Raw genomic sequence first — 115,343 nt, forward strand, 5'->3', positions numbered from 1 at the left:
CCGTGCTGGCGTGGTTGGGCAGCGAGAAAGGCATCGTGGCAACACCGCACGCTCAGCGCAGCGTGGCGCGCCTGCTGGTGCGGTTTGTCGACGGTGCGCCGTTGAACCTCATCCAGTTGCTCGACACGGTAGAGCAGTCGCTGGGTACGCCGGTGCAGACGGCGGTCAAACGCGAAGACGAACAGGCTTTCGCACTCGCCAATGGCAGCAACCTGATGTTCTGCGAAGACGCAGCCCGCCGCATCCAGCGTGCGCTCGATGCCGATAAGAGCATCGCCGATTTCCACGTTCGCCTCGAACACCAGGAAAGTCTGCATCCGCACGATGCGGTGGCTTACGCCAGCAAAGGTGTCGAGGGCGGATACGGCGCAGAGCGTCCGAAATCGCGTTAAGCCGGTAAGGCGGCTACCATGGTGAATTCGCATCGTGGATCAGGAATTCGCGTGAAGATTCGTTTTGGCCTTTTGATGTTCGGCGCCGTCGCGCTGGCCGGTTGCAGCTGGATGCCCCATTTCGGGAAGAGCAAGCCGCCCGTGCAGGAAACGCTGATGAAGTCGCTGACGGGCGAAGTGGATTTCAGCGCGGTGTCGTCATTGCCACCCGATGCGGTGCTTGAAGTGACCCTCTCCGACGTCAGTCGTCAGGATGCTCCGGCACGTGTCATCGCCAACGACACCATCTCTCCGGTCGGCGCTTCCCCGGCGAGCTTCGTGCTGACATACGAACCGAAGGATCTTGGCGACGGCGTGGACTTCGCCGTATCGGCACGCATCCATCAAGGCGGCAAGTTGCTGGCCATCAGCGACACGCGCGTGAGCGTTTTGGGACGCTCGGGTAACGCTGGTCCGGTACAAGTGGTCTTGACGCCTGTTCAATGAACAGGCGTCGTCGTTCATTCGGTTGGGCGCTTATCGGTCGAATGTCAGCCGCTGACCACGCACCGCATCGTTTACCGTCGAACCGTCCCACACGCGCTGTCCGTTGACGAACGTCATCGCAATCGAGCTGCTGAACGTATAGCCCTCGAACGGCGACCAGCCGCATTTGGATAGCACTTCCTCGCGAACGACCGTATGCGGTTTGCGTGGATCGACCAGCGTGAGGTCGGCGGCGTAGCCTTCGCGCAGATAGCCGCGTTCGTGAACATTGAACAGCTGCGCAGGTGCGTGGCACACCGCTTCGACCACGCGTTCCAGCGTCAGCTTGCCTTCGGTTACGCGCTGAATCGCCGCTTGCAACGCGTACTGCACCAGCGGCAGGCCCGACGGCGCCTTGTCATAAAGCTGGGCTTTTTCTTCCAGCAAGTGCGGAGCATGGTCGGTCGCCAGCACGTCGATGCGACTTTCAGCGACAGCCTTGATGATCGCTTCGCGATCCGCCGCCGTTTTCACGGCCGGATTGCACTTGATCAGGAAACCCAGGCGTTCGTAGTCCTCATCGCTGAAATGCAGGAAATGCACGCAGGTTTCGGCGGTGATTTTCTTGCCCTTGATCGGGCCGGGCTGGAACAACGCCAGTTCGTCCGCGGTGGAGATATGCAGAACATGCAAGCGAGTGCCGTGCTTCTGCGCCAGTGAAATCGCCAGTCGCGTGGATTTGATGCAGGCTTCGCGTGAGCGGATCAACGGGTGTTCGCGTGCGGGGATGTTGTCGCCGTACTTCTCATGCGCCTTGGCGAGATTGGCGTCGATCATCGGCGTGTCTTCGCAATGCGTGATGATCGGCGTCGGTGCATCGCGGAAAATGGCGTCCAGCGTTTCCGGGTTGTCCACCAGCATGTTGCCGGTGGATGCGCCCATGAACACCTTGATGCCCGGCGCGGCCTTCGGGTCCAGCGCGCGAATGGCTTCCAGGTTGTCGTTGCTGGCGCCCATATAGAAGGCGTAGTTCACCACCGACACTTCCGCGGCACGGCTGTACTTGGCTTCCAGCGATTCGCGATCCAGTGCTGGCGGCTTGGTGTTGGGCATTTCCATGAAGCTGGTGATGCCGCCCGCCGCGCAAGCGCGGGATTCGTGAGCAATATCAGCCTTGTGCGTCAGTCCTGGTTCGCGGAAATGGACCTGGTCGTCGATCATGCCTGGCAGCAGCCACAGGCCGGTGGCATCGATCACCTGTTCGCCAGGACGCGCGTCCAGACTGTCGCCGATCTTCTCGATGCGGCCATTCTTCACACGCAGATCGGCGTGAAATCGGCGGCCTTCATTGACCAGTTCGGCGTTTTTTATCAGCCAGTCAGTGGACATGCGAATCTCCAGGGTTACGGCAAGAGGGGAGGTGGAAATGTTCGGGAACCGGATCGTTGCCGCCGGTGCACAGCGGCTGACAGCGTAATATGCGCCATCCTGCCAACACGCTTCCACGCCACGGACCGAAGCGTGTCACGGCAATCCGTGCATAATCGGAGCAACTGGGGTAAAAGCGACAACGCTGTCCGAGCAGGGGGCTCATGAATCGCTTATAGACGCGAAGAAAGAATAGGATCAGTCGACTCACGGCGTTCACGTTGCCGAAACTACCTGCGGCACTTAATGCGTGAGTATTCCAGAAGGATGGTTGCCGGTGTAAGCCTATTGAGCTATAACACCCGGCCGCCACGGCCAAAATGGTGAAGGTAAATGGCGAAAACCACGCGTAATCCGTCCGCTGCCAAGAAGGCACCAAAAGGAAAGGCTGCGGGTAAGGGCAATGAAGCCAAGGTCAGCAAGGCCAAGGTCGCTCCAGCCAAGTCCGCGAAGAAAACCGCGCCTGCGAAAAAGGCTGCGGTGAAGAAAGCGCCGGCCAAAGCGGTCGCGAAGAAGGCCCCGCCAGCTAAGAAGGTCGTCGCCAAGAAACCCGCTCCAGCTCCCAAGCCGCAAACGAAGAAGGCCGAACCGGCCAAGAAAGTCGCCGCGCCGCCGCACGCCAAGCATGCTGCACCCGCAAAGCCGGCACCGGTAAAGAAAGTGGAAGAAAAAGTGGCCGCAAAGCCGGCGGCGAAGCCCGCACCGGCACCGGCCAAGCCAGCGCCCGCAAAGAAAGCCGCGGCACCAGCCTCATCGCACCAACCCAAGCACGCCGAACCTGCTCAGGCGACCCCCCGCCCCATTGGGGGCAAGGTAGCCAGCGCCGTCGGAACGACGGGAAAGGTGGCTTCGGCCACGGCGCATTCCTCGACCAAGCAACAGAAGACCCCGCAGTCCTCAATGAATAGTTCCGCTACCACTCTCGACAATGGTGTAACCCGCGAAGACGGCCGCTACGCGCTGCCCACGACGACCAACATCGACCTTCCCAAGGGTTACCGTCCTTCCAATGACGAGGAGTACATGAATCCTCGTCACCTGGCCTATTTCCGCAACAAGCTCCGTGAATGGCGCGAGCAGCTGGTGGAAGAATCCCGCCAGACGATGGAAAACCTGCGCGACGAGGTGCGTGATGTTGGCGACGAAGCCGAACGCGCCACCCGCGAGACCGAAAACTCGCTCGAGCTTCGCACCCGCGACCGCTACCGCAAGCTGATCTCCAAGATCGACAAGGCGCTGCGTCGTATTGAAGAGGGCCGTTATGGCTTCTGCGAAGAGACCGATGAGGAAATCGGTCTGGAGCGTCTCGATGCGCGTCCGATTGCTACGCTGTCGCTGGATGCGCAGGAGCGTCGCGAACATTTGCAGAAGCAGATGGGTGATTGATCGCGTCGGGGCGCGTTAGCGTTCTGAAATGTACAAAAGCCCCGTCGATGGACGGGGCTTTTTGTTTGTATGGGCTCAGTTTGTGAGTTAGTTGGGGTTTGCCGATCATCTTTTCCGGGTTCGCGCGAACATTTTGATATCGCGAGATTGCCGCTTGCGCAGCGGGCGTTTCGACTGCCTGCCGGCAGCCGGGTCACTTTTCTTTGTTGGCCCAAAGAAAAGTAACCCAAAGAAATGGCCTTAAAGGCTCACTGCAATGGCTGGATAGAAACCTGGAGGGCTTGTGCCCGCATGAGGCGTTACGTTTCAAATATGCCGCATCGCTACACCGCAACACGCTGTGCTCTGAGGGCTTAGAGCATGATTTGCATGTTTCCAGTGAACATCTGGCATCGCCAGTTTGCCGCCTACGCAGCGGGCGTTTCGTCTGCCTGCCGGCAGCCGAGTCACTTTTCTTTGTTGGCCCAAAGAAAAGTAACCCAAAGAAATGGCCTGAAAGGCTCGCGGCATTAGCTGGATAGAAACCCGAAAAGTTCGTAGCTACACGAAACGTTAGGTTCCAAATACGCCGTTCGGCTACACCGCAACGCGCTGTGGGCCTAAGGGCTCAAAGCGCACGGTTGTTGCGATCTAGGCACGCGTCACACGCTTTAAGCCCTCACCGTTTGAGAGTCGCGGTATAGCGGGTTCGTGTAGGCAAGCACGCGAGATATTTGGCTGGTGGCGAACTTCTATGCTTGTTGACCTCAACAACAAGAGCCTTAGAGGCCATTTCTTTGGGTTACTTTTCTTTGGGCCAGCAAAGAAAAGTGACTCGGGCCTCGGCAGAGGCACGAAACGCTCGCTGCGTAAGCGGCACACTCGCGACAGCACAACACAAACGACCCAAGCGCAAACTCAAAAACGATAACTACAACTGCGCAGCCGCATAAGCCTTCAACTTCACCAACATCGCCGCCAACCCATTCGACCGCGTCGGCGACAAATGCTTCGCCAACCCAATCGTCTGAATAAACGTAGGTTCCGTCGCGACAATCTCCGCAGCAGAACGATCCGAATACACACGCAGCACCAGCGCGATCAACCCCGACACGATGGCCGAATCGCTGGTCGCTTCGAAATGCATGCGCGATGCATCGCCACTCGGCACCAGCCACACCATCGACTGGCAGCCGTGCACGCGGTATTCCTCGGTTTTGTATGCCTCGGGGAAAGGCGGAAGCTGCTTGCCGAGGTCGATCAGATATTGGTAGCGCTCGGTCCAGTCGCCGAAGAAGGCAAATTCGTCGGCGATATCCTGTTGGGCCTGTTCGGCGCTGGCGTTGGCAATCATATTCATGCGCCTATTATCGCGCGGATCGCCTGACTGCGCCGAAATCGCCGTCGGTCAATGCTTTACGACGCTCCAGCGCGTGCCCTGGGCGCCGTCTTCGATCACCACGCCCATGGCGCTCAATTCGTCGCGGATGGCGTCGGCACGGGCGAAATCGCGTGCGGCGCGTGCGCTGCGGCGTTCTTCCAACAGTGCTTCCACGCGGCTGGCGTCGACCGTATTGCCGCCTGCCTGCTTGAACCATGCTTCGGGATCGTCCTGCAAAAGACCCAGCACCAGACCGCCGCCGAGTAATGCCACTTTGTTGGCGGGCGAGGGCGTTTGCCGCGCGGTATCGGCAAGCATCGAGAGTTCGGCGAGCGCCTGCGGTGTATTCAGGTCATCGCATAGTGCAGCTTCGAGGCGCTCCGGCACAGGCAACGGCTGTGTCGTATCGATGGCGACGTCGTTGAGTTCGCGCAGTACGCGATACCAGCCATCGAGCGTGCTGATCGCCTGCGCGACCGCGGCGTCGGACCAATCCAACGGCTGGCGGTAATGGCCACGCAGCAGCAAAAGGCGCAGCGCTTCCGGCGGATGTTTTTTCACCAGCTCATGCACGTGAAGTACGTTGCCCAGCGACTTGGACATCTTGCGGCCGTCGAACGTAAGCATGCCGTTGTGCATCCAGAAGCGCGCGAAGACCTTGCCGCCATGGGCACAGGTCGATTGTGCGATTTCGTTTTCGTGATGCGGGAAGAGCAGATCCGTGCCGCCGGCATGGATGTCGATGGTCTCGCCCAGATGCGCGGCGCTCATGGCTGAGCATTCGATATGCCAACCAGGTCGCCCGCGGCCCCAGGGGCTATCCCAACCGGGAAGTTCCGGCGTGGAAGGTTTCCACAGCACGAAATCCATAGGGTTCTTTTTGTAGGGCGCCACTTCCACGCGTGCGCCGGCGATCATGTCGTCGGTATCGCGGCCTGACAGCGCGCCATAGGCCGAGTACGAGTCCACATCGAACAAGACATGGCCGTCGGCAGCATAGGCGTGGCCGTTGGCGATCAGCGCCTGGATCATCGTGATGATCTGCGTGATATGCGCCGTGGCTTTGGGTTCGATATCGGGTGCAGCAATCCCCAGCGCGCCCATGTCGCCCCGATATACGTCGGTGAAGCGCTCGGTGATCTGGCTGATCGGCACGCCTTGTTCGAGCGCGGCGGCATTGATCTTGTCGTCTACGTCCGTGATGTTGCGGGCGTAAACCACACCCGGGTAATGGCGGCGCAACAGCTTCACCAGTACGTCGAAGACCACCGGCCCGCGCGCATTGCCGATATGCACGTAGCTATACACCGTCGGTCCGCACAGATACACGGTCACCCGGTTCGGATCGAGCGGCGAAAACGGCTCGGTACGGCGGCTGAGACTGTTGTAGAGCGAGATCGGCATGGTCTGTCCCGAGGTCGGTGAAGCGGGTTAGTCGATCATCTTAACAAGGTCCACGAGCCCTGCTGGGGACTCAAATAGCCAATCCCTTTGTAAAGCTGTGTATTGGCCCCTGAATGCGACATTTAGTTGCGGTACTTCTAAGCGTGGATTCAGCGTGAATTTGCTGCAATTTGAAGCATGCGCAAATTGCGCCCATTTCGCCCCACAGGGGGAGGTTTCAGTGAATAAGAAGATGCTGTTGGTTCCACTGCTTGCTCTGGCCGTCGTCTCGGCCGGCGCGGCAGCGCAGGACAGTGGTTATCCGCCGCCGCCCCCGCCGCCGGATGCTGGCGGTCCGCCGCCCGGTCCCGGCCCAGGCCCCCAGGGTGCGCCTGACAATGCGCACACTGCCTGGGCGGATGTGTTGCGCGTGGATCCGGTTTATGGCGTGGTACGCAGCGCGCAGCCGCAGTGCTACAACCAGCAAGTCGTGCAGCAGAATCCAGGTAATACCACTGCAGGCACCGTGCTTGGCGCGGTCGTCGGCGGCGTGCTTGGCAGCACCATTGGGCATGGTCGCGGCAACACGGCGGCTACCGTGGGTGGCGCGGTGATTGGCGGTGCGGTCGGTAACTCAGTCGCCAGCAATGGCAGCACCACGGTGAGCAATCAGACGGTCTGCCAGCAGGGCCAAGTGGTCGATCAGCGCCAGATCATCGGTTATGACGTCGAATACCGTTATCACGGTGACGTCTACATGTCCCGCTTGAGCTACGACCCGGGCGAGCGCCTGCGCGTGCGTGTGAGTGTTTCGCCGGCTGACTGATTCATTCAGTCCGGTCATATCGAAGGCGATCGTGCCCCGGCACGGTCGCCTTTAATTTTTTGTTGCGTGGCAGCGAAAATCCGGTCATCATGGATATTCAACCACCCGGAACACTCATGTCCGCAGCCGTCTATACCGCTACCGTGTTTACCAGCGCCCGCATGGCTGCTGGGATGACATCGCGTGCGCGTCGACCGCTGGACCGACATTTGGCCGGGTAGGCTGTCGCCACGTTGCATGTGTATTACGACGACAAAACCCGGCCCTTGCGCCGGGTTTTTTGCTTTTTCGGAATGGAGTTAACGATGTCGCTTCGTCATTTCATCACCACCCAGGATTACAGCCGCGCCGAAATCGATGCGCTGCTTGAGGAAGCTGCGGCGTTCAAGCGTTCGCCGCGCGGTCAACAGCTCGCCGGCAAATCGGTGGCCTTGTTGTTCTTCAATCCGTCGATGCGCACACGCACCAGTTTTGAACTCGGTGCGTTTCATCTTGGTGGTCACGCCATCGTGCTGTCACCGGGCAAAGATGCATGGCCGATCGAATTTCGTCCTGGCGTGGTGATGGACGGCGAAGCGGAAGAGCACATCGCCGAAGTGGCGCGCGTGCTGAGCCGCTATGTCGACCTAATCGCCGTGCGCGCTTTTCCGAAATTCCAGGATTGGTCGGTCGATCGCGAAGACAGCGTTATCAAGGCCTTTGCGCAATATGCGACGGTGCCGGTGATCAACATGGAAACGATCACGCATCCCTGCCAGGAACTCGCTCACGCACTGGCACTGAAAGAACGTTTCGGCGATCTGAAAGGCCGCAAATACGTGCTGACGTGGACGTACCACACCAAGCCGCTCAACACCGCCGTCGCCAATTCGGCATTGTTGATTGCCACGAAGATGGGCATGGACGTTACGTTGCTTTGCCCCACACCCGACTATGTGCTCGACGAACGCTACATGGCTTTCGGCGAGCAGAACGCGAAAGAGAATGGCGGATCGCTCAAAGTCAGCCACAACATCGAAGAGGCCTATCGCGGCGCCGATGTGGTCTACGCCAAGAGCTGGGGTGCCTTGCCGTTCTTCGGCCATTGGGAAAACGAAAAGCCGATTCGCGACGCGAACAAGCACTTCATCGTCGATGAGGCCAAGATGGCGCTGACCAACAACGGCGTCTTCAGTCACTGCCTGCCGTTGCGCCGAAACATCAAGGCAACCGATGCGGTGATGGATTCGCCAGCATGCATCGCCATCGACGAAGCCGAAAACCGCTTGCACGTGCAGAAAGCGGTGATGGCATCGCTGATCGCGCAACGCTGATTTTTCGGGACGGCGCATGTATCTGCCCAAGTCTTTCCACGAAACGCGCATCGACGTGCTGCATGCGCTGATCCGCGACTATCCGTTTGCCACGGTCGTCATGAACGGCGCGGATGGATTGACGGCGAACCACCTGCCGTTCGAGCTGGTGAGCGATACGTTGCTGCACGGTCACGTCGCGCGCGGCAATGAATTGGCGAAAGCCGATGGTGCGGAAGTGCTGGTGATCTTCCAGGCGGCCGATGGCTACATCAGTCCCAACTGGTACCCAAGCAAGCACGAGACCGGCCGCGAAGTGCCTACATGGAATTATGCCGTCGTGCACCTGCATGGGCGGCTGCATGTGACAAACGACAAGGCATGGCTGCGTGATTTTCTCGAGCGGTTGACCAATCGTCACGAGGCGACACAACCCAAGCCGTGGCATGTGTCCGATGCGCCGGAAGATCACATCGAATCCATGCTCGGTGCGATTTGTGGCCTGGAGATTTCCATCGATCGCATCGTCGGAAAATTCAAGCTCAATCAGAACCATCCTGCCGCCAATCGCGCGGGTGTTGTCAAAGGTCTGGGCGAGCGTGCCGATGAACGCGATGCCGAGCTGGCGGAATTGATGAAACAGGCTGAGGAACGTCGCGATGGCAAGTAAGCAGCATCAATATCCGGTCGCCGTTGTCTGGACCGGCAATCACGGCACGGGCACCAAGACCTATCAAGGCTACGGTCGCGAGCACGAGATACGCGTTGCCGGTAAGCCGGTGATAGCGGGTTCATCCGATGCCGCGTTTCGCGGCGATGGCTCGAAGCACAATCCGGAAGACATGTTCGTCGCAGCGCTTTCCAGCTGCCACATGCTTTGGTATTTGCATCTTGCGGCCGTCGCTGGCGTGGTGGTGACGGCTTATCACGATGAAGCCGTAGGCACGCTCGAAGAGAGCAGCAACGACGGCCGATTCACTGAAGTCGTGCTTCGCCCCACGGTAACCATCACCGCCGATAGCGACCCCAAGCGTGCCGTCAGCGTGCATGACGACGCGCATCATGCCTGCTTTCTCGCCAACTCCGTCAATTTCCCCGTGCGTTGTGAACCGCACATTGTCATCGAATCTGTGTAAACACACTCTTTTGGATTCCGCATCATGAGCAAAGACATCGTCCTCGCATTCTCCGGTGGCCTCGACACCAGCTTCTGCATCCCCTATCTGCAAAAACAGGGTTGGGCTGTGCATACCGTGTTCGCCGACACGGGCGGTGTCGACGCGGAGGAACGCGCCTTTATCGAAGCGCGTGCAAAGGAATTGAAGGCAGCCAGCCATGTCACCGTCGATGGCGGCCCGGCAATCTGGAGCGGCTTTGTGAAGCCCTTCGTGTGGGCGGGCGAGGGCTATCAGGGGCAATATCCGTTGCTTGTGTCCGATCGCTATCTCATCGTCGACGCTGCACTGAGGCGTTGCGCCGAATTGGGCACCAAGGCCATCGCGCATGGCTGCACGGGCATGGGTAACGATCAGGTGCGTTTCGATCTCGCCGTGAAGGCGCAAGGCGATTACGAAATCGTTGCGCCGATCCGCGAGATCCAGAAAGAACACACCGAGGTGCGCGCCTACGAGCAGAAGTACCTGGAGGATCTCGGCTTTGGCGTTCGCGCCAAGCAGAAGGCCTACACCATCAATGAAAATCTGCTGGGCCTGACCATGTCTGGCGGCGAGATCGATCGCTGGCAGGCGCCAGGAGAAGGTGCTATTGGCTGGTGCAAGCCGCGTTCGGAATGGCCGTCCAAACCGCTGCGTCTGAAGATCAGCTTCGTCGATGGCGAAGCGGTCGCACTCGATGGCGAAAAAATGCCGGGTCACAAGATGCTCGCCAAGCTCAATAGCTTGCTGGCGCAGTACGGCGTGGGTCGCGGCATTTATACCGGCGATACCACGATCGGTCTGAAAGGCCGCATCATTTTTGAAGCGCCCGGTCTAACGGCGTTGTTGGTGGCGCATCGAGCACTGGAAGAAGCCGTGCTCACGAAGCAGCAAAACCGCTTCAAGCCGGAGATCGCGCGCAAGTGGGTGGAGCTGGTTTACGAAGGCTTCTTCCACGATCCGCTGAAGACCGATCTGGAAGCGTTCCTCGCGTCGAGCCAGGCGACCGTCAATGGCGACGTTACGCTGGAAACTTCGGGCGGCATCATCAACGCTGTTGCCATCGAATCCAAGCACATCCTCAACGCGAAGGGCGCGACGTACGCCCAGGCCGCCGATTGGGGCGTTGCCGAAGCGGAAGGCTTCATCAAGTTGTTCGGCATGAGCAGCACGTTGTGGGCCGAGGTCAACCGGGGATGAGTGCCTTGCTGGATGCAACGCTGAAACATTTGAACGCGCTGGTCAGCTATGACACGCGCAATCCACCGCGTGAAATTGGCACCGGCGGTATCTTCGACTACCTGCGCGAACAGCTGCCTGATTTCAACGTGACGGTCACGGATCAAGGTGCAGGCGCCGTCACGTTGTACGCCGTGCGCGGCAAGCCGAAGTACCTGTTCAACGTGCATCTGGATACGGTGCCTGATTCGCCGCACTGGACGAGCGATCCGCATACTCTTCGAGTTACCGAAGACAAGGCCATTGGTCTTGGCGCGTGCGACATCAAAGGTGCTGCCGCCGCATTACTCGCGACGGCACAAAGCAGCAAGGGCGATATGGCGTTGCTGCTTACCACAGATGAAGAAGCGAACGATCCACGTTGCATCGCAGCTTTTCTGCACGACAAACCGTCTTATGAGGCGATCATCGTCGCCGAGCCGACGCGCTGCGAGGCGGTGTTGGCGCATCGTGGCATTCATTCGGTACAGATGAGCTTTGCCGGGCAGGCCGGTCACGCCTCGGGCGAACAGCGGCCCAGCGACAGCGCCTTGCATCAAACCGTTCGCTGGGGTGCCGCAGCGCTGGATTACGTCGAGCGTCAATCGCATGAACGTTTCGGTGGTTTGACCGGGCTGCGCTTCAACATCGGCCGTGTCGAGGGTGGCATCAAGGCCAACATCATCGCGCCGACATCGGAAGTGCGTTTCGGCTTCCGCCCATTGCCGAGCATGGATCCGGATCACCTGCTGGAAACGTTCCGCACACTGGTCGAGCCGCAACCGACCAAGTTCACCGAACTATTCCGCGGTGTATCGCTTCCCGCCGGGGACATCGCCACTGCCGAAACACGGCGACTTGCTGCACGCGACATTGCCGATGAGCTTGGCATTCCCGTCGGCAACGCCGTGAATTTCTGGACTGAAGCCGCGCTGTTCTCGGCAGGCGGTTACATTTCATTCGTCTACGGTCCTGGCGATATCGCACAGGCGCATACCGCCGACGAATGGGTGTCGCTTGATCAACTGAAAAATTACGCCGAAACCATTTACGGGATTGTTAACCGTGGAAGCGCATAAGAACACCCGTCAGACCATTGTGCGCCTGCTCTCTGCGATGGGCAGCGCCAAGGAAATCCAACAGTACCTCAAGCGATTCTCACAGCTGGATGCCAAGCGCTTCGCCGTGGTGAAAGTCGGCGGCGCGGTACTTCGCGATGAATTGTCCGATCTCACCTCGTCGCTGACCTTCCTGCAGCAAGTGGGTTTGACACCGATCGTGTTGCACGGCGCGGGCCCGCAGCTGGATGAAGAGCTGCAAGCAGCAGGCATCACGAAGCAGACCGTCAACGGCTTGCGCGTGACATCGCCCAAGGCGCTCGGAATCGTGCGCCGTGTGTTTCAGCAGCAGAATCTTCGCCTCGTCGAAGCGTTGCAGGCGATGGATACGCGTGCCACGTCGGTGCCTTCCGGTGTCTTCATGTCCAGTTTCCTGGATAAAGACGTCTACGGCATGGTGGGCAAGGTCGACAGCATTAATCTTGCACCGATTGAGGCAAGCCTTCGCGCGGGTTCGATTCCTGTCATTGCCAGCCTCGGCGAAACGGACGAAGGTCAGTTTCTCAACATCAACGCCGACTTCGCCGCGAACGATCTGGTACGCGTGCTGCAGCCGTACAAGATCGTCTTCCTCACCGGCACCGGCGGTTTGCTGGACGATCAAGGCCAGGTTATCGATTCGATCAACCTGAGTACGGAATACGAACATCTGATGGCGCAGCCGTGGATCAACGGCGGCATGCGCGTCAAGATCGAGCAGATTGCCGACCTCCTGCAGAGCCTGCCGCTCACGTCTTCGGTGTCGATCACGCGGCCGGCTGAGCTTGCGAAGGAACTGTTCACGCACAAGGGTTCGGGCACGCTCGTGCGTCGCGGCGAGAAAGTCTTCCGTTTCGAGAGTTGGGAAGGCGTTGACCTTGAACGCATGCGCTCGCTGATCGAATCGAGTTTCGGCCGCAAAGTGGTCGATGATTACTTTGAGCGCACCACGCCGTATCGCGTCTACGTCAGCGAGAACTATCGTGTCGCGATGATCCTTACGCAGGAAAGTGGGTTGGTCTATCTCGATAAGTTTGCCGTGCTGGACGATGCGCAAGGCGAAGGTCTTGGCCGTGCCGTCTGGTTGGTGATGCGCGAAGAAAACCCGAGCCTGTTCTGGCGTTCGCGCCACGGCAATCAGATCAATCATTTCTATTACGCCGAATCCGATGGTTGCTACAAACAGGAGCGCTGGAAAGTGTTCTGGTACGGCCTGAGCGATTTCGACACGATTGCACGTTGCGTGGACCACTGCGCCGTGCGTCAACCGACGCTGGTGGATTGAGCAGTCATGGCGACAACAAAAAAACGCATCGGCATTGTAGGCGCGCGTGGTCACACGGGTGCCGAGCTGATTCGATTGGTGGCCGCGCATCCGGCGTTGGAATTGGCGTATGTATCGTCGCGCGAGCTCGACGGTCAGCGCGTGGATGCGCACGTGTCCGACTACAAGGGCGATCTGCATTACAGCTCGCCCGCGCACGAAGATTTGCCCGGACTCGATGCGGATGTGGTCGTGCTGGCGTTGCCGAACGGCAAGGCATCTGTCTGTGTGGAGGCATTCGATGCTGCCGGAAAATATCCCGTCATCGTCGATTTATCCGCCGACTATCGCTTTGACAACGACTGGTACTACAGCCTGCCGGAGCTGACCCGCAACAAGTGGCGCGGAGAAAAGCGCATCAGCAATCCAGGTTGTTATGCGACGGCCATCCAGCTTTCCGTCGCTCCGCTCAAGGATGTGCTGGCGGCTCCGCCTGTGTGCTTTGGCGTATCGGGTTACTCGGGGGCAGGAACGACACCGTCCGACAAGAACAACCCCGAGAAGCTCCGCGACAACCTGATGCCGTACTCGCTGACCGGGCATATGCATGAGAAAGAAGCGAGCCGCCATCTTGGTGTCCCAGTCGAATTCATGCCGCACGTGGCACCGCATTTCCGTGGACTGACCGTGACCACGAATCTTTACTTGTCGCGTGCTCTCAAGCGTGAAGATGTGCTGGCAAGATTCCAGTATGCCTATGAAGGCGAGAAGCTGGTACGCGTCGTGGACGAGGCACCATGGGTCAGTCAGATCGCCAACAAGCATCACGCTGAAGTCGGCGGTTTTGCGATGTCCGCCGACGGCAAACGCGTTGTTATCGTGGCGACATTGGACAACCTGCTCAAAGGCGCCGCGACGCAAGCCATGCAGAACATCAATCGCGCCATCGGTGTGGATGAATACACCGCCATACCCGTGTAAACGGTCGATTCGTCGACCGTCGTCAAATCGTTTCAGGAGAGAACCCGCGCATGAGCGATCTTCTTTGGCAAAAAGCCGGTGTCGAAACCAACGCCAGGATCATGAAATTCCTCGCCGGCGACGACGTGTTGCTGGACCGCGAATTTTTTCTGCACGACATCACGGCGAGCAAAGCGCACGTCGAAGGTCTCGCCAATATTGGCGTAGTCAGCGCGCAGGAAGCGCTGGATCTCAAACGGGAATTGGATGCATTGGCTGAGGATTTTCGTGCCGGGCGATTCATTCTTGATGAGCGCTACGAAGACGGTCATTCGGCCATCGAGGCTCGCCTGACGGAGCGCCTCGGCGACGCCGGACGTCGCGTGCACACAGGGCGCAGCCGTAATGATCAGATTCTGGTTGCCACGCGGTTGTGGCTGAAGGACGCGCTTGCGGCGCTCGAAGTGCATTGCCGCGCCATCGCCGAGGTTTGCTTGCAACGGGCCGCACAACCGGCCATCCCACTACCGGGCTACACCCATCTGCAGCGCGCCGTCGTTTCGTCGACGGCCATGTGGTTTGCTGGATTCGCCGAAGGCTTCGTCGACAATGCTTGGCGCGCACGTCAGACATCCGCATGGATCGATGCGAACCCTTTGGGAACCGCAGCAGGCTACGGCGTGAACCTGCCGCTTGACCGTGCGCATACGACCAAAGCACTGGGTTTCGCACGCATGCAGATCTCACCCATCTACGCGCAGCTATCGCGCGGGAAATTCGAGATGGCCGCGATGGAAGCGTTGAGCAGTGCGCTGCTTGATACCCGGCGTTTGGCGTGGGATCTGTCGTTGTTCACGACCGCCGAGTTCAACTTCGTTTCGCTGCCTTCCGAGTACACGACGGGCAGCTCCATCATGCCAAACAAACGCAATCCGGATGTCGTGGAGTTGCTGCGTGCGTCGTACGCCACGGTGGCGGCGTCGCGCTGCGAAATCGAACAGCTTCTTTCGTTGCCGACGGGTTATCAGCGCGATCTGCAATTCTCGAAGGGTTCGCTATTCCACGGTGTTACGCATGGTCTTGCTGCACTGGAGTTGCTCCCGGATTTGCTCGCACGCATGCAGTGGAATGAATCGGTGATGCGCGCCGCCATCGAGCCTGCGATGTATGCCACTGATGTCGCCATCGAGCAGGCGGCGGCAGGTGTACCGTTCCGCGATGCCTATCGTGCTGCCGCCGAAGCTGCGACAGCGGCCGGGCAGGGGCGTACTCCTGAGGCAAGCCTTGCGGCACGTACGTCACCGGGTGCAGGCAACGATCTTCACCTTGAAGCGCTGAAAGAACGGCTCGCTCATCTCTCACACTGACAAAACGCCCATGACCGCCACCAGCATTGCCAACGCCGAACATTATTCGTGGGGCCAGGCGTGCGATGGCTGGCACTTGCTGGCAACCGACGATCTGAGCGTGATCGAGGAACGCATGCCTCCGGGCAGCTTCGAGCAGCGCCATTTCCACACGCGCTCACGTCAGTTCTTTTATGTGCTCGATGGTGAAGCGACGCTGGAGCTTGATGGCGTCACCCATCGTCTGCAACGCGGTGACGGTTTGCATGTACCACCTGAGGTCGCCCATCAGGTGCGCAACGATGGTTCCGCAGATGTGCGGTTTATAGTTATCTCCGCGCCAAAAGCCCATGGCGATCGTGTGGCGGCTCCCTTGGCGTCACGGGCGTCATGACCGCTACGTGCCCGTTGCCCGAACGCGCGCTGCCTGCATGGAGGCGGGCTGTGCTGAAGGTCGGCAGTAATCTGCTTGCGGCCGATGGCGGTGGGCTGACGACGCAGTACGCGCGAGCGCTGGCGGCTTTCATCGCGGCGAGTCAGGCGTCCGGACGCGAGGTCGTGCTGGTTTCATCGGGGGCCGTCGCTGCAGGCCGCGCCATGATGCGCGAACGCATCGCACCGGATGGTGGTCTCGCTGCACGACAGGCGCTGGCTGCGCTGGGTCAGGCGCCGATGATCGCGCTGTGGCAGAGCCTGTCCGAGCGTCCCGTAGCGCAAGTGTTGTTGACGCACGACGATTTGCGTAATCGACGTCGCTATCTCAACGCGCGCGCCACACTGCGCGAACTGCTTGCGCTAGGTGTTTTGCCGGTCGTCAACGAAAACGACACTGTAGCGGTGGATGAACTCAAACTCGGTGACAATGACAACCTCGCGGCCATCGTCGCCGCGCTCGTGGATGCGGATTTGCTGCTGATTGCGTCCGACGTCGACGCACTCTATAACGCCGATCCGCGACGCAATCCCGACGCAGAACCCATCGGCCACATTCCGCAGCTCACACCCGCGGTGATGGCGATGGCGACAGGCAGCAGCACGAGCGTTGGTACCGGTGGCATGCGCACGAAACTCGAAGCCGCTACCAAGGCAGCCAGCGCGGGTATACGCACCGTATTGTTTGGTGGGCGCGATGCCTCCACCGTGGAAGCCCTTCAGCAAGGGCGGTTGCGGGGCACGTTGATCGACGTCGCGGGCAATCGCATGCAAGCGCGCAAATATTGGCTGCGGCATGCGCCAGCCGGGAGTGGCCGCATACGTGTGGATGCGGGCGCGGCGAAGGCTATTGCAGGCGGGCGAGCGTCATTGCTTCCAGGCGGCATTCTGGGTGCTGTGGGTGATTTTCATCGCGGCGATCTGGTTGAAATCGTCGATGCCGACGATCGCCCGATTGCACGCGGGCTGAGCCAGTACGCAGCCGCTGAAGTTTTACGTCTGGCGGGTCGTCATAGCCGCGATATCGAGACGTTGCTGGGTTACAGCTATGGTGCAGAGATCGTGCATCGCGATGACCTGGCTACCGTGGTGGATCCGGAAATTACCGAGGGAGAGGTAAAGGCATGAGCGATATTCGCACGCTGGCGTTGGCCTGCCGTGATGCCGCGCAGGTGATGTTCACGCTCGACACCGAGACAAAGCGCAAGTTGCTGCAGGATATGGCTGCTGCGCTGGATGCCGAAAGCGAATCGATTCTTGCCGCTAACGCGCTTGACTTGCAGCAAGCGTCATCCAAAGGCGTGCAAGGCGCGATGCTGGACCGCTTGCGTCTGGATGAAGCGCGGGTGGCCGCTATCGCCAATGCGGTGCGTGAGATTGCCACCTTGCCCGACCCGGTTGGTCTGGTCACGCGTTGTGAGACGCGTCCCAACGGTCTTTCCGTAGAGCGCGTGCGCATTCCTCTCGGTGTGATCGCGATGATCTATGAGGCTCGCCCGAACGTCACGGCAGACGCCGCCGCGTTATGTCTGATGGCAGGAAACGCTGTGATTTTGCGCGGCGGTTCGGAAGCGCTGCATTCCAACGTTGCGATTGCCAATGTGTTGCGCGAGGTACTGGAAAGGAATCATGTTCCTCAAGCGGCGTTGACGTTGGTCGAAGACCTGCGGCGCGAGACGATGGTCGAGCTGTTGCAACTGAGTGATATCGTCGACCTGGCGATTCCTCGCGGTGGCGAAGGCCTGATCCGTTTTGTCGCCGAGCATGCGCGCGTGCCGGTGATCAAGCATTACAAGGGTGTCTGTCATTTGTTTGTCGATGCGACAGCGGATGAGGCGTTGGCGCTTGACCTGCTCGTCGATGGAAAGACGTCGCGCCCCGGCGTGTGCAACGCGCTGGAGACGCTCCTGGTGCATCGCGATGTCGCTGCATCGTTTTTGCCGAAAGCTGCGCAGGCACTTTTGCATCACGGCGTGGAGCTTCGCGGTTGCGAACGGTCGCGCGCCATCGTGGCCGGGATGCGCGCGGCCAGCGACGACGATTACGCGGCAGAGTTTCTCGATCTCATTCTCGCCATCCGTATCGTCGACGATCTCGGTGCGGCGATCGGGCATATCCAGCGCTTCGGTTCCGATCACACGGAAGTCATCGTCACGCGCGATGACAGATCTGTCGCGCACTTTGTCCGGGCCATTCGTTCCGCCGTCGTGATGGTGAATGCGTCTTCACGTTTCTCTGACGGTGGCGAGCTTGGGTTAGGTGCTGAAATCGGCATTTCGACCACGCGCCTGCACGCTTACGGGCCGATGGGCGCCGAAGCACTGACGGTCGAACGATTCGTGGTACGCGGCGACGGACAGGTGCGTCACCCGACAAGCAAGCTGTCCTAACGCATGACGTAACGCTCAAGCCCCGTAGCTTCTTGCCGATATCCGAGTGAGCTCATGGCAATGAAGGGAGGGGCTGTGAATATCGACAAATTCAAGCAAGAGCATGTCTATGTAATGAACTCGGTGGGCACCCTGCGCGAACTCGTGCAGGCAGGTGTGACTGATCATGCGGAAGAAATCGTCGCGCAGCTACTGGCGATGACCGGCGCGATCAAGCTGCATCTTGCGGCCGAGGATCGCGTACTTTATCCGGCGCTGGCCAACGCGCCCGATCCGTTGGTCGCGCAGACCAGCCGTATGTTCCAACAGGAGATGGGCGGTCTGGCCGAAACCTTGACGGGGTTCGTGTCGCGCTGGAATCTCGCTGCGAAAATCTCGCAGAATCCGCAAGGATTCCGCGACGAAGCCAACGCAGTGTTCAAGGCGTTGCACATGCGCGTGCAGCGTGAGAATCGCGAGCTTTATCCGATGGCCGAAGCGATTTGATGATGAGGAACGGGCGCGCAAAGCGTGCCTGTTTCGTTATCGCTTGTCGTGCCAGCGCCGGACCGCCTCGGCAAATGCGAGGCAGTCGGCGAAGCGGTTGTACAACGGTGCTGGCGAGATGCGGATCACGTCCGGTTCGCGCCAATCGCCGATGATGCCGTTGTCGGTGAGGTAGTCAAACAGCGAACGCCCTTGCGTGCGGCCACCGAGCACGCGAATGGAAAGCTGCGCACCGCGGCGCTCGGGGTCCGCCGGCGTCACGATGTCGAGCACATCGGACAATTGCGTGCGCACCAGCCATTCCAGATAGCCGGTCAGTTGCAACGATTTTTCGCGCAGGCGTCGCATACCGGCGCGATGGAAAATCTCCAGCGAGACGCGCATCGGCACCAGCGCAAGAATCGGCGGGTTGGAAAGCTGCCAGCCATCTGCGCCGGGTGTGGGTACGAACTCCGGCCCCATCTGGAAGCGCGTGGTCTTGTCGTGCCCCCACCAACCGGCAAAGCGCGGCAACGCCGCTTTCGCGTGGCGCGCGTGCACGAACGCGCCACCGACTGCACCGGGACCGGAATTGAGATATTTGTAGCTGCACCAGATGGCGAAATCTGCGCCGCTGTCATGCAATTGCAGTGGCAGGTTGCCCACCGCGTGAGCGAGATCGAAGCCCACTGTGCAGCCATGCTTGTGCGCGAGATCTGTAATGGCCTTCAGATCGAACGCCTGACCGGTGCGGTATTGCACGCCGGGCAACATCACCAACGCAATGCGCGATCCGTGTTCGTTGAGCGTGCGTTCGATGTGCGCCATCGAAATCGTGCCGTTGGGTTCATCGCCTTCGATTTCGATCAGCGACAACGTAGGGCTGAAACCGTGGTAACGAATCTGCGATTCGAGCGCGTAGCGATCGGTCGGAAACGCACCGGCTTCCATCAGAATCGCGTGGCGGTCCGGCGTGGGACGATAGAAACTCACCATCATCAGGTGCAGATTCACGCCCAGCGTGTTCATCGCCACGACTTCTTCAGGTTGCGCGCCGACGACTTCTGCCAGGTGGTCGCGCACAAACTCGTGGTAATCCATCCACGGCAGGCGGCCTTTGAAATGGCCCTCTACGCCCAGTTCGCCCCAGTAATTCAATTCCGCCTCAATCGCTTCCTTCACCGCGCGTGGTTGCAGGCCGAGCGAGTTGCCGCAGAAGTAATGCGTTTCGCCGTGTTCGTGCGGCGGAATCAGAAACTCGTCGCGAAAGGCGCGCAGCGGATCAGCAGCGTCGCGGGCTCGGGCCCAGGCGGCGGTGGCTTCGAAGGGTGCGGACATCGGGGGCATTCCAGCTGGGTTGTCCCAAACCTACGGGACGAGATGGAAACGCCCCGGTATGACCGGGGCGTCCGTATCGTTTAACTGTTCAAGCTGACCGCAAGCGCATTGCAGCCTTTATCGAACGACGCCATCCACGCCGAGCCAGCCTGGCTCGATGTCGGGCGTGCACAGCGCAGCTGGATCGCATGACCGTTGCGGAACCAGTAACGCTCCAGGTACGTGTAGCCCACGCCGCTTTCGCTGGCGGTGTAGATGAAGCTGTTCTGATCGCCCGTCGCGCTTGCAACCGGCGCGTAGTCTTTCATGTCCCTGGCTTTGGACACGGAATTGCTGACGTAACCGTTGAAGCTCTGCAGATCGGTGACCTGCTTGATCGTGACGCTTACGCGCGCGAGCGTATCGTTCTTGCTTGGCGATGGATCGGGCACCTGGAACACGCGAACTTCCGGATCGCCATCCACCTGCATGATGCCGACCCAGCTCGACGGTGTGCTGAAGTGCACGCTGCCAGAGGCCATGGAGACATCGTCCGCCTGCGCCACCGCGATACTCGCGACGACCAGCGCGGCAGCCACGATCATGTAACGCCTGAATTTCATGCGTGCTCCTGTTCCGGTTCGGAAGTGAAGCGTTGCAGCGGCAGTCCGAGCCACTCCAGCGCCGTGCCATGGAAAAGGCGGGCGCGGTTCCGATCGTCCAGTTTCAGCGACTCGATGCCGCTGCCCGGTTCCTGCTCCCCCAGCGGGAAAGGATAGTCGGTACCGAGCATCACGCGCTCGACCCCGGTCACATCCAGCAGATAACGCAGGGCCTGCGGATCGTGCACACAGGAATCGAAGTACAAGCGCTTGAGGTATTCGCGCGGATTGCGCGGGTTGTCGGTCGCGACCAGATCAGGACGCATGCGAAAACCATGCTCGATGCGGCCGATGGTCCAGGGGAAGCTGCCGCCGCCGTGCGCCAGCATTACGCGCAGCTTGGGCAGGCGTTCCAGCACGCCGCCAAAAGCCAGGCAGCACGCGGCACGCGATTGCTCGGCGGGCATGCCGACCAGCCACGGCATCCAATACTTGGGCATCGTGGATGCACCCATCATGTCCCACGGATGCACCATGATCGCCGCGCCCATGTCGGCCGCGGCCTCGAAGAACGGAAACAGCTCCGGCGCATCCAGGTTCCACTCGTTGCAATGCGAGCCGATCTGCACGCCGCACAAACCCAGTTCATCGATGCAGCGTTCCAGCTCGCGAATCGCCAGTTCCGGCGACTGCAGCGGCACGGTGCCGATGCCGGCGTAGTGCCTGGAATAATCGCGGCACACGGCGCCCATGTGATCGTTGAGATGGCGATGCAGTTCCAGTGCTTGATAACCCGGCGCCCAATAGGAGAACAGCACGGGCACCGTGGAAATGACCTGCACATTCACGCCGAAGCGAGCGTAATCGTTGATGCGGTGCTGCGGATCGAAGGACGACTCCCACACCTCGCGGAAAAACTTGCCGTCCTTGTAGATGCGATGACGACCATCCGTATGCGTCATCACCGGAAACGCATCGTTGCCGTACTTGGCCGCCAGGTTGGGCCAGTCGGGCGGAAGAATATGGGCGTGGGTGTCGATTTTCAGCATCCGCCTATTTTAGCGTCAGCTGCACCCTCAACATTAAGATTTGTTCACCAAGGGCTGCTGGGCGGCCGCCGACTCCTGTGGGCCGCGCCCCACCACGTGGGCCAGCGTGTTGACGTTGTCGACCAGACGGTCGCTGATGCGGCCAAGCTGCTCGGCCCGGGCTTTGTCTTCGGCCATGGCCAACAGCGTATACAGGCTGCGCTGCAGCTGGCGCAGATCCGGGGCGGGTGGGGGTACCTTGTTATCTCGCAGTGCAACAGCCAGCGTATGCAGGTTCGACGCGGCGTGTTCGATGAAATTGGTGACTTCGGCCTGCTCGGGCAAATTGTCGCAATCGTGCAGCAAGGCCTCCAGCGTCATCGCCGTACGCGCCAGGCGATTGCTGTTGAGGAAAAGGGTATTGGCCAATTCCAGCAACGCGAGCGGAGTAGCGGGCTCGCCGCGCATGCGTTCAAGGGAGGCCTGGGCATTGGTGCGTGCCGTGCGCACTGCCGTGCGCGCTTCGCGATGCGCCTCGCGCCGGTCCGGTCGTGCGAGGGCACGCAGGTAATCGGCGTAGGCGGAAAGCAGCTCCGACAGCGCTGCGCGTGCGCGGCCACGCTCCCATGTCGGCCATGCCACATAGGCGAGCAAGGCCATGCCGCTGCCGAGTGCTGTGTTGATGACGCGATCCATCACGGCATCGCCAGAGTTCACGCCTTCAAACGACAACAGAATCACCACGGTGCCGGTCAGTGCCGCCACGGCGACGCCGTAGTGCGCTGTAGCGAGATAACGGAACGCCATGCAAAGCACAGCCATCAAGGCGAGGTGCGTCCAGAAATCGTGTCGCGTGAAGTGCAGCAATGCGGTCGTCAGCAACAGACCGAGAATGGTGCCGACCACACGCAGCAAACCGAAATTGAAGGTGGCTGCGAAGTCGGGACGCAGCACGATGGCCGCTGTCATCGGCAACCAGTAACCGTGCGGCAGATTCCAGATGCGCGATACAAGCAATGCGACGGTGAGACACACCGCGCAACGCATCGCATGGCGAAACGCCACGGAGTGCGTTGTCAGGTTTGCGCGCATCGTGGCAAGCGCCGAGCTGCCACGCAGTACTCTGGGCAAGCCCGTTTCTGCCGTTTCCGCGCGCTCTTCGCCGGTCGTGCCCGCCCAATTGGCGTTACGCACCGCGGCGGCCAACTGACCGGATAGTGCATGGATGTGCGCAGCCACGCTGTCGTGGCGCGTTTTGCCATCGAGCAACGCGCGTTCGCTGGCCTGCAGTGTTTGCAAGGCGCGCGAAGCCTGTTCGGGCGAATCGCCGCTTTCCAGCGCATCGGCAATCGCATCGAGCACGCGCGCGGCATCGCTGCGAAACATGGCGTGGATGCCCTCGGCGCCGCGCATGTCTGTCATTGCTACCAGTTCCAGGCGAATGCGTTCGGCAAGTTCCAGCAACACGGCGAACGCTTCCATCGCACGGCCGCGCGCGTGGTGACGACCGAGCAACGTTTGCTGCAGTGTCGTCATGGCGTCGGTAAGGGCAGGCGCATCGGCGTCGTTGTGCACCTCTTGCTTGGCGAACGAAGCGAGGCCGCGATACACCGTGGCAAGCGCGTGCCGTTCCGGACCGTAGCGTTGCAAGGGCCATGCGGCGATGGAAAACAATGCGAGCAACAAGCCGCCGGAGAAGATCAATCCTGCACCGATCAATGCGTGGTCGATCGTCGTTGGCGTCGCTGCTGTGATAACCAGCAGGATCATGCTGGTCATACCCACGCGTGCGATGTCGGTGCCGAATACCACCAGCAAGCCACCGAAGAATCCGCACGCGGCCATCGCAATCAAGATCAAAGGCAAGTTGCCGCCGATCAAAAAACCGCAAAGCGATGCTGCACCGGCGGCGAGCGATGCCAGGAAAAGCTGCGTCAAGCGCTGGCGATAGGGGCCGGGCTGATCGGAAAACATGGTGTCCAGCGCGCCGGCGCCGATCGCGAGCCCCGCTTCCTCGTGGCCGGTCATATAGCCAATCGCCAACGGCAGCACGACCGCTGCGGTATTGCGCACTACCACCCACAACGGCACATCCGGCCGCTTGGCCGTCGTCAGGCTTTGCAGCACGCTCGTGCGTAGCGAATAGGCTTGCGTGGACATGGCGGGGGACTATGTCGGCGATGCACTGATTCTGCATCACGGACATAGCGGTTGTCGTTACCTCCACGAACGAAAACGGCGTCGCGGGATGGCGACGCCGTTCGTATGAAACAGGGAACGTGGTTTTCTCAGGAAGCGCGGCCGGCAAACTCGCCCGTCAACGTATTCACCCACACCTTCTCGTCATTGGTGATGTATTCGGGTACCTGGATTTCCAGGCCCGTCTCGAGCTTGGCGGGCTTGGTGCGCTTGGTTGCACTGGCGCCTTTGAGTTCCGGTGCGGTGTCGACCACCGTCAGCGTCACGCTGGTCGGGATTTGCAGGCCTACCGGCGCATCGTCGATCAGCTGCACGTAATAGCCTTCCACGCCTTCGACAATGTAACCGGCGTTGTCGCCAACCAGCGCGGCGTCCAGCATGTATTGGGTGTAATCCTCCGCATCCATGAACACGAACGCTTCACCGTCCATGTACGAGAAGTTGGACGGACGGCGCACGAGATCCATTTCTTTCAGATCGTCGTCTGCGCGCAGGCTCAGATCGAACTTGCGGCCGCCGGGAATCGAATACAGCGTGAAGCGGAAGGTGACGTTGCCGCCACGTGCGGTCGGTGAGCTGCGTTCGATATCGCGCACCTGGTAAACGGTGCCTTCGTGTTCGACTACGTTACCTTTCTTGACGTCGGAAGCTTTCATGGATGTTGGTCGGATGAGTGTGTGATGGTTTGGATTCGTCATTCCGGCGTAGGCCGGAATCCAGTGACTAAGAGGTAGAAAGAGCGAATAGTTAGTGCGCTTCGCGCGAGTATTTAACTGGATTCCGGCCTGCGCCGGAATGACGTCGACGTTACTTAGCGCCTCGAGGACGCCGATGCTTTTCGTAGCTTATTTCGGCTGCAGACGCACCGCGCCATCGAGGCGAATCGTTTCGCCATTGATGTACCGGTTGCCAAGGATGAAAGCGACCGTCGACGCAAACTCATCCGGCTTGCCCAAGCGCGAAGGGAACGGGATCGATGCGGAGAGCGATTCCTGCACTTGCGGTGGCATGCCATCGACCATCGGCGTCCAGAAAATGCCCGGTGCGATGGTCGCAACACGAATGCCGAAGCGCGACAACTCACGCGCCATCGGCAACGTCATGCCAACCACGCCACCCTTGGATGCCGAATAAGCGGCCTGACCGATCTGGCCTTCGTACGCCGCAACGCTGGCGGTGTTGATGATCACGCCGCGCTCGCCATCGTCACCGGCTTCGTTGTTCTGCATCAGTGCGGCACCCGCTTTGGCAACGTTGAAGCTGCCGACGAGATTCACCATCACCGTCGAGGCGAACGTACCCAGCGGCATCGGGCCTTCCTTGCCCAACACACGGCCGGCACCGAGGATGCCAGCGCAGTTCATGATCACGTTCAGGCCACCCATGGCATCCCGCGCTGCGGCCACGTTGGCGGTGACGCCGTCTTCGGAGGTGACGTCCGTGCGGAAGAAACGGGCGTTGCCGCCCAATGCCTTGGCGGCTTCCTGGCCCTTTTCTTCATTGACATCGAACAGGGCGACATGGCCACCGTTGGTGACCAGAAGTTGTGCGACCGCATGGCCGAGACCGGAGGCGCCGCCAGTGATGATTGCCTTGACCTGATTGAGCTGCATTGGGATGTCCGGGGAGCTAAAAACCGCCATGGTAACGCACCGGCCCGGGGCTCGCGCCAGCCCCGCCAAGATCCTGAACGGCCTGCCATTTTTCGACGGAACATTCACGTTGCATTCGGGAGGCTGACGCAATCTTGATAGGCGTATCGCGGTCATGACTTCGCGACGGCGCCAAGATTGGATCAATGGATGGCGGCGCCGATCACAAGGAGAGAGTGTCCATGCGATTCCCGTGCAGTTGAATTAACGAGGAGTACGACATGAAGAAGCAATTAGGGAAGCAGATCGGCATGCTCGCCGCTTGCGGTGTGATGTTGGTCGCATCGCAGATGGCGTTCGCCCAATACGGCCCACCGGGCCCACCCCCGCCGAGTCGCCAGGGTCCGCCTCCGGGGCGTGGTTGGAGCCATCAGGGCTGGTATCACCGGGGCGGCTATGTTCCGCGGCAGTATCGTGGCGGCCACTACGTAGTAAACGATTGGCGCACGTATCGCCTGCCGCCGCCGCGCCCGGGCTATCACTACATCCGCAGCGATAATGGCGACTTCCTGCTGGCGGCCATCGCCACCGGCGCGATCATCAGCATCGTCGCAAACAGCCGCTGAGCAAGCTGTTCGCATCAGTCAAATGGGCCGTTGCGCAAGCAATGGCCCATTTGCGTTTCAGTGCGGCGATGCCTGCAGGATGTCCTGCAGCTCGCGCGAATCGGCAAGCGACGAAAATGTGCGAATCGGTACGGGTGGATTTGTCGGAGTTTGCAACTCCTTCTGCCATACACCGACATCCCACCATTGCCCTAGCTTGTAGCCGGATTTGGGCCACACGCCTGCAGGTGTGAAACCCATCGCTTCGTGCAGCGACACGCTGACTTCACCCGGCATGGTGATGACACCCACCGCCTGATTGATGCCTTGCAAACGCATCACGTCCAGCAACACACCGTAAAGATGACCCGCAATGCCGCGACGTCGCGCATTGGCATGCACATAGATGGATGTCTCGGCAATCCAGTCGTACGCAGCACGTTCGCGAAATCGTGTGGCGTACGCGTAGGCGAGCACCTCGCCATGTTCTTCCCAAACCAGCCAGGGATAGTGCTGCAGCCGGTTGACGATACGCTGGCGCATCGCCTCGACACCGGGAAGTTCGGTTTCGAAAGTGATGGCGCTGCCGGTGACTGCGGGCGCGTAAATCGCGTGGATGGTATCGGCGTCGTCGGCGCGGGCGGTGCGGATCATGTCATGTATTTCCAGTTGCGTTGTTTGCCTTCGGCCAGCCACTCTATCGTTGTTGCAACACGCTTTGCTCGCGTCGCATCGGTTTTGGCGTCGTTGATCCACTCGACATATTCGCGCTGGCAACTTGGGCTGAAAGCGTCGTACGTCTTGCGTGCCGATGCATTTTTCTTCAGTTGTACCGCTAAATCATCCGGGGTTTTCGGCGGCGGCTTGGGCGCGGTCTTCGGACGTTCTTTCTTGATGCCGGCGTCGTTCAAGGCCATCGCCTTGCGTATATACCCGGTCAGCTCCTTCTTGCCTGGCAGATCCTTCACCGATGTGATTTTGCCGAAACTACCGGCGCCTTCTTCAGGTTCTTTCCCTGCAATGTTCTTGTAGTTCCAGAAGCCGAAGCTGCAGTGGTGCTTGAATGCGGCCATCGAGCACATCATGGCGCCCTTGTAGCCGAAATGCGGAAAGCCCCATTTGATGTTTTCTTCTACGTCAGGGCAGGCGGCATGCACGATGGCGCGGAGGTGTTCGAGGATCGGGTGTGCGAATTCGGCAGATCGTTCGATGTAAGCGTCGACACGCGGATCGCGGCTGGACATGGCGTCGATCTCCGTCTTTTCCCAAGTGCGGATAATGCCAAATCAAACCGCCCTAACGCACGCTTCTTAGGAATGCCTACAGCTCGCGAATGAAGAACCGATCGCAGCTGAAGTGGCCGGTGCCACCCATGGGCGCCTTGATGGGCTGGAACCCGTGTTTGCGGTACAGAGTTTGCGCAGCGTCCATGCCGGTAAGGGTTTCCAGATAGCAGCGCTTGAACTGGAGCTCGCGTGCCGCATCAAGGCAACGTTGCATCATGCTTGCGCCGGCGCCAATCCCGCGCGCTTCGGGCAGGAAGTACATCTTGCGCAGCTCGCAGACGTCGGCGTCGCCGCCATCCAATGGTGCAATACCGCCGCCGCCGATCACTTTGCCATCGCGTTCCACCACGAAGTACACGCAGCGCGCACGCGAGTACGACGCATGCATGTCGTCAACCTCGGCATCATGGATGGCGAAACCCGGACCATCCGCTCCGAATTCCGGCATCACCGTACGGATGATGGAAGCCACCGCAGCGTTGTCGCGCGGCTCGATTGGGCGAATAAGGTAATCAGTCATGGGCGAAACTCGACGGGGAAAACGCAGCGTAATGGCCTGCGCCGAGTTGGCAATGTGCCGGTGGTCAGGCGGCCGTACGTGCGCGGGTCACGCGGCTGGCGGTGGGCTTGCCCAACTGCGCGGCCAGCCATGCGCCGGTGGCGACCAGCAGATCCAGATTGATGCCGGTTTCCAGGCCAAGGCCTTCAAGCATGTAGACCACATCTTCGCTTGCGACGTTGCCGGTGGCGCCTTTGGCGTATGGGCAACCGCCTGTGCCGGAGACAGCGCTATCGACCACGCGCACACCTTCTTCCAGACACGCGAGAATATTGGCAAGTGCCTGGCCGTAGGTGTCGTGGAAATGCACGGCGAGCGCATGCATCGGTACTTCCTGCGCGACCGCCAGCAACATGGCGCGCGCTTTGGCGGGGGTGCCCACACCGATCGTGTCGCCGAGCGAGATTTCGTAGCAGCCCATGTCGTAGAGACGCTTCGCCACGCTCACGACATCCGCGACCGGCACTTCGCCTTGATACGGGCAACCCAGCACGGTCGACACATAGCCACGCACTTTTACGCCGTCGGCCTTGGCGTGTTCCAGAATCGGCTGGAAACGCGTCAGCGAATCGGCAATCGATGCATTGATGTTCGTGCGGTTGAAGGCTTCCGATGCAGCTGTAAATACGGACACGTCCGTTGCGCCAACCGCGCGTGCGGCGCGATAGCCTTGTTCGTTCGGCACAAGCACCGGATAGCTCACGCCCGGCACCTTGCGAATGCGGCGGAACACTTCCTCGGCATCGGCCAGCTGCGGTACCCAGCGCGCACTCACGAAGCTGGTCGCTTCGATCGTTTTCAACCCGGTAGCGGATAAGCGATCGACCAACGCAATCTTCACTTCCGGCGGAAGCAACGTCTTCTCGTTCTGCAGCCCATCGCGGGCGCCGACTTCGACAATACGAACGAAGGAGTTGTTTCGAGTATCCATGAGCATCCGTCTACGACTGTGGCGCCTGGCAGGTGGGCTGCATAGGTACTGGGTTGATTCTGAGCCGCGCATCGGTGAGTACCGCGCACACGGCTTCGCGTTGCGCGAAAGCACCTGCGTTGGTCGTCACTCGATAAAACTGCGCTTGCATGAAGGCCGTGTCTCGGGTTGAAAGGCGGGTAAGGAAGTCTTGTATGTCTCGGGTAATTAATTCGTAAAACGCACCAGCACGGCGTCCGCTTCCACAAATTCACCTTGTGCCGCACTCACACTTTCAATGGTGCCCGCGCGCGGCGCCTTCAAGGCGAGCTCCATTTTCATGGCTTCCATGACGAGCAATTCCTGGCCTTCTTCGACCTTATCGCCCGCCTTGGCCTTTACTAAAACGATGCGGCCGGGCATCGGCGCAATGATCTGGTTGCCGCCGCTGCCTTCTTTGGATTCCCACGCAAAGGCAGCTGTGCGCACGAAAGCGTAGCGCTGGCCGTTGGCGTCGTGCAGTGACACGCGTTGTGCGTCGGCGTAGACAGGCAGCCGAATGCCTTCGTCGTTGAATCTTGCGCTCAACGCGCCGTCGTTCAGGCGCGCGCCGTGCACGTTGCAATGAGCGTCACCATGTTGCAGCTGGTAGCTACCGTCGTGACCGTGCGCTTCGATGTCATAGCGCTGGTCGCGTAACGAAAGCGCAACAATGCGCTTGCCCGCGTGACCGATACGCCACGCATCGGCACTGGCCCAGGGTGAATGCGGATCGCTGCCGTGTACGGCCTCGCGCGCAACCATCACTTCGTCGTTGAGCAAAACGGCGGTCGCCGCGGCGAACAAAGCCTGATCCGAGGGCGGTGTATCGCCGGTGAGGAATTCATCCAGATGACGATCGAGGTAACCGGTGTCGATGCGCCCTTCGATGACGACGGGATGACGGACGAGCCGCTCGAGAAACGCAATGTTCGATTTCGGTCCGACGATATCGCATTGAGCCAACGCTTCGCGCATACGTTGCAAAGCTTGCGTGCGATCGGTGTCGTACACGATCAGCTTGGCGATCATCGGATCATAAAAAATCGTTACCGTATCGCCTTCGATCACGCCGCCATCCAGGCGCACGTGGCGTGAGGGTGCAGGCAACGTCAGCGTGCGCAGCTTGCCGGAGCCGGGCAGGAAGTTCTGATCGGGGTCTTCTGCGTACAGGCGTACTTCGATCGCATGACCGTGTGCGTGAATCTGATCTTGCCGCAGCGGCAGCGCTTCACCGGCGGCCACGCGTAACTGCCACTCGACCAGATCCAAACCTAGCGTTTCTTCCGTTACCGGGTGCTCGACCTGCAGGCGGGTGTTCATCTCCATGAAGAAGAACGTGCCGTCCTGCGCCACGATGAATTCGACCGTGCCAGCGCCGACGTAATCGACGGCTTTCGCCGCCGCGACGGCAGCCTCGCCCATCGCCTTGCGGCGTTCGGCGTTGAGGAAAGGCGAGGGCGTTTCTTCCAGCACCTTTTGGTACCGGCGCTGCGCGGAGCATTCGCGCTCGTTCAGATGAATGACGTTGCCCTGCGTGTCGCCAAATACCTGAAATTCGATGTGGCGCGGATGGTCGACGTAGCGTTCGAGAATGACGCGCGTATCGCCGAACGAACTGGCCGCCTCGCGCTGTGCGGAAGCGAGCGCATCGGCGAATTCCTTCTCCGCGCGCACGATGCGCATGCCTTTGCCGCCGCCACCCGCGGCCGCCTTGATCATCAACGGAAAACCGGTCTTCCGCGCTTGCTCGGCGAGAAAGTCCGTATCCTGATTGTCGCCGTGATAACCGGGCACCAACGGCACCTGATGTTTTTCCATCAGCGCCTTGGCGGCGGCTTTGGAGCCCATCGCGTCGATGCTTTCCGGGCGCGGGCCGATAAAGGCGATGCCCGCGTCGGTGCACGCACGCGCGAAACCCGTGTTCTCGGAAAGAAAACCGTAACCGGGGTGAATGGCTTGGGCACCGGATTTTTTGGCGACGTCCAGAATAACGTCGCCGCGCAGATACGAATCCGCCGGGCGCGGGCCGCCGATGGGCCATGCCTCATCCGCCAGGCGCACGTGCTGCGCGTCTTTGTCCGCCTCCGAGTACACGGCAATGGTGTGAATGCCGAGTCGGCGACAGGTGCGGATTACGCGGCAGGCGATCTCGCCGCGGTTGGCAATCAGGACGCGCTCGAACATGCTCAATCCTTACGGGCGTACGGGGGCTGCAAAGCCGATAAAACTAGCAGAAGTGTAGGGTTTAGCCGATGCGCGGCGCAGCATGGTAGCGCGCTGCGGCGTATTCGCCTTCCCATTCATCCAGTGAAACGTCGGGCCTGCCGGCCCCGCGTTCGGCTCATTCGTCAGCTGCCGGTCGACCAGCTCGGTGCGCGTTTGTCGAGGAAGGCACTCAGTCCTTCCTGGCCTTCCTTTGAAACACGAAGGCGCGCGATCAGTGCTGCATTTTCCTGGTCGACGCGTTCGGCTTCGCGTTCCGTAAAACCATGCATGCCGAACGCAAGCGTCTTGGCTTCATGCTGCGCAGTGGGTCCGGCTTTGCCGAGTTGCTTGAGCAGTTGGTAGACCGAATCGTCCAGATGCTCGGCATCCACAGTCTGATGAAGCAGGCCGATCTGCGTCGCCATCGTGCTATCGAAGATTTCCCCGGTAAGGAACAGACGGCGTGCCTGACGCAAACCGATGGCAGCAATCACATAGGGCGAGATCACCGCAGGTACCAGACCGAGCTTGACCTCGGTGAGCCCAAACTTGGCCGTCGTCACGCCGATGGCGATATCGCAGCACGCAATCAGGCCGACGCCGCCGCCATAGGCCGGTCCGTTGATGCGCGCGATGGTTGGCTTGGGCAGGAATTGCAGCGTGCGCATCAGGGCCGCCAGGCGCAGGGAATCCTCGCGGTTTTCCGCTTCACTGGCTTTGGCCATGCCCTGCATCCAGTTCAGATCGGCACCAGCGGAAAAACTTGCGCCCACGCCGGTCAAAACCACTACGCGTACCGATGGATCGCTGCTTGCGGCGTGCAGGGCCGCGGTCAGTTCGGCAATCAACCGGTCGTCAAAAGCGTTGTGCACCTTGGGCCGGTTGAGGCGGAGTTCGCGAATGCCGGCATGGTCGGCAATCTGTACGGCGTGGCTCATGGGAAAAGTCCGTCCTGGGGAGCAAACCCGGCCATCTTAACCATTGCCCATGAAAGATGACGCTGCGATGCACTAGATGCGAAAAGAGGTTACAATGCGAACCATTCTTGTTTAGAAGTATAACAACCGTGCGCCTGTCCGACCTGCCGAAAGGTGCTTCTGCAGTGGTTGAACGAGTCGAAGATGCCCATCCCAACGATCCCATTGCGCAGCGTCTGCGCGATCTGGGCTTTGTCACGGGTGAAAACGTGCGACTGGTGGCGCGCGGGCCGATCGGCAAGGATCCGCTTCTGATTCAGATCGGTTCCACCCGTTTTGCCCTGCGCCGCAGCGAAGCGGAGCGTGTCAGTGTCACGGTGCAGGAGAAGGTCGCATGAGCGCCGGTACGCTGCGCATTGCTCTCGTTGGCAACCCGAACTGCGGCAAGACCGCACTGTTCAATCAGCTGACGGGCGCGCGCCAGAAAGTCGCCAATTACGCGGGCGTGACGGTAGAGCGCAAGGAAGGGCGATTTACCGCACCCTCCGGACGCGTGCTGCAGATTCTGGATTTGCCCGGTACTTACAGCTTCGATGCCGTCAGTCCCGATGAGCAGATCACGCGCAACGTGCTCGAAGGCAATTATCCGGGTGAAGAAGCGCCGGAATTGATCGTTTGCGTTGCGGACGCGACCAATCTTCGCTTGCATCTGCGCTTCGTGCTTGAAGTGAAGCGTCTTGGCCGTCCGGTCGTGCTCGCATTGAACATGATGGATACAGCGCGTCGTCGCGGCATCCACATCGATGTCGAACAGTTGCAGCAACGTCTCGGCTTGCCGGTCGTGGAAACCATTGCGGTCAAGCGTGGTGGCGCACGTGCGCTGATCGAACGCGTGGACAGCGAAGTGCCGGTCGCCGCGCCTGCGCAACCGGATGACGCGGAGAGCCGTGCGGGCCTGCATGTGCAAGTGCGTGAGATTCTCGCCGCAACCGTGAACATGCCGCGCCAGACGGCAGCACTCGATGATGCGTTAGATCGCTGGGCGTTGCACCCTGTCTTTGGCCTGGCGATTCTCGCCGTCGTGATGTTCATGGTGTTCCAGGCCGTGTATTCGTTCGGCAAACCCATGAGCGATGCCATCGGCGATGGTTTCGACTGGCTTGGTGCGCATCTGGCGATCTGGCTGCCGGCCGGTCCCATACAGGGCCTGCTGAAAGACGGCATCTGCACGGGTCTGGGCACGGTGCTCGGTTTTCTGCCCGAAATCCTCGTGCTGTTCTTCTTTATCCTTACGCTCGAAGAAACCGGCTATTTGCCGCGCGCGGCATTCCTGCTCGATCGCATGATGCTGTCGGTGGGATTGACCGGTCGCTCTTTCATTCCATTGCTGTCGAGCTTCGCATGCGCCATTCCCGGCATTATGGGTACGCGCAGCATTCAGGACCCGCGCGATCGCCTCACCACGATTCTTGTCGCACCATTGATGACTTGCTCGGCACGTTTGCCGGTGTACGCGCTGTTGATCGGAGCGTTCATCCCGATGCATCGCGTGATGGGCATCTTCAACCTTCAAGGTCTGGTGCTGTTCGCGCTATATGTCGCCGGCATCCTGGGCGCCATGGCAGTGGGTTGGGTGATCAAGCGTATGCGCCGCGATCAAAGCGAACACGCGTTGCTGATGGAGTTGCCCTCGTATCGTTTACCGCAGCCGCGCGACGTCGTCATCGGCTTGTATGAGCGCGGCGCGATTTTTCTCAAGCGCCTGACAGGCGTGATTCTCGCGTTGACCGTGATTATGTGGGCGATCTCGACCTTTCCGTCGGCGCCTGCTGGCGCGACGGGTCCGGCCATCGATTACAGCATTGCCGGTTACCTCGGCCGCGGGCTGCAGTACATTTTTGCGCCGCTAGGATTCAACTGGCAGATCAGCCTGTCGCTGATTCCTGCGTTCGCCGCGCGCGAAACGGCAGTAGCCGCGCTGGCCACGGTGTATGCGGTGGGAGGCAATGCGGAAGCGGGCGGTCTGGCGCATGCACTCACCGCGAATTTTTCACTGCCGAGCGCACTGTCGCTGCTGGTGTGGTTTGCGTTTGCACCGCAATGCATGTCGACGCTGGCCGTCATTCGCCGCGAGACCAATTCATGGCGTAACGTAGCCATCTCGTTTAGCTACATGTTCGTGGTGGCGTACGCAGCGTCGCTGATCACCTATCAGGTGGCGAGGTTCTTCCTGTGAGCACGGGTCTGCTGATTCAGTACGTGGTGATCGGTCTGGTCGTACTGGCCAGCGCGCTTTATGCGTTTCGCAAACTGGCGCCGCTCCTGACCAACCGCTGGCTCGCCGCTGCGTCGATTCAGTTCAATCAGCCCAATCACGCCGCGTGGTTGCGTGCGCTGGGCCGCCGGATGCAACCCAAGCAGGCGACGGGCAGCTGCAGCGACGGATGCAGCACCTGTGGCGCTTGCGGTCCTAAGCCGCCGGCTGCTGCGAAGAGCGACACGATTCCGCTCGAATTCCGTCCGTACAAACGCTAAGCGCAAAAGAAAAGCGCATGGGCATTGCACCCATGCGCTTCGTTTCCAACATCGGCTTTAATTACGCTTTACCACGGCGTGCCGCCGGCATAGTCGCTGCTCATGGTGCTTTCAAGCTGCGACAGAATGCTTGAGTTGGTGGTGGTCATGCCCAGTTCGCGATTCTCCGTAAGCGACGCGCTGGAGAAGTTCTCCGAACCGACAAACGCCAACGCGTTGGATGTGCCGTAATCGGCCACGATCGCCTTGGCATGGATGTACAACGCGGTGTCGTTGTCCGGGTAGGTGCTGATGTTCACGCCGGCCTTTTGCAGTGCGTTGAACTCGCTTTCGTACTCGTTATCGTCGTTGGTCATCACGACCGTCACGCTGACGCCAGCCTTGGCCGCATTTTCCAATGCGTCGACGATGGCGGTGTCGCTCATCTCTTCGTTTTCCACCAGCAGGCTGGTCTTCGCATTGTTGATGATGCTGAGCAATGAACTCTGCGAATTGGTCGGGCTCCACACCAGATCCACACCGTTGGATGGTGTGACGGATTCGTGCGCGTAGTCCTTGGCGAATGTCGCTTCGATCGCAGCGATGTCGGTCGCATTGTTCTGGATAATCGCGAAATCGCGCGTGGTGCTGTAGTAACGGCTGGTGAGGTTGGCCGTCATGACGGCTGCCTGTGCGTTGGCGGTCGCGCTGTCGATCACGATCGACTTCTCGTGCGTCGCTTCATACTTGGTGTAAGCCCACACGACAGCCACGCCGCAATTCTTGAGCTGATCATAGGCGGCCGTGTTGTTGCTCTTCTCGTCGTTCACGTCGAGGATCACGCGAACCTTCACGCCGCTGGATTCGGCCGAGCACAGCAGGCCTTGCGCGGTGGTGTCCTGCAACTCGTACATGGTCATGTCGATGGTCGACTTGGCCGCCGAGATCAGGTTGTAGATAGGCTGAAAGCCTTGATCCGGAAAAATCACCAGCGTTTGCGTGGTGGTTTGCGCAGCGGCGGGCATGGTTGCGCCGAACGCGCATGCACATACCAACGCAGCAGAAAGCATCGTCTTTGCAAAAGAACGTTCACTCTTCATGTTCAATCCTTATGTAGTCGGAAGGTATTCACGCATCTCCCTGCGTCATCGACTGCCGCTCTCCCTGGGCGGCTTCAGCCTGACCGGTCCCCCCGGTCATCCCCTCGGTGCAGCACGTGTGCACGTCGGCCGAAGCGGCGATAACAGCGGTTATGCATGACACGAATCTTTCTACTGGATGGCAACGCGAATCGCGTTTAAGCAACGTGTGCCTTCGTCACGTTGGGGTGAACGTGTATGTTTTGTTGATGCACGAAGCGCGGAGTCGACGCTTGCATGTGGTTGACGTAAGCGAAGCAAACCATCGCGATCGAGATGGCTTGCATTTCGCTTTATATGGCGTCGAATTTGAGCATCTGCTTGTGTGCTTTGAATGGAACTGTGATCGCCATCGTGAATGCGCTTTCGTTGCGCTGATCAAAGAAACAAGAAGTCGATGTGAAGTCGATCACTACATTCGGAACACGCCGTAGCGTTGCTGCTCTATCGGTGCGTTGAGCGATGCCGAAATGGCAAGCCCCAAAACACGCCGCGTGTCGGCGGGATCGATGATGCCATCGTCCCAAAGGCGTGCGCTGGCGTAATAGGGATGCCCCTGCCGCTCGTACTGTTCGCGAATCGGCGTCTTGAAGGCTTCTTCTTCTTCAGTGCTCCAGGTTTTTCCCGAAGCTTCAATGCCATCGCGCTTGACGGTAGCGAGCACACTGGCGGCTTGTTCGCCGCCCATCACGCTGATGCGCGCATTCGGCCACATCCAGAGGAAGCGTCCGCCATAAGCACGGCCGCACATCGCATAGTTGCCCGCGCCGAAACTGCCGCCGATGACCACCGTGAATTTCGGTACGTGCGAACACGCCACGGCCGTGACCATTTTCGCGCCGTCTTTGGCGATGCCGGCGTTTTCATATTTCTTGCCGACCATGAAGCCGGTGATATTCTGCAAAAACACCAGCGGCACATTGCGCTGGTTGCACAGCTCGATAAAGTGCGCGCCCTTGAGCGCCGATTCGGAAAACAGAATGCCATTGTTGGCGATGATGCCGACGGGATAACCGTGGATATGCGCGAAGCCGCATACCAGCGTCTTGCCGTAGCGCGCCTTGAATTCATGGAATTCGGAGCCGTCGACGATGCGCGCAATCACCTCGCGGATGTCGAACGGGCGGCGCGTGTCCTGCGGAATCACACCGTAAAGCTCTTCCGCCGCATAACGCGGCTCGACCGGTGTGCGCAGAGCCAGCGGCATAGGCTTGTTGCGATTGAGGCTGGCGACGATGTCGCGAGCGATCGACAACGCATGCGCATCGCTTTCGGCAAAGTGATCGGCCACGCCGGATATCGACGTATGCACATCGGCCCCTCCGAGCGCTTCGGCATCCACCACTTCGCCCGTAGCCGCTTTGACCAGCGGCGGACCGCCCAGGAAGATCGTCCCTTGTTCGCGCACGATGATGGTTTCATCGCTCATCGCCGGAACGTAGGCGCCACCGGCTGTGCAGGAACCCATCACCACGGCGATTTGCGGAATGCCAAGGGCCGACATGCGCGCCTGGTTGTAGAAGATGCGCCCGAAGTGCTCCTTGTCGGGAAAAACTTCGTCCTGCATGGGCAGGAACGCGCCGCCTGAGTCGACGAGATAAATGCAGGGCAGGCGATTTTCCAGTGCCACTTCCTGCGCGCGGAGATGCTTCTTGACGGTGATGGGGAAGTACGTGCCGCCTTTGACCGTGGCGTCGTTGGCGACCACGACCACCTCGACACCTTGCACGCGACCGATGCCGGTGATGATGCCCGCGGCGGGTGCTGCATCGTCGTACATGCCGTGTGCCGCGAGCGGCGATAGCTCAAGGAAAGGCGAACCCGGGTCAAGCAGCGCGCGGATGCGTTCGCGCGGTAACAGCTTGCCGCGGGCGGTGTGCTTTTCACGCGCTTTGGCACCGCCGCCTTCGGCAGCACGCGTCATCTCACGATGCAGATCGTCAACAAGCGAACGCAGTTGCGCGCTGCTGGCCTGAAACTCGGCGGAGCGGGGGTCGATTTGCGAGGTGATAACGCTCATGGATGGCTGCTGCACGCTTCTGGACAAGGCGTCGATGATAACGGTGAGCGCATACCCTCTGCATAACGGGACGCACGAGATGACCCACTTGCATAAAAGGGCCGGCCACAAAAAAACCGGCCGCCAGAGGCGGCCGGTTTTCTGTAACCCTGCAACGAAGGATTAGTTACCCTTCGAGGACGACGCCGGAGCTGCGCTCTTCATGGCATTGGCCGCAGCGGTCGAAGCAGCAGCCGGAGCAGCAGCAGCCGTGGAGGCCGGAGCAGCAGCCGGAGCAGCGGTCGAAGCCGGAGCAGCAGCGGTGGTTGCGGAGGCAGCAGCCTTCTGAGCCTGATCAGCAGCCTGCGAAGCAGCTTGCTGAGCCTGGTCAGCCGACTTCTGTGCGTCCTGCGCGGCATCCTGCGCGCCATTGCTGCAAGCCGCCAGCAGCGCGACAAGCGCGGAGGCGAGAAGGGTACGCGTGAACTTCATGTTGGAATCTCCTTAGCCGTGGAATTGCCAATTGGCCGCATATTAATAGCGCTTTCACATGAACGGCGCTACCAGTTTCATCAAACAACTTTCATTCGGCATTAACACCGGACCGGCGTTTCGACGCCGGCCGGTGGTCGGCACTTAGTCCAGACGTTCAATAGCGATAGCGGTTGCTTCGCCGCCACCGATGCACAAAGACGCCACGCCGCGACGCAAACCGCGTGTTTTCAAGGCGTTGAGCAAGGTCACGACCAGGCGGGAGCCGCTGGCGCCAATGGGATGGCCAAGCGCGCAGGCCCCACCGTTGACGTTGAGCTTGTCGTGCGGAATGCCCAGCTCGCGCATCGGTGCCATGGCCACCACGGCGAAGGCTTCATTGACCTCGAACAGGTCGACATCGCTTACTTTCCAGCCAGCCTTTTCCAGCACTTTGCTGATGGCCGAGACGGGCGCAGTCGTAAACCACTCCGGTTCCTGCGAGTGCGTGGCGTGCGCGACGATCTTTGCAAGCGGCTTTACGCCACGTGCCTTGGCGTCGTCGGCCGACAAGAGAACAACCGCCGCCGCACCGTCGGAAATGCTCGACGAGCTGGCTGCGGTGATGGTGCCGTTTTCTTTGCGGAACGCAGGTTTGAGCGAAGGAATCTTTGCGATGTCGGAACGGCCAGGCTGCTCGTCGGTATCGACCACCACGTCGCCTTTGCGGCCGGACACCGTGACCGGCACGATTTCATCCGCGAAAGCACCGGAGGCCTGTGCGGCCAGAGCGCGCTTCACCGATTCGGTGGCGAACGCATCCTGCTCTTCACGGGTGAAGTGATATTTGTCGGCGCACAGTTCGCCGAACACACCCATCGCCTTGCCGTCGTAAGGATTGGTCAAACCGTCCCACGCCATATGATCGACCAGCTGGCCGTCGCCGTAACGAATGCCGACGCGTGCATTGACCATGTGCGGTGCGTTGGTCATCGATTCCATGCCGCCTGCCACCACAATCGCGGCCGACCCGGCTTTGATCAGATCGTGACCGAACATGATGGCCTTCATGCCTGAACCACAGACTTTGTTGACCGTAGTGCAGCCGGTCGCCGGCGGCAAACCGGCGTGCAAGGCCGCCTGCCTTGCGGGAGCCTGACCAAGATTGGCCGGCAGTACGCAGCCCATGATCACTTCGTTCACATCGCTTGCCGCGAGACCGGCTTGTTCGAGCGCTGCGCGAATGGCCGTCGCACCAAGCTTGGGGCTGGGCACGCCCGTGAACTGGCCGAGGAATGAGCCAATAGCGGTGCGTTTGGCACCGACGATAACAACGCTGACGTCCGACATAAGGGATCTCCGGGGGAGCTTTAGGCGCATGCGCCAAATGAAATAACTTGCGGATTATCGCAGTGAATGGCGCATGGCAGCAAACGTAAAAAATTGTGAGAAATCACTATGCTCCGGCGCGCTTTGGTTGTGACAAACTGAGCCCATAAGCTATTGGCGGACATTGCATTTCAGGGGGCAGTGAATCCGCTTGGGTCGGGGTCCAATCTGATTAGCGAAAAGGGGGGATGTTTTATGGCAAACGGACTGCATGCATGGCGTCGCCGTGACTTGGCGGTATTGATTCCTTTGGCGCTCAGTTTGAGTGCGTGTGGCGGTGGCGGCAGTAACAGCAATGTCCAGTCGCCGTCGCCGTCGTCGAGCGGCGTTACCGTGACGCCTCAGCAGTCAACCGCGCAGATTGACGAGACGAATGCCGTTGCAGCGCATAAGGCAGGGTTTACCGGTACCGGCGTCATCATTGGCATCGTCGACAGCGGCATCATGCCCAACAATCCAGCCATTGCCGGACGTGTGCTGCAAGAATTCATTGACGTCGATCCGTCGAGCAACAACACCAGCATTCCCGACGTGGTCGGTCACGGTACGTGGGTATCGCAAATTGCGGCCGGTGTGCCTTACCAGAAGTTTGCTGGCGGTATCGCACCCGGAGCAGACCTGGTTTCTGCACGCATCATCGACGACAACGCACCGGACGATAATGGTTCGACTGCGCCAACTCAGGTGACGCCTTCCGATGCCACGCCTTTAGGCCAGGTCAATCAGCAATTGATCAGCGCTGGCGTACAGATCATGAACAATTCATGGGGCGGCATCTCATGGAGCAGTACTGATACGGCCACTACCGCGGCCTTCGACGCGGCCTATGCGCCGTTTGTCGAGCAGCACAATGGCTTGGTGGTGTTTGCAGCAGGCAACGACTCGCAAGCCAATCCGAGCACGATCGCTGCGCTGCCATCCATCACGACGGATACTGCACTTCAGCAGGGCTGGCTTGTAGCCGTCGCGCTCAACAGCAACAGTCCCACTCAGCTAGATAGCTATTCGAACATGTGCGGCATTGCCATGAAGTATTGCCTTGCTGCGCCGGGCGACGTTGTCGTGCTCGATAAGGACACCCTTGCCAGTACCACCAATCCTACTTACTACCTGGTGGAAGGCACATCATTTGCTGCCCCGCAGATATCGGGTGCGGCAGCGCTCGTATGGCAGGCGTATCCGTATTTCCCCAATTATTTAGTAGCCGAAACATTGCTCGGTACGGCGACGCCGCTGGGCGGCTCGCAACCGAATCCGACATTCGGCTACGGTGCACTCAATGTGGGTGCAGCGGTCAACGGCCCGGAGCAATTCAACTGGCAGAATGTGGAAGTAGGATTTACCGGCACATCGAGCTGGAACAATCCCATCTCCGGTCCATATGGTTTGACGTTCGACGGTACTGGCACGCTCAACCTCACGCAGCCGTCGACCTACGCAGGATTGACTACCGTAAACGGCGGCACTCTCAATGCAGTGACATTGGGTACGGGCGGTGCAGTGATTAACGGTAGCGGCGTTCTCGCTGTGCAGGGCAATTCCACGACGTCTGCTTCGATTGGTGGAAGTGTCAACAACAACGGCGGGACGATGGTCGTTGGCAATACCAATCTGGCCCTCAATGGCAATTACAAGCAGGAGGGTGGCGCGTTCAACGTGTCGCTTGGCTCCGTGTTGCAAATAACGGGCAGCGCCACACTGACAGCTGGTTCAGGGGGTAGCAACCCCAAGGTTTATGTCTACAGCACCGATGCGGGTTACACCTATACAAAGGGCTCGACGACGATTACGCCCATCCTGACGGCTTCCCAAGGGTTAACCGGAACGTTTTCAGGCGGATGGTCTGGCGCCGCTCCGCTGGCTCTCCAGGCATCGCTGTCTTACGACCCCAACGATGTCTACTTGAATGTCACGAGCGTCAATCTGATGCAGCTTCAAGGCATGTCGTATTCGGCGCAGACATTCGCCGCCGCGGCACGCGTGCAGAACGCTTTCAATGCGATCAATGACACGGCGACTTCTTCGGCACAGGCGCTACCCAGCAGCTTCGTGAACAGTGCCGGCGCGATTCAGCACATCTCCAGCACTACGGAAATGCAGCAATCGCTGGATAGTTTGTCCGGCCAAATGTACGCCGCCAGCGCAGCGATGACATTCGAAGCGATCGATGCTGACACGCGTGCCTTGTCCGATCGCTTCGATGCGTTGTTAGACGCGCCGCAGCAGTTCAACATGAACAAGTTTCAAGCCTGGTCCCAGAACATCGGCTATCAGGGCAACATGTCGCGTGCCGGCTTCGACAGCATGGGCGTTGACCTCAACGGCATGATGGTCGGTGGTGATCGCGGCTTCGGCAACGGTGGGGTGATGGGCTACGCGCTCAGCCAGAGCCAAGGTCTGGGTAGCGTCGCGCAAGAAGCGGATCAAGGCTTCAGCCATTCGATGGAAGGCATGCTCTACGGCGGCTTCATCCAGAACAACTGGTACGTCATGGGCCGCGTCGGTGCAGGTACCGATTGGCAGGATACGCGCCGTGAACTGCAACTGGGCGGTCAATTCGCCGGTGTGTCCAGTTTCAGCAATGGCCGTTACGACGTGGCATACAGCGAAAGCGGCTATCGATTCAATGCAGGCAACTGGAAATTCACGCCGTACGTCAACGCCGAGTATGCGTACATCGAACGCGATGGCTTCAACGAGCTTGGCGGCGATGGTTTCGGACTCTCGTCCAACCAGCAAAACATCGAGCGCTGGCAGGCGGGCGTCGGTATGCGCAGTTCGCGTCAGTGGAACATGTCCAACGGCAGCACTTTGACGCTGCAGACTCGCTTGCTTTGGGAAGATGCACTATCCATGCGCGGCGTGTTGCCGAATGCCAGCTTCGAAGCGTTGCAGCAATGGTCACCGGTGGAAGGCATTGGCGTTTCGCGCTACGGCGGCATCGCCGGACTTTCGCTCGACTGGCGCTTCTCCAAGCGCTCCAACCTCTCGCTTGGCGTGGACGAATACGACGCACAACACGAACATTCGACGATGAGTACGTTGAACTACAGCCTGCATTTCTAATCATCGATGCAGGAACGAAAAAGCCCGCCATTGGCGGGCTTTTTCGTTCGCGAAGAAACCGGATATCAGGCCTTGCCATGGAACAATTCGCGGCCGATCAGCATGCGGCGAATTTCATTCGTACCCGCACCGATTTCATACAGCTTGGCATCACGCAGCAAACGCCCAGCGGGAAATTCGTTGATATACCCGTTGCCGCCCAATGTCTGGATCGCTTCGAGCGCCACCTTCACCGCGCTTTCCGACGCATTGAGCAGACAGGCCGCTGGATCGATACGCGATTTCACACCCGCGTCGAAACCGCGCGCCACCATGTAGGCAAAACCGCGTGAACTTTGCAGCGCGGTATACATATCGGCAATCTTCGCCTGCATCACGCCGAACGTACCGATCGGTGCGTTGAACTGCTTTCGCTCGCGCACGTAGGGAAGTGCCAGATCCAGCGCTGCCTGCATCAGGCCGATCGGGCCGCCGGAAAGCACAAGGCGTTCCGTATCCAGGCCACTCATCAGAACGCGCACGCCTTCGTTCACTTCACCCACGATGTTTTCCGCGGGAATTTCGCAATCCTCGAAAACCAGTTCGCAGGTGTTGGAGCCGCGCATGCCCAGCTTGTCGAGCTTCTGCGCAGTGCTGAAGCCCTTCATGCCCTTTTCGACGATGAATGCCGTCATGCAGCGGCTGCCTGCAACACGCGGTGCCGTGCGCATGTAGACCAGCAGTACATCCGCATCGGGACCATTGGTGATCCACATCTTCGAGCCGTTGGCGACCCAGACGTCGCCGCGCTGTTCGGCCTTGCATGTCATCGAGCCCACGACGTCGGAGCCAGCGCCCGGCTCGCTCATGGCGAGCGCGCCGACATGTTCGCCCGTGCACAGCTTGGGAATGTATTTGCGGCGTTGCGCTTCGTTGCCGTTGTGGAAAATATTCTGCACGCACAGATTGGAGTGCGCGCCATAGGAAAGACCCACCGAGCCGGACGCGCGCGAGATCTCTTCCATCGCCACCATGTGCGCGAGGAAGCCCATGCCGCTACCGCCGTATTCTTCCGGGATGGTGATGCCCAGCAGGCCCATGTCGCCCATCTTGCGCCACAGGTCGTGCGGAAATTGATTCTCGCGATCGATGTGATCGGCCCGCGGCGCGATCTCCTTTTCCGCGAATCCGTGCACGCTCTCGCGCAGCAGATCGATCTCTTCACCGAGTGGAAACGGGCGCATTGCAAACTCCTGGGGACGGGATTTAAGCCCCTCGATTGTAGCGCAGGCCCGCTTTCAGACCCTGACGCGTCGCGGCATGGGCGCTGCGGCGGGGTTAACCCGCCGCCTTAACCCATTCTGGGAAGGGGTGGGCATGCATTACTGCACTTTGGCCACATCGCCCTTCATGATCACGCCGGACATCAGAAAGCCCACATGGCATTCGTAATTCTGGCTGTCACGGTATTCATTGCCGTAGTTGCTGACGATGTTCACGACGGCATTGGCGCCGGCTCTTTTCGCTTCATCCTGCAAGCTGATCAATGCCGATTGCAGCGCCCAATCGCATGTCGGTTGGTCTTTCTTGCCGAAGGCATTCGTCTTGCGATTGATCTCGACATCGCGCAAGACAACCGTGACCTGACCGTTCGGCTGATTGCCCGCGAGGTAGAACTTCACCGTGCCGTCGAGCTTGCCGCTTTGCGTGGCCGCGGCGATGGCATTGGCAAACGGATAGTGCTCGATCTTATCGCCGGCCAGCGTAAGACCGGGTGCGATGACAGACAACAGCAACATCAGGCTCAAGGTTTTCGCTTTCATGCAGATCGATCTCCTCAGATGTGTTTGGTCATACGCACTCAACACAAGCCACCATTCACCGCCAGCACCTGGCGTGTGATGTAGCCCGCTTCCGGGCTCAGCAGAAATTGCACGGCGGCAGCGACCTCGTCGGCGGTGCCTGCGCGCTGCATCGGAATCACTTTCAGGATTTCTTCCAGCGGCACGTCGTCGCTGATCATGTCGGTATCGATCAGTCCGGGCGCGACGCAATTGACGGTGATCTTGCGCTTGGCTAATTCGACCGCGAGTGCTTTCGCGGCACCCATCACGCCGGCCTTGGATGCACTGTAATTCACCTGGCCGCGATTGCCGATCAAGCCGGAAACAGACGTGATGCATACGATGCGTCCCGCGCTTCGTCGGCGAATCATCGGCATGACCAGCGGATGCAGCACGTTGTAGAAACCATCGAGATTGGTGCGCAGCACCTGATCCCAATCCTCGTCGCTCAACGCAGGAAACGCACCGTCGCGTGTAAGACCTGCATTGCAGACCACACCGTAATAGGCGCCATGGGCTTCAACGTCGGCTTCCAATGCGGCGACGCATGCGGTGCGATTGGAGATATCGAATTGCAGGATGCGCGCGTGCCGTCCCAGCTGTTCAATCGACGCACGCACCTGTTCGGCCTCATCGCGACGACTGCGGCAATGCAGAACCAGATCGTAGCCTGCCTGCGCAAGCCGCAAGGCGATCGCCCGGCCAATGCCGCGGCTGGAACCCGTGACGAGAACCGTCTCAGACATGCGTTGCCTCTCCAGCAATCTGTTCGAAAAATGCGTCGGCATTGCGTGGCCGGTAAACCGTCAGGCGCGCTTCGGCGTGAATACCGGGTGCATCGATGTGGCAGGTGAAAACGCCCATGCCATGTTCGTCATGGAAGGAGCGTTCGGCCTCTACCAGCAACCGGGTACCCAACGGAAACGCTTCCACATTGCATACATACTGGCGCGTACCAAGCAGAAAGCCCAGCTGCACCGGTTCGTGCACTTCGCGTGCGTGACAGCCTGCCCATGCGGCGATGCTCTGCGCCATCAACTCGACGCCCACCCACGCGGGCAGGCTGCCATCGGCATCGACAAACAAACCATCCGATTGCACGGTCTTTACGCAAACAATGCGCTCGCCTTCAACGTGCTCGATGCTGTCGAGGAGAATCATTTCGCCAGCATGGGGCACCAGGTCGGCGAGGGGCCATGTGCTCATGCCGGATCTCCGAAGATCAGACACGCATTGTTGCCGCCAAACGCGAACGAGTTGCTCATCAGGAACCGGCGACCCTCGGCAGGCAAATGGCTGCCGACGTGCGTGAAATTCAGCCGCGGGAGTGCGGGGTCGGCATCGCCGTCCCACACATGCGGTGGCAGGCGGCGTTCGGCATGGTTGTCCATCAAGCTCAACCAGCAGAAGGCGGCTTCGAGCGCGCCGGCTGCGGCGAGCGTATGGCCGGTCAGCGATTTCGTGGAAGAGCAGGGCACGCTTTGCGCAAACGTCGAAGCGACGGCGAGGCTTTCCATGCTGTCGTTATGCTCGGTGGCGGTGCCGTGCAGGTTGATGTAATCGATCTGCGCTGCGTCGAGTTCCGCATTGCGCAACGCAGCCAGCATCGCCTTTTGCGCACCCGTTCCTTCCGGGTCCGGTGACGACATGTGGTAGGCATCCGAACTGGCGCCGCCACCCAGCAGTTGCACCGCGGATTTCTCGTGCGTCATCAAAAAGACCACGGCGGCTTCACCGATATTGATGCCGCGTCGATTCACGGAGAAAGGATCGCAACGCTGCAAATCGACCGCTTCCAGCGCATGAAAACCGTTGATGGCCAAACGGCACAGCGTGTCCACGCCACCGCATACGACCGCATCGCAAAGGCCAAGACGCAGCAGGCGCTGCGCACTCAGCAATGCACGCGCGCCCGATGTGCATGCCGTGGAAATGCTGTAGCACGGACCGGCGAGTTCCAGCCATTCGGCCAGAAATTCAGCGGGTGCACCGAGTTCCTGATGGGCGTAGCGATAATCGGCAGGCCACTGGCCATTGCGTCGATAGGCACCGATGCCGTGCGTCGCTTCCTCGATACCGGTCGTGCTTGTGCCGAGTACGACGCCGATACGGCCGTGGCCATAACGCGAGATAGCTGCGCGTATATCCGATTCGATTTCCTTCGCGGCTGCTAGCAGCAGCTGGTTGTTTCGGTTGTTGCGGCGGTTGGCGAGTTTCGCGGGGATTGATGGCAACGGTGCCTGCACGCTTCCCATTGGAGGAGCGTGGCCGGGAATCCATCCAGCCTCAGGTCGAATGCATGAGTCATCACCCGCGAACAACGCTTCGGATACCGCGGACTTTCCCGCGCCGAGATTGCAGACCACACCGAGGGCGTTGAGGTAGGTATTCATGTGAAGAGCATTGCTGCGAAAGTTCGCGCGAAAGAGCGTTGAGCTTGCGCGATAGGGAAGTTCTCCTCACCGTCATTCCGGCGCAGGCCGGAATCCAGTGTCCCCAGTGTCGAACCAGACGATCGCCAGTGCGCGCGCCTACCGCCTAGGCGAGCAACGTGGCGATACAACACCAATGAGGCAATACAGTCACTGGATTCCGGCCTGCGCCGGAATGACGATGAGGTGAGCGTGCGGCTACGCGGATAGAGAAGTGTCATGGCTGCGGCTTCCTCACCGCTGCATTCACCAGCGTCTCTGCACGCTGCCCAGGCGGAGGCGGTGCGCGCAAACCCCAGCGCTCCATCAAACCGAAATCTTTGGAACGGCTCCACCACAGGTAAGGGAACGACACGTTCTCAGGGCCAAACTGAAAGCCCTGCCGACGCAACATCTCCAGATATTCCTCCGCCGTCTTCTGCACGTCCATCGGATGCCGGAAGAACCAGCGAATCACCCATGTGTCGATATAAGCCTTGGTGGATTCGGCAAAAAGCAGCAAACCGCCAGGCTTGAGCACGCGCCAGAATTCAGCCAGCGCACGCTCCTGTTCCACCAGATGATGAAATGTCTGGTGACAGAACACGATATCCACGCTCGCATCCGGCAGCGGAATCTGCGCGCAATCGGCGGTGAACAGTTCGGCGTTGATGCCTTCACGCGCCGCCTCAGCGCGCGAAAGGTCGATGCTGTGAGGATCGGCATCCAGCCCCAACAGACGCACCGGCTGAAACGCATCCCGCAAAAAGCGGAACGATTTGCCCTGACCACAGCCAACATCCAGCAAGCTCCCGCCTTGCGGCAGCGGTTCGCCAATCAAACGCTTCAGGTCGTTGATTGCCACGCGCAGCACATGATGCTGCCACGTATGACTGCGCAGGAAATGAAACCCGATACGGGTTTCCTCGACATAGGTTGGGCTTGCGTAATTCATGTCGCGACCGAAGAAGATTTGTGCGAAACATCGCGCAGTCGGCGTTCGACTGCATCCGTAAATACCGTTGGCGATACCAGCTGCATCTCACCGGTGTCGAGCTTCACCGCAACCTGCGAGGTGCTTGCACGTGTCAAGCGTTGGCCGGTGGCGGCATCCTGAATCAGGTAGTGGATCAACAGACGGTTCTGCCATTCGATGAGATCGGCGCGGGCCGTCAGGCGTTGCCCGAAGCGCGCAGCCTGCACGTAGCGCAATTGCAGATCGATCACCGGCCAGGCATAGCCGGACTCTTTCATCTGCGTATAGTTATGGCCGATGTCGTCGAGCAGCGCGCAGCGGGCGACTTCCAGATACTTCACGTAATGGCCGTGCCATACCACGTCCATCGAATCGACGTCGTAGAACGGCACCAGAATATCGACCGTGGTATGCAGTACACCGCTACGACGCATCGTTGGCTCCCGGTTCGGCTGATTGCCAATACGCATAGAAATTGAACCACTGGCGAGGTGCCATCAGGCACTGCTGCGCCAGATGATCGGCATAACGCTGTATCCATGCCTGGATCGTGGCATCCCGCTTGCCGCGCTCCCACTGCGCTTTATCAAGAAACGGATCGAGAATGATGCGGTAACGGCCATCCACTTTCAGGCAGCACAGCAGATTCACCGGGCAGCGAAGCAGTCCTGCCATCAGCCATGGTCCCTGAGGGAAGGCGGCGGCATGCCCAAGAAAATCCACCACAACGCGACGACCATCATGCAGCGGTACGCGGTCTCCCGCGATCGCCAGCCATTCGCCGCGTTCGATCCGCTGCGACAAATCCATCATCATCGCGGTATCCAGTTCGCTCACCTGGATCAAACGCATGCTTTTATCGCCCGCTTCGCCTAGCAGGCGATTGAACTGCGCGACATGCCGGTTATGTACCAGCACATTGAGCGGCACCTGTTCGCCCAGCTCTGCCATCGCGCGGCATACATCCGGATTACCCAGATGCGTGACCACCAGAATCTCCCCACGCCCGCCGAGGTGACTACGTATCAACCGACTACGCACACCCGACGGATCCACCAGCTGCACCTGTTCGAAACGCAGATAACCGCGCCATACGTCCAGGCGATCGAGCAGATTGTCGGCAAACGCGATGAATTGGCGATACACGCTGCCGAGCGACGGATTCAGCGACGAGCGCCCGCTCCATTCGGCCAGATACGACTGGTATTGCCGGATATTCCGGCGCGCCGTACGCGCCGATACAAAGAAGTACAGCACGATCAGGTAAAGCACTGGCGTGAGAATGCGACGCCCCAGCACGCGCACGCCGAATGCCGTCAGCCGCATCAGAAAGAGACTGCCGCGCTCCTTGTGCGTAGACCAATGACGTTCGTGCACAACCTGCTCGTTCATGTATCGGCGCTCCATGCCAAACGACCTGAGGAATAAGCCTTATCGCCGTCGCGATAAGCGAAATGCAATTTGTGACGCGCGGCATCGTGACGAAGCGTGAGATCGGCGCGGTCGCCGGGACGCATCAGCTGCTGGAACTTCAGCGCTTCCATGGCGTTGCAACGTAACGGTGTGCCAAGCCGCGTGGAAGCGAGCGACAACGCCCAGGCAACCTGTACGGCGCCCGGTAAAACCGGCGCTTGCGGAAAGTGGCCCGGAAAATAGACGAGATCGAGCGGCACGCGCAGCGACAATGTCCACACGCCGTCGTCCTCGTGCTCTTCCGTTAGCTCGACATCCCGCGGAAGAGGGGACTGCAACAACGCGTCCATCTGCGCTGCGGTAACCAGCCTTGGCATATCGTCGAACAATCGGAATGTCAGCGGTTCGCCCTGATATCCCGCAGTCTGCAGATGTTCCTGCAAAGTATTCACCACACCTTGGCGTCCATGACGGCAAAGCGCATCGACACCGCCGCGGTTGAATGCGACCAGTGCGCCGGGCGTGGACGCGCTGGCATAACCGCACTGCGCATCGTCCACCCAGGCGTGGGTGCGCAAATGTCTGGCGATGTGCGCCAAATCCACCATCACGCCATGGCCCTCAAGCGCTTGCGCAACAGCCATTCGCCGGCAAACAGCGTGCCCATGATGAAATACACCAGCAGGCCGTTGTAAAGCGTCCACCATGACAGCGGTGCCCACAGCGTCAGCGCCGCCGACACCACACCATTGAAGACGAAAAAGGCCACCCACACCCACGTGACTTTGCGTGTGTAGGGAATGGCCGCATCCGGAAGATCGGGCTCGCGCACGCGTGCGATGCGCTCGATCAACGGCGGTCCGTAAACAAGGCTGAGGCCGAAGGCACACAGTAAAAGTGCGCTGATCAATGTGGGATACCAGCGTTCCAGCGCATCGTTGCCGCTGAAGGCAAGCAACGCGCAATACGTCAGCGCTGCGCCCAGCATAAGTTTTCCGCCAGGTTGCTTCAGCAGCGCTGGCGCGCGAATCAGCCAGATCGCACCCAGCACCAACGCGAACATCGGCGGCGGCACGCGATCCATGCCGAAATACACCACGAAGGGGTAGAGCACCCCCACCAGCGGCAACAGGATGGACGTCAGCTTTTGCATGCGTCCTGCTGTGCCTGCACGAAGGCGGCGAGACTGGCGACGGTGGTGAAGTGCTGGCGCGCATCCTTCGAATCGGACGCGATGCGAATGTCGTAGCGTTTCTGCAACGCCAGCGCCAGTTCCAATGCATCCACCGAATCGAGGCCGAGGCCTTCGCCGAACAGTGGCTGATCCGGTGGAATGTCGTCGACAGCGACGTCCTCCAGATTGAGGGTGTCGATAATCAGTTGAGCGATTTCCTGCTGCAAGGCATTCACGATGACGAAAGCTCCTTGAGGAAAAGACGGTGAAGGTGTTCGTTGAGTCGGCGCGATGCAATCGGCAACGATGCATCGGACGTAAAGGATTCCGGCGCAATGTCCTGGCCCACGCGCAGTGTCACCTGTACGCGCCTTTCCGGAATGCGATACCACGGCTCGGCTTTCGTCAGCGTGGTGGGCTTGACCGTGATGAAGACGGGTGTGATGGTGCGCGCGCCGCGCAAGGCGATGGCGGCGGCTCCGCGATGAAATACGGGTGGTTTGTTGGGTTTGGTGCGCGTGCCTTCCGGAAAAACAATCAATGTTTCGCCGGCACGCAACGCGTCGGCCGCGCGTTCCAGCATATCGGGGCTGCCGTTGTTGCTGATGTAGTGCGCACGAATGACCGGGCCGCGTGTGAACGGATTGCGCCACATGCTTTCCTTCACCACGCAATTGGTGTTGCGGATGTGCGCGATGAGAAACACCACGTCGATCAGCGACGGATGATTGGCGATGATCATCTGACCGGGTTGGCCTAGGCGTTCGGCGCCGACGAAGTCGTACTTCAACACGCCGCTGCGATACATAAACTGCACGTGCAGCCAGAACGCCTTGCTGATGGCATGACGCGCGCGCCGCCGGCGCGTTGCGGTATCGCCGGGCAGCAAACCCAGCAGTGGCAGCACGATCACACGCAAGATGAGGCCGCCCAATCCGAACAGCACAAAGCTCGCACCGGTGGCGAAGAGCCGCCAGACGTAGTTGCCGGCGCTTGAGCGCCTTACCGGACTCGCTGCCAGGTCCATCGACGCGTCTTCCATGTATGAATCAATGTGTTGCTTTGGCCATGCAGGGCGCGCACAAGATCCAGCGCGTGCGGCCATTCGCTTGCCGCAGAACCTTCCCCGGCGGGCTCCAGGCGCAGTTCCCAGTGTTGCCCAGTCTGCGTGTTGTCGCCCTCCTGGATTTTCCCCACTTTAATAGCCAGAGCATACGAAAACGGCACATCGTCGATCCAGCTGTCGTAGGCGGCCGGAGGACGTTCTTCGGCGATCACGACCAGCGCGGCGGCCGCGCCGTCTTCGAGCAGCGTGGCTACTTCCACCATGGCATGCTCGAACGTATCAGCCTCGCCTGCGATGGCGACAGATTCCCCGTGTTGCCCGCGCAGAATCGACCATTGGCCAGCGATGGCGTTGTGCACCGAAAGGCCGAACTGTGTGGGGGAGAGCGGCTGTTCATCGGCCACTTCGCTGAGCAGCGCGAACGTGCGTGGCGTTTCGCCATGGCGTGAAGCGAACACGAACGGCAACTGTTCGTTCTCGCCGCAAAGCGGCCATGCGACGTGCATGGTCATGCGCGCGAGGCGGCTGAGACGGCGGCGCTGCATGGCCGGAAGAAAATCGCAGGCCGGTTGCTCGTTGTTGTCGGGCAGATGAGTAGGTTGATGTGCCCACGCTTCCCACACTTCGTGAGTGTCGAGGGTGGGAGCCCAAGCTTGGTACTGGTCAATGCGAAAGCGCATCAACTTACCTCTCGCCTCAACGTCGCCCCACCGTCATTCCGGCGCAGGCCGGAATCCAGTGTCGCGGCGCTCCGCCAAGTACGCAACGCGCTTTTATGTCGTGTGCTTCGCACGTCATTTTCGACTGGATTCCGGCCTGCGCCGGAATGACGGTAAGGCATGTGGAGGGCGACCGGGCACATCAACGCAGCGCCTTGAAAATCAGCGATGTATTTATACCCCCAAACGCGAAGTTGTTATTCATCACATACTCCGCCTCCATCGCGCGACCCGAGCCGATGATGTAATCCAGCTCAGCACAAGCCGGATCCGGCTCGCTGAGATTGATCGTCGGCGCAAACCAGCCATTGCGCATCATCTCCACCGCCCACCACGATTCCAGCGCGCCGCACGCGCCCAGCGTGTGGCCGACATAACTTTTCATCGAGCTGATAGGAACGCGTGCACCAAGCACATTGGCAGTAGCATGGCTTTCCGCAATATCGCCGCGATCGGTAGCCGTGCCATGTGCACTGACGTAACCGATCGCTTCCGCCGAAAGCTGCGCATCCTGCAACGCTATCTGCATCGCAGTCGCCATTGTTTCGCTGGTCGGCTGCGTGATGTGATTGCCATCGGAGTTGCAGCCGAAGCCGATCACCTCGGCGTAGATGCGCGCACCGCGAGCTAGCGCATGTTCGTATTCTTCCAACACCAGAGTCGCAGCGCCTTCACCGACGACCAGGCCATCGCGTGTGCGATCGAACGGACGCGGCGTCAGACTTGCCTCATCGTTGCGGGTGCTGGTGGCAAACAACGTATCGAACACGGCGACACCGGGTCCGGAAAGTTCCTCTGCGCCGCCGCACAACATCAGCTTCTGCTTGCCCGCCTGGATCGTTTCGTAGCCGTAACCGATCGCCTGACTCCCCGACGTGCACGCACTGGACGTCGGCAGAATGCGGCCTTTCAACCCGAAGAATACGCCGACATTCACCGCCGTCGTATGCGCCATCATCTGCACGTAGCTCGTTGCCGTCACGCCTTGCATCGAGCCGGTTTCCAGCATGCGGCCCATCACGCGTACAGGCTCGATGCTGCCGCCGGACGATCCATAGGCCACACCCATGCGTCCGTCACTGATATTCGGGTCGCCATGCAGCCCCGCATCGCGCAATGCGCGTTCGCTCGCCGCAACAGCCAGCTGCGCAACGCGGCCCATCGAGCGCAGATGTTTGCGCGGCCAATCGGGCAATTTGAAATCGTCGACAGGACAACCGAGCCGGCTATTCAGCGAATCGAAGAAATCCCACTCCGGCATCTTGCGCACGGCATTGCGGCCTTCGCGCAAGCGCGATTCGATCTGCGACCAATCATGTCCCAGCGGCGTAATGCCACCCATGCCGGTGATAACGACACGCTTCATCGGCAATAGCTCCATGCCACGTACATCATGTTCATGAGAATGTTTTCCGTTGCGTCACGCTGGCCGGAACCAGCAGCGCAGTAAAGCCAATACCCAAAAGCAAAGTAAGACCGAAGCCGCGCAGCGCCGGCATGGAGCTCAAGGCCAGCAGCCCGAACGACAGCAACGCGGTGATGGCCGAAAGCAGCACGCTTGCATACATCGCGCCCGGGCGGTGCGCGACATGCGGCTCGCCTTCGCGCAGAAAAACGGCGTAGTTGGCGCCTACGCCCAGCACCAGCATCAATGCCATCCAATGGAAAAGCGTGAGCGGTTGATGCAGATAGCCGAGCACGGCTAGCGTCAGCGCGATGCCGAATACGGGCGGCGCCAGCACGCGCGGTACATCGCTTAATCCATAGCGCCACGCGAATACGGGCACGATCAGCACGATCGCAGCCAACAACCACACGCTGGCGTAGCGGCGGTAGCGGCCGAACAGGTCGGAAATGCTCGCAGGCTTGTCGACGAGCGTGACACCGGGAAGGTTCGCGGCGGCACTCTGCAGCGCCGTGCTGGGAACATCGCCTTGTGGAAGAACGAGTGATGCAGCGCCACCGTGTCCGTCTTCACCCATCCATAGATATCGGAATGGTGTGGCAAGCGGTGTCTTCAGCCATGCATGCAATTCAAGCGTTGTGCCGGGCCAAGCCTGCAACCACGATGTGATATCGGCATCGCGAAAACCTGCACCGCTCAACCATTGACGCATGCGATCCGGCTGCGAAAACAGAGGCTCCAGCAGCGCCTGATTCGCGCGCTGACGTTGTTGCGAAGGCACCATGCCGGCCAATCCGAGCCAGCCCTGCATATGCCCGCTGTCCACCAGCGGTTGCAGGCGTTGTTCCAGTGCCTCTTCGCGTTGCAACACCTGTTCTTCATCGGCACCTTGCACGAGGTAAAACTGCGTGCCGTTGCCGAGGCCGGTGATGTCGCGTATCTGCGCTTCCTGCGATGCCAGCGACGCAGGCGGTGCGACGAGCAAGTGCACATCATCGTCGTGACGCAGCTGCCACCAGCCGGGAATGGCGAGCAACAGCAGAAGGATGGCGATCACCGCGCCGCGGTAACCATGCGCAAAGCGGGAGACTGTGCTTTGCAGTGCGAGCGCGATGCGAACCGAAGGCGAGGACAGTGGCTTGGCGGGTCGTTGCACCAATGCGGGTAGTAACCAGAACACGCTCACGCATGCGACGGTCATACCGGTCATTGCAAAACACGCCATTTGTCGCAGCGCCGAGAACGGCACCAGGCCCAGCAACGCGTAACCAAGTAGCGACGTACCCAGCGCGAGCAGCAGGGCAGGGCGGACCTGACGCAAACCCTTGCGTGGTTCCCATGCGTCGCCTGCATTGGCGCGCGCACTCAGATATTGGATGGAATAATCCACCGCTTCACCCAGCAACGCAGCACCGAACACCAACGTCAGCAAATAAATTTGCCCGAAGACCAGCACGCTCATCGTGGTGGCAGCGACAATGCCGATGGCCGTGGAAAGAAATGCGAGCAGAAGTGGCCCTGGTGACCGGAATACGGCCAGCAACAGCAAAGCGATGCCGATCGTCGAGACGAGGCCGACCATGTGCACATCATGTTCCGCACCGGCACGTGCCGCGGCGGCATAAAACAACGCACCCGTGCGCAATACATTCGTGCCGGGCTGGTCGTGTTCAACATCGCGTTCCACCTGGTTCAGCGCGCTGAGTGCGCGTTTCTGGATCGCATCGTCATACGACGAACCGTTGAGCGTTGCAGTCACCAGCACATACGTCGCGTTGTCGCGATGCACTGTCAGCAGATTGTCTTCCGGCACCAGCGGCGAGCGGCTCCACGGTTGTTGATCCAGCCAATGTTGCAGCCAGCCGAATGGATCGTCTTGCAGGCGCGTGCCGACGCCCGTGCTGAAAGGTTCGTTGACACGTTGCGCAAGTGCCTGCGCCGGGTTGTAACCAGGCTGTGCGAGCGCGGTGCGATCCGCATCGGCCAACAACGTGAAACGATGTGCGAGATATGGCGCGATCATTTGCTGCAGATCGAAAGGCGGCAGTTCCGCCGTGACCGAGGCAAACACATTGTTCTTCGATAACGCACGGCCAAGTTCACGCGCCGCCGCTTTGGCGCGATCGTCGTCGGCGTTAGCCACCAGCAAAATCACGCGGTCGCCGTTGGCGTGCGCAAGACGCTGTGCAGCTACTTCGGCCATTGGGTTGCGCTCTGTTGCGGGCAACATGGCCAGCAGGTCGGTCTGGATGGGCGAACGGTCGCGGCCGAACAGCAGCCACGCGCCAAGCAGGGCGATCAGCAGCGTTGCCGCAACAAACCCACCCGCGCGCAGCCACAGACCTCGTTGATTCATGGCAGACCGAGCGCTTGCTTTTCCAGCGCGCTAAGCGGCCCCGCATCGCGTGCATCCGTCATGCGAATGTCGGTCTGCGTGCCGTCCTGCATCGAGATATGAATGCCTTGCAGAAACGTGCCGCCATCCAGCTCAATGCCCTTGAGCACCTGCGCCACACGCGCCTGCTTGGGCGTGAAGTGCAGGGTCCACTGTGCGGCGGTGCCATCGGCAGTGACATCGAACTGACGCATCACCGCATCGAGCTGGCCCGCAAGCATCGATTGCAACATCTGCGAAATCTGGCTGACGCCACGTTCATTGCGTACCGGTTGCGCATGGCCGGCCGCATCGATGCTCATCGTCTTGCTGCCTGTTAGCGCAAGAGTCTGCTGATAGGGCTGCTGTACTTGCCACAACATGCCATGGCCAGCGACGAACAGAAGTTGTCCGCTGCTGCTCTGTGGCTGCGTCAATGCGGGATTTTTTCGCTCTTGCGTAAAGCCTGCGCGCACTGCTGTGTGCTGGCTCAGTTGTGCGAGCACGCCATGCAGCAGATCCGTCGACGAACTTTGCGCATGCGCATTCAAACCAACGCAAAGAAGTAACAACACAGCAAAGTGCCGAAGACTTCTGCAAAGCCAAAACGCACCCCCTCCCCTGCGAGCAGGGGAGGGTTGGGGAGGGGTAACGCAAACTTGCGAAAAAGCGTGAAAAGCGCGTCCCCCACCCAACCTCCCCCTGCAAGCAGGGGGAGGGGAAACAGCCATTACGGTGACACGACTTACGCAGCCCATGCAGATCTCCTGCGCTTGCGCCACAACAGCATCGGCGCGCGCGGGAGCATGCCTAGCAAAAGGCGTGTATGCATCGCGGAAATACGCAGGTTGTCGTGCAGCATGCGGAAATGGGAAAGACCGTTTTCCGGGTAGATTACCCGCGTCGGCATGTTGCGAACTTGAACGCCACGCCACATCAGCCGTACCGCCACTTCCGTATCGAAATCCATACGTGCAGGCAACGGCGCACGATCGATCTCGGCGCACGTTTCTTCGATGGGATACAGGCGATACCCACACATCGAATCACGCAGCGTGAACGAGAGCGTTTCCATCCATACGCACACATGCGTCACGTAACGGCCGTAGAGGCGCGCACGCGGCACGCTTTCATCGAAAATCGGCTGTCCGCAAATCAGTGCACGCGGGTGATCGCGGCCTGCTGCAAGAAAGCGCGGTACATCATCCGCGTTGTGCTGACCGTCTGCATCGATTTGCAGCGCATGCGAGTAACCGGCATCGCGCGCTGCGATAAGCCCCGCCGTCAACGCACGACCCTTGCCGCCATTGCGGGGCAGACGTATGAGTTGCACCGCCGGTTCGCTTTGCGCAAGGGCCTGCAGCACCGCGCGCGTCGCGTCGTCGCTGCCGTCATCGACGATAACTACTGGCAGCCCATGCGCACGCAAGGCGTGCACGGTTTCGGTGATAGTGTCTTTGTGGTTGTAGATCGGAATGAGTGCGCAGGGATGAAAACTTTCCCCGATGGATGCTTGCGCCAAAGGCATGGAGGGCCGTCCGCTGCGCTTAGTGTGTCAGCAGCGAGCGAACAGTGGCGACCACATCGCCAACCGTCCGCACGTTCTTGAAGTCCTCGGGCTTGATACGCATGCCGGTCATGTCCTGCACTTGAATGGCAAGATCCACCGCGTCGATGCTGTCCAGTTCAAGATCGGTGAACAGGTGCGTATCCGGTTTGACCCGTGACGGGTCGATCTCGAAGGTCTCGCGCAACACATCCTTCAACCTGCTCAGGATGTCCTCGTCGCTGATACCCGTTTCCATGATTGCGCTCATACACGCCAGCCTACTCTTGCGATCCTGCGATCTCTACGCGCCCCGCCGACCACAGATTGCCGAACTTGGACAGGATGTCCAAGCACACGACAGCCGGATGACGCAGGCCGCGAAGACGCTCGATTTGTTCCCTAACCCGTTGACCGGGCCCCCTGAGCTTTGCCAACGCTGGCAACGCCTTACAACATTTTTTCTTGCGAATGAGTCTAGCAGAACTGTTACAGATTTCGGGTTTCCGGAGCGTGGTGTGGCGTAAAAAAACGCTGGCCCTGAGGGCGGCGTTTTCAACACTCTCTGGTGTAGTTTTTGAGGGGAGTGCCACAACAAACGGAAGTGTGTCGCTACACCCTCACCGTCATTCCGGCGCAGGCCGGAATCCAGTGGCGGCAGTGCATGATCTTCGCGAGGCACAGGTCAAGCTTCTCGACACTGGATTCCGGCCTGCGCCGGAATGACGGTCAAAAACGCCCATGGCACGCCAAATAAAAAAGCCGCCGGTCACCCGGCGGCTTTTTCATCAAACAACCCACGCGAATTACTGCCCGCGCATACGGCCAGCGAAGCGCGTACCACCATTGCCCATGTGCGGCAGCTTGATCTTGCCGATGGACTCGATGCGCTCTTCCGCCAGACGATCCGCAGCCTTATAGGTTGCCACGTTCTCCGACTTGCTGATCTCGAAGATACGACCGAGGTTGTAGTAGATCGTCCGCATCATGCGCATGGCGCGTTCGCGGTTGTAGCCGTCGATTTCCAGCGACACGTTCATCACGCCACCCGCGTTCACGGCATAGTCCGGCGCATACAGCACGCCGCGGCGGGTCAGTTCGTCGCCGATGGCGTCATTGGCGAGCTGGTTGTTCGCCGCGCCGCAGATGATCTTCGCCTTGATGCGGTCGATGGTCTGCTCGTTGACGGTGCCGCCCAGTGCGCAGGGCGAGTACACGTCGGCGTCGACGTCGTAGATTTCGTCCAGGCCCACGGCTTCGCAGCCCAGCTCATCCACGCAACGCTGCACGGCGTCTTTGTTGATGTCGGTGACGAACACCTTCGCGCCCTGTTCGCGCAGCAGCTTGATGAACTCGCTGCCCACGTGGCCGGCGCCTTGCACGGCGTAGCTGTACTTGCCCACGTCTTCGTTGCCGTGGCGGAAGTTCAGCGCGGCCATCAGGCCCTGCAGCGTGCCGTACGCGGTGAACGGCGACGGATCGCCCGAACCGCCGTGCACCTGATGCACGCCGGTCACGTATTCGGTTTCGCGGAACACATATTCCATGTCGTTCACGTCGATACCCACGTCTTCCGCCGTGATGTAACGGCCGTTGAGCGAGTTGACGAAACGGCCGAACGCGCGGAACAGCGCTTCGGACTTGTCTTTCGACGGATCGCCGATGATCACCGCCTTGCCACCGCCCAGGTTCAGGCCGGCGACTGCGTTCTTGTAGGTCATACCGCGCGAGAGGCGCAGCACGTCGTTCACGGCATCCTGCTCGGTCTTGTACGGCCACATGCGCAGGCCGCCGAGTGCCGGACCCAGCACCGTGTTATGAATCGCAATGATGGCCTTCAGGCCGGCGTCTTTGTTATGGCAGTAGACGACTTCTTCGTGGCCTGTTTTGGCGATGGTTTCGAAAATCATTGGAACTTGAACTCCACGTATGACGGTGCCCGGGGAGGCAACCACTTGTTGGAAGCGTTTGGGCCCCGCCAAGGACCTGACGCCTGAAACTCAAAGCCCCAGCAAGAGGCTGGGGCGGCGAGTTAGCCGACTAAGTTTAGTACGACTGGGGAAAGGGTGCTGATGCGCCGCAGCAAATCGCGGTGCGGCGCGGCCATGAAGAGCGCCATTGGCATCCGTCACCCATCAAAAAAAGCCCCGCAGAAGCGGGGCTTTTTCGAGCCTTCCATCAAACGATGCCGATCAACCGGCAACCCAGACACCGGCGTTGAAGTGCCAGCCGCCACCACCCTGTACCCAATGCGGGTGCACGTAGTGGTAACCCGGGCGTCCGCGTTCCCAGTGGCCGCCCACACCCACCCAGCGACCGCCACGCCATGCGTAATAACCGCGCGCCCAAACCCAGCCCTCACGCGGCGGCGGCACGGTTTCAATGAAAACCGGCGGCGGAGCAGGCGCGGCCACTTCAACGTATTCCGGCTGGGGCGCGGGCTGAGCAACATAAACCGGACGCGGGCGCGGTTGTTCAACCACGCAGCCAGCCATCACCGCCGTTACGGCGGCGATAACAGCAACAGATGCAATACGAAATGACATGGAGTTTTCCCCGTTGTTATTTATGAAAAATCGAAGTGTCTGTCGATCGTCTTAGCGGACTACTCGTCGATGTGCAGTCCTTTGATAAAGCAACTGCGCTCCACGCTAAACATGGAGCGCAGCGGTTCCCGGGTTAGCGGCCCCAGTAACCTTTGTGGAAGTGCCAGCCATCGCCAGCCTGCACCCAAACGCCTTCATGCCAGTGCCAACCGCGGCGCTCGTGTTCCCAGTGTCCCGGCACCCATACGTGGCGGCGCACACCCGGATCCCACGCCCAGTAACCCTGCATCCAAACCCAACCCGGACGCGCTGCCGGAACAACTTCAACGCGCGGCGGCGGCGGTGCAACCGGAACACCGACATTCACGCCAATCGCAATCTGCGCGGAAGCGGAGGGGGTGTAGCTAACGCTGGCCAGCGCAAGGCCAATGCCTGCAACAAGGGCCAATTTGCGGGTCATGCTGATCATGGATGTCCTCTCTCAATGATTTGTAGGCAGCCGCGATAGGCGGCTTGCAGTTCGGAAAACGCAGTTGTATTCGGCGGTGTTGACGTGATTGCTTTCGCTTGTTCAGGATTCAGCAGAATTACTTGCGATCCGGAAGCGCGGTTGTTTGGTGTTCCCCCTGTGGATGTGCCCGCTTGGTCGGCGGCATCTCAGTATGTAGTAGATACCGATCGTTGCTGACCTTTTGCTTACTGTGCGTTTACACGTGTGATGTGTTCGAAGGTTTGGTGGGGGCGTACGAAGGCACGCATGTGGTTTTGTCATTTTGGCGAAAGCCGGACGCTCGCTAAGCGCACAGAACTTCCGAGGGTTGCTCCTCGCCGGGTGAACTTGAGGCGACGCATATCTCGTCATCTCGCCTCATCATCACTTCAACTCCTCACCGTCATCCCAGCGAAGGCTGGGATCCAGTGTCGTTGTCGTTTAGCTGCGCGTTATCGCCAGATTGCTCGCCTGCGCAGCGGGCGTTTCGACTGCCTGCCGGCAGCTGAGTCACTTTTCTTTGTTGGCCCAAAGAAAAGTAACCCAAAGAAATGGCCTTAAAAGCTTTTGTTGTTGACATAAATAAGCATGGCAGCTCGCGCCCAGCCAGATATGTCGCGTGCCCGCTTCCGCGGGGCTGCTAAACCGCGAGTATTGAGCGGTGAAGGCTTAAAGCGAGTCGCCCCGTGTAGATTGACGGTCGTACGTTCTAAGCCCTCAGGACCACACCGCGTTACGGTGTAGCGGTGCGGTGTATTTGAAACGTAACGGCTCATGTGGGCACCGCCCTCTCGGGTTTCTATCCAGCCATTGCTGTGAGCCTCTCAGGCCATTTCTTTGGGTTACTTTTCTTTGGGCCAACAAAGAAAAGTGACTCGGGCCTCGGCAGAGGCACGAAACGCCCGCTGCGTAAGCGGCAACCTGGCGATATCGCACAGATGAAAACCAAGGTCACTGAATGACCAGCTTCGCTGTTGTAAGGCGCCTCCAGCCTTCGCTGGATTGAAGGTAAAGGGCCGGGGAGGGCGCGCGGGTGGTCTTGAAATAATACGAACGGTCGTGCTATTTTTGACACATGACAGCCACCCCAGCCACCGCCACCCCCAGCAAAGGCGCCGCCACCCGCGAGCTAATCCTCGACCACGCCTACCAAATGGCCCGCCGAGACGGCCTCGAAGGCCTCTCCATCGGCGCGTTGGCCCTCGCCGTAGGCATGTCCAAAAGCGGCGTCTTCGCCCACTTCGGTTCCCGCGAAGACCTGCAACTCGCCTTGCTCGACGCCGTCAGCACCCGCTTCGTCGAATACATAAAACTGCCCGCCCTCAAACAACCGCGCGGTCTCAAGCGCCTGCGCGCCATGGTCGATCGCTGGGCCCAGTGGGGCCACATCCACCAGCACGGCTGCGTGCTTTTAAGTGCAGCCGTGGAATACGACGGCCGCGCCGACGGCCCCCTGCGCGAGCGCGTGCTGAAACAGCAAACGGACTGGCGCAACGAACTCAAACGCGCCATCACGCTGTGCATCGACGTAGGCGATCTGAAGAAAGACACCGACGCCGATCAACTCGCGTTCGAAATCTACGCCTTGATGCTCGGCCTGCATCACGACGCAGGCTTGTTCGGTTACGAAGAAGCAAACCGCCACACCACCGCAGCCATCAATCGCCTGCTGACCAGTTACCAGTCCTGAACCCCCAGGAGCCCGTCATGAACGCGAGTACACGTCGCCATCATTCCCATCCCACGTTGAAGCTAAGCGCTGTGCGCGTCGGTTTTGCCGTCGGCGGTCGCATTGCACCCAAGCGCACCGTGGATCGTGCGGCGCGTTTGTTCGCCACGCCGTTTGCCAGCAGCCGCGCGCGTGCACGTGCCGCGCAACCTGACAAAGACATGCAGCGTATCGACCTGACTATTCACGGCGAATCCATCGCCACGTATGTCTGGGGCGATCCCGCGACGCAACCTTATGCGTTGCTGGTGCATGGCTGGTCCAGCTTCGGTCTGCGTTATCTGCCGTGGATCGCCAAACTGCGCGAACTCGGCTACGCCTTAGTGAGTTTTGATCAACCCGGTCACGGCGAAAGCACCGGGCGTCTTTGCACCTTGCCCGATTTCATCGAAACGATTCGCGCCGTGGGTAGTCACTTCGGCACCGCAGCGTTGGCCATCGGCCATTCCATGGGCGGCGCTGCCGTCACGCTGGCGCAAAGCGAACAGTGGCACGCCAAAGAGTTAGTCGTTATCGCACCCGCTGCGGATATCGAAGCCGCTGCACATCGTTTCTTCCGCTTCGTGCACCTGGGCGATCATCTGCGCGAACCCTTCCTGGCGTGGTATGAAAAACGCACTGGCGTCGCGCCGCGCGATCTCGCCGCACACCGCGCGGTGCCCAGGCTCGGTCAACGTGGTCTTGTCATCCACGACCTCGACGATCACGAAGTCCCATGGGAAGAGGGCGAACGCTACGCACGTTACTGGCCCGGTGCACGTCTGCTCACCACGCAAGGCCTAGGTCATCACCGCGTGCTTGATGCGCCAGAAGTGATCGAAGCAACGCTCGCTTTTCTGCGCGGCGAATGCGTGGGCAATCGCGTTGTGACATCGCCTAATTTACCATTCGGTTTGGCTTAAACTCCCTCAGCGCGCAGCAGCCATGACTTCATCCGGCGCCGCGCGTGCGGTGGTGTCGTTGTAGCGCGCAAGATCCAGCATCTTTTCCGATTTGGCGACCATCACCGCCGTCACCGTATCGCCGGTGACGTTCGCGGCCGTGCAACACATATCGATCAATCGGTCGACCGCCGCAATCACGCCGATCACTTCCAGCGGCAACCCAACCGACGAAAGCACCAACCCCATCACTACCAGTGCCGCACCGGGAATACCCGCCGCGCCGATGGATGCCAGCGTCGTCGTCAGCATCACCGTCATCAGCTGCGTGAAAGACAGCTCGATGCCATAAGCATTGCTCGCAAAAATCGTCACCGTGCCCAGATAACACGCCAGCCCCGACATATTGATTGTCGACCCCAGCGGCAACACGAAACTCGCCACGCGCGTATCAACACCCATGCGATCCTGCGTGTTCTCCAGATTCAACGGCAACGTCGCCGCACTGCTCGCGGATGAAAACGCAAACAGCTGCACCGGAATCATCTTGCGCAGAAAGGGCAGAGGGTTCAGCCGCCACAGCAACAACATCACGCTGCATACGATGACCATGAAAGAAATCATCACCACGTAATTCACGGCAACCAATGCGCCGAGATGATTCAGCACGGAAAAACCGTGATCGGCCGTGACATACGCCATCAAGCCAAACACGCCAATCGGCGCAAACTTCAGCACCATGTTGATCAACTTGTAGACCACGCTGGCCATGCTGTCGAAAAACGTACGCACAGGCGTTGCAGCATTGCCCGCTAGATTGATGGCGATGCCGAAGAAAATCGCAAACACAATCGATGGCAGCAATGCACCTTCGTCAAAGGCTTTGAACGGATTCGAAGGAATCGCACTGATCAGTGCATCTTTAAGACTGGTTGGCGCCGCTGCTTCACTAGTCGGTTCGCCTGCCGAAAGGCCAAACCCCGCACCCACGTTCAACACCTTCGCAATACCCATCGACAGCAACGCCGTCACCGCCATCGACACCAGATAAATCGCAATCGACTTCCACGCGATACGCCGCATGGCGGCCATATCCGATAGCGATGTAATGCCAGATACAAGCGATACGAACACCACCGGAATAACGCACATTCGGATGAGTGCCATAAAGATGTCGCCCAACGGCGCGAGCACCTTGGCGGGTTCGCCAACGAAGTGACCAGCGGCGAGGCCGAGAATCATCGCGATCAGAATCTGATGCCACATTTGCAGGCGTGGCTTGCGCGCTGCAGCGGGCGAGGGTGTGCGGGTGGATGGCATAGGCGATGCTTCCTTTTGAACGCTGCACGGAACAACGCAAAAGCGAACGCAAATCTTCCACGGGCCTAGTCTAAACCCGTTAAGTCCTCATCTCCCGTTACGTCCCCATCAACCGCAGCCCCACACCCTTCCTCACCCGCCATCCCATCTCACCCATCACTCTACGTCACCGTCATTCCGGCGAAGGCCGGAATCCAGTGTCGTCGGTCTTCAATCAGGCGATTTCGCCAATGGGCTCGCCCCGCGCCAGCGAGCAACCTGGCGATAACGCATCAATGGAACGATACAGTCACTGGATTCCAGCCTTCGCTGGAATGACGGGATAACCGTTGTCGCATCCTGGTCATGGCAGGCGAAACCCGCCACCGCCCAACCCAGCCATTCCGCCCCTCCGCCCACCACCTCAACCGCTTAACCCCCAACCCCACTAGAATACAAAGGCTAAGCACACCCGTTGTCGGAGTCCCCATGAGTTCCCCCGCCAAGCACGTCCCTGCCACCGCTGCGCAGGCTGAAAACAGCCCGCTGCGTTTCGTCACCGCCGCCAGCCTGTTCGACGGCCACGACGCCGCGATCAACATCATGCGCCGCATCATCCAGTCGCAGGGCGCGGAAGTGATTCATCTGGGCCACAACCGCTCCGTCGAAGACGTGGTTCGTGCTGCACTGCAAGAAGACGCCGACGCTATCGCGCTGTCCTCCTACCAGGGCGGCCACGTCGAGTACTTCAAGTACATGGTCGACATGCTCAAAGAGAGGGGCGCCGCACACGTGCGCGTCTTTGGCGGCGGTGGCGGCACCATCACGCCGGAAGAAATCCGCGAGCTGCAGGCCTACGGCGTGGAACGCATCTACCACCCCAACGACGGCATGAAGCTCGGCCTCGCCGAGATGATCGAAGACGTGATGAAGCGCGCCGGCACCGCCGCCGCCAAGCGCGAGCACGACGAATCCTTCGTCCCGCCGAGCATCAACATCGACGACGAAATCAGCATCGGCCACATGCTGTCCGCCATCGAAGAAGGCAAGCTCGGCGACGCCGAACTCGCGCGCCTGCGCAAAGAATGGTCGCTCGCCGGCAAACACACCCCCGTGCTCGGCATGACCGGCACCGGCGGCGCCGGTAAATCGTCCGTGGTGGATGAATTGCTGTTGCGCTTCCTGCACGCATTCCCCGACATGCGCATCGCCGTACTCGCCGTCGACCCGACACGCCGCCGCAGCGGTGGCGCCTTGCTCGGCGACCGTATCCGCATGAATGCACTGCGCAGCCATCGCGTCTACATGCGCTCCATGGCCACGCGCCGTCAGCACGCCGCCACCAACGAAGTGCTGCACGACTGCATCAACTTCCTGAAGTCGCAGCCCTACGATCTGGTGATCGTCGAAACCGCCGGTATCGGCCAGAGCGATTCGGAAATCGTCGACCTCGTCGACTTCCCCGTCTACGTGATGACCAGCGACTACGGCGCCGCCAGCCAGCTCGAAAAAATCGACATGCTCGATTTCGCCGAACTCGTCGTACTCAACAAATTCGACAAGCGCGGCGCCGAAGACGCCCTGCGCGACGTGCGCAAACAATGGAAGCGCAACCGCACCGCCTTCACCATGAAAGACGAAGACGTGCCGGTGTACCCCACCATCGCCAGCCAGTTCAACGATCCAGGCGTCACCTGGATGTTCACCAACCTCTGCCGCCTGCTGCGCGACAAACTTCATCTTGAGCCCTCTGCAAAGGGAACCCTCAACGCAGAACCCTCCCCTTCCAGGGGAGGGCAGGGTGGGGTCGCTCTTAGCCCCAATTGCGACTTCAAACCCACTCTAGACGTAACGCTGAAGGAACCGCGCGCGACGGTGCTAATCCCCGGCGCCCGCGTGCGTTACCTCGCCGAAATCGCCGAACAAGGCCGCGGCATCAACAGCGAAATCGAACGCGAAGCCCAATTCGCCAGCAAAGCGCAGCACTACTACGAATCGCTGAAAGACCTAGGCGACGACAAACTCCCGCGCCCCCTCGACCGCTACGACCACGACGCTCTGCATCCCTCTCCCGCCGGGAGAGGGACCGAGGGTGAGGGTACGCCCCTTGCACAAACCTCCACGCAAGCCCCGAACCCTCACCCCCAACCCCTCTCCCAAGGGGAGCGGGGAGCAGCGCAGGTCGACCGTACCCTCGTGCTGCTGCGCCAACGCTACAACGCCGCCATGCGCGAACTAAGCAGCGAAGCCATCCACCTCCTGCGCGACTGGCCCAAGCTCTACAAATCCGTCACCGACGAAGTCAACGAATACAAAGTCCGCGACAAAGTCATCCGCGTCGACAACTACCGCGTATCGCTCAGTCACCAGAAAATTCCGAAAGTCTCGCCACCCAAAACCAACAACTGGGGCGATCAACTGCGCTTCCTCATGCGCGAAAACCTCCCCGGCCATTACCCCTACACCGGCGGCGTCTACCCATATCGCCGCAGCGGCGAAGACCCCACGCGCATGTTCGCGGGCGAGGGCACACCCGAACGCACCAACCGCCGCTTCCATTACCTCAGTCAGGGCGGCGCCGCCACGCGTCTGTCCACCGCGTTCGACTCCGTCACTTTGTACGGCGAAGACCCCGCACCGCGCCCCGACATCTACGGCAAAATCGGCAACTCCGGCGTCAACGTCGCCACCCTCGACGACATGAAGAAGCTCTACTCCGGCTTCGACCTCAGCTCGCCGACCAGTTCCGTCTCGATGACCATCAACGGCCCCGCGCCGATCATCCTCGCGATGTACATGAACACCGCGATCGATCAGAACGTCGAGAAATACCTGAAAGAAGATCCCGCACGCTGGGCCGCCGCACAAAAACGCATCGACGAACTCTTCGCCGGCAAAACGCGCCCCACGTATTCCGGCGATCTGCCCAAAGGCAACGAAGGCCTAGGCCTGAACCTGCTCGGCGTCACCGGCGATCAACTCGTCGATGCCCAAACCTACGCACGCATCAAAGAGGAAACCCTGCAAACCGTGCGCGGCACCGTGCAGGCCGACATCCTCAAAGAGGACCAGGCGCAAAACACCTGCATCTTCAGCACCGAATTCGCGCTGCGCATGATGGGCGATATCCAGCAGTACTTCGTCGACCACAAAGTACGTAACTTCTATTCGGTCTCCATCTCCGGTTATCACATCGCCGAAGCCGGCGCCAACCCGATCAGCCAGCTCGCCTTCACCCTCAGCAATGGCTTCACCATTGTCGAGTACTACCTCGCGCGCGGCATGAATATCGATGATTTCGCGCCCAACCTAAGCTTCTTCTTCTCCAACGGCATGGACCCGGAATACACCGTCATCGGCCGTGTCGCCCGCCGCATCTGGGCACGCGCCATGCGCGAACGCTACGGCGCCAGCGCACGCAGCCAGATGATGAAGTACCACATTCAAACATCCGGCCGTTCCCTGCACGCGCAGGAAATCCAGTTCAACGACATCCGCACCACCCTGCAAGCGCTGTACGCACTGTTCGACAACTGCAACAGCCTGCACACCAACGCCTACGACGAAGCCATCACCACGCCAACGGAAGAAAGCGTGCGCCGCGCCGTCGCCATCCAGATGATCATCAACAAAGAACTCGGCCTCAACTTCAACGAAAACCCCTGGCAAGGCAGTTACGTCGTCGACGCCCTCACCGACATCGTCGAAGAAGCCGTCTACAAAGAATTCGAAGCCATCAGCGAACGCGGCGGCGTACTCGGCGCCATGGACACCATGTACCAGCGCGGCAAGATTCAAGAAGAATCGATGTACTACGAACAAAAGAAACACGACGGCAGTCTGCCACTCATCGGCGTCAACACCTTCCTGCCCAAAGACCACGGCGGCGAAATCGCCACCGAAATCGAACTGATTCGTTCGACGGAAGAAGAGAAGGGCCAGCAGATCGACAACGTGCTGGCGTTCGGCAAAGCCCGCAACAGCCTGGCACCGGAAAGCCTCAAGACGCTACAGAACACCGCGCGCGAGCGTAAGAATGTGTTCGAACAGTTGATGGAGGCGGTGAAGTACAACTCGTTGGGGCAGATTTCACACGCGCTTTATGACGTAGGCGGCGAATATCGTCGCAATATGTAATTCGGCTTGCGACGCAGTCAGAAGGCCCGCCTTTGGAGGTGGGCCTTTTTTTGTTGTGATCGAGCAATTCTGTGACGCTCAACGTCATTTCATCGGTATGCATATGAACTACGCCTAGTGGCGCCAATGATTGTCAATCGTCCTAGGGCAAGAAAATCATTCGGTTCCAAATGTTGCGGAGCACCAATATTTATTGGATCGCTCTGGCATGAAGGCTGCTTGCCACTACAAGGCTAACCTGAGGGAGTGGGTGTCATGTTTGTTCCAAGTAAGCGGCAAACTGTCGATCATCTACATGAAATGAAAGATGAGGTCGGGGAGCTTCATCCACTATTGAATGTGCTCTTTAAGAAACTTCCTGACATAGAAAGGGTTCATTACAACCAGGGAAATAACGAACTTGGTGCAGACTTCATATTGTACCGGCGTGATCCCGCGTTACTTCGTACGACTTGTATAGGTGTTGTCGTAAAGATCGGCACAATTCGACAGAACACTACAGAGGTTGAGCGTCAAATCAAAGAGTGTTTCGTTCCACGGAAGGCGGAGGATGGGGTTGAGATTCAAATAAAAGAAGTCTGGGTGGTGTCCAGCCAAGATATTACAAAAAATGCGCGTGATGTTCTGAATAAACAGTATTCGGATAAAAAAATTGAGTTCATTGCATCGCAAGACTTGGCGAATTTAATAGATCGATATGCACCTGATTCATTTGTAACGACATCGCCCGCTCTTCAGAGCTTTGCGGAAAATACCAGCAACGGGATTGCCGCAGAAGATCAGCGCTCGCTAATCGTCCCAGGCTTAGAGACGTTCTACGTAGAGCCCGTCGTGATGAGAAAGGAGTTCGATGGATACGGAAATGCAAAGCCTAAGAAGCTCCCATCTGGAGTTGAGGCGCTCCTTAGGGCGCTTTCGGATAGCTCACTGTCAATAATTCAAGCAGGCGCGGGTGGCGGAAAGTCACGACTAGCTCGCGAATTAGTTAAGACTTGCCTAACGACACCAGAGTTCGCCGATGGAAGCCTGCTCCCGGTGCTATTGCATTCAAAATTATTTTCTACGAAACCTCTAGAGCAACTATCGACTGAATGCTGCCGAGTACGAAAGCTTGCCGGAAGCGATGGGCGCGTTTTGCTGATATTGGATGGTTTCGATGAGCTTGATATGACGGACCAAGATAGAAAATGTTTTGTAGATGCAATGACAAAAGCGGCCGCACAAAGCAATGCTTGCATTGTGCTTATGTCTCGACCTTTTAACGAAGTGGCAGTGCTTAGTTCCAAGTTGCAGTCGACAAATGTCTATAACATTGAGCCGCTCCGCGGCGCGAGGGCAATTGCCTTATTGAGCAAGATTGCTGGTCAGATTGATGTCAAGTCAAGGTTGATGTCGGATCTTAACAACAGCCCTTTATTGCGCGCTCTTGAGGGGGCGCCAATTGCTTACATTCTGTTGGGAAAGTTGATCGTAGACAATCAACAGGACCTCCCATCCAATCTCACAGAGTTGTTTCAGAAATACACGGAAATTGTGCTTGGAAGATGGGAGGTTGCGAAAGGCCTCCGGTCTCAGCAAGAGTATGAGGTGATCGTCGAAATCCTCACGTGGCTGGCTGTATATATGCTCGATAATGAGCTCTACGAAGTCGCAAAATCCGAGATTTGTCAGTGGGCAAAGGCATATTGTTCAGATCGAGGTATCGCAATCGATGTGGATGGTCTTCTTAGAAGAATGACGTCAAGGGACTCAATTCTTTACGGGCGCTCAGATACGGACGTCGTTGGCTTTAGGCATCGAGCTTTCGCTGAGTTTTTTTATGCAAGGTCACTTGATAAGAAAAGTGATGTGAGTTTAGAGAAAAGCGTTTTTTCACCGTATTGGATTAATACATATTATTTTTTGACTGGGATAAAAAGAGACTGTCCGGATTTGCTCGAGTCTCTTCTTGCCGTGCAGCTGGATTTGACTACGCGACGGTTCATTCGAGCGATCAACTTCGGAAATTTTCTTTTGGCTGGCTATTTGACCCCTGTCCGTGTGAGTAAGAGGGCGATTGTGGCAATGGCGCAGGATCTGGCTGACATTTATGTGGAGTCCATAACTCCAGGCAACAAGGGCGTTTTTGCGCAGTTCCCAATATTGCAATTATTATGCTTTTTCACTTCGTCTTATCGCGCACAATATGGGTATAAGCATTTCCGTGATTCTCTGGAGGAGGCCATTTTTGAAGTTGAGCAGGACGTCAGGAGTCCGAGAAACGCATTGACGCTCTTTATGCTAGATAACGCCTACAGGGAGGCGGGTGGAGATCTACGATTTGATAGCCTTATTCAGCTTTATGGTGAGGCGTTACCTTTGGTAGTAAAACTCGGTATCACACATGAAGCGGAGGAAATGAAGTCTGCTTCGGACAAAGTGAAGCGCCTTGAAAGAAATCTTCGTCGTAGCTTTCGAGCAAACACGTCAAGTTCGACTTTTTTGAATAAGCTCTACAACGTGCCCGTGCAAGATTTGGATAAACCTATAAACTGGAATTGATGGAAAGCTTCAAGATAGAGGTCAAAAACAGGGTGCTGAGTGCACTATTCAAGGTGCGCTCGTTCTGGGAAGGGGGCTCTTTTTTTTGAAATGCACTCTTCCCCTTTTTGCTCCTAAGGCTTTAGCGTTGTTGCTATCGATACGTGTTTCCTTCTAACCGCGCTTTTGCGCATAAATCTAGGAAAAAAAAATGGAAGTTCGGATCAAATCGCTCGAAGTCGAGATGCAGGTCAAGCAAAAGGGTATTGAGCTAGAGGTACGTACTAAAGATGGTGCTGAGCAGTTGGGTGATTGCTACGCGACCATGACTGGACTCACGTGGTGCAAGGGCAAAATCAAGAAAGAGAATGGCGTAAAGGTTAAATGGGAGGATTTTATTGTCATTTGCGCCTCCTCTGAGTCTCTGAAGGCGGCGGTAAAAGCAGCCAAGGCTGTCTGATTCGGAAATAGGGATCCAAAACAACCTGCTAAAGGACTAGAGGTAGTTAAGTAACTTTAACTACCTCATGCGAATAACGGTATGAGGTACCGTTTTTCCTAAGATTAGAGATGTACCTAACTTCCTCGTTGCGTGGGGGCATAGGCCCGTGCTGTTTGGCTGTCTGCCGATGTGAGTGCGAGCTAAAGTACGGCGGCTAAAAAAACAAGGGTCAGAGTGCACTTTCTTAAAAACGGGGTCATGTTCACTTATCCAAAGCAGGGTCAGAGTGCACTTTTGCTGATATTGCTGGCCACGAAAGGCTAAACAGGTTGAGCTCACTTATTAATGGATAAGCAAAATGTATCCGTCGAGGAAATTGCGTCTGCATATCTTGCGTACTTGCGTACCCAAGATGAGCAGTTTGAGTGGGTGCTCGCAGACATTTATGGCTTCGCCTTAGACAAAGATTGGAATGGTCTTTGGGCGTTGGTGCGTATTGTTGCGTTATGGCAAGAAGACATAGATAGCAAAACCCTTTGTGTCTTTGCGGCGGGCCCGTTAGAAGATCTTTTGGACGGCGCTGGGCTCGTTTATATCGACAGGGTTGAATCGTTTGCTCGGGAGTGCCCTCGTTTTGCGAGGATGCTTACCGGCGTATGGCCAAGCTCCATCGATGCAGATGTCTGGAAACGAGTGACTACCATTTGTCGACGCGTTCCCGACCCTTTTGATATGCCGTATCGTTTTCACTAGCTGAAAACAGGGGTCAGAGTGCACTTTTCAAAAACGAGGTCAGATTTACTTATCGCGTGCACTTAGTTCGCAATTGAATCTTTTTCCAGTTCTTATGGCCCGATCGTTGCGGACCAGGCTGATGTCCAGTAAGACGGCTTAGACAGCGCCAATTGGGTCGTCTGTGGGTTTGGTGTCGGCAGGTCATCGCTGCTTTCCAACAGCCGATTGTAACTGGCATGGTCTTCAACATCCCAGGCAACGTTCTTAGTCTGACTAAGGGTGCGTAGATCGAGTGTCGTACCCAGACCCGCGTATGGAAAAGGGGTCAGAGCCCTTTTTGTAGCTCACGAAATGACGGTGCCACGTACCTCTATGAACCGTTTACTGACGCGCCAATGCATTCAATCTAAGCTGAAGCTCGTTTGCCCGATCCGCGGTGTGGCTCAACACGCATTCTTCTTGATTGATTGAATCCGCTGTCCCGCCGCCCGCAATCAGCGCGTTGCAATCCTTATCGCGAGCGGATATCCAAGCCCTTTCCTCGTCGTGCAGCTTCAACTGGTCGTCTGATGAAAGCTGTGTTTGAAGCTTTTTATAGGCCGCATTTCGCCGTGAGTCTTGAAACGAAGCTTCATCGCTACTGCAGTCCAGAATATTCGCGGTGACTCCACCGCTCGCGGCAACGCAGTCGTAGTAGGACTCTCTATATTTCTGAGTTTCCGTTTGAGCGCTACGGCTTTTGCTGTACGGGTTGTTCTGAGCACCATCCTGTATACGGAAGACGGGCAGGCCCACGGCATAGGAATTCGCCAGCACTGCGACCAGTGTGAGAGCTGACTTGATTTTAAACTTCTCTGTCATCGATCAAATGCCTTAAATTGGATTTCCAAAAGCGAAGTCATATTGAGTTTTCCTCGTTCAACCCGTCCCGTTTGCTTTAGCGGCTGGCCACCCAACCGTCCCCGATCTCCTCGAAGCGCACATGCGCCGCTTCAGTAGAACCCGCACTCATCTCCATAAGTGTTTCGACGCCTCTCAACGCTAGCGTCATGGCGCGCGTGTCGATGCAGGGCGAGAGTTGTAATGCATCCCGCATGAGATGGACGATGCCATGGGCGCTTTCTAACAATATGTAGGCGTCGTCCAGCAGGGCAAGCGGGTTGCCGATGGGGGCAGGGTAGTAACTGGCGTTGAGGGTGAGCCAGGCTCCCGGGGCTTTCTCTTTCATCGTTGTTCCTTTGTGCGATGAGATCGGTCGCAAACCGCGACCCTGTGCATGTGCACGCTTAGATCACGCCGTACATTGCATACGGCGTGAAGGGCTGCAGGAAAAATCCTGCAAGAACTATCGGGAAAGGACCACCCGTCTAGTCGTTTGCCCTGATTGCCCGACATCGTTTCGGGTAAACGATGGTGAAGGAATACGCTGTGCGCGCTCTGAGGCCGGGACGAAGGCAAACGAGTGCCGTATCATCGGGCTTAGCCATGATTAACTCCTCGAAGTTAGTTGTGGTTAGCGGATCGTATGGGCTCGAATCCCATGCGGTCCGCGCTACTTCACTTAGCGTCGGGCGATTCGGTATCTGAGAACGCCACGCCCGACCCGGCGACCTTCGCACGCCACCCTCCCAACGTCTGTCAGCGCGCGCTGATCAGCAAATACGGACAACACCGTTCCACGCATCGCTTTGTCTGATTAGCAATGATCGGCGATGCGCTCCGATATCGGAGCTTTGTCGCACGCCAGTCGTATGCCGACAGGGAAAAGAGGACTCGGGCTATTGTTCGCGCGCTTTTGCGCGCATTGAATGATCGCTTCAGCGATACATGCGGTGAGGCGACATGAAAAAGTTATTGATCAGCGTGCTGCTAATCGCTGCACCGTTGAGCTGCTTTGCGAACAGCAGCAATCTAGGGGTAACTGTTGTTTCGAAGAAATGCGGCGAGGCGGAGATGAGTCTGCGATGTACGGCCGTTGGCGATGGAATAGCAGACTGCCTACATCCATCACTGGTCTATAAATCGAAGGGTTCGATCAGAAAGCTACCCAACCCTAAGGGTCTCAAAGACACTTCGCCAACAAGCATCGCCTGCGTCAGGTCAAAAAATGATAACGCTGAATATTTTCATGTGATGTACGACGTTTTACCTACGGGTGCGATGTGTGTGAATGGCATCACCTTTACGATGCCAGCGGACATCTCCTGACTCAAAGTGATCCGGCCACTATCAAGGTTTCTAACGTTCCACCTGCGCAATCGATAGCCCCAAATAATCGATCTTTTGATGAACTGAGCAAAAAACTGAATCTAGGTGCGTACGAGGACGAAGACATCGTATGCGAAGGGGCACATGTCGACAGCAAAGGAAATTTACTCTGCTCTGTGAAGATCAATCGATGAGCCATTTTCCAGGGGTTTTGGATCGTCAAATGAAGTCAAGGGTAACGAAACAACCGCAGATGAAATACGCGGCGATCATTTCGATGACTTCATTACTCCCGGTTCATGCGTGTGCGGCCGCAGTACCCGGGGCGCCAATTAGCGCGAGCGCCTCGCTTGCAGAAAATGAGCTAGTTGTCGCCGCAAACGGTGCGACGCTACATATGAAAGCAAATGGCTGCAGCAGCTTTACCGACGAGATAGCCGTCTGCAACGGCCGAGTGCAGCTGACCATCATTAACTCATCTGCAAACGTCAATCAGGTGATTAGGCCAAGTGCCGTATTCATAAGCAACAAGTACACGTTGTATGCCGGCCCGTTAACGGATGGTGGAGTGCGTGGCACTTATAGTTTTTTACTAAGTGATGTTAACGGTGATGGGAATGATGACCTGGTTGTGTGGACGGGCCGGGATGGCGGATACGGTGGACCCTCGTTTGATGTGTATTTATTCAATGCCGCCGAACACAAATACGTCCACAGCCAGGCGTATTCCGATCTGACAGTTGGCAGCGCCGGGCTCTTTACCATCGAAAACGGAAAGCTTAAGACGATCGCTAAGGATGGATGCTGCACTCATATTTTTGAAACGTATCAGGTTGAATCTGATGAGCCGAAATTGGTCGAACGAGTTACGGAGAGTACTTCGGAAGGTTCGGACAAGATCAGTGTCAAAACGGAGAGATTGATTGGCGATCGGATGACGATCGTGTCAGTAGAAGAAAAAATTGGTAAGAACGGGGCGGAGGAAATTGAGTTTCATTAACTAACCACTTTCACTTTATCCGTTCCTTTAAAAATACGCGTAGACAAGGATGTGACATGAAACGTCTCATTTTCACCAGCTTATTTGCATTGTTCGCATCGACGACGACCCGTGGCGAAGATGCTGCTCCGCCAGCATCGTTGGTCGCGAAAGCTGACTCGTGTGGCGCAAAGACTGGCGCTCTGCAGGAAAAGTGTAAGCCGGGCCCCTTGGAAGCCATGTTGAGCTTACTTATCACAAAGGAAGGGGCGGCATGGTCGTCTTTCGCGGATGTTCCGGGTGTGCAATGGAGCGACAAGGCACCTGTAAAAAGTGCCGAAGTTCGCCAGATGGAGAGCTTCTATCACCGACGAGGAAAGCTTCTTCTTGCTGGATTCGGCGTTGTTGACATGCCAAATGGAAAAGTCGGTATTGATTTTGGTCTGGTGAAAGGTAATGAGGGCAATGTAGGAGTGATATTGAGCGGTGACGCCAATCAGGTCCATTCCATTTCGCTGGTGAAGTTCTATCCAAGCGAGAACTATCAGCAGATCATTCGGCAACAGCTGCTGCCCGAAGACACGATCAAGCTAATCGCCGACCATTGCATGCTGGATGGATACGGCACTTCTGAAAACACAGGGAAAAACGAATTCTATGAAGTAGGCCTTGCTGCCGGTTTTGTGTACGTAGAAGCCTCAATAGACGACGAGGACGTGTCTACCGCTAGTGCGTCATCACTTGGGTCCACGACATTTGATTTTTACCGGAGCAGGCCGACGCAGAGATTGGTAGCGATGCGTTGTCGCGAACTTTAATGCAAGAAATGCTTCGTTCGTCGCATTCACCGAATTATATCAAGGAGGAACAAAACTATGTCTGATCTGGAAGAGAAGGGTGTCTTAACTGCCGGAGTCAACACATGAAGGGCTCACAGGTCGTCAGCCTGTTAGTGCTCTCTTTCTTGGGATGTGCGTGCGAGTCAGCGACGTCAGCGTCTGGTGTTGGGCAGGTTACGCCGTCCGCGACGGCCACAGTTGCTCCAGCAGCGTCATCGGGTTCTTTAAAACCCGAGAGGCTTTCGCATTCGGTGTTGCGTGCAAAAGAGCTTGGTCCTGAGTACCAAGAAGGAATGAGCTATATGGCCTTCAGGGCGCAGCTTCTGGCAGAGGGGTGGAGCCCTGCCGGGGATTCGCCAGGCTTTCTCGATAGCATGCTTGGATCTAGATACGAGGATATATGCGCCGAGAATCCAAATTCTGCAGACGCGAAAATCTGTGCATTGAGTACGAAATTGCCAGAAGCCGTTATATGTGAATCGACGGGCAGTGGCAGTTGCTTGATGAGCTTCATCAAAGATCGCATGACCATTGACGTAAACACATCTGGCGACATTGAGAGCATTTACGACGCGCAACACAAATATGGCTTCTACGTGGACACTTGGCACATTTCCATCAAGTAATGGAGAAAAATCCTTAGGAGAGGGAGCTCATGAGCAATCCTTTTGGTGAGTTAATAGCTAGCGGGGAAGGTGGCTACAATTCGTACAATCGTGGCACCCAAGGGAATAAAATAATTCCTGCAAATCAAGAAGTGGATTTCGCACGGACAACTATTGCGGAAATTCAAAGAAGACAATCGCTTTCAAAGTCCGACCCTGATGTGCTTTTTGCCGTTGGAAGGTATCAGCTTATTCCAGGAACTTTAGATGAAGCGGTCAGTAAGTTGAATATTGATACTTCCGAGAAGTTCACACCTGAAATGCAGGATCGGCTGTTTGGGGAAGGGTTGATTCGCGAAAAGCGCCCTGAAATTTATGAATACGTTACCGGAGTCTCAGGTGCTACGTTGCACGACGCTCAAAAGGCTGCCTCTAAAGAATGGGCTAGCGTAGAGGACCCCGATACTCCCGGACACGCGTACGCAAAGTACGAAAGAATGGGAAATAGAATGAGCATCACGGCCGCGCAGGTTGCTGATGCCATTGACGAGATGAAGCTCGAATACAAAGCCGGTATCGATAAGGGATTGTCTGCAGAAGGTGCGTGGCAGGCAACCTTAAGCATGGGTCCGGGTCAGTTTGGGCCTATCGCTAAGGGGCACATCCAACATCAACGGGGGGCCACGAGTCACGTCTTACGCGAGGGTGACGACAATCCGTCAGTTGGCGAATTGCAAACTCACTTACGCGATCTCGGCTATACCGATTTGCAGGGGAATCCCCTCAAGACGGATAACAAATTTGGCGCCAGCACTCGTGGGGCAGTCGAAGCTTTCCAACGTGACCACGGCTTACGGAGCGATGGCGTGGCCGGTGACCACACATTGCGAGCCATTGATGGACAACGTGCGTTATTAGGTGTTGTTCCTGCCTTCGCTCCGGCGTTAGAAGGTCGTGATGCCGGGCGCGCGAAAGAGCCGAATTTCGCATCATCTATACATGCGTCGACGCTTCAGGACGCCATGGCCGAGACAAACCTCGCACAAAGCATCACCAAGCACAGCTCAGTTCACGACATGTTCGAGGCCATATGTCAGGCCGCCGCCAATAAAGACATGGATGCCCTTTGCGCAGTTGGCAGAGCCTATGAGAACTCGCCCGCAGGGCAAGCCTCGCTGGCGCAAGGCGCGGAACTCAATCGGCAACAGGCACACGCCCAGGCGCTGGCGGAACAACACGCTCAAGCCCAGGTTCATCACACGCAACAGCAGGCCGGTCGATCCAGATAAGGGAGGGAATATGGGACAGCAGGATGTCGAAGCGCTGGCGGTGAAGGTTGGGATGTTTGCCAGCAATCTGAAAGAACTCAGCGATCGCGTGGTGATGGAATCGCATCAGGCCACGCAGCGCATGAACCAAACAGCGCAGAGCCTGGCGCTCAGCGCGGAAAATGCAGGCAAGCAGGCAATCGAGCGCCTTCAGCAAACGGCGACTGGCGCCATTGTTGCCGGTGCTGGCGCAGCCACTAACGACATCGAACAGCGTCTTATGGCTTGCGCGGGAAAGGTCGAGCATTCGACGAATCAGCTCGACCAGCGCATCCGCACGCTGAGCATTATGCACACCGCAAACGCGTGGAAGGCATTCATTGCAGCAGCCGTCGGTTCCTTGGCGGTGATTGCTGTAGCCGTCTATGTCGTATGGCACGCACATCGGGATCTGCGGCGGGTCCAGTGGGTGGAACAAATCAATGCTGCGGAGGTGGCCGGCAAACTGGCTCCTTGTCCTGACAGCGGCATTTGTGTCTTGGTAAACAAGAAATGGGTGCGGCTGGATCAGTAGGCATCTTGAAATAGGCGCCCAAAGCACAGATCAGAGTGAGTTTTTTAAAAAAGGGACGGAGTTAGTTGAGTTGCATTAACTGCCTCCGTCTCCTTTATCTCATCATCTGAGCGGCACGGTTGTAACTGCAACGTTTGAACGATTGATCGAAATGAATGGAGTACTTATGTCTCGCTATTGGAGTTTGGCTCTTTCGCTGTTGCTCTTTTGCGCTGCCGTCCACGCTGAGACATCTCTTCGTGTTGGCAGCAAGGTATTAACACTTGGCGACAGCGCGGTGCGCGTGCAGCAGCTGTTGGGACAACCCACGGTGCGTGCCCTGAGTCACGCGCATGTTGGAGGGGTGCCGGACAATCAGTTGGTGTCGGTGGAGCAGTGGCAATACGCCCAGGACGGTAAGACGATCCTAATCACGATTCATGGCGGTAGGGTTGCCAATATTGAGACGCTCTACGAATAGAAAACAGGCGCAAAAGGGGGCGGAGGTAATTAAGTTGCGTTAACTATCTCCGTCCCCTTTTTTTGCTTATTAACTGCCTCCTCATCTTTTGCTCTCTCGAGAGAAGAAGTGATCCGCCTTGACGCTTGCCTTCCTGAGCCTCACGATTTACCTATCACATCGGCCGAATACAGGGGGCGGCCATGGAAGGAGCGTCGCGTGCGGCGTCTGCTACGACAGTAGATGCAGAACAGTTGGGCGAGGGTGCGCTCAAGCTGCCCGCACCATTTAGCTTTGCATGGCTGGAGGCGTGCATCGCTGAACACGGGCAAGGTGACAATGAGCCCCTAACAACCAAGCTAGATCGATACGCCATTCTTGGCGCGATTCTCTGCGGTGCATTAGGGGCACTTTGCGGCTTGTTATTTCGCGATCAGCTTGGTCTACGCCTAATGCAAGTTGGTCTCGTGCTGGAATGGCTTTTTGTGGCTGCGTTTCTCGTGAGCAACGTTAGGCAGGCATGGCTTGGTTATCGGCATCAATACAAAACCTCTGCGCGAGAGCTGGATGAACACTTACGGCAATACAGCACTATTGTGGATGCCGTCCGCCAATATCCACTCCCAGTTATCGCCACTCATTTGCGCTATATCCGCGACCGAAAATCCATTTTTGTTTACCGACATGGCCTGATTAGTGGCGGCATCGATAAGTTGGGCATTCTGCCCGTGCTGGTAGCGATGTACCTGCAGTTCAAAGATTGGTCCTTCGGAGATTGGAAGGGGATGCTCGACCATGTTCATTGGCTTGGCGTTGTTCTTCTAACAGCGCTGCTTATGACCTATGCCCTTTCCTGGTGGGGCGTCCGAGCGAAAGGCCGTTTTGACCTTTACGAAGCGGTGTTGGCGGAAGCGTCGGTGCGAAGCGAAGACGAGCTAACGGGGAAATAAAAACGAGAGCCAAAAAGGGGTGGAGGCAATTAGGTTACGTTGACCACCTCCGTCCTCTTTATCCGATTCTTTTTTCGTATTCAAACTTTTTACAACTGAATGTAGGTGACTTCATGAAGGCATGGCAGCTGATATGGATAGCGTCGATTGCTGCATTGAGCTTGGGCGCATGTCATCGCGGACCTACAGCATTATCGGCGGATGGCGAGACGCTTAGAGAAGGGCAAACCGTTTATCTGAAGGATGGGGGGTTGGCCTGCTTTTCAGAAGGCGAATGGCGTGAAGCGCAAGAAATGATACAAGGCGGCGGTATGCCGGCGCTCCTTGAATATACAAAAGGCGGTGCCCATTGCGGCATGCTTGAAAAAGGGGAGTCGGTAAAAATTCTAACCGTCGAGCCGGACGATGGTCATCAACTAGTTGTCGTCCACGATCAAGATGATCCATCTGCGCCGGCGCAACTTTGGATGGAAAGCAAAAGACTGACGTTGAACAAGCCATAAAAATGCAAGAAAGGGGCGGCGCACGTTTCCGAAAACCGTGCGCCGCCCCCTTTTCAATAATTGAATCCTCAAGATGGCTTCGGTTTCCAGGCGAGCCACGCCAGCGTTGCGGCCAGCAAAGTCATGATCAGCGGGAACGCTGGATTGAAAAGATCCTTGGTGTAGCAAAGGTAAGTGCCAAGACCGACGGTGCAGGTAATGATGAGCGCACCCACGGAAGTCCAGCGTGGCCACAAGATGAGCAGTGCGCCGGCCATATCGAAGACGCCACTTACATAACGGAACCATTGCCCCCAGCCGATGGCGTCGAAGAAGGGGATGGTACCCATCGTCCCGGTGATCTTTTCAATGCCGATGCCGAGGAAGGCTACGCCCAGCAGAATTCTTAGTGTCCAGGTGATGATGCGTCGTGCTTTGCCGGTCTGTGAAACCATTGCCTTCTCCTCTCGAAGTGCAGGGATCAGAGTGCGCTTTATACGCTAAAGCGGGCGGAGGTAATAAAGTGCGTTAACTACCTCCGTCCCTTTTGTTGCTTTCAATCGTAAAAGCGATTAGCACGAGCTACAAACTACCGAAACGGGGCTGGGTGTACTTTCCCGACAATGGCGAACAAAGGGGATGGAACCCATTTCCTATGGACCAATGCTTCGACATGTGGATAGATTCTTCATTAACGGGATCAGGTTCACTTACGGCGTGGTGCTTTGCTCGCAAGTGAACCAGATTCGGCTATTCAGAATTTTCACGGAGAAAATTTATGAATACAACTTGGCTGGATGAGAAGGGATGCGAAAGTGGAAACATCAAATACATATCTGAAGATTTTATTTCTCACCTTTATCATTGTTGCGTCGGTAACTATCTGCGTGGACGCACAGGACGCAATACAGGTTAAGCGAGACGCAGCAGCTGGTAGTTCGGATACTTTAGATATCGCTCAACTGCACGCTGAGAAAGAAATATGGCGAGGCTTTCTTAAGCTCGCCCTTCAAGCTAACGGCACAGTAACTGTACGAGATTTCGAAAGTGCCTTTGGAAAAAGGCCGCTATACCACGGCGGCAAGGGGCGATTTAGTTACTACAGCATCGAAAATTTTGCGACGCTAAATCCAGATATCCAGGACGCTCAAGCCACACATCACGAGCAACAGTCTTCCTTTATTACAGTGGATCTTTCTCATTCGTTGAATCGCGCTGCATGTATCTCTAGCGATACGGCTCTAAACGATCTTCGCTCAGCTGGATGGATCCTTCGCAATCACTTTCCAAAAGGACCTGAAGTGATGGATGTCAGGGAAGTAATGCCGCCGGATGCTCCTTACGGTACTTACACATTGACCAAGGGTGATCGGGGTTCCTTAACTCTTGGCTATTCATTGCGAACGAACTGCGCCGGCAAAGTTACTATGGAGTCAAGCAAAACGGCATTCGACCAAGCAAAAGGGGATGGAGGTAATTAAGTTGCGCTAACTACCTCCAGCCCCTTTATTGCTACTAAAGCCGAATAGCGCTGGTGCTATTTGTTTCGATTGAGACCGTCTGCTTGTGTTTGCCAACGATGAGTGTTCCTTTCAGTTTGCTCTTGATTGATTGACTCTTCGAGCAGGTGAAGCGGTAGTTGCCACGAGCCGATGTATAGGTGCGATACGTGTGGCCGCTGTATTGGAGCGTTACAAGCTGACCGGCAACGGGCTTACCGCTACGTGTCACCGTCCCTTGGTGAATCACTTCCATCGTCGCTGCATCGAACGGCACAAACGCGAAGGTGCCGTAGAGCTGGTCGACATAGACGGTGAAATCAAAGGATGAATAACGGTACCAGATACCGTTATTGCTGAAATCTACGCGGATAGGATATTTGAACTGGATCTTGGCTTTTCTAAAAGCTCTCGAAAAGGGCCAGAGCCTTTTTGCGCAAGAGTAATCGCCACCTCGTTTTTCTCCGCTGTCGGCCGGCTTTCCCGGCTTTGGACCTCTTTAGTGGCCGCAATTTCTTTCGATGCCCGTGTGGTCGACGGGAGGACGGGCGCTCGATACTGGAGGCGTGGGCCGAATTGCGTGAAACTTGGCGCGTACAGGGGAATTCGTCACAACCGCCACTCGCTCTCACGAGCGATTAAAGCTATGCGCCCTGCAAGTACTGACCGTTTGCGCTGGACGACGTAATAAATATGGATGCTTATTCAACGGGGGCAACATGAAAGGGTTTGTAACGAGCTATCACTTCGGCAAAAAGCTCTTAACAGCTATAGCATTGGCTGCATTAGCTGGTTCGACAAGCGTTGCGGCACAGCCTTCGCAAGGCGATGTCACTATCACGCGTAGTGCCGCAATGGTGGCCTTGCATCCAGCCGTCACCCTGCATAACGGCGAAAAGCTCGTCGGTCCGCTAGATGCATTGCAGCCCATGCACGTGGTCGTCTCTTTGAAGTTGCGCAACGAGCAACAGCTCGAACAATACATTGCCAAACCCGGCTTCAGACCACTGACGTCTGTCCAGTTCCGGATGCTGTACGCACCTACCAGGCAACAGGCTCAAGCCGTCGCCGATTACTTGACCACCGCCGGCTTCGCCAACGTAAAGGTCGGCAGCGGTAACGCGTACGTGGAAGCCGATGGTCGCGCCGATACGGCACAAGCCGCGTTTAACACGTCGTTCGTGCATGTCAAAACGCGTGACGGACACGACGCCTTCGCCAATAGCAGTGCGGTGCAAGTGCCGGCTAATTTGCAAGGTGTCGTGCGTGCGGTACTGGGCGTACAAAACGTACACAGTTTTCACGTCATGGCACGCTATTACAATCCGGCTGCCGCGCATGCCATGACGGTGCAAGCCGGGGCAACGAGCGCCGAGGTTGGGCATCAACCCTCCGACTTCCCCGTGATTTATGGCGCCAGCGGGATGCCGAACGTAACGTCCGTGCCGGTGGGCTCAATCTCGGCCGGCCCGATGACCAATGTTCTGAGCGATCTTGCTACGGTGGATCCCGGTGTCTCAGTCATGCTGAGGGGAGATACCAGTGTTGGCAGTGGAAGTGGTAGCAATAGCAACGACGTCGAATGGGATCTGGACAGCCAGAACATCATCGCCTTCACCGGCGTCAAGCAATATTATTTTTACGTTGCGGCGTCGATGTACAACCCGGAGATCGAAGCTGCCTATGCTCAGGTCGTATCGGATAATTTGCTAAAAGCCATCGATGTCTCGCTAGGCGAGTGCGAATCTGACGCTCAGATGGATGGTACGGCGGCTGCCAACGACACGACGTTTGAGCAGGGTGTTGCGCAAGGGCAAACCTTCTTTGTCTCGGCTGGCGATGCGGGTGCCAATGAATGTGAAGATGGTTCCGGTATGCCCACGATGGCGTGGCCGACAACTTCCCAATACGTAACATCGGTCGGTGGCACCGACCTTTACACCGGTCCTAACACCACTTGGCAAGATGAAACTGACTGGGACGGTTCGCAAGACGCTGACGGCGCCGGCGGCGGCGGGGTGAGCGCCTATGAAGCCATTCCGAGCTGGCAGCGTGGCGTTCCTGGCATCGTCAACCAGACCTATCGCGGTGTGCCGGATATCGCGTTTGATGCAAGCCCCAGCAGTGGAGCCCTGATAACCATTGATGGGCAGAGTAATCAGTTGGTCGGTGGCACCAGCCTATCCGCGCCACTGGCGGTGGGTATGTGGGCGCACGTTTTGCAAGCCAACGGCAGCAGCCTGGGTTTTGCCTCTCCGGTGATCTACAAGGTTGCGCAGATGTCGGAGGCCACCTATGGCACCGGCTTCCACGACATTCTCGTTGGGGACAACGGCTACTTAGGCTACAACGCGGGTGCTGGCTGGGACTATGTCAGTGGCTGGGGCAGCGTGATCGTCAACCAGTTTTCGAGCCTCGTTTCCACTCTTGATTACAGTTCGAGTTCTCCACTCGTATCGTTCGAGACATTGCCTGCGCTGCAGGTAACGACGCCCAATCCGGGAAGCACACATACACCGGGGGATTTCGATGGGAATGGAACATCCGACGTTCTGTGGTTCAATCCTTGGACCAGTCAGATTGGCATTTGGAATATGAGTTACTGGCTGTCGAGCGACTGGATGGGCGGCGGCGTCACACGCGATTCATTGGAAACGTACAACGTTACCCCGGGCTACTTCGTCGGCGCCGTGGGCGACTTTAATGGTGATGGTTACGCCGATCTGGTTTTCACGAGCGCCAATCGCGACCTATGGCTGTGGACCAACAATCAACATGGCGGATGGACGTCCACGCGCATCAACAATTCAAGTTATCCCATTCAATGGCAGCTTATCGGTGCGGGCGATATCAATGGCGACGGTCACGATGATCTGATTTGGCTGGATCCATCCGAATGCAAATTCGGGTACTGGACGATGAACGGTGCCACCGTCACCGGTTACTACACGATGAACGTCGCGTGTGGCTATTACCCGATCAGTATTGGGTATTACACGCCATCGAATCGGCTCAGTATTGTGTGGACGAGCGCCGCGAACGATCTCTACATCTGGGACAGCACAGGCAGCAACACCGGTGGCAGCATGGGCAACGGCTTCAACGCGTACAACCTGACTTCCTATTTGCCTGCGAACAGCCACATCGTATCCATCGGCGGCGGTTATGAGGGGCAGAACATGGGCGTGCAGCTATATACGCTCAGCTCCGATGGAACGTATGACAACGATCAAGGGGCAATACTTGCGCGCTCCTTCGACACTAACGACAACCAAACCAGTGTCCAATGGACCTCACTATGGACCTTCAACCAAGTTCCGACCTATTTGGGAGCAGCCGGATATGTGATCGTTGGCAATGTCTCTGGCACCCCATTCAATAACACCGGCGTTTACAACATTGATCCAGATGGCATGACCATAAGCACAGGCGGATTGCTTACTACCTACCCTTATACATCCGGAAACGCGCCCCAATTGCCACAATATTTGGGCGACAGCTGGGGTTATCCCACAGGGTGGTGGGTGGTCGGTGCGCTCTTTAATGGCACAGTTGCACCGCCGTGGAAATAAGTCTCGCCTGGAAGATGGCGATTAAAAAGCGGGATGCTAAAAAAAGGGGCAGGCTGTCGTTTTGAAGAAATACACCCCGACCTCTTTTCGATTCTCTTTGGTCGTCACGTGTTTTGATCGAATCATGTTTAACTATGGCGAAGTGCATCGCTCTGACCACGGTTCTGATTTAGGAAAAGCGGTCAGGCCCTCTGGGGCCGATGCGCGCCCGACAGCGAAACCATTGCGCACACTCCTAAAGCCACCCATCGGCACAAGTTGATCAGCACTGCGGTCGTGCGGGACGCGAACGGTCAGGTCGCGTTTTTCGCCAGGCGTGCGGAGACCTGTTTCCAGCATGTACCTTCCATTGCATACAATTTCTGTACTATTGAGAACGACTTGCGTGCGGTCTTGGCTTTCAGCGCGGATAAAGTCACCATGGAAGAGTCGACCTGATCGGGGCTGGGCTCCAACGGCCGGCAGGGAAGATCTAAACAGGGGGAAATTATGCGTTTTAGCCACTACGTGGGTAGTGCTCTCGTGTTGTGCCTGATGGGTTCGCTTGCGGCAACTGAAGTGCGAGGCCAAAGCGGCCCGGTTTTGTCTTCGTCGCCGGTCGTGTCGTTCAATACGCTACCAGTCCTGCAGCCCACGACGCCTATTCCTGGTAGCTCGCATATTCCCGACGACTTCAACGGTGACGGCACATCGGATTTGCTGTGGTTCAACCCTACGCTTAGTCAGGTGGGCTATTGGACGATGAACGCTAACGTGGCGGCCAACGTAGGTGGCAGCACGGTCACCCGGACGGGCGTCTCTACATTTAACGTCACGACTGGCTACTTCGTTGGTGCTGTGGGCGATTTCAACGGCGATGGTTATGCCGATCTGGTTTTCACCAGCCCCAATCACGACCTATGGCTATGGACCAACAATCAACACGGCGGATGGACGTCGACAAAAATCGGTAACGCCGCCTACCCCAGCCAATGGCAGCTTATTGGTGCGGGCGATGTCGATGGCGATGGTCATGATGACCTGCTTTGGCTCGACCCATCCGAGTGCAAGTTCGGTTACTGGACGATGAATGGCGCCACAGTAACGAGCACGCACACGATCAACGTTGCATGCGGTTATTACCCAGTGAGTGTCGGCTATTACTCGCCGTCCAACCGGCTTAGCATTTTGTGGACAAGTCCAGCCAACGATCTGTACATCTGGGATAGCACTGCCAGCGGATTTAAGTCTTACAACTTGACTCCGTACGTCAGTTACAACCTCACGCTGACAGGCACATGGGCGATGGGCGGTGGCACCGCCGGGGCCGACATGTTCATCGAGTCGTACGGTGGCCCGCAACCGCAATACGCGTGCGCTCAGTACTCGCGGATTTTCGACGTCAACGGCAATCAGACGGATGTCGTTAAAGATTCCTTTTGCGATGGCGGCGTTAACGGTCAGCCTGGGGTGGGCGCGTATCTGATTCAAAATAACAATTCAGGTACCACTGGTTTTTACGGTCTTGATCAAAGCAGCGATACGATAAGTACCGAAGGTTTGGTTTCCACCCAGGCCCCATTTTTCTATTCGTTCAACTCGTGGACGTTCCCAGCGGGTTGGTATCTCGTGGGTGCGCCGGCCTATGGAATCGCGGCATCACTCTCGCTACCGCCGGATATGCAGCCGTAGACGTGTAATGGAAGCCGATCAACATCGTCGCTACGCTTAGGGGAAGGTCATGCACGCTGGGCGTTTTTTAACGGTCATCTTTCACGCATTGCGAAAGATATCGTTCGCAATGGTTCTCCTCACCCTTGCATATTCGGCGATGGCCGGCGATGCCCCGATTGTCTCGTTTGGCACGCTGCCTGCGTTGCAGGTCACGACACCTATACCTGGAAGCATGCACACGCCGGATGATTTTAACGGCGACGGTACATCGGATTTGCTGTGGTTCAACCCTTCGCTCAGTCAGCTCAATTTGTGGACCATGACTGCCACGGTAACGACGGGCGAGTTCGGCGGTGGTGTAACGCAGATTGGATCACGCACTTACACCGTTACAAACGGTTACTTCGTGGGTGCCGTTGGCGATTTCAACGGCGATGGTTATGCCGACCTGGTTTTCACGAGCGCAAATCGCGACTTGTATTTGTGGACCAACAATCAGCACGGCGGTTGGACGTCTACCTATATCACCACCTATCCCAGTGGTTGGCAGCTGATTGGCGCAGGGGATATCAATGGCGATGGTTATGACGATTTGCTGTGGTTGAATCCGTCGGCGTGCGAATTCGCTTATTGGACGATGCAGGGCGTGACACGCATTGGCTACAAAATCATACCTGTTGCATGCGGGTATTACCCCGTCAGCATCGGCTATTACACGCCCACGAATCGCTTAAGCATCGTGTGGACGAGTGCGGCGAACGATCTTTATATCTGGGATAGCACGGGCAGCGGCACGGGTGGTACCACAGGCAACGGTTTCAACGCGTACGACCTGACTTCGTACGTGCCAGCCGGGAGTCGTCTGCTCGCCATCGGTGGTGGCTATGAAGGGCAGGGCATTGGGTTGATGTATGACGAACTCAGCACCGACGGCACTTACGACTCCGGTCAGGGATGGCTTCTATCGCGCACATTCGATGCGAACGGCAATCAAACCGGTACCCAGTTAACGTCTGTCTGGGGTGGGGGTCTTGTCAACACCAGCATCGGGTCTGCGGGTTACGTCATTGCAGGCAATGGCGTCAATAACACGGGTATTTATTACTTCGACCCGAAGGATATGGTCATCAGCACCGCAGGTTTGCCGGACGTCAATGACTTTGAATCCGGCAACGCTCCGGCCCCTCCACCGGACACGTCTTATCCGTTTTTCACTAGTTGGAGCTATACCAGCGGATGGTGGGTCGTAGGCGCGTTGCCCAACGGTACCGTGGCACCGCCCTGGCAATGAGTGCGTTCAAAAACACGGGTCAGAGTGCTCTTTCAAAAAGATGTCAAGGTGCACTTTGTAAAAAGCAAAAAAGGGATGGAGGTAATTAAGTCGCGACAACTACTCCCGTTCCCTTCTTTGTGCCAGAAGACGGGCTTTTTATGGGTGACGGTTTTGAATGGACGCCGGGACGCCCGGATCTTTAGTATTGGGGCGTGGCGTTGTGCGTTGCGGCCATAGAAGCGATGCGACAGGGGCAAATCTGAACTTCTTTGCGCAACGGGCTGGCTTGCTCGGCGGACGCTTTAGAGGTGCGGGTGATTAATAGCCTGATCACACGCGAGGTTCTTGGCTCGGGGAATGTGTTCGAAAGAAAGGCTGCACCAGGGGCTTATCGAGGGATAGGGTCACTATGGACAAGTCAGGGGGACGTATGTTCAGTAGTCGATGCGTAAAGAAACTGACGATGGTGATGGGTCTGGCCATGTTGGGCACGTCATGGGGTGTGCTGGCGCAATCGGCGGCCCATGGTGTCGCGACGTCTGCTGACACAGTGATGCATGCGCTGCATCCCGCGGTGACATTGCACAAAGGCGACCGGATGCTCGGTCCGCTGGCCGTGTCACAGCCTATGCATGTTGTTGTGACGCTGAAACTGCGCAATGAGCAGCAGCTTGATGATTACATCGCCAAACCTGGATTCCGGCCACTGACGTCTGCGCAATTCCGGATGCTTTACGGCCCATCCAAGGTCCAGGCGCAAGCGGTCGCCGACTACTTGGTCAAGGCCGGCTTCGGCAATGTGAAAATTGCCCCCAATAACGCTTTTATCGAGGCTGACGGACGCGCAGATACCGCACAGGCCGCATTCAAAACCTCGTTCATGCACGTCAAGACGCATGACGGCAGAGACGCATTTGCCAACAACAGTGCGATACAAATACCGAGTAATTTGCAAGACGTCGTGCAAGCGGTACTTGGCGTACAAAACGTGCACATCGCTCACGCCATGGCACGCAGGTACGATCCGACCGCGGTGCACACGATGACTGTGCAGGCGCAAACCAGCGGCGGACAGATTGGGCACCCACCTTCGGATTTTCCGGTGATTTATGGGGTCGGTAACATGCCGAACGTCACCACCGTGGCCGTAGGTTCAGTTTCTGCGGGAGCGATGACCAATGTCCTGAGTGACCTCAAGGTGGTGGACCCGGGTGTCACCGTTACGCTCCTGGGCAACACCGGTATTGGCAATAGTACTGGCGGGAATAGCGATGACGATGAGTGGGACCTCGATAGCCAGAGCATCATCGCCTTCACCAACGTAAAGCAGTATTACTTCTACGTCGCCGCCTCACTGAACGAGTCGGACCTTGAAATCGCCTTCGCTCAGGTCGTGTCGGACAATATGCTCCGGGCTATCGATGTGTCGTTAGGTGAGTGCGAATCGCAGGCACAGTCGGATGGCACTGCCGTTTCCATGGATGCGACGTTCAAGCAAGCCGTGGCGCAGGGCCAGACGTTCTTCGTGGCAGATGGCGACAGGGGGGCGGACGAGTGCAACAACGCCACGGAGGAACCAAGCTGGCCGTCGAGTTCTCAATATGTAACGGCGGTTGGCGGTACGTCCCTCTACACCACTTCAAATACCGCCTGGCAAAGCGAAGAGGTCTGGAACAAAACTGTTGAAGGCTACGGTGGCACCGGTGGTAGCCCGAGCCTTTTCGAGCCGATACCTGCATGGCAGCAAGGCGTTGCGGGTATCACGGATCAAGTTCATCGCGGTGTGCCCGATATCGCTTTCGAAGGCGATCCCGCTAGCGGCGCTTTGATCACGATCGATGGCTCCCCGGATCAACAATATGGCGGTACTAGCCTGTCTGCGCCGCTTGCGGTTGGCATGTGGGCACACGTACTTCAGGCCGACGGTAACAGTCTGGGTTTTGCGCCACCGGTCATCTACAAATTGGCGCAGGCATCGGCGTTCAGTTACAACGATGCCTTTCACGACGTGCTTTACGGTTCGGATTCCAATGTCGGCCCTGGAGGGTGCTGCAGTGCCGGTCCCGGTTGGGATTACGCGAGTGGCTGGGGCAGCGTGATCGTTCAACAGTTTGCCGACTTGACGCCAAGTTACGGTGCGAGTTCCCCGTTTGTATCATTTGCGACGTTGCCTGCCTTGCAGGTGACGACGCCTATTCCAGGAAGCATGCATGCGCCCGGAGACTTCAACGGCGACGGCACATCCGATCTGTTGTGGTTCAACCCGTCGTCAAGCCAGGTGGGTTATTGGACCATGACGGCCAGCGCGCCTGTGGGCACCGGCGGTGGCGTTGTCAATCTGACGGGGCTCGCCACCTATAGCGTTACGCCCAATTACTTCGTGGGTGCCGTAGGTGATTTCAACAATGATGGTTATGCCGATCTGGTTTTCACCAGCGCCAATCGCGATCTGTGGTTGTGGACCAACAATCAACATGGAGGATTCACGTCCACCCGGATCGGCGCCTCGGATTACCCCAGCCAATGGCAGCTTATTGGCGCAGGCGATGTCGACGGCGACGGTCACGACGATCTTCTCTGGTTGGATCCTGTTGACTGCAAGTTCGGTTATTGGACGATGAATGGCGCCACAGTCACGGGCTATCACACCGTCAACATTGCCTGTGGCTATTACCCGATCAGCATCGGCTACTACACACCATCCAATCGGCTTAGCATTGTGTGGACCAGCGCGGCCAACGACTTGTACATCTGGGATAGCGTCGGCAACACGACCGGTGGCTCTACCGGGCAGGGATTCAACGCTTACAACCTGAGCCCATACTTTCCGAATATGGGGACCATTACGTCCCTCGGTGGCGGCTACCAGGGTACGAACATAGGCATACAGACTTATCAGGCGGCACCCGTGGGATCAGGTGAATCTCCACAGGGATGGGGGACACTTTTTTCGCGCTCCTTCGATGCCAACGGCAATCAAACCGGTATCCAGCTCCTGCCTGTATATGGGCCAGTTGCTGTCGCTGAGTTCGGTTCGGCGGGATATATCATCGCTGGCCAAGGCGTCAATAACACCGGCGTTTACAGCATCAACATCGACAACATGATGATAGGCACGGGTGGTCTGTATGGGGGCGCGTCTAATGCGCTATTTTCCGGAAATGCCCCGGAGATTCCCGGCCCATTCGGAATTAATCCGAGCAGCTGGGGTAACGACAACGGCTGGAGTTACCCCACCGGTTGGTGGGTCGTTGGCGCACTATTCAACGGTACACAGGCGCCGCCCTGGTATTGAGTTTTGCTAATAATCGTCCAAAAGCAATGATCAGAGTGCACTTTCAAGAGGTAAGTGCACTCTGATCCTGTTTCTTTTATCGCCGAGCACTCTGTTGCAAATCGGGCTAAGCGGCTGGCTTCTTGGTAGCTTGCTGCGCCATTTCCACAGCTTTTGCCACTCCTTGCACCGCCATCGCTACCGCTTCCTCGGCCGTGCGCATGGCGTCTTCAACGGCCTGGTCGCTAGCAGCAAGAGCGGCCACTAGCTGGTCATGGGTAAGTTGAATTTGCGCGGCCACGTCGTCGGTGGTTGGCGTAGCGGCGGCTTCTGTTTCTGACGGGGGCGGTGTTTCCTTTTCGTCGCTTGTCATCGTCATGTCCCAGGTTTTGTTTCACCAGCGGATTTATTGTTCAACAAGGCGCTGAGTTGCTCGATGGTCTGGGCGAGGTCGTCGCCGTTTAGCGCCTCGTTGGCAAAGCGCAGGGCTTGCTCAGGGTCTGATTTCAGAATCGCGCGGACGGCGGTGGTCGTCACGGCGTTGCGCAGCATATAGAGGTGTTGCTGCTGCGCCACGGCGTTTTGTATGGCTACCGACACGGCGTGGGCCATGATCTGGTTGGCCATTGCGCGCGCCAAGGCTTCGGATGAACCTTCAACCGAAGCGTTGACCTGCGTGACCGCGTCAGTGATCTGGCTGTTGACTGTGGTCTCGTCAGTCATGACGTTACGCGTCCGCGGATGTCTTGCTGAGCAGCGCTTCGGTGCACGCTGTCACCACTGCCAGCGACACGGTGTTGGCGTTTTGCTGTTGGGTGACGAGGTTCTCTGCGGCAATGCCGGCAGCGTGTGCAAGGGATTGATACAGCGAGCCCAGCGCCATGGCGGGCGCTTCACCGATAACTTTGACATTGGACTGAGTAACAGCATCGGTAATCTGGTCGTTGACGGCAGTCGGAAAAGCCATGGGTTCGTCTCCTTACTTACCAGTGGAACCGAGAATGGATTGCACGCACCGCGTAACCAGCGCCTGCGACACAGTGTTTGCGTTCTGCTGCTGCGTAACCAGATTTTCTCCCGCTCTGCCGGCGGCATGCGAAAGCGCTTGATACAACGAACTCAGCGCCATGGCTGGCGCCTCGCCAATGACTTTTACATTCGACTGGGTAACGGCGTCGGTAATTTGCGAATTCAATGCGGTAGGTGATGCCATCTCTCAAACTCCCTGTGTGAGTGGTGCATTTAAATGAGCGGTTGGAAATACCGCTGCAACATGGACGCTGCGTGATGTGCCTCGATAAGGCGGCAGAAACGTAAGCAGGAAATGAGCCATCCCAAAGCTCATTAGCGAAGAGCGTTGTTGCACAGCGACTTAAGTCGCCGGCAACCATCGATCGCCTCGTTGCACGACCTGATTATTTCGTCACCTTCCGACCCGACGCGTCAGCACGCGCGTGAAGGTTATGTGTAGAAAGTCGTGTTCGGTAACGGTGGCAGATATCGTTATTAGTTGCCGCGATGGAATGCGAAACGAGTGCGGCGCTAGATCGATCACTCGTAGATACCTAACTGTTCGAATCCTTCATCGATTCGATGCAGCATGTCGTCGCAAATGACGTTGAGTCCCTGCATCTTGTTGGCTTCAGGCTTCTGCTCTGTCACTTTCAAAATCAGTTTTGAAAATTCCCAAAACAAGGTGCCTTCGTAGGACTGGTCATCTTCCGGTTTGAAGGCAGCAAATTTCGTATAGAACAGTTGACGCACAGCGTACTCATCCTGAAAGCGCGGACGCATGACTTCTGGCACACGTTTGGCCATTAAATGAACCATGGCTTCCATGAGTTGCGTGTCACCGCTTTTTTCTCGCGCCTTCATGGCTAGCCGGCTCGCTAAATGAAGTTCGAAGAGGAGCACCTCCCGCGCAACGACCGGGAACGCGTCAAATTGGGTTTCGCGCCAGTTCCGGCCTACTGCCGTATTGATGACGGCGGTCGAATTCCGCTCGAGCGAGTCGAGCAAGAAGCTGGTCGCTAGTCCAGCTCTCTCATCAACGGCTTGGCGTTTTACTTTGCTGAAAGGCCACATGTTTCCATCCTGTAGATGAAGCGAACAATGGCTGACAACCGATACTTATGGCTTTTACTGGGAAATAGGCGAACTGACAACAAAGCGCGCCAAAGCGGTTGACGGTCGCTAGTCGCGCCTAACGAAGCCGATATCGTTTTATTTCGCCTTTTGTCTCGTTTTGTTTCTTCTACACGGCCCATAGTTTTTCCACGGACATAAGCGTCCGTGTGGAGTGTTTTATGAAACGCCTGATCATTGCCACGACCATCGCACTCAGTCTTGCGTGCGCCGGCAGCATCAGCGCCGCCCAAGACCAGACCCGCGCCACCAACTTGGAGAATTTCACCGTCACCGCAACCCCAGGCCAATACGAGACCTACTTTGTCGACTTGCACACGGGCTACGGATTGGAGGCCCTTGTCGGCAACACACATACACAATACGTGCAGGCGGAGCGGGCGGCCGAGAGGTCGGAAGCCCTACGCAAGCTGGGTATTGCTCCGCAGCCGTTCGTCGCCGTCGCCATCGACAACTCGGCCGGTCCAGGCGTGGCAAAACGAGTGCTGCTGTTCGACGCCGCTCAAAGCGCGATTGCCGTCGTCGACGTGTATTGCAAGCGGGCCGTCCCGGCGGGAGGCAGACACTGTCAGTTGTATCCTCGCCAGGTTCAGGCCAACGTATAGCCAGCGTCGGGCCGTTCTTGCGTGAATCGGATCCGGTTTGTTTGTGCGGAGATTTTCTCGCGAGTAGCGCGTCGTTTCCTATGCGGCATCGGTGGTGGATATCGGCACAACAAGTAACGCCTTACCTCACACCACCGAAACAAAAAAGGCCCGTCTGTTGACGGGCCTTTTTGTTCCAATGTCGCTGCTTGCGCGATCAGTGACCGATGGATGCCGTGCACTGATCGTTGTCGCAAGCAAAGTCCACTTCGGATGCCCTGCCCACGAAGAGCGGAACACCCGGCTGGCTGGCAAGCGTCTTGCCGTCCTTTTCCAGCGACACAACGTAGGTTCCCGGCCGTAGCTGGGAAAGGCTGTAGCGGCCTTTGCTGTTGGCCGTGCCATGACGGGTAATGCCGGTATCGCTGTGAACGGTGATGGTGCCATCGCTGGGAGCCTTGCCGACGATTCTGGAGTCGGTTTCCTGCGCATATGCAACGCTGAGTGTCATGGTGCCAACTGCACCCATGGCAATGATCGCCATGAACTTGGATGCGAAGCGGAATCCGTGTTTCTGCTGGCGATTGACTTCGTATTTTTGAATGATGTTCATGCTTGTGCTCGTGGGTTGGGGGAATTCAGGCGCACAAAACCGCTCATCCGTTCGCGCGGCGATGGATGTGACTATCGATGTCAAAGCAGCGCGCTTGGGGTGGGGTGGCTGCCGATGTACTTGCCGTCCTTGTTATGTGCGGCGTCTCTTTCCGTAACGCCTGAATTCGCCACTCCCACCCCAAATCGACTGCTGCGGTCTTTGGATGGTCGGTGTCGACGATAGGTTTAAATTAGCAGAGAGGGGTTACACGACTCATGTGAAGATCGTAATGATTGAGCACAATCAGCGACTCCTTTTTCCTCTATATAACGTTGCTGACCGAATTCGGTGAATGCTTCTAGGTGAAGTTTTCAATCGTTCGAGCGGCATCTGGGCCATAAGTCACGATAGTTGGGTATCACAAGAACGCCCGGCCCGGCGACCTTTGCACGCCACCATCCCACCGTCTGTCAGAGCAGGCTGATCAATAATTGCGGCTAATGTTGTTTTGAGACGATCCTCGCTTTTTGAATGGCGGAAAAAGAGGGACAGAGAGGGTTAATTGCACTTAATGATCTTTGTTCTCCTTTAGCATTGGCCCCGTTTTTGCCACGCAGCGGTCTTCCACATCGCCTTAACCCTGCACGGCGCAGCCTTTGGTTGGCGACGCTGTAGCGCCCGCGCGTTTCAACATCGCGGCTATGACACGTCATCGCATTCGCAGCTTTTCTCAAGTCTCCGAACGGGTTGAGCGCTACCGTTCCGGTGAATGGGGATTTCAGCGCTCAGAGTTCTTAGAGCATCACGTATTACTTGCACGATGGCCGGAGCGCTTGCGCTTCCGTTTTTTCGTTTGTGCGTTCTATGGAGGAGACGGACATGCGGAAATTGAAAATACACACTCATGCATTCGGTTGGACGCTGGCGCTAAGCGTCGCGTGTTCGGGGTTGGCGCTCGCGCAAGACATGCCTGCCAAACCTGCGCAGCTTGAGACAAAGGTGCCTGTGTCGACGACGGCTAACACGGTGCCGAAACTGGCGCCGGCAAAGACGGCGGCGGAACAAGCACAGCGTGAAGCGTGGCGGGAGAAGATGGCGCACACCCCGCGCAAAAGTGGTGCCTGCTACAAGGCCACGTATCCCGACACGACGTGGCACGAGGTTCCTTGCAAACCTGCACCGAAACATTACTTTCCGCCGCACCCCGGTGCGCACACCGATACGATAGGTAACGGAACCACAGATTATGTTGCTCAACCGGCGAACTCGATGTCGATGGCGGAAGGTTCTTTCGACGCCGTTTCGACCACGAGCGTGCAGACGGAGGGGGCGGGAAGCGGCGGCGTCAATGGCCCGAATCTTTTCAGCCTGCAGCTCAATTCAGAGTACGTCAACACCAAGCAGTGCACGGCAGCGCTTGGCCCGAAGTGCCGTGGTTGGGTTCAGTTTGTCTACGACAACAGCGAACAAGCTGCTTACGTCCAATACTGGCTTCTGAACGATGATTTCACGCCTTTTACGGCGGGGTGCCCAGGTGCATGGCAGCCAAACTCCGGCTATTGCGTGCAGACCTCGCCGACGTCCGCTCAGACGTTTGCCTCGGAGGCGACCTCTGCCGATTTGCAGGACATGAAGGTCTTTGGCACGGTGGGTACAGGCGTTACGGTGTATTGGGGTGGGTCCATGATCTCGGCGCCCGATATCGGTGCCGTTCCGGATCTGGCCAGCAATTGGTTTGATGCCGAGTTCAATGTGTTTGGTGACGGCGGTGCGGGGCAGGCTGTTTTTACTGGCACCACCAGCATTACCGTGCGCACGCAGGTGGATACGGGTATCAACGTTGCACCGGATTGCTACTTCATCAGCTATACGGGTGAGACCAACAATCTCAATCTGATCAGCACGCCAGCGATAGAGCCGAAGAAGCAGTATCCGTCGATCATTTTCATTCAGGGCAGCGCCAACACGCCGGCATCTTGTTCGACCAGTGTCGGCGATCCGCACATCACCACCTTCGATGGGCTCTATTACAGCTTCTATGCGAGCGGTGATTTTGTGCTCGCTGACGCCGGCCCGGATTTCATCGTGCAAGGGCGCCAGGAATCGGGTGCGAAGGTGTTCAACAATCCCAACGTGAGCATGAATACGGCAGTGGCCGTGCAGATGGGCATCAATCACATTGCCATCTACGACAGTCCGCAGCGTGTGGTGATCAACGGCAAAACGACCAGCGTCGCCAACAATCAAGTTATCAATCTGTCCGGTGGCGTCGCGGTGCTGCGATTGGGAAGCTTGTATGTCCTCACGCGTAGCAACGGGGATTTGGTGCGCGCGCAGCTCAATAACGGTTGGATGGACATCACGGTGGGTCTGGGGCGAAGATCGCGATCGAGCGCGCACGGCATTTTGGCAAGCCCCACTGGCTCTGCACTCTCCATGCGAGATGGCACAGTGCTAAAGGAGCCTGTATCCGGCGACGATCTCTACCAACGCTACGCCAAGAGCTGGCTTGTTCAGCCGAAGGAATCGCTGTTTGCCGATAAAGCGATTCCGTTTGCCGCGCCCGTTCAATTGATTACGGCTGCCGATCTCGATAAGGCCGCCTATGCGCAAGCGCGTGCCGCGTGCACTGCAGCGGGCGTTACCGACGCGACACACTTGGACTCCTGCACGTTGGATACTGCCGTATTCAAGAGCAAAGTAGCGATTAAGGCATTTACGCGTGCCATGCCTGCGAAGCTGGAAATAAAACCGGTGGCAGTGAGCGCGTTGAAACAACCTTAGAAAACTAAAATAGAGGAAGAAAAAGCGGGCGGAAATAGTTAAAGCGATTTAATTACTTCCGCCCCTTTTGTTGCAGGGCTTTCTGTCATCCAGCAATCGTCGTAATAATTTGCGCGCTATATCTGACGCGGTTCTCTCTAGCACGCCTATCGTCTCACTGAGGAGGGTCCGGCTGCTTTTTGATGCGAAAAAAAGCAGTTTGGTATCCTTTATCCTTTAGTAGCGATAGCACTTTCAAGGTTTGGAGAGAGTCAGTCATGACCATGCGTATATGCGCCCTGTTGGCAACGATGATGCTGTTGGTGGGATGTGCTACCGACGACCCGGATATCACGGTAAAACATCGCGTTCCTCATGGAAGTACGGTAGCCGTGGTGATGTTTCAGGATTGCGGTATTCCGAATCAGGCGGATTGCGCCGGCTCCGGTGCGGCGGCCGGTTCGATCTTTATCCGCATTCTTTCGCAAAAGCCGGGCCTGCATGTCGCCTCGTTGCCAAGGCCTGTCGCGGCCAGCGCGCCGCTCACTGACGATGCTGCGGTTGCTTACGCCAATAAGAAAGGCTACCGCTATGTCATCAACGGTGAGGTCCAGGATTATTACCGCACCGGACATTTGGCGCTTCACTCGGATCGCGTAGCGATGTCAGTACGCGTGCTTAGTGTCAAGGACGGGCAAGTGTTGGTGACTTATACCTATCAAGAGGATTCGAAGACACATTTCGCGTCGCCCGACGACATGTTGGAAGACATGGCAAAGCAGTTGGCGACGTCCATCGTTGTTGAGCCAAAGAAACAGCGTCAGGGTGATTTTATGTTCTACAAGGGAAATGGCGGTTGAGTTAGAAGGTGAAGCAGAAGTGGTAGCCCCTTATGAGAAAAGGCAACTCAGCCAGGTTTGACGGCTATGCTCCGGCGCCCAGTCTTGGTTTCACGAGTGTTTCATGTGTGAATGGATATTACGTCTGGTGGGGTGATCAACCAAACGTAAGGGGATATCCATGAAACTCGTTTCTATGGCATACGCCGCTGCAGCACTTATTGGCATCACTGCTCTCATTCGTCCGACCACTGCCTTCGCATTTCCACCTTGTTCAACCTGCGCCACGTGGTGGACGGAATGTTCGCAAGGCGACAAAACAGCCTGTCAAAGCTTCGCCGATCTATGTATGGGCTGTCCCGAAAACTCCACTGTAAAGGGCGCGGGGGCGCCACCGTCGAAGATCAACGGTAAATTGGACACGGCCCTCTCGGATATCCGCCGTTTCCTGTAATGGCACTTGCCCATTGAAGCGGGCACGATAGAGAAAAGCCCCCGCCTACCGGAGCGGGGGCTTTTTTTATGGTCCAAATGGATAACTTGCAACAAGCGGCAACGGGTTGAGTCATTCCCGCCACCATGAAGCAGGCGCAGTTGGATTTTCTTGAGGAAGAGCGAACGCTGGCCGCTCCTTTTGAGGCGATATGTAAGATTGCTTTGCTCTTGAGGGGTGGAACGCAATAACCTTTGTGGCGAATTGTTGAAATACGGGAAAAGTGCATGGACAACACAGACGTGGGCTATCCGATTGGCAATGCCGGGCAGCCATGGGGCAACGCGGAGAGAGTGCTCTGGCTCTCGCGGCAAGTCCGTCAGCGCAGTTATGAGACCGATGTGCTCCAGGCAATCGATCAGCTTGGCTCCCGTTTCGACGTGTCGGAATACGGTCGACTTGAATACGCACAGGGAAGCTTTCCGCTTTTTTCCATTCGTACCCGCAATTGGCGGGATGATCTTCCTGTCGTGCTAGTCACCGGCGGCGTGCATGGTTACGAAACAAGTGGCGTTCATGGTGCACTTCGTTTTGCAGAACAACATATGGCTGACCTCGCGGGGCGAGCAAACATACTGGTCGTTCCGTGCGTGAGTCCTTGGGCCTACGAACGCATTCAGCGTTGGAATCCGAATGCCATCGATCCCAACCGTTCGTTTTACGACAACAGTCCATCCGGCGAGTCGGCTGCTTTGCTGCGGCTGGTTGCGCCGTTACGTGGTCGTTTCCTGATGCACATCGACCTGCACGAAACGACCGATAGCGACGAAACCGAATTTCGTCCTGCCCTGGCCGCGCGTGATGGCAAGGTATTCGAACCAGGTGAAGTCCCGGATGGTTTTTATCTTGTCGATGACACCGGCAACCCGCAGCCGGCCTTCCAGCAGGCTGTGCTGGCAGCGGTATCGACGGTGACGCATATCGCTCCGACGGATGCTAGTGGTGAAATCATTGGTTCGCCGGTGGTGGCGCCAGGTGTCATCGAATACGCGCTGAAGGAACTTGGTTTATGCGCCAGTATTACCGGTGCGCGTTATACGACAACCACCGAGGTTTATCCCGACAGCCCACGTGCTACGCCGGAGCAGTGCATCCAGGCACAAGTCGCAGCGGTGCGTGCAGCTATTGATTATGCGTTAGCACACGCTTGACCAAAACAGAGATCAGAGTGTTTGCAAGTCAAAGGGCGGTGCCGGTTTTGTATCGTATTGACCGCAAATGTTGCGCTGGCTGTTACTACTCTGTCGGCGCTTGCCGTGCATTTTTCACAACAAGCGCATCGGAGGGCGTTGCCAGCTCCGTTCCCGGCATTTGAATCGGTGCAAAGCTTTGATCGGGTGAGTCGCTGGCGGGCTTGAAGGGTTCGGTGTCCCAGAAATTCACACGAAAATGCATCAGAAAATCATCGTCCACTACAAAGGCGCGGGAAATGGTCACGCGTGTGGCGATGGGTGCGCCGTCCGCAATTACCGGACGTGCTTTCCATGTGGCTATATCGGCGGCCACGTCGTTCGCTTGCTCGCTGGCAGGTTTTCCAAGCGATGTGACACTGCGGATATTACGGATATGGTCGATGCTACCGTCCGGCTCTACTGTCGCCTGCATGACGAAGATCGCGTCTATGCCATGACTCAGGAAACCGTGTGGAAAGCGCATGGAACGGCTTTCAATGTAAGGGCCGTTGCCGACGTAAAGCAATTCCTTAAAAACGCGACTTTGCCTTGGTTGTTTGAAGTAATGAAATCGCGTGCGTAGCCATGTCGTAACCGCGACAGGTTGGCCGTTCTTTTGAAAAGGTTGAAATTGCCACGTAATGACGGTGCTGGCGACGAGTTGCCTCAACTCGTCGGGCAGTTTCACCATAGGGCGGGTGGCAGTGACGTGCCCTGTCGGATCCAGATCCACCTCGACCTCGAAAGGTTGGGTCATTACATCCAGCTTTTTGGCATGAGCGGCTTCGCAGCACAGAGCAGCCAAAAGCAACGTCGTGAATACTATGCGTGACATGGGACTCCATCTATGACCTCCCGCGCAAAAACAGCAAAAGGGTAGGTCATCAAATCGCTCTAATAACCCGTTCCTTTCCCGTGCTTGGGCCTAATTGGGCTCCTCAATCTGCTCCTCTTTGGCATCTATTCCGGGCCCGATCTCTCTGGCAAGCTTGCCAGAGGACACGTAGCCCAGAAGGCAGGGCGCGTGGCGATGGAGATGCCGAGGCCGTCGCAAAGCTTACGCCGGCGCGTGCTCATGAAGAAAGTACGGCAACGCAAATAGGGGGAACTCATGAAACGCTTGATTGTTGGCCTGCTGGCGCTGACGCCAAAATGGGGTCAGCGGTAATTAAATCATTTTAATTACCCCAATCCTTTTGTTCTTGTCTTGGCAGTGCGGTGTCCTATTGCGCCGCACTCATTTGTTACAACATATGGGAGATGATTCATGATCAATATGCCTTCGAAGGATCCGCGCAGCCTTTTCGGCCGCTTCGGTGTCGGCGGCGCGATCGCTATCGCTGTTTTGATTGTGTTGTTTTACAACAGCGTGTTTGTTGTTTCTCCCAGTGAACAGGCGGGAACGCGCTGGATGGGCGGCACGACCATGACAAGTACACCGCTTTCGACAGGCGTGCACTTCAAGGTGCCGTTCTTTGAAACCGTCGACCGTTTGCAGACCAGCCGCTCGGTCTACACACTGAATGGTCTAGATGTGTACACCAACGACAATCAGAAGGTGACGATTGACGTCAGCTTGATCTATCAGATTCCAAGTTCCGCCGTGATGAATTTGCTCTATCACGTTGGCCGCGCTGGTGCAGTGGATATCGAGGCGACCATTCTGCCTGTCGTCAGGGATCGGGCACTCGCCGCCTTTGCGCAGTACAACACGCTGACCATTTCCGATCAGCGCGCACAGATCACCGCGCAGATGCGCAAGGACATCAGCGAAGCGTTGCAGCGTTTGTTTAACGTAGACGTGATCGATGTGCAGCTGGTTGGCATCCATTACTCACCCATCTTCGATCAATCCATTGAGGAAGCTGTGCGCGCCAAGAACCTGGCTGTGCAGGCGGAAAACACCGTGGCTCAGAAGAAGTTCGAGGGAGAGCAGAAAACCGTGACCGCCACCGCCGAGGCGACTGCTGCGGTCGAGCGCGCGAACGGCGAAGCACAGGCTACCGTGTTGCAGGCGCAAGCCCAGGCCAAAGCGATCGAGACCGTAGGCGATGAGCTGAAGAGCCATCCGGAATATGCGCACTTCTACGGATTGCAGCATTGGAACGGCGTGCTGCCGCAAGTCGTCGGTGCGGGGTCGATTCCGATGATCGATTTGAGCAAGGGCCAAAACACGGAGCAGTGAGCGGCGCTCACAAAACCAGGTGAGAGCAGCTCGTCGCGACGAAGCGTCGATATGCAGCCACTAAGCGACATCACAGAAAGACCGGTTGAATACCGGCCTTTTTATTAGGCGGCCATCGGTACCATTGGCGCAGATTCTTCTGTGCTCAATGCTGCTTTCGCAACGTAATCGAACCATACGTCATGCAGTCGCTCGGCTTCCGGGCACGCGTCACCCTGACAGCAGTGCTGACACATCTGATTGTGAATCACCAACGCTGCAATAATCCCCTTCATGGCTTCCCCTAACGGTCGCTAACTCAGTTGCGATTATCATTGTCCAATGACGTTATCGACCGCCAAAACGGTGCCTTGAATGGATGGCGTGAAAAGTGTGCGGATCGCAGTAATTTGCAGCAGACGTTGGCGTTTTGTTAACCCGCTTCGGTTTACTTAACGGGCAGGTTGTAAGGAGATGACATGACCACTGAGCACCGGTACTGGTTTGGACGCAAGAGAATCGGCTGGGGATGGGGGCCTCGCACCTGGGAAGGCTGGCTCACGGTGATCATCTACGCGTTGCTTATGATGACACTGCCGTCTTACCTCGGGCCTCAGTGGGGTGATAACGGGGTTCGAATGGTGTGGATTGGACTGACCGTATTGTTCTTTGTGATCTTCTTCTGGAAGTTGGAGCGCACGGGTCTAGGTTGATCGGTTATAAGAACAAAGGTCAGAACCCTCTATTGGGCGTTAGCGTCGTCAACCATCAAAGGGCTGCGAGCCATGCTATATGACCTCACCCAGACCGTTCTGTTGCTCGTTACCGGGTTGTTCCCCATCATCAACCCACCGGCATCGGCGTTCATGGTGCTGAGCCTGGTTCCGCACGCGACGCAAGCTGAGCGCAATGACCTGGCGCGGCGCATTACGTTCAACAGCTTTGTGATCTTGTTGGCGTCGCTATCGATTGGCGCATACGTGCTGTCTTTTTTTGGAATATCGATTCCCGTGCTAAGGGTGGCCGGTGGTCTGATTATCGGCATGACAGGATGGAGCCTTCTGCAGAAGCCCAGCGACGAGCCGACGGATGATCATTCGCAGGCATTGCAAGCCGATACGCGTGGCGAATCGCTGGCGTCCAAGGCGTTCTATCCGTTGACACTTCCCCTCACGGTGGGGCCTGGTTCCATTGCAGTCGCTATCGCACTGGGTACGGGTTCGCCCAAGGAGGGACCGTCTGCGGGGCATATCATCGGTGTCGCGTTGGCGCTGGTCATCCTTTGCGCGAGCATTTACATCTGCATGCGTTACGTCAGCACAACCGAGCGGCTGTTGGGCACCGTTGGCACTCAAGTCGCCATGCGACTGTTCGCATTTGTGATCTTCTGCATCGGCGTGCAGCTGTGTTGGAGCGGCCTGTCGCAATTGCTCGCGTCAGTGCATTGAGAGTAGTGGCGGGAAAAAGTGGGAGCCGTCTTTTGATACGGAAATGGACTCTGCTTTTCCTTCGACAATGGCTCATTATCTCGATCATGCAGGTTGGATCCGACGATACGTTGTATGACATTCAAAAAAGCCCCGCCATGCGGCGGGGCAGTGAGCCGAAATATCCGGCACGCATTGAGAGTTAGAAGCCGAATGGCGGGGTCAGCCCGGTAAAGTCGCCAATCTGCTTGGCATCGTAAGGGCCGTTGAGCTCATTGAAACCGTCGCCAGGGGTATTAAGCTGGCCTTGATCGAATACGATTTTCCCCGCTTTGGTAACTTCGATGACGCGATCATTGAATTGGTCGCTAATCAGCGTGTCCCCGTTTTGTAGTCGAATGCCTCGTGTCGGTAGCGGGGCGGAATTGCTTCCAGATTGCGTGTTGGTAACGTATTGCCAGACCACCTGATCGTTACCATTAACCTCGACAATTCGATTGTTGTTGGAGTCGCTGATCAATGTGTTCCCATTGGGAAGGCGGCTGGCAAAGGCGGCGCCGCTCACAGTCCCTTGTGCTGTGAATTGCTTGACGATCTGCAAGTCGGGTTTGATTTCAATGACACGGTTGTTGCTTTCGTCGGCAATCAGGATGTGGCCGTTTGCCAATACCTCCGCGCTATTTGGGCTGCTGAGCTGGTTTGGACCGTCTCCACTCACGCCCGTGGTGCCGTATTGCCACACGATCTGATGATTCAAGTTTACGAGAATGATGCGTTGATTACCTTGATCAGCAATCAGGACATGGGGTCCCGGATGTTGGGGGAAGCTAACGAGAAATAGCGATTGCACCGGCGTATTCAATTGATTCGGGCCGTCGCCGGTAACGCCTGCAGAGCCGTATTGCCAGATGATGTTGCCGTCAGGGCCGACGATAAAAACCCGATTGTCAGGACAACCATTGACGGTATCGGAGCAACCCGGCAATCCAGGGGGTGTACCGGTGCCTGAAATTAATGTGAGAGGTCCAAAACGCTCGGCGTCGTTGACGCCGACGACACTGTGTGGTCCGGGCAGGTCGGAGCCGTTGCCGAAATGCCAAACCACCTGATGTGTGTGGCGGTCGACCTCAATGACACGATTGTTGAATTGGTCGGAGATAAGAATATGACCGCTGTCTTGCGCGCTGGCTGAGCGCGCGCACACCAGGCTGGTAGCAGTGCCGGCAAGGATCGCGGCCATAAGCATGTGGCGAAAGATCGGTTTTCGCATCAGATTGCATGTCATGGGAGTGTTCTCCGTTTGGATGAAGCGATGAAACAAGTTCATCGTCGTCGCTAGCACTGCGCATGCCGAACAGTGCGAGCCGGCGCGAGTTTTGAGAATGCCTTTGCGGGCACGCAATACCCACAGAAAATGCAGCTTCTGTTTCGCTCGGTGGAAAAACTCATCTTCCGTAGCTCAATGGGAGATGTTATTTAACGAGGCCGTTACGAGTTCCACCTGTAGCGGGCGCCGTTATCCAATTCGTCACTTGGCATGGGAAATGCGCTGAGCCGGGGCATTCCTCCCCACACCTAAGTCCGTCGGGTAGCCGTAGCTTTCATTGGGCGTGCCGTGCTCGCCCGGCACTCCACCGCGATGCTTTGCAGAACCCATCCACCTCTCGCGCATGACCGCTTCCCGGGAGCTACGCCACCGTGTACACGTGTGTGTCCCTCCGGGTCGTTTTGGTTCAATACGGCTATCTTGCTGCGGCTTTTTTTAATAAAGCACACGTGCGTAACCCGCGTGGGCGTAGAATTCAGGAAATACGTCTCTAGACTTGCATCGCTAAAAAGCAATGTCCGTCAAAATAGTGAGATAGCAGAGGGAGCTTAGATTGGTTTTTTCTAGGGATTCTGTTCGTTCTTATTCTGCAGTTGCTTTAGGGCAATCCGTAAGCCAATGCGGTAACTCGTAGCCAGGTCGCGGTGGATGATGATGGTTGCCGCCGGCGTGTTATGCCAGCAATCCCTCGGTACCAACGTGTCATCGCTGTCATCGTGAACTTCGATATACGGTGTCGACAGATTGTCGAGAGCTTCGCCTAGCCCCGACTCAGGATGCTCATTTACTTGCTGGGCAAGCTCACCCGGATCAAGCAGCATGAATTCGGTGCGATGCGATTGTACGGCTCGAACACGCGCCACGAATTCGCGTAATCCACTGCAGCTGCACAGTTCCAATGTCCGTCCGGCAGCGCGAGCCAATTGTTGTAGATGAACCAGGATTTCACCACTGATTGACCGGGCCGGGGCGTGCGGCCCTTGGATGATCATGATGGTCAAAACAATGTACCTATATCGCTATACGAAACAGCTGTCCTATGTTGAGGTGGCGCAGGGTAAAGGAGCTATATGCGTAAGGCGTGTTCCGCGTAAATTCTTCGAAAAAGAGGTCGACGTACACGGTTACGCTTCCGCGTCTGGCGTCATTTTCCTTCGAAGTTACTACGAAAGACTGCCATGTCTTTCCGGCATTGCATCTAGCGCCGTATTGCTAAAACACCGTCTAACGCGAGTTGCGTCTTGAAGCCTGCCTTCTCCAGCCGCTTCGCAACCTCGCGCGGTACATCGCGGTCGCTGGTGAGCTTGTTCGGACTGCCGGTGTAGTGGAACAGACGTCCACCACGACGCAGTACGCGAGCCAATTGATCGTAGAACGCCTGGGAGTAGAGTTCGCCCGCAATGCCGAAGCGTGGCGGATCATGTAGCAGTGCATCGACCGAGACGTCGGGGACTTGGGCGATCGTCTGTGATACGTCGGCATGGCTGAGTTGTAGACGACCGCTGCTTGAGGCCGCGTCAGGGTCAGGTGACCATGGGTTGATCGTGCGCAACCAGAGTACATCTGCGTTTTTCTCGAACGACTGGATGCGCGCAACGCCGGCTTCCAGGCAGCACGCGGCGAAATAGCCCAAGCCACCGCAAGTATCCAACAACACTTTGCCGCGTGGCTCGACCAAGGCCACTTTGCGGCGCGCGTCCTCGAATGGCGATTCCTTCGCTGTGGGCAGCATCTTGATGCCGTCGATCTCGAATGTGGGCGCGCCCCACTCGGTGGGCACAAGCTTGATCAGCGAGCCAGAAAAGCGCGACACCGGCACAAATTCATCGCCATCCCAGTAATAGATGGTGCGGTCCTTGAGCTTGTGCGGATAAGGATAGTGCGCGCCTTTCCATTGCCACGTATCGGCAAGCAACGCAGCGCTGCCGTCCGATCGGCCTAGATCCAGCGAACCAGTCCATTCGGCCGTGCCCGCTCCATGTGCAGCGAGCAGCGCTTGAGCGGTGGGACGTGTGAGCAGGGGTCCGGAATAATGCGGCACGATGAAAAATCTCTGGAATAAATAGGGATATCGTTTTCGCCATAGCCCTATGAAGGAGGGCGGTTTGCGTTCTGGCGACTAGCAAGCTTACCGGGTGCCCTGCTCGATGAAAAACGAAACGGCCGGATGGAATCATTTTTTAAGGGAAAATCCGCTTGCCTCTTATTCGACCGTTCGTCAGGTGGTAGACCACACACCGCGGGAGGTGCAAGCTAAGGGTGCAGGGGTAGTCACCGAGCTGGTCGTTTTCTAGGCGTCGCAGCTCTCTAGCTACAGGATATTATGACGAAGCCGGAACAGCGCTGGCGTCCGATTGCACTGATGCCAGCATTTAAATATGCGGTGAGTACCGCTGCCGAAACTGCCCGCGTCCAGGCTGAGAACATGCGCCTTGCGATTGATCAGCACGATGTAATCGATCGCGTCGAATTGGCGCGCATGCGCGTTGTTTACGAAGATACCCAGTTATATATCCAGATGTGTGAGGAACAGCTGAGCCGTTGGCGCGGTGAATCCACAACATCGGAACAGATGTCGGCACTCGATCGTCTTGACGCTATTATCGAACAATGGGTGGACGATACAGAATCCGTTCTTGATGCAGTGAACGTTATGTTGCACCAACCATAGTGCGGCAAATTTCTTCCACATAAATTGGTTATCGCTATGAATCGACGCCACGTCATCGACTTCATGCGATTGACGGCAACGAGTCTTGCAGCAGAGTTGGCGCAGCTTCGGTTGACAGGGCCGCGTGCATGGCTTTGTGCCGAGACGGTTGGTGCCGTCATCTGCGCTGTCGTTATGGCAGACGTCTTTCATCTCAAAGAGCGCTGGTGGGTTGCGCTCAGTGCCTACACGATTGTGCGTGCGCATTTCGGTGCGTCGATCATCCGTTGCGTGGAGCGCATCGTCGGAACGGCCATCGGTGCGGCGTGCGGTTTTGCAGTGGCAGCAATCGCTATCCACAACGCGTGGACCTTTGCACTCGTACTTGGATTGATCGCGGCCGTTGGCCTGTATTGGATGATTGGCTCCAAGCGCGGTTATAGCTGGATTCTCGGCACCGTGACTGCATTGATGGTGGTCAGTCAGGCCGCGAGCGAACCGAGTCTCGGTGTGTTTGCACTCACTCGTGTTGCCGATGTTGCGGTGGGCGTGACATCGGCGTTGTTGATGGTCGCGTTGTTCGAGTTGATAAGCCGGATGCGTCGTGGCGTTGTTGCAAAGAACCAGGCAAGCGCGTCTTTTGTTCAAGGCAAAACGGAGCAGGGAAGCCTTCCGCAAGAGTCGCCCGGTTCGACCATTCGGAAATTGCGCACGTTTCAGGCCATGCAAGGTGCGATTTGCATCGGTGCTCTGAGTGCGGTGGATTATTGCCATCCCATCCCAAGTTTCGCACAGGCGTTGGTTTCTATCGTGGCGGTGCTTTTCGTTCCTCTACCTGCGTTGCTTCAAAGCGACGATCAGCGCGTGGTTTTTGTGCGCATGTTGAATCGAATGCTGGGCTGTGCCTTTGCAGCATTGATTGCCATCGCGCTTTTGCCTCTCATCGGAAACTTTTCTGTGCTCTGCGCGATGGCATTGGCAGGCGGGGTCTGGATAGCTTCGCATGTGCAAACCGGTTCCTCGGCCACCAGCTATATCGGTACGCAGTTTGGTATCGGTTTCATCATGGTGTTTGTGCAGGATCAGGCATGGTCAACCGACGCTTCTGCTGCAGAACGTCGGTTGGCAGGCATGCTGATCGGTTTGATAAGTCTTGCCGTTGTCATGAGTATTGCCTCGGCGATTCGCCGGTATATGGCCGTATCGCCGGGTCGCGTGGCGTAACCGTTTTCGCACTGATCGTCGCAGTGAACGGGCAGGGCGAATTGACGTTCCGGCCAAGGTGAATGGTGGCCTTCTCGACACTGACGCTAACGCGACGCTAAAGATTTTCGCGAGGCTGCCGATTAAGGGGCATATCCAAACTTATGGTTGTACTTCACGCCGCGAGTACAGACGTTGTAATAAGGGCCGCGCCCACTAAGCGTCGTTCCGCGGGTTTCACAACATGTAAAACCGCTCGCGAGTTTGAATAACGGTTGTGGCAGTCAGGCTTGGGTGGATGGCTTGATCGACATGGTTTTGGAAACAACCACCCATGGCCGGTAGGGATGTGGCTTGAACCTTGCAACAGCAAACAGCGATGTATCCCTTATGTGTTTCCGGTAAGCGTAGGCCCAATGCATGTCCTGGAAAGAAGTCCCTGATCTGCTAGCCGTCGGACTGCTGATCTACGCGTTCGTGTCCGTCGCGCGTCCAGCCGGTGGCATGATGACGCGTCTGTGGCTTGCGGGCTGGATCTGCATTGAATTGCACTTCGCGGCCTATTCGTTTCTGGATTTGCCGGGTGCCGGCGGCATCGTGGCGGACATCGTCGGTACGGCCGCCTTGGTGTGGTGCGCCGAACTCTTTTGTTGGTCCATGGACCCGCAGCCGGAACAGTGGGGAAGCCGCTTGCTGTTCTGGGCTGTCTCTGCCGTCTACACGTTCTACATCGTGCTGTCGTCGCTGCCGTCGGTTCCCAAGCCGCTTATGGTGGCCGCGGCGAGTCTGTTCGCTATCGTGCCACTCACCGTGGTGGCGTTAACGCCCGGGACGCAGCGGCCGAGAAGCCGATGGATCGGAGTCGTCATCAACGCGGCACTCGCCTTGGCGTTGCTGCGCTGGCAGTTCTCCGCGCATGGACCAGATTTGCAGGGCGTCTTGCCACTTTTCGTCACTTATTTCGTTTGCTGTGTGCAGTTCGGCTTCTCCAGCCAGCGGCGGCTGACGGGTGGTTTCGTGGTTACCCTGTTGGGCTTGCTCGCGTGGTCGCTGGTCTTCCCCGTGGGCATGGCGTTCGACGTATTCCTGCCCAGCGTGCAGGTGGGTGCGGAGGTGTGGAACCTGCCCAAATATCTGGTGGCGGTGGGCATGATCCTGTTGTTGCTGGAGAGTCAGCTGAAACGCAATCAGCATATGGCACAGCATGACGCCTTGACCGGGTTGCCCAATCGCCGCCTGTTTCACGATCGCATCAGCAAGGCCATGGACCGCGCCCGCCAGCGCAATGCAGCTACGGCGGTGCTGGCGATCGACCTGGATGGATTCAAAGCGGTGAACGATTCGTTCGGCCACCACACCGGCGATGAAGTGCTGCAACAAGTGGCGCATTTATTTACGACGTATCTTCGCCGCATCGACACCATCGCACGAACCGGCGGCGACGAATTTTCGGTAGTGCTCGAAGGGCCGATCACACGCTGTGAAGCGACAGAGGTTGCGAGCACCTTGAAGCAGTTGCTGGAGACGCCGATGGCGGTGGCGGGGCGCACCATGCAGATCGGTGCAAGTATCGGCGTAGCGATGTTTCCGGATGATGCGCAATCGCCGGATCATCTTTCTATTCTGGCTGACGAGCGTATGTACAAGGCCAAGCGAGAAGGCGGAAGCCGAGTGCAAGCCTGCTGATGAAAATGCTGTCGCGCAATGCGATAGCTATTTGAGAAGCGCATCGACCGGTTCTCATCACCCATGCATCGATTGCAAAAATAAGCGAATTCACATCGATAAAAAATTTTCATTTCTTGATCGATGCCTCAAAAATAAGGCGAGTTCAAATGTTCTTGCGAAAAAAATGTGTGATGCATCACATATGTGGCGCATGCACCGTCATCGTCGCGTAAGGTACAAAAATATTTTCATAATGTTGATGCTTCACGGCAAAGACGCGCACAAAAACGTCACGGTGACTACACATATCTGCTTCCATTCTTACAAAATGAATCAACGTCGCATGTGACTTTGCATCGTTGATGTAAGGCAGTCATAAGTGGTGGAGGTGAAGTGATGCGATCGCGCTTGTGGTTTTTTCCGGGGAAAGCAATAGCGCTGCATGTCCGTCAGCAACGTCAGCGACGAAGTAGCCGTTGCACATAACTTCATTTAATCGGATCACCTTCGAATTCGAGGTGTGATGTGAACCTATAACGAGATGACGCAACTGCACATTCGTGCAGAGAGCGGTAGCACGCTTGCGTCATCGAGCCATGAAGCGCGCTCTTTTTCCTGTGAGAGAGCGTTGCTGAGGGAGCGTTACCGTAGGGACGCGGCGTAATGGGCAACCTGGGGGCGCAGCGTAATTCCGTTGCGGCGGGTTGTTGCTGGAGGTACTCGACTTTTGGATGGTCCAAAGTCGACATCAATTGCCATTTACGTACTGGGGAGAAACTAAATGCAAGCAAAGTTCAAGTTCGCGCTCCTGGCTGGCCTTGTGTCTGCCGCATTCGTTCCCGCTGTTTTTGCTACCGACGATGGCATCGTCGAGCAGATGGCCAAGGCTTCCTGGCGTCAGGACGTCGCGCAGATCGCTACGCCAGCGCAGGGTTGCTTTCACGCAAGCTATCCAAGTGTCTTGTGGGAGCCGGTAGCGTGCCACCAGTTGCATCCGCGTGTTCACACCGTGCCGCGCCAGATTGTTTTCGGTCAGGAACAAACCGTGGGCAATGGCAACGACTACACGTTGAACACGACCAGCAACATCAGCAAGGCAGTGGGCAGCTTCCCGACCTATTCGGGTGTGACCTCGGAGAAGAGCGTTGGCGTCGCGGCATACGGCGACGGCGGCATTCTGGGTAGTAACGAATACTCGCTGCAGATGAACACGAGCTTCAACAACACCTCTGCCGCGTGCGATGGTGGCGCCGCCGGCTGTGTGGTGTGGCAGCAGTTTATCTACGCGACCGATTATGATGTCAACGGCGAAGGTTCCGTGTTCATACAGAACTGGCTGATCGGTTGGGGCAACGGTACATGCCCAAGTGGCTTCGGCAGCGATGGCCAAGGTGACTGCTACGGAAATAGCAACTCCACCCAGCTTGCAGACATTTCACCGAAGAGTCTCGGCAGCGTGACGCTGACCGGCACTGCGACCACCGGCGGTAACGACACGTCGGTCGTCACCTATGACGGTGACGCCTACAGCACCAGCCAATCGGATAGCACGCTGGATATCGCGAGCGTGTGGAACCAGGTTGAATACAACGTGGTCGGCGATGCGGGTGGTTCGGAAGCGAAATTCAACACCAGCGGCGTCAATATCAAAGTCAATATTGCCGTTAACGATGGTTCTACCAGCGCACCGACTTGCGAAGCGGACACCGGCACCACCGGTGAGAGCAACAACCTGACCCTGGGTAGCTGCACCACTGCAAGTGGCTCGACCCCATCGATCAGCTTCACTGAATCTAACTGATCGTCTTTACATTGTCGGTTAAAGAAAACGCCGGGGGTTATACCTCGGCGTTTTTGTTTTCACGTAGAAGGCCGGGTCATTACGTGACGCGGGATTGGGAAAGTGCGAGTCGAGTTGAAATCGTTTCCACCGGTAGCACTCATCGGTATAGCACTGCGTGTAAACCTTTTCTTTCATAGATCAATCTGTAGAAAAGAAGTCAATCCGAAATTTTCTTATTACGACCGAAAATGTGTGATAAATCACATGTGCATCGCAGCAATGTCATTCTGATGCAAGGTGCAAAAAGAGTTGCCGTGCATCGACATTGCACAGACGCTTGCGTATGCGACAAGCGTCACGCACTCTACACATAATTGTAGTCATCCTTACGAAATCAACCGAAGTCATGGGGCGCTTCGCGTTGTTGATGCAAAAGCAATCATAAGTCGTGAAGGAGGGGTGATGGGCACGCGCTTGTGTTGTTTTATGGGGAAAGCAAACGTTCTGCATTCTTATCTATGTGAGCACTGTCAGCGACGGCGCAACCGCTACGCGTGACTGCATTCAATCGAATCACTTTCGAAATATAAAGAGTGATTTGAGCAAACAGCCAGATGACGCAACTGCATGGTCATGCAGAGAGCGATAGGACGCTTGCGCCATCGAAGCACGTAATTCGCACTTTTAAAGTATTTCTATATGGAAAGTTTCACTGCCTGGCTTTTCTTCGTAAGGACACGGTAATAGGCAACCTGGGGGGGCGCCACAACTGATGGCAGTTGTTGGTGTGTAAGTACGTTGTTGTTGGAAGTACCTCGACTTTTGGGTGGTCCAGAGTCGAAACCAATTGCTATTTACGTACTGGGGAGAAACTAAATGCAAGCAAAATTCAAGTTCGCGCTTTTGGCCGGCCTCGTCAGCGCAGCAGTCGTTCCTGCTGCATTCGCTGCTAACGATGGCATCGTCGAGCAGATGGCCAAGGCGTCCTGGCGCGGCGACATTGCGCAGATCGCCGCACCGTCGGAAGGTTGCTATCACGCTACCTATCCGAGCGTTGTTTGGGAGCAGGTTGCCTGCCAGCAGCTGGCCCCGCGTGCACATTCCGTACCGCGTCAGATTGTTTTCGGTCAGGAGCAAACCGCTGGCAACGGCAACGACTACACACTGAATACCACCAGCGCGATCACTAAGGCTGTGGGTAGCTTCCCGACATACTCGGGCGTGACCTCCGAGAAGAGCGTCGGCGTTGCAGCGTATGGCGGCGGCGGCATTCTCGGCGCGAACGAATACTCGCTGCAGATGAACACCAGCTTCAACAACACGACTGCTGCATGCAAAGGCCACTCCGGTTGCGTCGTGTGGCAGCAGTTCATCTACGCGACCGACTATGAAACGGAAGGCAAAGGCGCCGTGTTCATGCAGGACTGGCTGATCAACTACGGCAGCAGCCGTTGCCCGAGTGGTTTCGGCAGCGATGGCGAAGGCGATTGCTATAAGAACAGCAGCGCTACCGAGCTTGCCGACATTCCGCCGACGGCTCTGGGCGGCGTGACGTTGACCGGCACTGCTGCTACCGGTGGTAACGACACGACGGTTGTCACCTATGATGGCGACGCCTATACCACCACTCAGAAGGACAGCACCCTGGATATCGCCAGCGTGTGGAACCAGGTTGAGTACAACATCGTCGGCGACGCCGGCGGTTCGGAAGCCGAGTTCAACACCAGCGGCGTTTCGATCAAGGTGAACGTTGCCGCGACCGACGGTTCGACCAGTGCACCGAGTTGTGAAGCCAACACCGGTACTACCGGTGAAAGCAACAACTTGACCCTGGGCAGCTGCACCGCTTCGGGTGGCTCAACCCCGTCGATCAGCTTCACCGAATCGAACTGATCGCTGTTATGTTCTTGATTTGAGAAAACGCCGAGGGTTACCCCTCGGCGTTTTTTATGGCCGAGTGAAAGACATTACTGAAAAGAGTGCATGCACTACGCGGTGTGCCGACTGGAGGCCATTGAATTGGCACCTGGGTCAATGTCGTCCATATCGATCCGCAGGCGCCTGTTCTCGATGCGTACGTGCAAGTTGCGATACTTGGCCAGATAGCGGACGCCAAGCGCTGCTGCGATCAATCCGGCTGCTGCGCCGACACCGAGTGCCCAGCGTGGACCGAATGTATCGGCGACCCATCCGACGATGGGTGCGCCAATGGGTGTGCCGCCCATCGCGATCGCCAGAAAGATCGCGACGATGCGTCCTCGCATTTTCGGTTCCGTCGACAGCTGCATGAAGCTGTTAGTTGAGGTCGTGAAGGTCTGTGCAGAAACACCGATCACGATGAGGGCCACACCAAAGAGCCAGTAGGTTGGCAGTACCGAGGCCACCATCAGAGCGAATCCAAACATCGCCGCCGAAGCGATCAACAAGGTGAAGTAGGGCTGCGCCCGCCTGGCGGCGAGAAGCGCGCCAGTGACCGAGCCAATCGCCATGGTCGATGTCAGGAAGCCGTACCGGCTTGCTCCGGCGTGAAA

110 protein-coding genes and 1 pseudogene (1 of these 111 running past the window's edge) are annotated in these 115,343 nt (G+C 57.5%); 55 read left to right on the forward strand and 56 right to left on the reverse strand.

Annotation, left to right across the window (positions count from 1 at the left end):
• Window positions 1-392, forward strand: a 392-nt coding sequence (locus EKH79_RS00005) for a GTP cyclohydrolase, FolE2/MptA family (protein ID WP_199754052.1), incomplete at its 5' end; no start/stop codon positions are given.
• A 51-nt stretch (window positions 393-443) separates the two neighbouring features.
• Entirely contained in the window at window positions 444-878 is a 435-nt protein-coding gene (locus tag EKH79_RS00010; protein ID WP_158621151.1) for a YbaY family lipoprotein, read from the forward strand.
• A gap of 30 nt (window positions 879-908) precedes the next feature.
• Here EKH79_RS00010 and EKH79_RS00015 read toward each other — a convergent pair whose 3' ends face one another.
• Window positions 909-2,246 carry a dihydroorotase gene (locus EKH79_RS00015; protein ID WP_126671743.1) on the reverse strand — a complete coding sequence of 446 codons (1,338 nt, stop codon included), beginning with the start codon at window positions 2,244-2,246 and terminating at the stop codon, window positions 909-911.
• The gene (gene yidD, locus EKH79_RS00020) at window positions 2,236-2,451 is read right to left on the reverse strand and encodes a membrane protein insertion efficiency factor YidD (protein WP_233590118.1); all 216 of its coding nucleotides are present in this window, start codon (window positions 2,449-2,451) and stop codon (window positions 2,236-2,238) included. The genes EKH79_RS00015 and yidD overlap by 11 nt, the downstream gene beginning before the upstream one ends.
• Before the next feature lie 167 nt (window positions 2,452-2,618).
• Between yidD and dksA the strand changes: the two genes are divergently transcribed.
• The gene (gene dksA, locus EKH79_RS18990) at window positions 2,619-3,671 is read left to right on the forward strand and encodes an RNA polymerase-binding protein DksA (protein WP_233590090.1); all 1,053 of its coding nucleotides are present in this window, start codon (window positions 2,619-2,621) and stop codon (window positions 3,669-3,671) included.
• A gap of 910 nt (window positions 3,672-4,581) precedes the next feature.
• On the opposite strand, the gene EKH79_RS00030 is transcribed toward dksA, so the two are convergent.
• Both EKH79_RS00030 and cysS read right to left on the reverse strand, forming a co-directional pair.
• Window positions 4,582-5,010 carry a SufE family protein gene (locus EKH79_RS00030; RefSeq protein ID WP_126671745.1) on the reverse strand — a complete coding sequence of 143 codons (429 nt, stop codon included), beginning with the start codon at window positions 5,008-5,010 and terminating at the stop codon, window positions 4,582-4,584.
• A 48-nt stretch (window positions 5,011-5,058) separates the two neighbouring features.
• Entirely contained in the window at window positions 5,059-6,435 is a 1,377-nt protein-coding gene (gene cysS, locus EKH79_RS00035; RefSeq protein WP_126671746.1) for a cysteine--tRNA ligase, read from the reverse strand.
• 220 nt (window positions 6,436-6,655) lie between these two features.
• Here cysS and EKH79_RS00040 point away from each other — a divergent pair, with 220 nt between their 5' ends.
• The 13 genes from EKH79_RS00040 to EKH79_RS00100 all read left to right on the forward strand — a co-directional run bounded on the left by EKH79_RS00040 (window position 6,656) and on the right by EKH79_RS00100 (window position 18,879).
• Window positions 6,656-7,240, forward strand: coding sequence for a glycine zipper 2TM domain-containing protein (locus EKH79_RS00040; protein WP_233590092.1), 585 nt, complete (start codon window positions 6,656-6,658; stop codon window positions 7,238-7,240).
• Between the two features lie 305 nt (window positions 7,241-7,545).
• Window positions 7,546-8,553, forward strand: a complete 1,008-nt coding sequence (locus EKH79_RS00045; RefSeq protein WP_126671747.1) for an N-acetylornithine carbamoyltransferase — start codon at window positions 7,546-7,548, stop codon at window positions 8,551-8,553.
• 16 nt (window positions 8,554-8,569) lie between these two features.
• Window positions 8,570-9,202, forward strand: coding sequence for an FMN-binding negative transcriptional regulator (locus EKH79_RS00050; protein ID WP_126671748.1), 633 nt, complete (start codon window positions 8,570-8,572; stop codon window positions 9,200-9,202).
• The gene (locus EKH79_RS00055; RefSeq protein ID WP_126671749.1) at window positions 9,192-9,668 is read left to right on the forward strand and encodes an OsmC family protein; all 477 of its coding nucleotides are present in this window, start codon (window positions 9,192-9,194) and stop codon (window positions 9,666-9,668) included. The genes EKH79_RS00050 and EKH79_RS00055 overlap by 11 nt, the downstream gene beginning before the upstream one ends.
• 21 nt (window positions 9,669-9,689) lie before the next feature.
• Window positions 9,690-10,886, forward strand: a complete 1,197-nt coding sequence (locus tag EKH79_RS00060) for an argininosuccinate synthase (RefSeq protein WP_126671750.1) — start codon at window positions 9,690-9,692, stop codon at window positions 10,884-10,886.
• Window positions 10,883-11,983: an acetylornithine deacetylase gene (locus EKH79_RS00065; RefSeq protein ID WP_126671751.1), complete on the forward strand. Its 1,101-nt coding sequence runs from the start codon at window positions 10,883-10,885 to the stop codon at window positions 11,981-11,983. The genes EKH79_RS00060 and EKH79_RS00065 overlap by 4 nt, the downstream gene beginning before the upstream one ends.
• 37 nt (window positions 11,984-12,020) lie before the next feature.
• Window positions 12,021-13,286: an acetylglutamate kinase gene (locus EKH79_RS00070; RefSeq protein ID WP_233590120.1), complete on the forward strand. Its 1,266-nt coding sequence runs from the start codon at window positions 12,021-12,023 to the stop codon at window positions 13,284-13,286.
• A gap of 6 nt (window positions 13,287-13,292) precedes the next feature.
• Window positions 13,293-14,246, forward strand: a complete 954-nt coding sequence (gene argC / locus EKH79_RS00075; RefSeq protein WP_126671753.1) for an N-acetyl-gamma-glutamyl-phosphate reductase — start codon at window positions 13,293-13,295, stop codon at window positions 14,244-14,246.
• 50 nt (window positions 14,247-14,296) lie between these two features.
• Window positions 14,297-15,592, forward strand: a complete 1,296-nt coding sequence (gene argH / locus EKH79_RS00080; RefSeq protein ID WP_126671754.1) for an argininosuccinate lyase — start codon at window positions 14,297-14,299, stop codon at window positions 15,590-15,592.
• Between the two features lie 10 nt (window positions 15,593-15,602).
• A complete protein-coding gene (locus EKH79_RS00085) occupies window positions 15,603-15,965 on the forward strand; it encodes a cupin domain-containing protein (RefSeq protein WP_126671755.1) in 363 nt (120 codons plus the stop codon).
• Window positions 15,962-17,131 (forward strand): glutamate 5-kinase, encoded by a 1,170-nt coding sequence (proB, locus tag EKH79_RS00090; protein WP_126671756.1) that lies wholly within the window; start codon window positions 15,962-15,964, stop codon window positions 17,129-17,131. Before EKH79_RS00085 ends, proB begins: the two co-directional genes overlap by 4 nt.
• On the forward strand, window positions 17,128-18,393 hold the full coding sequence (locus EKH79_RS00095; protein WP_126671757.1) for a glutamate-5-semialdehyde dehydrogenase: 1,266 nt from the start codon (window positions 17,128-17,130) through the stop codon (window positions 18,391-18,393). The genes proB and EKH79_RS00095 overlap by 4 nt, the downstream gene beginning before the upstream one ends.
• Window positions 18,394-18,468: 75 nt before the next feature.
• Window positions 18,469-18,879 carry a hemerythrin domain-containing protein gene (locus EKH79_RS00100; protein ID WP_126671758.1) on the forward strand — a complete coding sequence of 137 codons (411 nt, stop codon included), beginning with the start codon at window positions 18,469-18,471 and terminating at the stop codon, window positions 18,877-18,879.
• Between the two features lie 36 nt (window positions 18,880-18,915).
• On the opposite strand, the gene kynU is transcribed toward EKH79_RS00100, so the two are convergent.
• From kynU to EKH79_RS00130, 6 genes are all read right to left on the reverse strand, one after another.
• Complete coding sequence (gene kynU / locus EKH79_RS00105; protein ID WP_126671759.1) at window positions 18,916-20,196, reverse strand: kynureninase; 1,281 nt, start codon at window positions 20,194-20,196, stop codon at window positions 18,916-18,918.
• A gap of 80 nt (window positions 20,197-20,276) precedes the next feature.
• A complete protein-coding gene (locus tag EKH79_RS00110) occupies window positions 20,277-20,798 on the reverse strand; it encodes a hypothetical protein (RefSeq protein ID WP_126671760.1) in 522 nt (173 codons plus the stop codon).
• The gene (locus EKH79_RS00115) at window positions 20,795-21,826 is read right to left on the reverse strand and encodes an amidohydrolase family protein (RefSeq protein WP_126671761.1); all 1,032 of its coding nucleotides are present in this window, start codon (window positions 21,824-21,826) and stop codon (window positions 20,795-20,797) included. The genes EKH79_RS00110 and EKH79_RS00115 overlap by 4 nt, the downstream gene beginning before the upstream one ends.
• Window positions 21,827-21,859: 33 nt before the next feature.
• Window positions 21,860-23,965 carry an FUSC family protein gene (locus EKH79_RS00120; RefSeq protein ID WP_126671762.1) on the reverse strand — a complete coding sequence of 702 codons (2,106 nt, stop codon included), beginning with the start codon at window positions 23,963-23,965 and terminating at the stop codon, window positions 21,860-21,862.
• A 128-nt stretch (window positions 23,966-24,093) separates the two neighbouring features.
• Window positions 24,094-24,660 (reverse strand): elongation factor P-like protein EfpL, encoded by a 567-nt coding sequence (efpL, locus tag EKH79_RS00125; RefSeq protein WP_126671763.1) that lies wholly within the window; start codon window positions 24,658-24,660, stop codon window positions 24,094-24,096.
• A gap of 189 nt (window positions 24,661-24,849) precedes the next feature.
• The gene (locus EKH79_RS00130) at window positions 24,850-25,617 is read right to left on the reverse strand and encodes an SDR family NAD(P)-dependent oxidoreductase (RefSeq protein WP_126671764.1); all 768 of its coding nucleotides are present in this window, start codon (window positions 25,615-25,617) and stop codon (window positions 24,850-24,852) included.
• A 260-nt stretch (window positions 25,618-25,877) separates the two neighbouring features.
• Here EKH79_RS00130 and EKH79_RS00135 point away from each other — a divergent pair, with 260 nt between their 5' ends.
• Entirely contained in the window at window positions 25,878-26,222 is a 345-nt protein-coding gene (locus EKH79_RS00135) for an RcnB family protein (RefSeq protein ID WP_233590094.1), read from the forward strand.
• Window positions 26,223-26,279: 57 nt separating this feature from the next.
• Here EKH79_RS00135 and EKH79_RS00140 read toward each other — a convergent pair whose 3' ends face one another.
• The 6 genes from EKH79_RS00140 to EKH79_RS00165 form a co-directional block, all read right to left on the reverse strand.
• A complete protein-coding gene (locus EKH79_RS00140; protein ID WP_126671765.1) occupies window positions 26,280-26,855 on the reverse strand; it encodes a GNAT family N-acetyltransferase in 576 nt (191 codons plus the stop codon).
• Window positions 26,852-27,445 (reverse strand): YdeI/OmpD-associated family protein, encoded by a 594-nt coding sequence (locus EKH79_RS00145; protein WP_126671766.1) that lies wholly within the window; start codon window positions 27,443-27,445, stop codon window positions 26,852-26,854. The genes EKH79_RS00140 and EKH79_RS00145 overlap by 4 nt, the downstream gene beginning before the upstream one ends.
• A 76-nt stretch (window positions 27,446-27,521) precedes the next feature.
• A complete protein-coding gene (locus EKH79_RS00150; protein ID WP_126671767.1) occupies window positions 27,522-28,007 on the reverse strand; it encodes a GNAT family N-acetyltransferase in 486 nt (161 codons plus the stop codon).
• Between the two features lie 64 nt (window positions 28,008-28,071).
• A complete protein-coding gene (locus tag EKH79_RS00155; protein ID WP_126671768.1) occupies window positions 28,072-28,977 on the reverse strand; it encodes a hydroxymethylglutaryl-CoA lyase in 906 nt (301 codons plus the stop codon).
• Between the two features lie 207 nt (window positions 28,978-29,184).
• Window positions 29,185-31,182: an acetyl/propionyl/methylcrotonyl-CoA carboxylase subunit alpha gene (locus EKH79_RS00160; protein ID WP_126671769.1), complete on the reverse strand. Its 1,998-nt coding sequence runs from the start codon at window positions 31,180-31,182 to the stop codon at window positions 29,185-29,187.
• A 164-nt stretch (window positions 31,183-31,346) separates the two neighbouring features.
• Entirely contained in the window at window positions 31,347-32,141 is a 795-nt protein-coding gene (locus EKH79_RS00165; RefSeq protein WP_126671770.1) for an enoyl-CoA hydratase-related protein, read from the reverse strand.
• Between the two features lie 128 nt (window positions 32,142-32,269).
• On the opposite strand from EKH79_RS00165, the gene EKH79_RS00170 reads away from it, so the two are divergent.
• Genes EKH79_RS00170 through EKH79_RS00180 form a run of 3 tightly spaced genes read left to right on the forward strand, consistent with a single transcriptional unit; the run spans window position 32,270 to window position 34,655 of the window.
• Window positions 32,270-32,518 carry a FeoA family protein gene (locus tag EKH79_RS00170; RefSeq protein ID WP_126671771.1) on the forward strand — a complete coding sequence of 83 codons (249 nt, stop codon included), beginning with the start codon at window positions 32,270-32,272 and terminating at the stop codon, window positions 32,516-32,518.
• Window positions 32,515-34,356: a ferrous iron transporter B gene (gene feoB / locus EKH79_RS00175; protein WP_126671772.1), complete on the forward strand. Its 1,842-nt coding sequence runs from the start codon at window positions 32,515-32,517 to the stop codon at window positions 34,354-34,356. The genes EKH79_RS00170 and feoB overlap by 4 nt, the downstream gene beginning before the upstream one ends.
• Window positions 34,353-34,655: a DUF6587 family protein gene (locus EKH79_RS00180; RefSeq protein WP_126671773.1), complete on the forward strand. Its 303-nt coding sequence runs from the start codon at window positions 34,353-34,355 to the stop codon at window positions 34,653-34,655. The genes feoB and EKH79_RS00180 overlap by 4 nt, the downstream gene beginning before the upstream one ends.
• A gap of 68 nt (window positions 34,656-34,723) precedes the next feature.
• Here EKH79_RS00180 and EKH79_RS00185 read toward each other — a convergent pair whose 3' ends face one another.
• The 4 genes from EKH79_RS00185 to EKH79_RS00200 form a co-directional block, all read right to left on the reverse strand.
• Complete coding sequence (locus tag EKH79_RS00185) at window positions 34,724-35,734, reverse strand: phospholipase D-like domain-containing protein (protein ID WP_126671774.1); 1,011 nt, start codon at window positions 35,732-35,734, stop codon at window positions 34,724-34,726.
• Window positions 35,735-36,185: 451 nt separating this feature from the next.
• On the reverse strand, window positions 36,186-37,793 hold the full coding sequence (locus tag EKH79_RS00190) for a carboxyl transferase domain-containing protein (RefSeq protein ID WP_126671775.1): 1,608 nt from the start codon (window positions 37,791-37,793) through the stop codon (window positions 36,186-36,188).
• A 162-nt stretch (window positions 37,794-37,955) separates the two neighbouring features.
• On the reverse strand, window positions 37,956-38,264 hold the full coding sequence (locus tag EKH79_RS00195) for a hypothetical protein (protein ID WP_126671776.1): 309 nt from the start codon (window positions 38,262-38,264) through the stop codon (window positions 37,956-37,958).
• A 144-nt stretch (window positions 38,265-38,408) separates the two neighbouring features.
• Window positions 38,409-39,593 carry a thiolase family protein gene (locus EKH79_RS00200; protein ID WP_126671777.1) on the reverse strand — a complete coding sequence of 395 codons (1,185 nt, stop codon included), beginning with the start codon at window positions 39,591-39,593 and terminating at the stop codon, window positions 38,409-38,411.
• A 234-nt stretch (window positions 39,594-39,827) separates the two neighbouring features.
• Here EKH79_RS00200 and EKH79_RS00205 point away from each other — a divergent pair, with 234 nt between their 5' ends.
• Window positions 39,828-42,698, forward strand: coding sequence for a S8 family serine peptidase (locus tag EKH79_RS00205; RefSeq protein ID WP_126671778.1), 2,871 nt, complete (start codon window positions 39,828-39,830; stop codon window positions 42,696-42,698).
• Between the two features lie 65 nt (window positions 42,699-42,763).
• Here EKH79_RS00205 and EKH79_RS00210 read toward each other — a convergent pair whose 3' ends face one another.
• The 21 genes from EKH79_RS00210 to EKH79_RS00310 all read right to left on the reverse strand — a co-directional run bounded on the left by EKH79_RS00210 (window position 42,764) and on the right by EKH79_RS00310 (window position 60,620).
• Window positions 42,764-43,921, reverse strand: coding sequence for an isovaleryl-CoA dehydrogenase (locus EKH79_RS00210; protein ID WP_126671779.1), 1,158 nt, complete (start codon window positions 43,919-43,921; stop codon window positions 42,764-42,766).
• 138 nt (window positions 43,922-44,059) lie between these two features.
• Window positions 44,060-44,500: an excinuclease gene (locus EKH79_RS00215; RefSeq protein WP_126671780.1), complete on the reverse strand. Its 441-nt coding sequence runs from the start codon at window positions 44,498-44,500 to the stop codon at window positions 44,060-44,062.
• Window positions 44,501-44,538: 38 nt separating this feature from the next.
• Window positions 44,539-45,267, reverse strand: a complete 729-nt coding sequence (gene fabG / locus EKH79_RS00220; RefSeq protein ID WP_126671781.1) for a 3-oxoacyl-ACP reductase FabG — start codon at window positions 45,265-45,267, stop codon at window positions 44,539-44,541.
• Window positions 45,260-45,727 (reverse strand): hotdog family protein, encoded by a 468-nt coding sequence (locus EKH79_RS00225; protein WP_126671782.1) that lies wholly within the window; start codon window positions 45,725-45,727, stop codon window positions 45,260-45,262. The genes fabG and EKH79_RS00225 overlap by 8 nt, the downstream gene beginning before the upstream one ends.
• Complete coding sequence (locus EKH79_RS00230; protein ID WP_126671783.1) at window positions 45,724-46,914, reverse strand: beta-ketoacyl-ACP synthase; 1,191 nt, start codon at window positions 46,912-46,914, stop codon at window positions 45,724-45,726. Before EKH79_RS00230 ends, EKH79_RS00225 begins: the two co-directional genes overlap by 4 nt.
• Before the next feature lie 256 nt (window positions 46,915-47,170).
• Window positions 47,171-47,887, reverse strand: a complete 717-nt coding sequence (locus EKH79_RS00235; RefSeq protein ID WP_126671784.1) for a class I SAM-dependent methyltransferase — start codon at window positions 47,885-47,887, stop codon at window positions 47,171-47,173.
• Window positions 47,884-48,342 (reverse strand): acyl-CoA thioesterase, encoded by a 459-nt coding sequence (locus EKH79_RS00240; protein WP_126671785.1) that lies wholly within the window; start codon window positions 48,340-48,342, stop codon window positions 47,884-47,886. The genes EKH79_RS00235 and EKH79_RS00240 overlap by 4 nt, the downstream gene beginning before the upstream one ends.
• Window positions 48,332-49,300, reverse strand: coding sequence for a lysophospholipid acyltransferase family protein (locus EKH79_RS00245; protein WP_126671786.1), 969 nt, complete (start codon window positions 49,298-49,300; stop codon window positions 48,332-48,334). The genes EKH79_RS00240 and EKH79_RS00245 overlap by 11 nt, the downstream gene beginning before the upstream one ends.
• Window positions 49,297-49,965 (reverse strand): ApeI family dehydratase, encoded by a 669-nt coding sequence (locus tag EKH79_RS18995; protein WP_126671787.1) that lies wholly within the window; start codon window positions 49,963-49,965, stop codon window positions 49,297-49,299. Before EKH79_RS18995 ends, EKH79_RS00245 begins: the two co-directional genes overlap by 4 nt.
• Window positions 49,929-50,474, reverse strand: a complete 546-nt coding sequence (locus tag EKH79_RS00255) for a COG4648 family protein (protein ID WP_126671788.1) — start codon at window positions 50,472-50,474, stop codon at window positions 49,929-49,931. The genes EKH79_RS18995 and EKH79_RS00255 overlap by 37 nt, the downstream gene beginning before the upstream one ends.
• Window positions 50,462-50,731 (reverse strand): phosphopantetheine-binding protein, encoded by a 270-nt coding sequence (locus tag EKH79_RS00260; protein ID WP_126671789.1) that lies wholly within the window; start codon window positions 50,729-50,731, stop codon window positions 50,462-50,464. Before EKH79_RS00260 ends, EKH79_RS00255 begins: the two co-directional genes overlap by 13 nt.
• Window positions 50,728-51,537 (reverse strand): lysophospholipid acyltransferase family protein, encoded by an 810-nt coding sequence (locus EKH79_RS00265; protein WP_233590095.1) that lies wholly within the window; start codon window positions 51,535-51,537, stop codon window positions 50,728-50,730. Before EKH79_RS00265 ends, EKH79_RS00260 begins: the two co-directional genes overlap by 4 nt.
• Window positions 51,498-52,241 carry a beta-ketoacyl synthase chain length factor gene (locus tag EKH79_RS00270; protein ID WP_126671790.1) on the reverse strand — a complete coding sequence of 248 codons (744 nt, stop codon included), beginning with the start codon at window positions 52,239-52,241 and terminating at the stop codon, window positions 51,498-51,500. Before EKH79_RS00270 ends, EKH79_RS00265 begins: the two co-directional genes overlap by 40 nt.
• A gap of 181 nt (window positions 52,242-52,422) precedes the next feature.
• Window positions 52,423-53,646: a beta-ketoacyl-ACP synthase gene (locus tag EKH79_RS00275; RefSeq protein WP_126671791.1), complete on the reverse strand. Its 1,224-nt coding sequence runs from the start codon at window positions 53,644-53,646 to the stop codon at window positions 52,423-52,425.
• Window positions 53,647-53,677: 31 nt separating this feature from the next.
• Window positions 53,678-56,041, reverse strand: coding sequence for an MMPL family transporter (locus EKH79_RS00280; protein ID WP_126671792.1), 2,364 nt, complete (start codon window positions 56,039-56,041; stop codon window positions 53,678-53,680).
• Window positions 56,038-56,634, reverse strand: coding sequence for a LolA family protein (locus tag EKH79_RS00285; RefSeq protein WP_233590097.1), 597 nt, complete (start codon window positions 56,632-56,634; stop codon window positions 56,038-56,040). Before EKH79_RS00285 ends, EKH79_RS00280 begins: the two co-directional genes overlap by 4 nt.
• A 170-nt stretch (window positions 56,635-56,804) precedes the next feature.
• Entirely contained in the window at window positions 56,805-57,587 is a 783-nt protein-coding gene (locus EKH79_RS00290; protein WP_126671793.1) for a glycosyltransferase family 2 protein, read from the reverse strand.
• A gap of 19 nt (window positions 57,588-57,606) precedes the next feature.
• A complete protein-coding gene (locus EKH79_RS00295) occupies window positions 57,607-57,864 on the reverse strand; it encodes an acyl carrier protein (protein ID WP_233590099.1) in 258 nt (85 codons plus the stop codon).
• A gap of 547 nt (window positions 57,865-58,411) precedes the next feature.
• Window positions 58,412-59,515: a Glu/Leu/Phe/Val dehydrogenase dimerization domain-containing protein gene (locus EKH79_RS00300; protein ID WP_126671794.1), complete on the reverse strand. Its 1,104-nt coding sequence runs from the start codon at window positions 59,513-59,515 to the stop codon at window positions 58,412-58,414.
• A gap of 282 nt (window positions 59,516-59,797) precedes the next feature.
• The gene (locus EKH79_RS00305; RefSeq protein WP_126671795.1) at window positions 59,798-60,151 is read right to left on the reverse strand and encodes a hypothetical protein; all 354 of its coding nucleotides are present in this window, start codon (window positions 60,149-60,151) and stop codon (window positions 59,798-59,800) included.
• A 133-nt stretch (window positions 60,152-60,284) separates the two neighbouring features.
• Window positions 60,285-60,620 (reverse strand): YXWGXW repeat-containing protein, encoded by a 336-nt coding sequence (locus tag EKH79_RS00310; RefSeq protein WP_199754058.1) that lies wholly within the window; start codon window positions 60,618-60,620, stop codon window positions 60,285-60,287.
• Window positions 60,621-61,716: 1,096 nt separating this feature from the next.
• On the opposite strand from EKH79_RS00310, the gene EKH79_RS00315 reads away from it, so the two are divergent.
• The gene (locus tag EKH79_RS00315; protein ID WP_126671796.1) at window positions 61,717-62,331 is read left to right on the forward strand and encodes a TetR/AcrR family transcriptional regulator; all 615 of its coding nucleotides are present in this window, start codon (window positions 61,717-61,719) and stop codon (window positions 62,329-62,331) included.
• Window positions 62,332-62,348: 17 nt separating this feature from the next.
• Window positions 62,349-63,272, forward strand: a complete 924-nt coding sequence (locus EKH79_RS00320; RefSeq protein ID WP_126671797.1) for an alpha/beta hydrolase — start codon at window positions 62,349-62,351, stop codon at window positions 63,270-63,272.
• Window positions 63,273-63,278: 6 nt separating this feature from the next.
• On the opposite strand, the gene EKH79_RS00325 is transcribed toward EKH79_RS00320, so the two are convergent.
• Complete coding sequence (locus EKH79_RS00325) at window positions 63,279-64,571, reverse strand: dicarboxylate/amino acid:cation symporter (RefSeq protein ID WP_126671798.1); 1,293 nt, start codon at window positions 64,569-64,571, stop codon at window positions 63,279-63,281.
• A 468-nt stretch (window positions 64,572-65,039) separates the two neighbouring features.
• On the opposite strand from EKH79_RS00325, the gene EKH79_RS00330 reads away from it, so the two are divergent.
• The 4 genes from EKH79_RS00330 (at window position 65,040) to EKH79_RS00345 (ending at window position 72,402) form a co-directional block, all read left to right on the forward strand.
• A complete protein-coding gene (locus tag EKH79_RS00330; RefSeq protein WP_126671799.1) occupies window positions 65,040-68,687 on the forward strand; it encodes a methylmalonyl-CoA mutase family protein in 3,648 nt (1,215 codons plus the stop codon).
• A gap of 255 nt (window positions 68,688-68,942) precedes the next feature.
• Complete coding sequence (locus tag EKH79_RS00335) at window positions 68,943-71,228, forward strand: NACHT domain-containing protein (protein ID WP_126671800.1); 2,286 nt, start codon at window positions 68,943-68,945, stop codon at window positions 71,226-71,228.
• 190 nt (window positions 71,229-71,418) lie between these two features.
• The gene (locus tag EKH79_RS00340) at window positions 71,419-71,667 is read left to right on the forward strand and encodes a hypothetical protein (protein ID WP_126671801.1); all 249 of its coding nucleotides are present in this window, start codon (window positions 71,419-71,421) and stop codon (window positions 71,665-71,667) included.
• A 327-nt stretch (window positions 71,668-71,994) separates the two neighbouring features.
• The gene (locus EKH79_RS00345) at window positions 71,995-72,402 is read left to right on the forward strand and encodes a DUF6869 domain-containing protein (RefSeq protein WP_126671802.1); all 408 of its coding nucleotides are present in this window, start codon (window positions 71,995-71,997) and stop codon (window positions 72,400-72,402) included.
• A gap of 363 nt (window positions 72,403-72,765) precedes the next feature.
• Here EKH79_RS00345 and EKH79_RS00350 read toward each other — a convergent pair whose 3' ends face one another.
• Both EKH79_RS00350 and EKH79_RS00355 read right to left on the reverse strand, forming a co-directional pair.
• Entirely contained in the window at window positions 72,766-73,245 is a 480-nt protein-coding gene (locus tag EKH79_RS00350) for a lysozyme inhibitor LprI family protein (RefSeq protein WP_126671803.1), read from the reverse strand.
• Window positions 73,246-73,321: 76 nt separating this feature from the next.
• Window positions 73,322-73,612 (reverse strand): hypothetical protein, encoded by a 291-nt coding sequence (locus EKH79_RS00355; protein WP_126671804.1) that lies wholly within the window; start codon window positions 73,610-73,612, stop codon window positions 73,322-73,324.
• 614 nt (window positions 73,613-74,226) lie between these two features.
• Between EKH79_RS00355 and EKH79_RS00360 the strand changes: the two genes are divergently transcribed.
• The 9 genes from EKH79_RS00360 to EKH79_RS00400 all read left to right on the forward strand — a co-directional run bounded on the left by EKH79_RS00360 (window position 74,227) and on the right by EKH79_RS00400 (window position 80,749).
• Window positions 74,227-74,592, forward strand: coding sequence for a hypothetical protein (locus EKH79_RS00360; RefSeq protein ID WP_126671805.1), 366 nt, complete (start codon window positions 74,227-74,229; stop codon window positions 74,590-74,592).
• A gap of 190 nt (window positions 74,593-74,782) precedes the next feature.
• Window positions 74,783-75,592: an FG-GAP repeat protein gene (locus tag EKH79_RS00365; RefSeq protein WP_126671806.1), complete on the forward strand. Its 810-nt coding sequence runs from the start codon at window positions 74,783-74,785 to the stop codon at window positions 75,590-75,592.
• Between the two features lie 56 nt (window positions 75,593-75,648).
• On the forward strand, window positions 75,649-76,389 hold the full coding sequence (locus EKH79_RS00370; protein ID WP_126671807.1) for a hypothetical protein: 741 nt from the start codon (window positions 75,649-75,651) through the stop codon (window positions 76,387-76,389).
• A 104-nt stretch (window positions 76,390-76,493) separates the two neighbouring features.
• Window positions 76,494-77,036, forward strand: a complete 543-nt coding sequence (locus tag EKH79_RS00375) for a hypothetical protein (protein WP_126671808.1) — start codon at window positions 76,494-76,496, stop codon at window positions 77,034-77,036.
• A gap of 29 nt (window positions 77,037-77,065) precedes the next feature.
• Window positions 77,066-78,304, forward strand: a complete 1,239-nt coding sequence (locus tag EKH79_RS00380; protein WP_126671809.1) for a peptidoglycan-binding domain-containing protein — start codon at window positions 77,066-77,068, stop codon at window positions 78,302-78,304.
• Between the two features lie 10 nt (window positions 78,305-78,314).
• The gene (locus tag EKH79_RS00385) at window positions 78,315-78,857 is read left to right on the forward strand and encodes a hypothetical protein (protein ID WP_126671810.1); all 543 of its coding nucleotides are present in this window, start codon (window positions 78,315-78,317) and stop codon (window positions 78,855-78,857) included.
• A 166-nt stretch (window positions 78,858-79,023) separates the two neighbouring features.
• Window positions 79,024-79,317 (forward strand): DUF2845 domain-containing protein, encoded by a 294-nt coding sequence (locus EKH79_RS00390; RefSeq protein ID WP_233590101.1) that lies wholly within the window; start codon window positions 79,024-79,026, stop codon window positions 79,315-79,317.
• 182 nt (window positions 79,318-79,499) lie between these two features.
• Window positions 79,500-80,246, forward strand: coding sequence for a hypothetical protein (locus EKH79_RS00395; RefSeq protein ID WP_126671811.1), 747 nt, complete (start codon window positions 79,500-79,502; stop codon window positions 80,244-80,246).
• Window positions 80,247-80,359: 113 nt separating this feature from the next.
• Window positions 80,360-80,749: a hypothetical protein gene (locus EKH79_RS00400; protein WP_126671812.1), complete on the forward strand. Its 390-nt coding sequence runs from the start codon at window positions 80,360-80,362 to the stop codon at window positions 80,747-80,749.
• 68 nt (window positions 80,750-80,817) lie between these two features.
• Here the strand turns inward: EKH79_RS00400 and EKH79_RS00405 are convergent, their stop codons facing one another.
• The gene (locus tag EKH79_RS00405) at window positions 80,818-81,183 is read right to left on the reverse strand and encodes a DoxX family protein (RefSeq protein WP_126671813.1); all 366 of its coding nucleotides are present in this window, start codon (window positions 81,181-81,183) and stop codon (window positions 80,818-80,820) included.
• Between the two features lie 360 nt (window positions 81,184-81,543).
• Between EKH79_RS00405 and EKH79_RS00410 the strand changes: the two genes are divergently transcribed.
• From EKH79_RS00410 to EKH79_RS00430, 6 genes are all read left to right on the forward strand, one after another.
• Window positions 81,544-82,209: a hypothetical protein gene (locus EKH79_RS00410; protein ID WP_126671814.1), complete on the forward strand. Its 666-nt coding sequence runs from the start codon at window positions 81,544-81,546 to the stop codon at window positions 82,207-82,209.
• A gap of 190 nt (window positions 82,210-82,399) precedes the next feature.
• Entirely contained in the window at window positions 82,400-82,558 is a 159-nt protein-coding gene (locus EKH79_RS18815) for a hypothetical protein (protein ID WP_158621152.1), read from the forward strand.
• Window positions 82,559-82,946: 388 nt separating this feature from the next.
• Window positions 82,947-85,799, forward strand: a complete 2,853-nt coding sequence (locus tag EKH79_RS00415; RefSeq protein WP_126671815.1) for a protease pro-enzyme activation domain-containing protein — start codon at window positions 82,947-82,949, stop codon at window positions 85,797-85,799.
• 489 nt (window positions 85,800-86,288) lie between these two features.
• Complete coding sequence (locus EKH79_RS00420) at window positions 86,289-87,470, forward strand: FG-GAP repeat domain-containing protein (RefSeq protein ID WP_126671816.1); 1,182 nt, start codon at window positions 86,289-86,291, stop codon at window positions 87,468-87,470.
• Window positions 87,471-87,579: 109 nt separating this feature from the next.
• Window positions 87,580-88,743: an FG-GAP repeat domain-containing protein gene (locus tag EKH79_RS00425; RefSeq protein WP_158621153.1), complete on the forward strand. Its 1,164-nt coding sequence runs from the start codon at window positions 87,580-87,582 to the stop codon at window positions 88,741-88,743.
• 412 nt (window positions 88,744-89,155) lie between these two features.
• Complete coding sequence (locus EKH79_RS00430) at window positions 89,156-92,020, forward strand: protease pro-enzyme activation domain-containing protein (protein ID WP_158621154.1); 2,865 nt, start codon at window positions 89,156-89,158, stop codon at window positions 92,018-92,020.
• A gap of 106 nt (window positions 92,021-92,126) precedes the next feature.
• Here EKH79_RS00430 and EKH79_RS00435 read toward each other — a convergent pair whose 3' ends face one another.
• From EKH79_RS00435 to EKH79_RS00455, 5 genes and pseudogenes are all read right to left on the reverse strand, one after another.
• Window positions 92,127-92,372, reverse strand: coding sequence for a hypothetical protein (locus tag EKH79_RS00435; protein WP_126671819.1), 246 nt, complete (start codon window positions 92,370-92,372; stop codon window positions 92,127-92,129).
• Between the two features lie 2 nt (window positions 92,373-92,374).
• Window positions 92,375-92,722, reverse strand: coding sequence for a RebB family R body protein (locus EKH79_RS00440; RefSeq protein WP_126671820.1), 348 nt, complete (start codon window positions 92,720-92,722; stop codon window positions 92,375-92,377).
• 7 nt (window positions 92,723-92,729) lie between these two features.
• Window positions 92,730-92,966 (reverse strand): annotated as a pseudogene (locus EKH79_RS00445) (RebB family R body protein); the annotation flags it as partial.
• Between the two features lie 12 nt (window positions 92,967-92,978).
• On the reverse strand, window positions 92,979-93,212 hold the full coding sequence (locus EKH79_RS00450; protein WP_126671822.1) for a RebB family R body protein: 234 nt from the start codon (window positions 93,210-93,212) through the stop codon (window positions 92,979-92,981).
• 338 nt (window positions 93,213-93,550) lie between these two features.
• Window positions 93,551-94,084: a hypothetical protein gene (locus tag EKH79_RS00455; protein WP_126671823.1), complete on the reverse strand. Its 534-nt coding sequence runs from the start codon at window positions 94,082-94,084 to the stop codon at window positions 93,551-93,553.
• A gap of 221 nt (window positions 94,085-94,305) precedes the next feature.
• On the opposite strand from EKH79_RS00455, the gene EKH79_RS00460 reads away from it, so the two are divergent.
• A complete protein-coding gene (locus EKH79_RS00460) occupies window positions 94,306-94,749 on the forward strand; it encodes a hypothetical protein (protein ID WP_126671824.1) in 444 nt (147 codons plus the stop codon).
• 196 nt (window positions 94,750-94,945) lie between these two features.
• On the opposite strand, the gene EKH79_RS00465 is transcribed toward EKH79_RS00460, so the two are convergent.
• Complete coding sequence (locus tag EKH79_RS00465; protein WP_126671825.1) at window positions 94,946-95,341, reverse strand: carboxypeptidase-like regulatory domain-containing protein; 396 nt, start codon at window positions 95,339-95,341, stop codon at window positions 94,946-94,948.
• Between the two features lie 861 nt (window positions 95,342-96,202).
• On the opposite strand from EKH79_RS00465, the gene EKH79_RS00470 reads away from it, so the two are divergent.
• The 4 genes from EKH79_RS00470 to EKH79_RS00485 all read left to right on the forward strand — a co-directional run bounded on the left by EKH79_RS00470 (window position 96,203) and on the right by EKH79_RS00485 (window position 100,569).
• Window positions 96,203-98,107, forward strand: coding sequence for a VWD domain-containing protein (locus EKH79_RS00470; RefSeq protein WP_158621155.1), 1,905 nt, complete (start codon window positions 96,203-96,205; stop codon window positions 98,105-98,107).
• Between the two features lie 257 nt (window positions 98,108-98,364).
• Window positions 98,365-98,946 carry a hypothetical protein gene (locus EKH79_RS00475; protein WP_126671827.1) on the forward strand — a complete coding sequence of 194 codons (582 nt, stop codon included), beginning with the start codon at window positions 98,365-98,367 and terminating at the stop codon, window positions 98,944-98,946.
• A 160-nt stretch (window positions 98,947-99,106) separates the two neighbouring features.
• Complete coding sequence (locus EKH79_RS00480; protein ID WP_126671828.1) at window positions 99,107-99,379, forward strand: hypothetical protein; 273 nt, start codon at window positions 99,107-99,109, stop codon at window positions 99,377-99,379.
• A 266-nt stretch (window positions 99,380-99,645) separates the two neighbouring features.
• Window positions 99,646-100,569 (forward strand): M14 family metallopeptidase, encoded by a 924-nt coding sequence (locus EKH79_RS00485; protein WP_126671829.1) that lies wholly within the window; start codon window positions 99,646-99,648, stop codon window positions 100,567-100,569.
• Window positions 100,570-100,654: 85 nt separating this feature from the next.
• Here EKH79_RS00485 and EKH79_RS00490 read toward each other — a convergent pair whose 3' ends face one another.
• On the reverse strand, window positions 100,655-101,347 hold the full coding sequence (locus EKH79_RS00490) for an energy transducer TonB (protein WP_158621156.1): 693 nt from the start codon (window positions 101,345-101,347) through the stop codon (window positions 100,655-100,657).
• A gap of 510 nt (window positions 101,348-101,857) precedes the next feature.
• On the opposite strand from EKH79_RS00490, the gene EKH79_RS00495 reads away from it, so the two are divergent.
• The 3 genes from EKH79_RS00495 to EKH79_RS00505 all read left to right on the forward strand — a co-directional run bounded on the left by EKH79_RS00495 (window position 101,858) and on the right by EKH79_RS00505 (window position 104,202).
• Window positions 101,858-102,775, forward strand: a complete 918-nt coding sequence (locus EKH79_RS00495) for an SPFH domain-containing protein (RefSeq protein ID WP_126671831.1) — start codon at window positions 101,858-101,860, stop codon at window positions 102,773-102,775.
• 458 nt (window positions 102,776-103,233) lie between these two features.
• Complete coding sequence (locus tag EKH79_RS00500) at window positions 103,234-103,467, forward strand: hypothetical protein (RefSeq protein ID WP_126671832.1); 234 nt, start codon at window positions 103,234-103,236, stop codon at window positions 103,465-103,467.
• A gap of 72 nt (window positions 103,468-103,539) precedes the next feature.
• Entirely contained in the window at window positions 103,540-104,202 is a 663-nt protein-coding gene (locus tag EKH79_RS00505; RefSeq protein ID WP_126671833.1) for a MarC family protein, read from the forward strand.
• Window positions 104,203-104,383: 181 nt separating this feature from the next.
• Here EKH79_RS00505 and EKH79_RS00510 read toward each other — a convergent pair whose 3' ends face one another.
• The 3 genes from EKH79_RS00510 to EKH79_RS00520 form a co-directional block, all read right to left on the reverse strand.
• On the reverse strand, window positions 104,384-105,466 hold the full coding sequence (locus EKH79_RS00510; protein ID WP_126671834.1) for an NHL repeat-containing protein: 1,083 nt from the start codon (window positions 105,464-105,466) through the stop codon (window positions 104,384-104,386).
• A 605-nt stretch (window positions 105,467-106,071) separates the two neighbouring features.
• On the reverse strand, window positions 106,072-106,509 hold the full coding sequence (locus EKH79_RS00515; protein ID WP_126671835.1) for a hypothetical protein: 438 nt from the start codon (window positions 106,507-106,509) through the stop codon (window positions 106,072-106,074).
• 197 nt (window positions 106,510-106,706) lie between these two features.
• Window positions 106,707-107,549 (reverse strand): class I SAM-dependent methyltransferase, encoded by an 843-nt coding sequence (locus EKH79_RS00520; protein ID WP_126671836.1) that lies wholly within the window; start codon window positions 107,547-107,549, stop codon window positions 106,707-106,709.
• 282 nt (window positions 107,550-107,831) lie between these two features.
• Here EKH79_RS00520 and EKH79_RS00525 point away from each other — a divergent pair, with 282 nt between their 5' ends.
• The 5 genes from EKH79_RS00525 (at window position 107,832) to EKH79_RS00545 (ending at window position 114,705) form a co-directional block, all read left to right on the forward strand.
• Window positions 107,832-108,179 carry a hypothetical protein gene (locus tag EKH79_RS00525; protein WP_126671837.1) on the forward strand — a complete coding sequence of 116 codons (348 nt, stop codon included), beginning with the start codon at window positions 107,832-107,834 and terminating at the stop codon, window positions 108,177-108,179.
• Window positions 108,180-108,215: 36 nt separating this feature from the next.
• On the forward strand, window positions 108,216-109,382 hold the full coding sequence (locus EKH79_RS00530; RefSeq protein ID WP_126671838.1) for an FUSC family protein: 1,167 nt from the start codon (window positions 108,216-108,218) through the stop codon (window positions 109,380-109,382).
• A gap of 399 nt (window positions 109,383-109,781) precedes the next feature.
• A complete protein-coding gene (locus EKH79_RS00535) occupies window positions 109,782-111,047 on the forward strand; it encodes a GGDEF domain-containing protein (RefSeq protein ID WP_126671839.1) in 1,266 nt (421 codons plus the stop codon).
• A 763-nt stretch (window positions 111,048-111,810) separates the two neighbouring features.
• On the forward strand, window positions 111,811-112,830 hold the full coding sequence (locus EKH79_RS00540; protein WP_126671840.1) for a hypothetical protein: 1,020 nt from the start codon (window positions 111,811-111,813) through the stop codon (window positions 112,828-112,830).
• Between the two features lie 858 nt (window positions 112,831-113,688).
• Window positions 113,689-114,705, forward strand: a complete 1,017-nt coding sequence (locus EKH79_RS00545) for a hypothetical protein (RefSeq protein ID WP_126671841.1) — start codon at window positions 113,689-113,691, stop codon at window positions 114,703-114,705.
• A gap of 95 nt (window positions 114,706-114,800) precedes the next feature.
• Here the strand turns inward: EKH79_RS00545 and EKH79_RS00550 are convergent, their stop codons facing one another.
• Window positions 114,801-115,343, reverse strand: the end of a protein-coding gene (locus EKH79_RS00550) for an MFS transporter (protein ID WP_126671842.1). 753 nt of this gene lie beyond the right edge of the window; 543 of the gene's 1,296 nt are visible here — the last part of the coding sequence; its start codon lies beyond the right edge, outside the window; it ends in the stop codon at window positions 114,801-114,803.

The organism is Dyella dinghuensis, assembly GCF_003977615.1.
Lineage (GTDB): Bacteria > Pseudomonadota > Gammaproteobacteria > Xanthomonadales > Rhodanobacteraceae > Dyella_B > Dyella_B dinghuensis.

Coding starts and splice junctions, on each gene's coding strand:
- EKH79_RS00015 (WP_126671743.1), bottom strand. CDS start 2,246: ATGTCCACTGACTGGCTGATAAAAAACGCCGAACTGGTCAATGAAGGC.
- yidD (WP_233590118.1), bottom strand. CDS start 2,451: ATGAGCCCCCTGCTCGGACAGCGTTGTCGCTTTTACCCCAGTTGCTCC.
- dksA (WP_233590090.1), top strand. CDS start 2,619: ATGGCGAAAACCACGCGTAATCCGTCCGCTGCCAAGAAGGCACCAAAA.
- EKH79_RS00030 (WP_126671745.1), bottom strand. CDS start 5,010: ATGAATATGATTGCCAACGCCAGCGCCGAACAGGCCCAACAGGATATC.
- cysS (WP_126671746.1), bottom strand. CDS start 6,435: ATGCCGATCTCGCTCTACAACAGTCTCAGCCGCCGTACCGAGCCGTTT.
- EKH79_RS00045 (WP_126671747.1), top strand. CDS start 7,546: ATGTCGCTTCGTCATTTCATCACCACCCAGGATTACAGCCGCGCCGAA.
- EKH79_RS00050 (WP_126671748.1), top strand. CDS start 8,570: ATGTATCTGCCCAAGTCTTTCCACGAAACGCGCATCGACGTGCTGCAT.
- EKH79_RS00055 (WP_126671749.1), top strand. CDS start 9,192: ATGGCAAGTAAGCAGCATCAATATCCGGTCGCCGTTGTCTGGACCGGC.
- EKH79_RS00065 (WP_126671751.1), top strand. CDS start 10,883: ATGAGTGCCTTGCTGGATGCAACGCTGAAACATTTGAACGCGCTGGTC.
- EKH79_RS00070 (WP_233590120.1), top strand. CDS start 12,021: ATGGGCAGCGCCAAGGAAATCCAACAGTACCTCAAGCGATTCTCACAG.
- argC (WP_126671753.1), top strand. CDS start 13,293: ATGGCGACAACAAAAAAACGCATCGGCATTGTAGGCGCGCGTGGTCAC.
- argH (WP_126671754.1), top strand. CDS start 14,297: ATGAGCGATCTTCTTTGGCAAAAAGCCGGTGTCGAAACCAACGCCAGG.
- EKH79_RS00085 (WP_126671755.1), top strand. CDS start 15,603: ATGACCGCCACCAGCATTGCCAACGCCGAACATTATTCGTGGGGCCAG.
- proB (WP_126671756.1), top strand. CDS start 15,962: ATGACCGCTACGTGCCCGTTGCCCGAACGCGCGCTGCCTGCATGGAGG.
- EKH79_RS00095 (WP_126671757.1), top strand. CDS start 17,128: ATGAGCGATATTCGCACGCTGGCGTTGGCCTGCCGTGATGCCGCGCAG.
- kynU (WP_126671759.1), bottom strand. CDS start 20,196: ATGTCCGCACCCTTCGAAGCCACCGCCGCCTGGGCCCGAGCCCGCGAC.
- EKH79_RS00110 (WP_126671760.1), bottom strand. CDS start 20,798: ATGAAATTCAGGCGTTACATGATCGTGGCTGCCGCGCTGGTCGTCGCG.
- EKH79_RS00115 (WP_126671761.1), bottom strand. CDS start 21,826: ATGCTGAAAATCGACACCCACGCCCATATTCTTCCGCCCGACTGGCCC.
- EKH79_RS00120 (WP_126671762.1), bottom strand. CDS start 23,965: ATGTCCACGCAAGCCTATTCGCTACGCACGAGCGTGCTGCAAAGCCTG.
- efpL (WP_126671763.1), bottom strand. CDS start 24,660: ATGAAAGCTTCCGACGTCAAGAAAGGTAACGTAGTCGAACACGAAGGC.
- EKH79_RS00130 (WP_126671764.1), bottom strand. CDS start 25,617: ATGCAGCTCAATCAGGTCAAGGCAATCATCACTGGCGGCGCCTCCGGT.
- EKH79_RS00135 (WP_233590094.1), top strand. CDS start 25,878: ATGAAGAAGCAATTAGGGAAGCAGATCGGCATGCTCGCCGCTTGCGGT.
- EKH79_RS00140 (WP_126671765.1), bottom strand. CDS start 26,855: ATGATCCGCACCGCCCGCGCCGACGACGCCGATACCATCCACGCGATT.
- EKH79_RS00145 (WP_126671766.1), bottom strand. CDS start 27,445: ATGTCCAGCCGCGATCCGCGTGTCGACGCTTACATCGAACGATCTGCC.
- EKH79_RS00150 (WP_126671767.1), bottom strand. CDS start 28,007: ATGACTGATTACCTTATTCGCCCAATCGAGCCGCGCGACAACGCTGCG.
- EKH79_RS00155 (WP_126671768.1), bottom strand. CDS start 28,977: ATGGATACTCGAAACAACTCCTTCGTTCGTATTGTCGAAGTCGGCGCC.
- EKH79_RS00160 (WP_126671769.1), bottom strand. CDS start 31,182: ATGTTCGAGCGCGTCCTGATTGCCAACCGCGGCGAGATCGCCTGCCGC.
- EKH79_RS00165 (WP_126671770.1), bottom strand. CDS start 32,141: ATGAGCCACGCCGTACAGATTGCCGACCATGCCGGCATTCGCGAACTC.
- feoB (WP_126671772.1), top strand. CDS start 32,515: ATGAGCGCCGGTACGCTGCGCATTGCTCTCGTTGGCAACCCGAACTGC.
- EKH79_RS00185 (WP_126671774.1), bottom strand. CDS start 35,734: ATGAAGAGTGAACGTTCTTTTGCAAAGACGATGCTTTCTGCTGCGTTG.
- EKH79_RS00190 (WP_126671775.1), bottom strand. CDS start 37,793: ATGAGCGTTATCACCTCGCAAATCGACCCCCGCTCCGCCGAGTTTCAG.
- EKH79_RS00195 (WP_126671776.1), bottom strand. CDS start 38,264: ATGAAGTTCACGCGTACCCTTCTCGCCTCCGCGCTTGTCGCGCTGCTG.
- EKH79_RS00200 (WP_126671777.1), bottom strand. CDS start 39,593: ATGTCGGACGTCAGCGTTGTTATCGTCGGTGCCAAACGCACCGCTATT.
- EKH79_RS00205 (WP_126671778.1), top strand. CDS start 39,828: ATGGCAAACGGACTGCATGCATGGCGTCGCCGTGACTTGGCGGTATTG.
- EKH79_RS00210 (WP_126671779.1), bottom strand. CDS start 43,921: ATGCGCCCGTTTCCACTCGGTGAAGAGATCGATCTGCTGCGCGAGAGC.
- EKH79_RS00215 (WP_126671780.1), bottom strand. CDS start 44,500: ATGAAAGCGAAAACCTTGAGCCTGATGTTGCTGTTGTCTGTCATCGCA.
- fabG (WP_126671781.1), bottom strand. CDS start 45,267: ATGTCTGAGACGGTTCTCGTCACGGGTTCCAGCCGCGGCATTGGCCGG.
- EKH79_RS00225 (WP_126671782.1), bottom strand. CDS start 45,727: ATGAGCACATGGCCCCTCGCCGACCTGGTGCCCCATGCTGGCGAAATG.
- EKH79_RS00230 (WP_126671783.1), bottom strand. CDS start 46,914: ATGAATACCTACCTCAACGCCCTCGGTGTGGTCTGCAATCTCGGCGCG.
- EKH79_RS00235 (WP_126671784.1), bottom strand. CDS start 47,887: ATGAATTACGCAAGCCCAACCTATGTCGAGGAAACCCGTATCGGGTTT.
- EKH79_RS00240 (WP_126671785.1), bottom strand. CDS start 48,342: ATGCGTCGTAGCGGTGTACTGCATACCACGGTCGATATTCTGGTGCCG.
- EKH79_RS00245 (WP_126671786.1), bottom strand. CDS start 49,300: ATGAACGAGCAGGTTGTGCACGAACGTCATTGGTCTACGCACAAGGAG.
- EKH79_RS18995 (WP_126671787.1), bottom strand. CDS start 49,965: ATGGCTGTTGCGCAAGCGCTTGAGGGCCATGGCGTGATGGTGGATTTG.
- EKH79_RS00255 (WP_126671788.1), bottom strand. CDS start 50,474: ATGCAAAAGCTGACGTCCATCCTGTTGCCGCTGGTGGGGGTGCTCTAC.
- EKH79_RS00265 (WP_233590095.1), bottom strand. CDS start 51,537: ATGGAAGACGCGTCGATGGACCTGGCAGCGAGTCCGGTAAGGCGCTCA.
- EKH79_RS00270 (WP_126671790.1), bottom strand. CDS start 52,241: ATGCGCTTTCGCATTGACCAGTACCAAGCTTGGGCTCCCACCCTCGAC.
- EKH79_RS00275 (WP_126671791.1), bottom strand. CDS start 53,646: ATGAAGCGTGTCGTTATCACCGGCATGGGTGGCATTACGCCGCTGGGA.
- EKH79_RS00280 (WP_126671792.1), bottom strand. CDS start 56,041: ATGAATCAACGAGGTCTGTGGCTGCGCGCGGGTGGGTTTGTTGCGGCA.
- EKH79_RS00290 (WP_126671793.1), bottom strand. CDS start 57,587: ATGCCTTTGGCGCAAGCATCCATCGGGGAAAGTTTTCATCCCTGCGCA.
- EKH79_RS00295 (WP_233590099.1), bottom strand. CDS start 57,864: ATGGAAACGGGTATCAGCGACGAGGACATCCTGAGCAGGTTGAAGGAT.
- EKH79_RS00300 (WP_126671794.1), bottom strand. CDS start 59,515: ATGATTTTCGAAACCATCGCCAAAACAGGCCACGAAGAAGTCGTCTAC.
- EKH79_RS00305 (WP_126671795.1), bottom strand. CDS start 60,151: ATGTCATTTCGTATTGCATCTGTTGCTGTTATCGCCGCCGTAACGGCG.
- EKH79_RS00310 (WP_199754058.1), bottom strand. CDS start 60,620: ATGATCAGCATGACCCGCAAATTGGCCCTTGTTGCAGGCATTGGCCTT.
- EKH79_RS00315 (WP_126671796.1), top strand. CDS start 61,717: ATGACAGCCACCCCAGCCACCGCCACCCCCAGCAAAGGCGCCGCCACC.
- EKH79_RS00320 (WP_126671797.1), top strand. CDS start 62,349: ATGAACGCGAGTACACGTCGCCATCATTCCCATCCCACGTTGAAGCTA.
- EKH79_RS00325 (WP_126671798.1), bottom strand. CDS start 64,571: ATGCCATCCACCCGCACACCCTCGCCCGCTGCAGCGCGCAAGCCACGC.
- EKH79_RS00330 (WP_126671799.1), top strand. CDS start 65,040: ATGAGTTCCCCCGCCAAGCACGTCCCTGCCACCGCTGCGCAGGCTGAA.
- EKH79_RS00335 (WP_126671800.1), top strand. CDS start 68,943: ATGTTTGTTCCAAGTAAGCGGCAAACTGTCGATCATCTACATGAAATG.
- EKH79_RS00340 (WP_126671801.1), top strand. CDS start 71,419: ATGGAAGTTCGGATCAAATCGCTCGAAGTCGAGATGCAGGTCAAGCAA.
- EKH79_RS00345 (WP_126671802.1), top strand. CDS start 71,995: ATGGATAAGCAAAATGTATCCGTCGAGGAAATTGCGTCTGCATATCTT.
- EKH79_RS00350 (WP_126671803.1), bottom strand. CDS start 73,245: ATGACAGAGAAGTTTAAAATCAAGTCAGCTCTCACACTGGTCGCAGTG.
- EKH79_RS00355 (WP_126671804.1), bottom strand. CDS start 73,612: ATGAAAGAGAAAGCCCCGGGAGCCTGGCTCACCCTCAACGCCAGTTAC.
- EKH79_RS00360 (WP_126671805.1), top strand. CDS start 74,227: ATGAAAAAGTTATTGATCAGCGTGCTGCTAATCGCTGCACCGTTGAGC.
- EKH79_RS00365 (WP_126671806.1), top strand. CDS start 74,783: ATGAGCCATTTTCCAGGGGTTTTGGATCGTCAAATGAAGTCAAGGGTA.
- EKH79_RS00370 (WP_126671807.1), top strand. CDS start 75,649: ATGAAACGTCTCATTTTCACCAGCTTATTTGCATTGTTCGCATCGACG.
- EKH79_RS00375 (WP_126671808.1), top strand. CDS start 76,494: ATGAAGGGCTCACAGGTCGTCAGCCTGTTAGTGCTCTCTTTCTTGGGA.
- EKH79_RS00380 (WP_126671809.1), top strand. CDS start 77,066: ATGAGCAATCCTTTTGGTGAGTTAATAGCTAGCGGGGAAGGTGGCTAC.
- EKH79_RS00385 (WP_126671810.1), top strand. CDS start 78,315: ATGGGACAGCAGGATGTCGAAGCGCTGGCGGTGAAGGTTGGGATGTTT.
- EKH79_RS00390 (WP_233590101.1), top strand. CDS start 79,024: ATGTCTCGCTATTGGAGTTTGGCTCTTTCGCTGTTGCTCTTTTGCGCT.
- EKH79_RS00395 (WP_126671811.1), top strand. CDS start 79,500: ATGGAAGGAGCGTCGCGTGCGGCGTCTGCTACGACAGTAGATGCAGAA.
- EKH79_RS00400 (WP_126671812.1), top strand. CDS start 80,360: ATGAAGGCATGGCAGCTGATATGGATAGCGTCGATTGCTGCATTGAGC.
- EKH79_RS00405 (WP_126671813.1), bottom strand. CDS start 81,183: ATGGTTTCACAGACCGGCAAAGCACGACGCATCATCACCTGGACACTA.
- EKH79_RS00415 (WP_126671815.1), top strand. CDS start 82,947: ATGAAAGGGTTTGTAACGAGCTATCACTTCGGCAAAAAGCTCTTAACA.
- EKH79_RS00420 (WP_126671816.1), top strand. CDS start 86,289: ATGCGTTTTAGCCACTACGTGGGTAGTGCTCTCGTGTTGTGCCTGATG.
- EKH79_RS00425 (WP_158621153.1), top strand. CDS start 87,580: ATGGTTCTCCTCACCCTTGCATATTCGGCGATGGCCGGCGATGCCCCG.
- EKH79_RS00430 (WP_158621154.1), top strand. CDS start 89,156: ATGTTCAGTAGTCGATGCGTAAAGAAACTGACGATGGTGATGGGTCTG.
- EKH79_RS00435 (WP_126671819.1), bottom strand. CDS start 92,372: ATGACAAGCGACGAAAAGGAAACACCGCCCCCGTCAGAAACAGAAGCC.
- EKH79_RS00440 (WP_126671820.1), bottom strand. CDS start 92,722: ATGACTGACGAGACCACAGTCAACAGCCAGATCACTGACGCGGTCACG.
- EKH79_RS00450 (WP_126671822.1), bottom strand. CDS start 93,212: ATGGCATCACCTACCGCATTGAATTCGCAAATTACCGACGCCGTTACC.
- EKH79_RS00455 (WP_126671823.1), bottom strand. CDS start 94,084: ATGTGGCCTTTCAGCAAAGTAAAACGCCAAGCCGTTGATGAGAGAGCT.
- EKH79_RS00460 (WP_126671824.1), top strand. CDS start 94,306: ATGAAACGCCTGATCATTGCCACGACCATCGCACTCAGTCTTGCGTGC.
- EKH79_RS00465 (WP_126671825.1), bottom strand. CDS start 95,341: ATGAACATCATTCAAAAATACGAAGTCAATCGCCAGCAGAAACACGGA.
- EKH79_RS00470 (WP_158621155.1), top strand. CDS start 96,203: ATGCGGAAATTGAAAATACACACTCATGCATTCGGTTGGACGCTGGCG.
- EKH79_RS00475 (WP_126671827.1), top strand. CDS start 98,365: ATGACCATGCGTATATGCGCCCTGTTGGCAACGATGATGCTGTTGGTG.
- EKH79_RS00480 (WP_126671828.1), top strand. CDS start 99,107: ATGAAACTCGTTTCTATGGCATACGCCGCTGCAGCACTTATTGGCATC.
- EKH79_RS00485 (WP_126671829.1), top strand. CDS start 99,646: ATGGACAACACAGACGTGGGCTATCCGATTGGCAATGCCGGGCAGCCA.
- EKH79_RS00490 (WP_158621156.1), bottom strand. CDS start 101,347: ATGACCCAACCTTTCGAGGTCGAGGTGGATCTGGATCCGACAGGGCAC.
- EKH79_RS00495 (WP_126671831.1), top strand. CDS start 101,858: ATGATCAATATGCCTTCGAAGGATCCGCGCAGCCTTTTCGGCCGCTTC.
- EKH79_RS00500 (WP_126671832.1), top strand. CDS start 103,234: ATGACCACTGAGCACCGGTACTGGTTTGGACGCAAGAGAATCGGCTGG.
- EKH79_RS00505 (WP_126671833.1), top strand. CDS start 103,540: ATGCTATATGACCTCACCCAGACCGTTCTGTTGCTCGTTACCGGGTTG.
- EKH79_RS00510 (WP_126671834.1), bottom strand. CDS start 105,466: ATGACATGCAATCTGATGCGAAAACCGATCTTTCGCCACATGCTTATG.
- EKH79_RS00525 (WP_126671837.1), top strand. CDS start 107,832: ATGACGAAGCCGGAACAGCGCTGGCGTCCGATTGCACTGATGCCAGCA.
- EKH79_RS00530 (WP_126671838.1), top strand. CDS start 108,216: ATGAATCGACGCCACGTCATCGACTTCATGCGATTGACGGCAACGAGT.
- EKH79_RS00535 (WP_126671839.1), top strand. CDS start 109,782: ATGTCCTGGAAAGAAGTCCCTGATCTGCTAGCCGTCGGACTGCTGATC.
- EKH79_RS00540 (WP_126671840.1), top strand. CDS start 111,811: ATGCAAGCAAAGTTCAAGTTCGCGCTCCTGGCTGGCCTTGTGTCTGCC.
- EKH79_RS00545 (WP_126671841.1), top strand. CDS start 113,689: ATGCAAGCAAAATTCAAGTTCGCGCTTTTGGCCGGCCTCGTCAGCGCA.